Genomic DNA, 115,343 nt, shown 5'->3' on the forward strand with positions numbered 1-115,343 from the left:
TAACGCCGAATCGTACAAGTGGTGCGGTAGCCACGGTTGTATCAACCTGCGTCTGGCCGATGCCAAGTCGCTCCACGAGCGCATCAAAGTCGGCCTCTGCGTGGTCGTGCACTCGTAACGCAGCTAACGTCTACAACAAGTAAACAGCACGGCGACAAAACTTACAGTACCGTCATCCGCAACTTCTATACGCCCGCCTATCGCGACGGGCGTATATACTTATCGGAGCCATATCGATAAAGGAGACGCTATGTCCAAGGTCCCCACGATCAATCCGGGTCCTGACGATTCCGATCGCATGCCCCAAGATGCCACCGAGACCCTGCCGATTATCAGCGCTGCAGACACCAAGCAGCCCCAAACGAGTCTCGACGATTCGACCGATATCTCCGATGAAGAAGCCTATGCAAAGCTCAAGGCAAAACGTGCCGAACGTCGACGCAAAAAGCTGATTCGACGCGGTATTGCCGCCGGCGTCGTTGTTGCCATCGCGCTCATTGTCATCATCGCAACGCTGGTCATCAACGCGCAACCCGCAGGCACCAACGGACCGGTGACCGACATGGTCACCGAAGGCACGTTTACCACCACAGTCGAAGTCAAGGGGCAGCTTAAGCCCATCTCGGCATCGGTCGTCTCCCCTTCTGTCGACGGTACGGTTGAAAAGATCAACGTGCAGGCCGGACAGAGCGTCAACGAGGGCGACGTGCTCATGACCATTAAGAACGACGCGCTCGATAGCGCTGTTTCCGAGGCGCAGCGCGCGGTCGCGGCCGCCCAGGAAGACCTGAACAATGCAAAGGTGGCACTCGCGGCCGCACAGGCCGCACCGACAACGGACAGTGACGGATCGACCGGCCCATCGGACGCAAACGCCAACGCAAATGCCGTCTCGACCGCCCAGCGCAACCTCGCCTCGGCCCAGGCAACGCTGGAGCAGGCAACTGCAAAGGCGGCCGAGCGCACCGTAAAGGCCCCCAGTTCGGGCAACATCGTCGAGCTCAACGCCAAAGTCGGTGCCACGGTGACCGGAGGCACGATCATGGGCGAAAGCGATACGAGCGGCGGCAAGCAGTGCATGCAGATCGCCGACCTCTCCAAGATGAAGGTAACGGTTCAGGTGGGCGAAAAGGATATCGCCAAGATCGCCGTGGGCCAAAGCGCCAACGTGACCTATCCCGCGTTTCCCGATATCGTGAGCCAGGGCACCGTCACGGCTATCGCCTCGGTGGCAAACACTGACTCCGGCTCCGGTAGCGGCGGCAGCGTGACCTTTAACGTCGACATCCTCATCGAAGCACCCGACAGTCGCCTTAAGCCAGGTATGACTGCCGAGGTCTCGGTAGTGACCGAGAAGCTCGACGACGTGGTTATGGTGCCGACCATGGCGCTGATGACCGAAGATGGCGAGCACTATTACGTCAATCTGGCCACCGATTCGGAAGGCAAGAAGACGCGCCGCGTGAAGGTGACCGTCGTGACGCAAAACGACAACGAGGCTGTAGTCGGTAAGACGCAGGTCAAGCGCGACGACCAGGGTAACGAGATCAACCCGAACGTGCCGGTTACCAAGCTGCGCGACGGCGACACCCTCGTGATGGATACCGGCGGCAGCATGACGGCAGACGGCGGCGACAACACGTCTGCCGACGAGGGCATGTAATGCGTCCCGTCATCGACATCCGCAACGTGCACCGCATCTTTGAGAGCGAGGCCGGTTGCGCCCACATCCTGCACAACGTGAGCCTGGCGGTGAACCCCGGTGAGTTCGTCGCCATCACCGGCCCCTCGGGCTCGGGCAAGTCGACGCTCATGAACATCCTGGGCTGCCTGGACAAGCCGACGGCGGGTGATTATTTCCTGCAAGGGCTCAACGTCGCCGAGCTCGACGATGATGAGCTCACCGAGGTGCGCGCGCAGAGCATCGGCTTTGTCTTTCAGAGTTTTAACTTGCTGCCGCGTCTGACGGTGATCGAAAACGTCATGCTGCCGCTGTCCTACACCAATGTGCCGCGTAGCCAGCGCGAGATGCGCGCCGTGCACGCGCTGCAAGCCGTCACACTGCCGGTCGACCATTGGGACCACCGCATATCGGAACTCTCGGGCGGACAGATGCAGCGCGTCGCCATCGCGCGCGCCCTCGTCAACGACCCGCCCATCATTTTGGCCGACGAGCCAACGGGAAATCTAGACTCGACAACCGGGGCGCTCGTCATGGAAACCTTCCACAAGCTCCAGAAACGCGGCAAGACCATCGTACTCATTACGCATGACCCCGGCATCGCCGCCGAGGCCGATCGAGCCGTAACCATCCGTGACGGGCGAATCCATGACGGCGCATATGTCGCGCATACACCGAATACGTTACGCGGGGCCGTCAAAAACCTGCCCGCGATTTCTGCAACCACCAATCAGCCGAAAGGAGCGAAGGCATGAGCACCCGCGATCTTGTCCAAGAAGCCCTTCACTCGCTCGAGGCCAACAAGGGACGCAGCCTGCTCACCATCCTTGGCATCGTCATTGGCATCGCCTCGGTCATCGCCATGACTTCGCTCATCGGCGGTATCCAAAACAGCCTGGTCAACAGCCTGGGCCTCAATGCAGCCCGCATGGTAGAGATCTATTCGTCCCAAGAACTCACCGATTCGGATGTGGAAAAGCTTCGCAAACTGGTGCCGCAGATTGAGCAGATCGGCATCGTCGATAGCGCCTATTCCGAGTACAAGGTCGGGGATAAAAGCTATACCGTCATGGCACACGGCGTCGATAGCGACATGCTCGATGCCGTGGGCGCCAGCAAGCTCGTTGCGGGACGTGTCTATTCACAGGCAGAGTCTCAATCAGGCTCGCGCGTGGCGCTCATCAGCCGCGGCGGCGCCGATCAGCTTTACGGCAACGAACAGGACGCACTGGGGAAAACCATCAAGGTGTCCAACGGCGAGGTGCAGATTGTAGGCGTGATTGATGGCGGCAGCGACTCCATGGGCTCGCTCACGCTGTATATGCCACGCGAAACCATCTCCGGCCTGTTTGGCGACGAGAATCCTTCATTTCCCAGCGTGACGGCACTTGCCGCCGAGGGCACAGACATGGACGAGCTCTGCAAGACCATCGAGTCTAAGGTGCGCGCGATGAAGGGCATCTCGGAGGATGATGAGTACGACAGCGTATCGGCGACCTCCATGAAAAGCGCCATCGATGCACTCAACTCGTTTATGGGCGCCTTCTCGCTCATCATGGGCGCTGTCGCCAGTATCTCACTGCTTGTCGGCGGAATCGGCATTATGAATATGATGCTTACCAACGTGACTGAGCGCATCCGCGAGATCGGTATTCGCCGTGCCTTGGGCGCCAGTCGCCGCGATATCACCGCGCAGTTTTTGGCCGAGTCCTCGGCGCTGTGCGTCACCGGTGGCCTGCTGGGTGTCCTGATTGGCTATCTGCTGGCCTGGGGCCTCGCGATGTTTGCCGCAGGATCAGGGGTTCTCAGCGAGCTCGGCGCCAGCGGGCAAATCACACCGAGCTTTTCAATCGCCACGGTGCTGCTGGCCTTCGCCGTCTCCGTCGGCATCGGCGTAGTCTTTGGCTTCTACCCCGCTCGCCGCGCGGCAAAGCTCAACCCGGTGGAGTGCCTACGCTACCAGTAAGCCACCACCAACAAGTTGCGACGAATTAAGGACTGAATATGCTATCTAGCAGCAAAAACAGACACTATTTCACCGCAACTTATTGAAGGGCTGTTTGCGCCAGTTCTGGGCGTCGTCCTCGAGCTATTGATGGATGACGGGCTTGTACGGGTCGAGCTTGCTCGGGGCGCTCCTCCTCGCGAACTCCCGTAAGAGCACGTCTTCCACTTCCCGAAGCGAAAGGGTCCCGCCTCCCTCGGCGGGACGGGCGACCACGATGCAGCGCGCTCCCACGTCGCGCGCGGAGGCGATCTTCTCGGCCGTGCCGCCTACGGTTCCCGAGTCCTTGGTCACAAGCCACTGGGCGCCCACCTGCCGAAGCATCGCCTCATTGAGCTCGCGGGTGAAGGGCCCCTGCATGCCGATGACGTGCGACGGCGAAAACCCCGCGTCGATGCACTTCGTTATAGCACCGGGCAGCGGGAGCACGCGCACGAAGAAGCGCTCCGCGAAATCGGCGACGCGCGTGTAGGGAGCAAGCTCCTTGCTCCCCGTCGTGAGAAGCGCGCGACCCGGGTTCTCGGAGAGAAAGCGCGCCGCGCAGGCGATCGACGCGACCGACACGACGCCTTTGGGCAGCGCCTCGACCGGGCGCGCAAGGCGCAGGCATCGTGCACCCACGGCGAGCGAAGCGGCCCGGATGTTACCGCTTGCGAGCGTAGCGAAGGGGTGCGTGGCGTCGACGACGATGCGCGCGCCGGAAAGCTCGCGCTCCATGTCGGCCTCGTCGAGCCTGCCCGCATGCACCTCGATGCCCGGAAGCTCGCCCAAAAGTTCGCCTCCGTACTCTGTTGCCGCGTAGGCACGGGCGGGGATGCCCGCCCCGCTCGCCCATTCGCACAGAAGGCGGCCCTCGGTGGTGCCGGCGAAGATGCGCAGCGCCGGCGCGGATGCGGGAGCCGTCACTTCGGGCCGCCTGTGCGCGTGATCTGGTAGAGCAGCGCGTTCATAATGGCAGCCGCCGCTGTCGAGCCGCCCTTGCGACCCCTCGCGACGATGGCCGGCACGCGTCGCGCGAGTAGCTCCTCTTTCGCCTCGACCACGTTCACAAACCCGACCGGCACCCCAACGACGAGCGCGGGCGCGATCTTCCCCGCGTCCATGAGCTCGGCGAGGCGCAGAAGTGCTGTGGGAGCGTTGCCGACGGCCACGATAAGCGGACCCTCGATGCGGCAAGCTTTGTCCATGCTCGCAACGGCGCGAGTCGTGCCCGCGGCGCGCGCCGTTGCGGCGACATCAGGGTCGGCCATGTAGCACACGGCCTTGCAGCCGAGCTTCGCGAGCGCGGGCTTGCTTATGCCTGCGAGCGCCATGTTCGTGTCGGTGAGCACCGTGGCCCCTGCGCGCAGTGCGCCGAGCGCACAGTGCGCGGCATCATGGGTGAACACGAGGGAATCGGCGTACGAGAAGTCGGCAGTGGTGTGGATGACGCGCTTCACGACGGGCTCTTCGAGCGCCGGGAACGTGCGCCCGCCAAGCTCTTCGGTGATGATCTCGAAGCTGCGCCGCTCGATGTCGCCGGGCGCCATCTCCTTGGAATCCATCTAGTACTCCACTCCTTCCCTTGCACATATCCCCTGAGAGTAGGGGTGTTTCTCGCACCGCATCTCGGTTATGTAGTCGGCCTTCTCCACGATCTTGCGGGAAGGCGCGCGCCCGGTGAGCGCTACTTCGACGCCGCGCGCGGACAAATCGAGCGCGCGGTCCACGAGCGCCTCGTCGACAAGCCCCTTCGAAAGCGCGTCGAGCGCCTCGTCGAGCACGAGCAGCCCCTCCTGCGCGCCCTCGAGCTCGGCGAGCGCGGAAGCGAGGTTCCCATCATGCAGCTCGCACGTCGCGGCAAGTTCTTCCGGCGTCATCGACCAGGTAAACTTGTCCGACACCTTCCCCGCGAACACGGACACGCCGAAATGCTCGGCGAGCAGGCGCGCCTCCCCGCTTTCGCCGTCTTTCAGGAACTGCACGACGACGACGCGGCGGCCTGCAGCGAGCATGCGAAGGGCGAGGCCCATCGCCGCCGTGGTCTTGCCTTTGCCGTCGCCATGATACACGTGGATCATACGCCCTCCTCGATAATGCGGTAGACATACTCCATGTCGAGCGCCCCGCGCACGCCGTCGGCCAGGCGGTCGAACTCGCGCGCTCGGTGATCGGCCGCGGACGTCGCGCCCGCAGCACCCACGACGCTCTCGGGCAAGCCGCGCATGCGCGCAAGCGAGCGCGCGAGGGCGAGCGCCACCCCCGGTTCGTCGAACAGGCCGTGGAGATAGGTTCCGAACACGTTTCCGCAGGCCGCGCCTTCTGGTTTGCCGCCAATCGTGCCCGCAGGGGCGCAGGAGACGGTCGTTTCGCCGTCGTGAATCTCGTACCCGCGAGCCGTCATGCCGTTCCACACCGAGAACGCGCCTTGGGCGCCCGTGATGCGAAGCTCCGACTGGGCGAGGCGCTTTTCCTCCTTGAACACCGTACTTGCAGGGATGAGCCCGAGCCCGCGCGCGGTGCCAGCGCCTTCCCTGCCGTGCGGATCGGAAAGCTCGTCTCCCAAAAGCTGGTAGCCTCCGCATATGCCGAGCACCGGCGTGCCCGCGCCCGAAAGCGCGCGTACACAGGCTCCGATGCCGCTAGCCGCAAGCCAGCGCGCGTCGTCGAGCGTGGTCTTCGAGCCTGGGAGCACCACCAGGTCGGGTCTGCCCAGATCGGTCGTCGAGGAAACATAGCGCACGCCCACGCCGGGCACGCGCGAAAGCGGGTCGAAGTCGGTGAAGTTCGACAGATGCGGAAGGCGCACGACGGCGACGTCGATGACGCCGCGCGCCTCGCGGGCAGATAGGCGCGGCGCGAGCGAGTCCTCGTCGTCCAGGTCGAGCGTAAGATACGGCACGACCCCCACGACGGGAACCCCGCACATCTTCTCGAGCGGGGCCAAACCCGGGCGCAGGATTTCCACATCGCCGCGGAACTTGTTCACCACAAGCCCCCGCAAAAGAGCGCGATCCTCGGGCGCAAAGAGCGCGACCGTGCCGTAGAGCTGGGCAAACACCCCACCTGGGTCGATGTCGCCCGCGAGCAGCACAGGGGAGGACACGGCGCGCGCGAGCCCCATGTTGACGATGTCGTTTTCGGCAAGGTTGATTTCGACGGGGCTGCCGGCGCCCTCGATGACGATGACGTCGTTTTCCTCCGCGAGCGAATCGAACGCCTCCAAAATCTGCGGCATGAGCGCCTTCTTTCGCGCGAAGTAGTCCCTCGCAGCGAAGGCTCCCTGCGCCTTGCCGGCCACGATGAGCTGGCTTCGGTGGTCGTTTTCGGGCTTGAGCAGAATGGGGTTCATGCGCACGTCGGGCGCGATGCCGCACGCCTCGGCCTGCATGATCTGGGCGCGCCCCATCTCGAGCCCATCGGCCGTGACACCGCTGTTGAGCGCCATGTTCTGGCTCTTGAAGGGAGCCACGCGCAGTCCGTCCTGCGAAAGCACGCGGCACAGCCCCGCCGCAAGCAGGCTCTTCCCCGCGTTCGACATGGTGCCCTGGATCATGATGGGCTTCGCCCTACCCACGGGTATCGACCTCCTTTGCCGAGCCTCGGCCATCCGCGAACGCCATAGCGCCGCTGCAAGAAGCGCCGCCCCGTTCGTCGGGTTCGCCTTCGCCCGATGCGCCTTCCGCCCGAAGCGCGCGGCTGAACGCCATCGCAAGCCGGGCGTTCTCCTTGCGCGTGCGCACCGCGACGCGGCACCAGAAACGGGACAGTACCGAAAACGAGTCGCACGTGCGGACCAAAACCCCCTGTTTATACAGGCGCTCGGGGATGTCTTTCGCCGGCGTGCGGACTAAAAGGAAGTTCGCATCCGACGGCACGACGGAAAGCCCGAGCGAGGAGAGCTCGTGGGAAAGCCACGCTCGCTCGCCCGCCAATACATCGCGCGTGCGCGAGACGTATTCAACGTCTTCCAGGGCGGCGATGCCCGCGGCCTCGGCGACGGAGGAGACGGGCCACGCCTGCCCCGCCCGGCGAATCCCCTCGATGAGTTGGGCGTTTCCGCTGATCAGATATCCCAACCGCAACCCCGCCATTCCGTAGAGCTTGGTAAACGCGGAGAGCACGGCCACATGGCGCGAACACGCGGCGCGTGCGGCCACGCTCCTTTCGCGGGCGTCGGGCGCAAATCCGAGGAAGCACTCGTCCACGACGAGCAGCGCGCCCACCTGCTCGCAGCGGCAAGCCGCGGCATCGATCACGCTGGGGTCGACGAGGCGCCCCGTCGGGTTGTTCGGGTTGCAGAGGTACGCCACGTCTCCCGGCCCCTCGATCGCGCGGGCGAAGGAGGCGGGCACGTCGAAGTCGTCCGCTTCGGAGAGCGGGAACTCCTGCACGCATGCGCCGTAGTACGATGCCGCCTCCGCATATTCAGAGAACGTCGGCGCGCACACGACGATGCGTTTCGGGCGCACCGCCGCGGCGAGCCGCCAGATGATGTCGGACGCGCCCGCGCCGCAGACGATAGTATCTTCGGGAATGCCCTGGGCGCGCGCTAGGGCGCGAACGAGGGCGATGCTTTCCCTATCGGGGTAGGCGTCGATTCGAGAAAGCGCCTTGCAAGCTGCGGCGACGGCGCGCGGCGAGGGGCCTGCCGGATTCACGTTCACCGAGAAGTCGATGAGGTCGGAGGCGCCCCCTTCGCAAGCGATGCCGAGCGATTGCGCGCTGCCCCCATGCGTACGGGCGCGAAGGATTCCCCCGGCAGCCCGGGGCACGGCGCGGTCCTCCCTCATGCCATCGCCCCCACGGCGAGCACGACCGCCGCGCGCGCGGCGCCGAAGACGACGAGCGCGCATACGGACGCGGCGAGCATGAGCCTTGTCGCCCGGGCGATGTCGCCCCACTCGATTTCGCGGGACGCGTCGCCTATCGTCGGTTTCTCAACGAGCTTGCCGAAATACACCGCGGGTCCTGCCAAGCGCAGCCCGAGCGCGCCCGCGCACGCCGACTCGGTCTGCGCCGCGTTCGGGCTCGCATGGCGACGCCTGTCGCGGCGCCAGATGCGCGCCGCCCCGCGCGCGTCGAGCCCGACGATCGGGCACACGGCGATCATGAACAAGGCCGATAAGCGCGAGGGAATCCAGTTCACCGCATCGTCGAGGCGCGCCGAGGCGCAGCCGAAGTCGATGTAGCGCTCGTTTTTGTAGCCCACCATGCTGTCGAGCGTGTTCACCGCCTTGTACGCCATGCCCAAGGGCGCACCCCCGATCATAAGGTAGAAAAGCGGCGCGATGACGCCGTCGCTCGCGTTCTCCGCCACCGTTTCCACGGCGGCGCGCGCGACGCCCTGCTCGTCGAGAACAGACGTGTCGCGTCCCACGATGAGTCCGCCTTCTTCGCGCGCCGCGACAAGGCCGCCCTTCGAGAACGCGCGGGCCACGGCCAGGCTCTGGCGGCGCAGCTCGCATGTCGCGAGAATCTGATAGCTCGCCCATGCCTCGGCAACGAAGCGCAAGCCGGAGTGAACCATGCCACAAAGATGTAGGATACCCCAGGTCAAAAGCCCACACGCAAGCGGAAGCGCCACGGCGAGCACAAGCCCTGCGGCACGCGTGCCCGCGGACGTTTGCGGGAATGCGTGCCGCAGGCGGCCTTCGGCCCACGTGATCGCGCGCCCCATGGCGACGACGGGATGGGGAAGCCAGCGCGGGTCGCCGAAGGCAAGGTCGGCCGCGAACCCGGCGGCGACGGCAAGAATTGTCATCACCGGGCATCGCCCCCCGAAGCGGGGCGAACGTCGCGAAGGCAGCGCCCATCCCAGGTGGCGGCCCATGCGCCGCCCGGCTCGGTATGCACGTCGAAATATCCCATTTTCGGGACAGCTAGCTCGGAGAGCAGCGCTTTCACGGTGCCCGCGTGAACGACGAAGACGGCGCGCCCACTCCCCTGGGCGCGCTCCGATTCGCACGCCTCCCGAAACGCCGCGATGACGCGGCGGGTGAAATCGCTCTTGCCCTCGCCATGCGGGCAGCGCGTCTCGCACCAGGAGTCTACCCAGGCGCGGTAGCGCGCATCCTCTTTAAGCTCGGCGGCGCTTCGCCCCTCGAAGTCGCCGAAATCCATCTCGCGCAGACCGGGGCACGCCATTAGCTCCGCGTTCGGGAAGAGGATGCGCGCCGTCTGGTCGGTGCGGGCCATGCCGCTCGTGATAACACGGAATACGTCACGATCGCACGCGAGGTCGCGCAAAGCGCGCTCGCCCGCGCTCGACAGGGGCTCGTCGGTGCCCGCCCCGCTGTAGCGATGGTCTTCCGTGCCCGCCGTGGCACCATGGCGCACGAAGACGACTTCCAAAGGCGCGCCCGCGCCCTGCGTCCCTCGAGGCGCATCGTCAAGGTTTCCTTTGATGACCTGGGGTATCCCGCACGTCATGCGCACGACGACGTCGGCGCGCGCAGCGAGCGCGCATCCCAGGCGCCCCGCGCGCTCGCGCCATTGGGCGTCTTCCGCACGCATGGGGACGACCCCCGAACCGACCAAGGGCAGAATCACTGCGTCGAAGCCGATCAGCCGCTCGAGCGCCCGGTCAGCGTCGAGCGCTCGTACGAGTTCCTCTGCACGGTACGCGACGCGGCCGGCAAATGCCGCGGGCACGCCGCCCTCCGCAAACTGCGCCGCGTCGACGAAATCGTCTGCCGCGAACCCGAGCTTTTCGCGCACGAAGGTCCTCTTCCCCGAATGTGCGCCACCTACCACGAGCATCATAGGAGCATGCCCCCCGCCACTAGCATGGCAAGCATCGCGAGCTCGGCCCATTGCAGAAACCATCCGGCCAAATCCCCCGTCACCCCACCGAAGCGGGACAGGGCAACATGGCGGTACCACGCGAGCACCAAAAGCCCCGCCACCGCCATAAGGGCGCCGACGGCCTGAGCGCACGCGACCATCCCTGCAGCCGAAGCCGCAGCGAAAGCGCAAAGCGGCACGACGATCGCCGCGCGCTTCTTCGCAGGCGAGAGCCCCGCGGCCATGCCGTCAGCCCGCGCGGCAGGCCAGCATTCAACGGCAAGCCCCGAAAGCGCGCGGGAGAACACGAGCGAGCACAGAAGCGCGAGGAACGCCCCCGCCGTAAGCGGCAGCGCGGTGAACAGGGAAAACTGCAGAATAAGGTACACAACAACACCGATGACCCCGAAGGCGCCCGCCCGCGGGTCGTGCATGATCTCGAGCTTTCGCTCGCGCGGGGCCCAACTTGCAAGCGCATCGGAGGTGTCGCAGAGCCCGTCTAGGTGGATGCCTCCCGTCACTGCCACAGGCAACGCCACGAGCACGGCCGCGACGATGGTCGCGGGCACGCCGAGCAGGTTCGCCACGTGCCCCCACGCCGTCATGAGGAAGCCTTCCGCAACGCCCACCAGGGGAAACGCGCCAAGCGCATGGGTTGATCCGAAATCGGTCCAGGCCGATTTCGGGACGGGGATGCGCGAGAACGTTCCGAACGCCGCGCCGATTGCCTCTGCTATCTTCACCTTGTAGGTCCTTCGCCTTTCATCCACACGGGAATCCCGCATACCACTTCGACTGCGCGGTCAGCCAGCGCCGCCACGCCCGCGTTCACGCGCGCGAGCGCGCGCCTCCATGCCTCGGTCCCCTCATCGTAGCGCATCCCATCGGCGAACACGTCGACGGTGACCACCACCGTATACGCAGCGGCCTGAGCGAGCCGTTCGATGCCTCCGAGCACCTCGCACGCCGCAGCGTCGGGGTCACGCGGGGACAAGCCGCCTTCCGCGAAGAGCTCGTTCGCAACCAGGTTGCCCACGTCCTCCAAAAGAAGCGTGCAGCCGCGCGGAAGCCCGGGAACTGCGGCGCCCACGTCACGCGTGCGCTCGAGGGTGGAAAACCCCTTGCCCTCGCGCAGCGCCCGATGCCGCGCGATGCGGCGGGCGCCCTCTTCCCCGAAGGGCTCCATCGTTGCCAGGTACACGCGAGGGCCGTCGTGCCCGAGGCACAGGGACTCGGCGTAGGCGCTCTTGCCGCTCGCGGCGGCGCCGATGACGAGCGTCACCGTCATTTCCCGGCCTCGAAATGCTCGTAAGCAGCCATGCCAGTCGCCGTGAACGTCTTACCATCCCGATACACGCGCAGCGCCGAATCCAGAAGGGGCAGATACGCCATGGCGCCCGCGCCCTCGCCCAAGTGCATGCCTGCGTCGAGGGGTGCCTTTATGCCGAGCTCGCGAAGGAGCTCCTGGCTTGCGGGTTCGCTTGATGCGTGGGTGCCCACGAGGTAGCCCAAGGCGTTGGGGCACAGGCGCGCCGCGCACAGGGCCGCCGTGCAGGATATGACCCCGTCGAGGAGCGCCGGCGCCTTCGAGGCCGCGGCCCCCAGGTAGAAGCCGCACATTGCCGCGATGTCGAAGCCGCCCACCTTCGAGAGCACGTCGATCGGATCGGCGGGATCGGGCGCGTTCGCGTCGATAGCACGCTCGACCACGTCGCGCTTGCGCGCGAGTGAGGCGTCCGAGAGCCCCGCGCCGCGCCCGACGAGGCTCCGCGCGTCCGCCCGGAGGAGCACTGCGGCCACCGCCGCCGAGGTGGTCGTGTTGCCGATGCCCATCTCGCCCGCGGCGAGAAGGCGCACGCCGGCACGGGCAAGCCCGCACGCGACGGCGATTCCGACCTCGATCGCGCGCACGGCCCCATCGCGAGACATAGCGGGGCCGTGCGCGATGTTGCCGCTCCCCCGCCGCACGTTCGCGCGCACCATGCGCGCGTCTTCTATGCCCCGGGCCATACCCACGTCGATGGGCACGACCTCGGCACCCGCGAACGCTGCCATGCGGCAGGCGCTCGTGGCCCCCTCGCACATGCTGCGCGCAACGGCTCGCGTCACGTCTTGCCCGCTTTGCGACACGCCTTCGGCAACGACCCCGTTGTCAGAGAAGAATACCGCGAGCACACGGGGGAACTCGGCAACCTCGGCGCTCCCCTGAGCTGCGGCGATACACGCGACGGCGTCTTCAAAGTCGCCCAATCCCCCCAAGGGGTGCGCGATGGAGTCCCACGCGACGTACGCGGCGGCGCGGGCGCACTCGTCTGCGGGCGCGATCCGGGAGAGCGCGGCTTCGAGCACGGCGCCCGGCGCCGACGAGAACGCGCGCCCGACTTCCTCGCGGATGCAGGCAAGCGCGGTTTCAGTTGCCTCAGCCATGCCGTCTCCTCTCTGCGAACGACGCTGCGGCAGACGCGAACGCGCGCGCAGCGTCGGGGTTAGCAGGATAGTACACATGCGGGAAGCCCGCCACCAGGGACGGGGTGGTCGTCATGCACGGCCAGCCCTTGTCGCGCCGGGGCTTCTGCGCCCAGAAGTCGCCGCCCGGGCAGGTGGACTGCCAGTAGTGGAACTCGTGCGCGCGGATGCGTGTGCCGCGCGGCCCGTAGAGCCCGTCGCGTTGGGAAGTGAGCTCCACGTACCCGAAATGGGACAGCCTTCCCCCGTTCTCGCTTGCGCCCTCAAGGGCGCCCGCAACAGGCCAGCGCCGCCCCTCGCTATCGGCGATTTCGCGCTGCAGGTACAGAAACCCACCGCATTCGGCGACCGTCGGCATGCCGGATTCCACCGCGCGCCGCACCGCCTCGCGCATCGGCGCGTTCTCGGAGAGCTGCCGCGCATGGAGCTCCGGGTAGCCGCCCCCCAGATAGAGGGCGCTTGTCCCCCGGGGCAACTCGCTATCACACAGGGGGCTGAAAAAGGCCAGCTCGCAACCAAGGTCCTCGAGCGCGCGCAGGTTCTCCTCGTAGTAGAACGAGAACGCCTCGTCACGCGCGACGCCGACGATGGGCCGCGCTCCCGCGATCGGCTCCAACCGGTAAGGTTCCTCGCGGATATCGGGTGCCGTCGCCGCTATTTCGAGCAAGCGATCGACGTCGACGCTCTTTTCCACCAGCTCGGCCATCTTGTCGATGCGCGGGGAGAGCTGCTCGACCTCGTCGGCGGTCACAAGCCCCAGATGCCGGCTTTCGAGCGAGAACGCCTCGTCGGCGGGGATATTACCCAAAACCGCGACGCCCGTGTGCTTCTCAATCGCAGGGGCCGCGTAGGCGCAGGCAGCGGCGCTCGTCTTGTTCAGCACGACGCCGCGCACGTTCGCACAAGGCAGGAACTCGGCGATGCCGCGGATTACGGCGGCGAGCGATAAAGACGCCCCACGCCCGTTCACCACTAAAACGACCGGCGTTTCCGTATCGCGCGCAACCTGGTAGCTGCTCGCGTCGGCCACGCCGGGCGCCATGCCGTCGTAGAAGCCCATGACCCCCTCGAGCACCGCGACATCCGCGCCCGCGGCGCCGCGTGCGAGCAGGGCGCGCAGCGTCGGGGCGTCGGTGAAGAAACCATCTAAGTTGCCCGAGCGCGCACCCACGACGCGGCGATGAAAGAGCGGGTCAATGTAGTCGGGGCCGCATTTGAAGGCCGCGCATGCAAGGCCGCGGCGCGCGAGCGCGCGCAGGAGCGCGCACGTTACGACCGTCTTGCCGCTCCCGCTCGAGGGCGCAGCGACCATGAAGCGCGGGATGGACGTACTCACCGGGCGCCGCCTTCCCCACCTGCACCACGCGCGCTGACGAGGAACACGGGGTTTTGCGCCTTCATAAGATGGTGCGAGCCTACAGCCTCGGCGCGGGCGGCAGACACCTGGCACGCCTCGAACCCCTTAAAGCGCGAACCCGAGAGGAGCGCGCACGCCTCGGTGAGCGTCTCAACGGTGACGCATGGCACGCACAGGCGAACCTGCGAGTTCTTCTCGAGCGCCGCCTCCACGATGGAGGGAAGCTCGCCCGCGCTCCCGCCGACGAACACGGCGTCGGGGACGGGCAGTTTCGCGAGCGCATCGGGGGCGACACCGGGGACCGCATGCACGTTGCCGCACCCGAATGCATCCGCGTTCTCTCGGATGAGCCGCACGCCGGCCGCGTTGCGCTCCACCGACCATACCGAGCCCGCTCGCGCGACGAGCGCCGCCTCGATCGACACGCTCCCCGTGCCGGCGCCGACGTCCCACACGGTGTCGGTCGCGGTAAGGCGCAGCTTCGCGAGCGCGACGGCGCGAACCTCCTGCTTGGTCATGGGAACGTCGCCGCGGATGAAGAGCTCGTCGGGAATGCCCGAGGAAGCGTACGGCCAGCGGGAGCTCGCGACGCCGCCTGCGAACTCGATAAGCATCACGTTCAAGTCGTCGAACGTCTGACCTGCGATTTCACTTGCGGTCGCGCAGGTGATGCGCTCGTCGGGGTACGACAGGCGCTCGGCCACCGTCACGCGCGCGTCCCCGAAGCCCGCCTGCACAAGCTCGCCCGAAAGCCGCGAGGGGTCTTCCCCGCCCGACGTGACGAGGAAGAGCTCACCTGCGCGCTCGGCCTCGGCCACGATGTCGCATGCCACGCCGTGAGCGCTCGCGAAGCGCCAATCCTGCCATGGACGCGCGAGGCACGCGGCGAGATACGACGCTGAGCTTATGCCGGGAATGATGCGCACGTCCACCTGCGCGTCGCCGGAGAGCGCCTCCACCAGACGGCGCGCGCCGCTGAACAGCCCCACATCGCCCGTCATCACGACCACGGCACGCTGCCACGACGCCGCATCGGTGAGCGCGGCGACGATGTCCGCCGTCTTCACGAGCTCGCATCTCACCACGTGTGGCGGCACGTCGATGCCGACAAGCGCGCGATGAGCGCCGATGACCACGTCGGCGATGTCGATCGCGTCGAGCGCCGCGCGCGAGAGCAAGTCGGGGTTTCCGGGCCCCGCCCCGATGATCGTTACCTTTCGCATGGAATCTCCCGATACCCGCGCGGCGTGACCATACGGCCGCCTACGCGCTTCGTGTCCGCGTTGCCGACGAATACGGTGGTGAACATGTCGGCATCAAGCTCCCCCAGCTCGGAGAGCCTGCACATGCCCGACTGCTGCCCCTCGCGCCCGATGTTGCGTACCCAGCCGCAGAGCGTGTCGGGGGCCTTCCATTCGAGCATAATCTTCGCCGCGCGCGAGAGCCTGTCGGCGCGCTTTCTGCTGCGCGGGTTGTACAAACAGATGCAGAAGTCGGCGCTCGCCACGGCGGCGAGCCTGCGCTCGATGACCTCCCACGGCGTGAGCAAGTCGGAGAGCGACACGACCGCGAAGTCGTGGGCAAGCGGGGCGCCGAGCACCGCCGACCCGCTCTGAGCCGCGGTGGCCCCGGCGATAACTTCCACGTCTACATCGGGGTAGTCCTCCGCAAGCTCCAGCACGGGGCTCGCCATGCCGTACACGCCCGCGTCACCGCTGCACACGAGCCCCACGGCTTCTCCACTCTGCGCACGCGAAAGCGCCAGGCGGCACCGTTCGACCTCGTGCATCATCGGCGTCGCGAGATGCGCCGCGTCGGGCACAGCGGCGAGCGCGAGCTCCACGTATTTCGTGTACCCCACAACGATGTCGGCCGCCTCGAGCGCGCGCCGAGCCGCAATCGTCATGCCGTCGGGGCCGCCCGGGCCGATCCCCACCACGAAGAGCTTTCCCATCACCGCTCCTTAAACGAAAGTTCGATAGTTACCTTGGAAAACGCGACGGTCACGCCGCCGTGAGCGAGCTTCGGGAAGATAAGTTTGCCCCCGTCCGCGAGCGCCGCACGCTCGCACACGTTGTCGACCCCCACCGTCGCGCGCACGAAATCAGATGGCGAAACGCTGCCTTCGACCTGCGACAACTCCTCTGCGGAATACGTCGCGAGCGGGATATTCCGCGCGCGGCAGAAAGCGAGCAGACCCTCCTCGTGCGCCTTCACGTCGATCGTCGCCGCCTCGCGCACGGCCGAAGGCGAGATATCCGCCTGCCCGCACGCGAGAAAAAACGCCTCCTCAATCGCTTCGGCGCACGCACCGCGACGGCACCCTATACCCGCAACGATGCAGGGCACGACAAGGCGAAGTGGCTCGGGCGCAGGCGCCTGCGCCCGCACGCCCGCCGGCTTCCCCGTCTCAGCGGCGGGCACAACCTTGCCCGTTGTCTCCGCCGCGCGAACGGACGCACCTGCATTCGCGCCAGCAAACGGCGAAACGACGATATCGGCCCGAGCGCGGTCGGACGCAATGTCAACCCCCTCAGGCGGCTGTCCCGAAATCGGCATGTCGGAATAGAGCGTCACGCGCCCGCCCGAAAGCAGCCGCGCCGACACTCGCTTGATGGCCTCGGGATTCGAAACGGCGAGCCCCGCACGGCGCGCCCACGTATCTACCGCCCACACGCCGCGGACGTCGGTCGCCGTGGTGATGGCGGGGATGGCGCCTACCGCGCGTGCCACAGTTTGCGCAAGCTCGTTCGCACCACCCAAATGCCCCGACAAAAGCGGGACGGCAAAGCGCCCCGCCTCGTCGATCGCCACAACCGCGGGATCGTTTGTCTTCGAGGCGACATGCGGCGCGATCGCCCGCACGGCGATGCCCGCCGCGCCCACGAACAGAAGCGCGTCCGACGCTTCCCAGGCGTGCGCCGTCCATGCGCGCAGGTCGGCCTTCCCCTCGCCGAATCCGCGCGAAACGGAAACGTCCCAGCCAGGGTCATCTTCACCTGTCTGCGCGCAATCGGAAAGCGCGCGTGCGGTGCGCTCAGCCAACGCATACCCCCTCTCAGTGAACGCTATGCAGGAAACCCTCATCTAGCGCACCACCATCGTCGAGAAGTAGCTACCCCGATCGGGCACATCGTCGAGCGAGCGGTACACGCGCTCGCCCGGAAGCCCACAATCCTCTACGAGCTCGGCACCGTCGAAGGCGCCCTCCTCGCGAAGGATGCGCTTCGTGTCCGCAAGCGAGCGGCGCGCCTTCATGACCACCTTCGTCCCCGGCCAGCCGATTGCGCGGCGCACGTCGTCGTAGCCGCCGGGCACGATGTGCAGAGGCGACGACATCTCGGGCGTGAGGTCGCGCTCGAGCGCCGCGGCGACCGCGCAGAAGCTCGGCACGCCGGGAATGGCGCGCGCCTCGAACCCGTGGGCGCGCACGTCGGGCGCTATGCGCTGGAAGGTGGCGTAGATGCTCGGGTCCCCCAGGTTCAGCAGCGCGACGTCGCGGGCCGCATCCAGGTGCGCGACAAGCTCGCGAACAAGCGAGGCATGCTCGGCCGCGCGGCGCTCGAGATCGCGCGTCATCGAGAATCGCACGGGGATCACCGTCTTGCCTGTAAAGTCGACGGCGCCGCGCACGATGTCGAGCGCGACCATGGCCCCGTCCGCCGTCTGCGGTGCGGCGATGACCGGACACGATTCGATTGTGCGGACGGCCTTGATCGTGAGAAGCTCGGGGTCGCCAGGCCCCGTACCCACCCCGTGCAGCACGCCTTTACTCATACGTCGCCCCCAATTCCCCGATGACTGCATCGGCGCCCGACGTGCGGAAAAGCTCGCGGCGCTCGGCGTCGAACACGACCGCGGCGATGTCGCATGCGCCCGCCGCGCGGCGGCGCAACCTGTCCTCGATTGCCGCGGCGAGCGAGGCGCGCGCAGCGTCCCCCACGCCGGCGGCCTCGATTACCTCGAGCGCCGCCGTGGTCGTGACCGACGACATGATCTCGCGCACGGTCTTCGCGCCCGCGCCGACCAAGGCCGCGTGGGCGGCCAGAATCTCCGCGCGGCAGTCGGCGGTACGCGAATGGGTGTCCATGATGCCGCCAGCGACCTTCACCAGCTTGCCGATGTGTCCCACAAGAAGGACATTGGTGAATCCCTCGCGAACGCAGCAATCAATCGCATCGCCCACAAAGTTGGAGATGAAGACCACCGGCGCACCGTTTAGGTGGAAATGCCCCGAGATGAACTGCCCGCCGTAGTTGCCGGGCGTGAGCACGACTCCGCGCCGCCCCATAGCCGCATGCTGCCGGATCTCGAGCTCGATGCTGTCGCGCAAGGCAGCGAGGCTGCGCGGCTCGACGATGCCCGTCGTGCCCAGGATGGAGATGCCGCCCTCTATCCCCAGGTGCGGGTTGAAGGTCTTTTCGGCAAGGGAAACGCCCTCGGGTACCGAAATCGTCACAGCAATATTTCCAGAAAAGCCGTGCGCGGCGCACACCTCGCGCACCGCCGAAGTGATCATCGCGCGCGGCGTCGCGTTGATGGCGGCCGCCCCAACCGGCTGCTCGAGCCCGGGCAACGTCACGCGCCCCACGCCCACGCCGCCATCGACGGAAACTTCCGATTCGCGCGCGGGCACGTCCTTGCCGCCCGCAGCACCCGTGCCCGACCCCGCATGTTCCACGCGCGCGTACACAAGCACGCCGTCGGTCACATCGGCATCGTCGCCTGCGTCCTTTCGCACGGCGCACTGGGCGCACCCCTCGCCGATGCATGCGTCGATCACGTTCGCCTCGACGGGCAGCCCGCCGGGGGTGACGATCGACACGAGGCCGACAGGCTTTCGTGACAAGAGCATCTCGCAGGCTGCCTTCGCCGCGAGCGCGGCGCAGCTCCCCGTGGTGTAGCCGCAGCGCAGGCGGGTCGTCCCGGTATATATGTAATGCTCGAAGGCCACGCTAGCTGCTCGCCTTCCGATACCCCGTGGCAAACGAAGGGTCGTAAAGCTTGCTGCGCTCGTACGACTCCGTTTGCGCGCCGTTGTGCGAAAGCCCGCCGCGAGCTCCGAGCACGCGGCCCACCACCACGAGCGCCGTGCGGTCGATGCCCTCTCGCGCGCCCGCGTCGGCGAGCGTGCCCACTGTGCATCGCACCACGCGCTCCTCAGGCCAGGTCGCCTTGTACACGAGCGCGGCCGGCTCGTCGGAGCTGCGGCCCGCGGCCAAAAGCTCGGCGGAAAGCTCGGCGAGCATACCCGAGCTCAGGAAGATGACCATAGTCGAGCCACTTTCCGCCATGGTGCGCATGCCCTCGCCCGCGGGCATGGGGGTACGTCCGGAAAGCCGCGTGATCACGACCGACTGGCTGATTCCCGGCAGCGTGTATTCCTGGCGAAGCGCCGCCGCGGCACCGCAAAAGCTCGACACGCCGGGCACCACCTCGTAGTCCACGCCGCGCGCGTCGAGCGCGTCCATCTGCTCCTGGATGGCGCCGTACAGGCACGGGTCGCCCGTGTGCAGGCGCACCACTTCCTCGCCCCGCGCATCTGCCGCGCACATCACGTCGAGCACTTCCTCCAAGGTCATGTGCGCGCTGTCGTAGACGATGCAGGATTCCTTGCACTCAGCGAGCAGCTCGGGGTTCACAAGGCTTCCCGCCCAAACGACCACGTCGGCTGCGCGCAGAAGGCGCGCCCCGCGCAGCGTGATAAGGTCGGCGGCGCCCGAGCCTGCGCCAACGATATGAATCATCCGAGCCTTCCCTTCCCGTTTCTCATCGCAACCGTTTACGCCGCCATTCGCGCAGCGGGCAAAACACGGCGCCTGCGGCGGCAATCGGCGCAAATACGCAGGCAGGAGGCGCAATGCCGCCCGCCCTGGCTTTGACACGTTCACAAGTGCCCACTATCATAGTAAAAGTTTCGGCAACGAGCATATGACAATCGGATAAAAGGAAATGACCGGCGCGGCGCCTGCACAGCCCGTGCTGGCTTGCGGAGGGAACCAGGTGGGAATCCTGGGCAAGGGACATTACTGTATAGGACGCGCGGGCGAACCGCCTCGCGCCCCAAGCCAGACTGCTTCGCCTTTTCCTCACGGCATCGCCGTGGCGTTAGCTCCTTGTGAACCCCGAGGGGTGCGCTTTTCTTTCGCTTGTGCCGACAAGCAACTGTCGCCGGGGGACCGGCAAACCGAGGAAAGGAAAAACCATGTCCGACCAGATGTCACGCCGCGGCTTCATGGGCGCCGCAGCAACCGGAGCCGTCGCGCTCGCCGGATTCGCGCTCGCGGGCTGCTCCAACACCTCCGCGAGTTCCGAGAAATCGAGTGAAAAGGAGAAGGCCGTGAAGCCGGTCATCCTCGTCACGAGCTTCGGCACGAGCTACAACGACTCGCGCCACATCACCATCGGCGCCATCGAAGACGCTATCCGCGAGAAGTACTGGCAGGACTACGACATCCGCCGCGCCTTCACCGCGCAGATCATCATCGACAAGCTGAAGAAGCGCGACGGCATCACGATTGACAACATGACCGAGGCGCTCGACCGCTGTGTGGAAGACGGCGTGAAGGAAATCGTCGTGCAGCCGACGCATCTCATGGCTGGCCTGGAATACGCCGACGTGAAAGACGAGCTCGACAAGTACGCCGACAAGTTCGACAAGATCTCGCTCGGCGACCCGCTGCTCACCTCCGACGACGACTACAAGAAGGTGGCCGCAGCCATTAAGGAGAACATGGCGTCCTTCGACGACGGCAAGACGGCGCTGTGCCTCATGGGCCACGGCACCGAAGCCGATTCCAACGCCGACTATGCCAAGATGCAGGAAGTGTTCAAGAACGAGGGCTTGACGCAGTTCTTCGTCGGCACTGTCGAGGCTGAACCGACCTGCGAGGATGTTATCGCCGCCGCGAGCGCCGCAGGGTACAAGAAGGCCGTGCTCGCGCCGTTCATGGTGGTCGCGGGCGACCACGCGAACAACGACATGGCAGACGAGACCGACCCCGACAGCTGGGCTGCGAAGTTCGTGGCCGCCGGCTTCGAAGTGACGTGCCTGCTCCAGGGTCTGGGACAGAACGCCGCGGTCGATGACATCTACGTCTCGCACGTGGACGACGCCATCGCCAAGCTGTAAACTCGCCGCGCACGGGGGCGCCGGTCGCGTCCCCGTGCAACGGGCATGCGCCTTCCCCGACTGACGGCGCATGCCCGTTGCATTCGCATCCCGCCCGCCCACCGCACGGCGCGGGCGGTCGAAGCGATTGAAAGGAACCACTCCATGTTGAAGAAAACCCTCGCCTTCGCCTTGTCGGCGGCGCTTTTCGCGTTCTCGCTCGCCGGCTGCGGCGGAAATTCAATCGACAGCGCAAAGGCAAGCGATGCCGATTCCCAGGAAAAGACCGAACAGGCGGCCGATGCGCCCGAGGGCGCAAGCGCTGCCCCCATCACCGCCGACAAGGTGGCCGACGGCACCTATCCGATCACCGTAGATTCCAGCTCGAACATGTTCAGGATTGTGGACGCCCAGCTCATCGTGGAAAACGGCTCCATGCACTGCGTGATGACACTTTCCGGCACGGGCTACGGCAAGCTCTTCATGGGCACGGGCGACGAGGCTGCCGCCGCGAGCGAGGCCGACTTCATCCCCTATGTGGAAAACGCGGAAGGCAAGTACACCTACGACGTACCCGTTGAAGCGCTCGACGAGGACACCGCCTGCGCCGCGTGGAGCATTAGAAAAGGGCAGTGGTACGACCGCACGCTCGTGTTCGAATCCGCCGGCGTCGATCTGCGCGCCGACGCGCTGAAGTAACGCCATGCGGTCGATTCTTACCAAGAAGGAAAGCAGGAAGCGCCGCAGCATCGCGGCGCGCGCGATCACCTGCGTTCTCGTCGCCCTGCTCGCGCTTCCCTTCGCGGGGTGCAGTGCGAGCCCGAACGCGACCGGTGGCACGGCGGGCTCTCAGGAACACACTGTGAGCGTCTCGCTTTCCGGCGGGTCAGGGCGCGCAAGCATCGCCTCACCCACCACAATTGTGAAGGATGGCGACACCTACACCGCGACCATCACCTGGTCGAGTTCGAACTACGACAAAATGACCGTCGACGGCGTGGACTACGCGCCTGTAAACGACGGCGGCAACTCCACATTCGAGATACCCGTCACGCTCGACGAGGACATCGCCGTGTCGGCCGAGACCGTCGCCATGTCGACGCCGCACACCATCGACTACACGCTCTACTTCGACTCATCCACCATGAAGGAGAAATCGGGCGACGATGCAAGCGGCGGTTCCCCTGCGGTAACGGCTTCAAGCGCCGCGGCCGACTTCCACAACGCCGATTTGGGCTGCGGCTGGGAGCCGACGGGGGCGCTTCAGCTTGAAAACGCCAAGCACTTCACTGTCGACGAGTACGAAGGCGGCCTGCGGCTTATCTGCGTTTCGAACGGGGAGCGCTTCCTCGTGGTGCCGCAAGATGCGAAGGTACCTGATGGGTTGAGCTCCGACATCGCGGTCATAAGGCGCCCCGCCGACAAGGTGTACCTCGTGTCGTCGGCAACGATGTGCCTGGTCGACGCGCTCGATGCGAACGACAATATCTTAATGTCGGGCACGAAGGCCGACGATTGCTCGGTCGCGCGCTTCAAAAGCGCGCTCGAAAGTGGGGCGATCGCCTACGGCGGCAAGTACAGCGCGCCCGACTACGAGCGAATATCGGCCTCGGGCTGCACGCTCGCCATCGAGAACACCATGATCAACCACACGCCCGATGTGAAGGAAAAGCTGCAGAAGCTCGGGCTCGTCGTGCTCACCGAACAGTCGTCGAGCGAGCCCGAAGCACTCGGGCGCGTCGAGTGGATTAAGCTTTTCGGCGTCCTGTTCGACAAGGAAGACGAGGCCGCGCACCTGTTCAACGAGCAGAAGGCCCGCGTCGAGCAAACGTCGGGGCTCGCGTCGTCAGGTAAAACCGTGGCGTATTTCTACATTAACTCGAACGGGGCCGCCGTCACGAGGCGGGCGGGCGACTACGTGGCGCAGATGATCGAGCTTGCAGGCGGCAGCTACGCGCTCGATGACGCGCAGACGGCGTCGACGTCAGGTTCGTCAGTAACGCTCGAAATGGAGCGCTTCTACGCGACGGCGAAGGATGCCGACATCATCGTCTACAACGGCACCATCGACGAATCGGTTGCCACCTTGAACGACTTCGTAGGCAAAAACGCGCTATTGTCGCAGTTCAAAGCCGTGAAGAACGGCAACGTCTGGGTCACAAGCGCCGACATGTACCAGCAGATGACTTCTACCGCCGACATTATCGACGAGCTGCACGGGGCGTTCACCGGCGATGACGCGAGCGACTTCCATTATCTGAGGAAGCTCGGCTAGCACCATGAAAAGCCGACTTTCCATGACATACGACGAATCGGGGCGCGCCGCGCGGTGTCGCGTCGTGACGGCGCTGCTCGCTGTTGCCCTCATCGTGCTCGTCGGGGCCAACCTGTGCATCGGGAGCGTGCTCGTGCCAGCAGACCACATCCCCGGCATCCTTTCGGGCGGCGCGGCCAATTCCATGGAAAGCCAGGTCATCTGGGAGATTCGCCTGCCGCGCGTGCTTTCAGCCGTGCTTCTCGGCGGGGCACTTTCGCTTTCCGGGTTCCTACTGCAGACGTTTTTCAACAACCCCATCGCCGACCCGTTCATCTTGGGCGTCTCCTCGGGCGCAAAGTTCGTCGTCGCGCTTACGATGATCGCACTTCTGGACGCGAACCAGGCCATGTCCTCGCCGGCCATGGTGGCCGCAGCGTTTCTGGGCTCGCTTATCACCATCGGCTTCGTGCTCCTCATCGCACGGCGCATAAGTTCCATGGCCATGCTCATCGTGGCGGGCGTCATGGTGGGATACATCTGCTCGGCGGCGACGAACTTCCTCATCGCCTTCGCCGACGACCAGTCCATCGTGAACCTGCACAACTGGTCTTTGGGTAGCTTCTCGGGTTCGAGCTGGAACGACATCGCGGTCATCGCGGTCGTGGTGATCACCGTGAGCGCATGCGTATTCGCGATATCGAAGCCCCTTTCCGCCTTCCAGCTGGGAGAAGCCTACGCGAAAAGCGTCGGCGTGAACGTCGCACGCTTCCGCGTGGTGCTCGTCCTTCTAGCGAGCATGCTCTCTGCCTGCGTGACCGCGTTCGCTGGTCCGGTGTCGTTCGTAGGCATCGCGGTTCCGCATCTCGTGAAGTCGGCGTTGAAGTCGTCGAAGCCCATCCGCGTGATTCCTGCGTGCTTCTTGGGAGGCGCCATCTTCTGCGCGGGCTGCGATTTGATCGCGCGCACGCTGTTCTCCCCCGTCGAGCTTTCCATCAGCGCCGTCACCGCCATCTTCGGCGCGCCGGTGGTTATTGCACTCATGTTGAAGAAGCGGGTGAGGTAGATGGGGGAATTCGTGCCGCGGACCAAAACGCTCGGAGGGAACATTCCATGCCTGGCCAGTCCTGAGCTCGCACGAAAGCGTCAGAAGGCACTTTCGGCTCGTGCGGAACTGCGCGCGGAACGCCTCCTCCGAGCGCAGTCGAACCTCGAAACCCCGGTCGAAACGCAGGCTGACGGAGCGCCGCTTTTCCGCATAAGCGACCTGTCGGCGGGCTACGACAAGAAGGTCGTAGTCGAAGGTGTCGATCTGGAGGTTCGCGCGGGCGACGTCGTGGCGCTCATCGGGCCGAACGGCTCGGGCAAGTCGACCATCTTGAAAACCATCACACGCCATCTTGCACCGCTTGCCGGCGCGGTCGAGCTCGACGGACGGGAGATTTCCCGATGGAAGACGGCGGAGTTCGCAAGGAACCTTGCCGTTATGCTGACAGATCGCCCCCGGACCGAGCTCCTCACCTGCCGCGATATCGTAGAGGCGGGAAGACATCCCTACACCGGGCGAATGGGCACACTCTCGCCCGACGACCATAGTCGGGTCGACGAGGCAATGAAAACCGCACATGTGGAAGAGCTCGCCGAGCGCGACTTCATGCAGATAAGCGATGGGCAACGCCAGCGCGTCATGCTCGCACGCGCCATCGCGCAGGATCCGCGTGTGCTCGTGCTCGACGAGCCCACGTCGTATCTCGATATCCGCTACCAGATCGACCTGCTGCGAATACTTCGCCACCTTGCGAAATCGCGGAATGTGGCTGTCATCATGTCCATCCACGAACTCGAGCTCGCGCAGAAAAGCGCCGACAAGGTGATTTGCGTGAAGGACGGCCGGGTCTTCCGCGCCGGCGCACCCGAGAACATATTCACGCGCGAGACAATTGGCGAGCTCTACGGCCTTCAGCATGGCACCTTCAACGAGCGCTTCGGCAGCGTGGAAATTGGGCGCCCACACGGTGATGCGCACACGTTCGTCATCGCCGGCGCAGGTACGGGGTCGGCTGTGTTTCGCCAGCTCATCCGGCAGGGCAAGGCGTTCTACGCGGGCGTTCTGCACGAAGGGGACATCGACTGCGAGCTCGCGCGCGACCTGGCGACGGAATGCGTGGCCGAGCGCGCCTTCGAGCCGATCGGGGATAAAACCATAGCCCGCGCCAAAGAGCTCCTCGTCCACTGTGCGCGCCTTATTGTGTGCCCCGCCGCCTTCGGCACCATAAACGCCCGCAACGCAGAGCTCGTCGCCTTCGCACGCTCGCATGGTATCGAGGTCATGCAAGCGTGCGAAGGCGCATCGGAGGATTCCCATTTGGAGCGGGAAGGATAAACTGAACTTTCTTTTAAGGATCCTCAGGCTACAGCTCCTGCGCCGGCGAGGTCTACAAGGCGCCGGAGAACCTCGTGAACAGGAATTTCCACGCCGACGAGCCCAACTAGGCCTAATCCAAGCGAGATTCCAGACTCGACAGACCATTGAGAGTCAGATCGTTGGCGACCTCAGAGACACGCTCAATAGGAACCGAGCCGTCAGACAGTGCCCACGTGCGATAGATACCGATAATGCCCGACAGCAAAAACGCCAGATAGTAATCGAACATCTCGTCCTTGAGACCGTGGGGCAGCAAGTCGCGCTCGGCAATCTCGTCTTCGAGCGGCGCACGAAGACGAGCCATAAAATCATCGAGCGGAATGTTCTCGATCAGCTGACGATTGAGTACCAGGTTGTTGCACAGTGCCTCGTTAACGGTTTTAAAGAAGGTCGCCGCCGCGCCCAGGGCGCGCTCGTTGGTGTCGCCATCCATGGAGGCAAGCGTTTTCTCGACCGAGTCGACAATCATCTCCACCACATCGACGGCAATGGCATCGAGCAAGCCATCAACCGTACCAAAGTGCACGTAGAAGGTTTTACGGTCGACATTGGCCTCGCGCGCGATGGCACTCACCGTAATGTCTGCCAGCGGCTTTTCCATAAGCAGGCGCTCGAAAGCGGAAAGGATGGCATTGCGGCTGCGAACGATGCGGCGATCAATACGCGGTTTGCTGGTGGCCATGGGCGTGTCCCTTCGATATGCGGGCATTCATCAACAGATGAGAGATAATCTACGTAAGAGGATTATCCACCATACAGCTCAAATATGCCCCGCATCATGAAGAACGCACGACTGCCCTACAGCGACTTAGGGTGCTTCTTCTTATTGAGTGCCGACGGAGATACACGGATACCGTCGCCTGTCTGTCGCACATAGGCTTTATGAGCCGGCTTAGCGGCCCCAGAAGCCTTCTGAGCGTGCTTCCTAGGATCAACGGTAACAGCATTCGTGGGATGCGGCTTAGCGGGCGCAGAGAGCGTCTGAGGCGTGCGGCCGAGCTTGCGCATCACGCGATCCCAGCGCGCATGGATACTCTCGTTGTGGGCGCTCTTAAGGCCAAGCAGGGGCGCAGCCAAAATGGTCGGCGCGATAAACGTAATGAGGCGCCACAGCAGATAGCCGGCGGTCGAAGCCGACCCAAAGAAATGACCCAAGAACAATGCAAAGCCGCCCTCAGCGCCACCAGTTCCTCCAGGCAAGGGGACCGCGGAGCTCAACAGCTGAACAAAGGCGCTCGCGGCCATGACCGAGAAAAAGTCGACTTCGTGGTGGCCAAAGGCAAGCATCAGGAAATACGGCACCAGATAGAAAAACGCGAGCTGCAGCATGGTGATAAACACGGTGAGCAGCATGGACGAAAAATGGCCGGCAGAGAGTTTGAATTTCTCGGAAAACGAGTAGATCTCACCATCAACAAACGTGCGCCATCCCTCGATCTTAGTGGCCGAGACACCAATGCGCTCGAGCCAATTGATGATGCAATGGGCAACGCGCGTGACGGTCTTAGGCATGAGCGCGACGGCAAAAATACCCAGCAAGATGCAGCAGTGCCCGCCAAAGCTAAAGACGCACAGCAGCGTCATGTCGCCATAGCGCTCGGCGAAAAACGGCATGCGAGCAAGCAGGAGGATAGCGCCCCAGGCAACAAGGCCAAACTGATACACGATAAAACGCGTGAACTGCGTGGCGCCGGCCTCGCCGACATTTTGGCCCGCTTTGGTCAGGCGGTAGATCTGGGCAGGCGTAGAGCCCATCATCATGGGTGTCAGATTACCGAAGAAGATGCCACTCGCCTCGACCGAAATGAGGTCGCGGATACCGACGGGCGAATTGGGGTCGAGCCAAACGGCAATCGCATACGCCACGATACCAAAAAAGAGGTATAGAAACATGCAGAAGCATGCAGCGAGGAGCCAGGGCGCCTGGACGCTCGACATAGCAGCCCAGAACTGCCCCATCTGCCCGGTTACCACCAGATAGACGATATAACCCACCAGCACAACGCCGATAAAGATTGCGCCGCGGCGTGCGCTCTTATTGTCATCGCCGCCCGAGGCCTCAACCTCGACCTGGGGCTTAGACGTATGCTGAGAGGACTCCGTCATGAGACTCCTTCTAACAGTCAAAATATCTTAGATATTGTACCCGTAAGGGCCATAGGCAGAACGCAAAGCTCTGGTTCAAACGGGAATTGCAGACGGTTGTTTGAAAATAAAAACCCGGGCTTCCATAGGAAGTCCGGGTATCAGATGCGTGGTAGCCCGTACCAGATTCGAACTGGTGATCTCCGCCTTGAGAGGGCGGCGTCCTAAACCGCTAGACGAACGGGCCATATGCCTCAGCAGAAAAGAAATGGTAGCCCGTACCAGATTCGAACTGGTGATCTCCGCCTTGAGAGGGCGGCGTCCTAAACCGCTAGACGAACGGGCCATATGCCTCAGCAGAAAAGAAATGGTAGCCCGTACCAGATTCGAACTGGTGATCTCCGCCTTGAGAGGGCGGCGTCCTAAACCGCTAGACGAACGGGCCACATGACATCTGCACTGCCGTGCTGCGAGGAAATATATTACGGGACAAAAAACATCAGCGCAAGAAGAAATTCCAAATTGCCGAAAAAATTGTCGGCAGGTTATGGAACGCGCAGGTCAACTGGTTAGCTAGTTCAAGTTGAGATGAGCCAGGAGGGCTTCGCGGTTGTTGGGGATGTTGTCCTCGATCACGGCGTCGAGGGCGGCGTTGAGAAGCTGTCCCAACTCCGGCCCCGGCTTGACGCCGGCGCGGATCAGGTCGCCACCATTGATGGCAAGCATCTTGAGTGTATAGGGCTCCCCCGCCTGCAGCAGATCGTGGGCGAGCGTACGCATCTCCTCGATCGTCTCGACGTAATAGAAGCACGAGGGCGCCTTGCCGAGCGTGTCGGCACGCTTAAGGTCCATGAGCTCGTCCATCAGACGCGGCGTATCGACACCCTCGCCCGAAAGCGCGCGCATCATATTGAGCAGGCAGGAGCGCTCGGGGCGCAGCGGCTTGTCATGGTATTTGATCAGCAGGCACACATCGCGCACCAAATCGTGCGAGAGCGCCAGGCGATCCATGATGACACGCGCCTTCTTGGCGCCGAGCTCGGGATGACCGTAGAAGTGGCCGCTGCCGTCGTGATCGACCGTAAAGCACTCGGGTTTGGAAACGTCGTGCAAAAACGCCGCCCACATAAGGCTCGACGAGGGCGCGACGCCGTCGCACAGCGCCAGCTCCCCTGCCACCGTCAGCACGCGGGCGATATGCTCGTAGACGTTAAACGCATGATAGACGCTGCGTTGATCAAACCCGCGAGCGGACGCGAGCTCGGGCACGGCGGCGCAAACAAGCTCGGGGTAGCGCAGCATCGCGTCTCCCCCATGGCCGGTCGAAAGGATACCCTCGAGCTCAATGCCCACGCGCTCGCGCGCCACAGCATCGAGCAGCGGCGCGCACTCGGCAAGCGCCTGTTTAGTCTTAGGCTCGATCATAAAATCCAGACGGCAGGCAAAACGCACCGCGCGCAGCATGCGAAGCGCGTCCTCGTTAAAACGACGCTTGGGATCTCCAACGGCGCGGATGAGCTTGCGGTCTAGGTCGCCCTGACCATCGTAGCGGTCGACAAGACCACGCTCGGGATGCCAGGCCATAGCGTTAACGGTAAAGTCACGACGCGCCAGATCGTCCTCAAGCGACGCCGCACGCTCCACACTCTGGGGATGGCGGCCGTCGGTGTAAAAGCCGTCTAGGCGGTAGGTGGTGACCTCAATGCGCTCATCATCGCAAATAGCCGTGATGCCGCCAAATTTTATGCCCGACTCAACCACGGCAATATCAGCCGCTTCGAGCGCCTCTTTGGACTCCTGCCACAGGCCGCTGCAGCACATGTCAACATCGTGGCTGGGGCGTCCCATCAGGGCATCACGTACCCAACCGCCCACGTACCAAGCCTCAAGACCTGCTGCCTCAAGCGCACGCAGGACACGGATAGAGGCATCGGTCGGCTGCGTACCGTTGAGCGAAACATTGCACATGCCTATGGCCTCCTGCGACTATCAAATTGGCTATCGATTGCGTCTGCAAGAAGTCTAGCAAGAAACAGCCTCCACTGCACACGCAAGTCCGATAAACAAAAACGCATCCGTCCTGGTCTAAGACGGATGCGAAATAATTGAACTATTCAGGCAAGGTGCCGGAACTAGCAAACCTGACGGATTGCAATACCCTTCTGATACTCATCGACCTTGGCAAAATCGCCCAGACCCGGGCACTCGACCACGTTGGCGCCGGTGGCCATCGAGAGGCGCAGGGCATCCTCGACGCGCTCGGGGTCGTCGTGCCACACGGAAAGGAAGGCGGCCAGCGAGGAGTCGCCCGCGCAGACGGTCGACAGCAGCTTGACGTCGAAGGTGCGGTTGGCAAACCAGATGTGCTCGCCGTTGGAGAAGTACGCGCCGTCGCCGCCGAGCGTCAGCAGTACATTCTTAGCGCCCTTGGCGTGCAGCTCGGCCATGGCGCCCTTGACGGACTCGTCGTCGCCACCGCTCACCTTAATGCCAAAGATGTCGAGCAGCTCGTCGTCGTTGGGCTTAATGAGCAACGGCTCCATAGCAATGAGGTCGGCCAGCTGATGGCTCGAGATATCGAGCACGAACTCGGCGCCCTTCGCCTTCACGCGACGCAGGACCTCTGCCAGAAAGCCCTCGGAGGTGTTGGGGGGCAACGAGCCGCTGATAACCAGGCAGGTCATGTCATCGAGCGAATCGATAAGCTCAAACATCTCCTGCTCGTTGGCTTCGTTGATGGCGGCACCGGCGTTGACCATGTTGTACTCGGTGTCGGGGCCGGCATTGAGGAACACGTTGACGCGCGTGATGCCGTCAGTCCACACGGGCTTGACGGGCACGCCCAGGGCCTCGGCGCCCTTAACGATATACTCACCCGAGAAGCCTGCGAAGAAGCCCAGGATCGTGGTGTCGACATCGTAGTGGTCGAGCGTAAACGAGACGTTGAGGCCCTTACCGTTGGGCGTGTAGACGGCGTTGCGGGTACGCGTGACGGTGTTGGCAGCAAGACCGTCGCAGGAGATGTTGTAGTCAATGGCGGGATTTGCAGTAAGCGTGTAAATCATGAATGTTCCTTTCACGAAGCAACGTGTTAATGAAAGTATATTCCACGCTTCGGTAAAAGGCTACAACAACTCGGTGAACGGTGTGGAAGCGATGAAGTACGGCAGGACACCTCTCCACCATGGCGGAACAAAAACGGCGCCCCGGCCGAAACCGGAGCGCCGCATGCGCACGAATATGTCGCGTTTCGCTTACTTGCGATCGAGCTTGCGGACAGCAACGCGCTTGCTGTACTCGTCGACGTGACCAAAGTCGCCGATGCCGACGGACTCAGCAACGTTGGCGCCGGTGGCCATAGCGAGCTTCATGGCCTCCTCGACGTTGTCGCGATCCCTGTACCACTTGTGCAGGAACGCAGCGAGGGTGCAGTCGCCGGCGCAGACGGAAGAGACCAGCTTGATGTTGAACTCACGCTTGGCGTACCAAATGTCCTCGCCGTTGGAGAAGTAGGCGTCGCCACGGCTACCACGGGTGAGCAGCACGTTCTGAACGCCCGCGTCGTGAGCCATCTTCATGGCAACGCGGACCTCGTCATCAGTGTCGACCGGCACGCCGAAGATAGCCTTCATCTCGTGATGGTTCGGCTTGATGAGCAGCGGCTTCTTGTGAGCGAGCTCCTTGAGCTTGTCGGAGGACAGGTCCAGGACGACATCGGCGCCACGGGCCTGAGCGTGCTCCATGACCTGAGCCAGGAAGTCGGGCGTAGCTTTGGGAGGCACGGAGCCAGAGACGATCAGGCACTCAAGATCGCCCGCGGTGTCCAGGATGTTGTAGAGCTCCTCCTGGTGCTGCGGCGTAATAGGAGCACCGGGGTTGAGGATGCCGTACTCGTGCTGGCCATCGTTGACGTAGGTGTTGATACGCGTGATGCCGTCGGTCCAGACCGGGCGGCACAGGCAACCCAGGTTCATGACCTCCTCGACGATAAACTTGCCCGTGAAGCCAGCGAAGAAGCCGAGCGCGACGGTGTCGACGCCCATCTTCTTAAAGGCGAAGGACACGTCGAGGCCCTTGCCGTTAGCCGTGTAGCTGGCCGAGCCGGTGCGGACGTTCTCATCGGGCTCGAGCGGAGAGCTCGAAACCGTCATGTCGACAGCCGGGTTAGCGGTTAGCGTGTAGAACATTTACAGTACCCCCTGTATATGTGAGGGCCGCGTGATTGGCCCATTCCAACCACGCGGTTACCTCTGATACCAAATTAGCGAGCAGCAGACTCGAGCAGCGCCTTGACCTCGGCGGCAGTGTTGCAGGCGAGTGCCTTCTCGGCGAGCTCGTCACACTCGGCCTTGGTCCACTGGCTGATGGTCTTGCGGGCGCGCAGGATGGACGGAGCGCTCATCGAGAACTCCTCCAGGCCCCAGCTGATCAGCAGCGGCTCAAGCAGCGGATCGGCAGCGGCCTCGCCGCACATGCCGACCATGATACCGGCCTTCACGCCGCTCTCGATGATGTTCTTGAGCGAGCGGAGCACGGCGGGATAGTACACCTGGTACAGGTTGGAGATGGTGTCGTTGCCACGGTCGGCGCACATGGTGTAGCCGATGAGGTCGTTGGTGCCGATAGAGAAGAAGTCGGCGACCTCGGCCAGACGGTCAGCGAGCAGCGAGGCGGCAGGCGTCTCGACCATAATGCCGACCTCGATGTTCTCGTTGAACTTGCGACCCTCTTCGGTCAGCTCGGCCTTGCACTGCTCGACGAGCTCCTTGACGGCCACGACCTCCTCGACGCAGGTGACGAGCGGGATCATGATCTTGACGTCACCAAAGGCGCTGGCGCGCAGCAGGGCGCGGAGCTGAACCTTGTACTGGTCGGGATTGGCCAGGCAGTAACGCACGGCGCGGAAGCCCATGAAGGGGTTCTCTTCCTTGACCATGTGCAGATACGGAATCTCCTTGTCGCCGCCCACATCGAGCGTGCGGATGATGACCGGAGCACCCTTGAGCGCGCTGACGACCTTACGATAGGCGTTGAACTGCTCCTCCTCGGAAGGAAGCTCAGCAGAGTCCATGAACAGGAACTCGGAGCGGAACAGACCGATAGCCTCGGCGTCGTGATCGAGCGCGTTGGGCACGTCATCGGGGTTACCGATGTTGCAGGCGATGATCTTCTTGATGCCATCGGCAGTCACGGACGGCTTGCCACGGAAGGCCTCGAGGGCTGCCTTCTCGGCAGCGAAGGCCTCGGCCTTGGCGGTGTAGGCAGCGAGCGTCTCCTCGTCGGGATCGGCCTCGACGATACCCTTGCCACCGTCGACGACAACGGTCATACCGTTGCGCAACGCGGTGCAGCTGTTGGAAACCGAAAGGACAGCCGGGATCTCGAGGGCGCGCGCAATGATCGCGGAGTGCGACGTGCGGCCACCGGTCTCGGTAACGATACCGGCAACGTGGGCCTTATCGATCGTGGCGGTCATGGACGGCGTGAGGTCGTGCACGACAACGACGGTATTCTCGGGCAGGACGGAGAGGTCGACGACCTCCTTGCCCAGCAGCTCGGCCAGAATACCGGTGCGGATGTCGGCGATGTCGGCCGCGCGCAGACGGAACATCTCGTCGTCCATGGACAGGAACATGTTCTCGAACATGGTCGAGGTGTCCATGAGCGCCTGCTCGGCGCAGGTGCCGCCGTCAATGGCGGCGTTGATGGCGTCGGTCATGCCCGGGTCCTGAGCCAGGACAATGTGTCCGCTCATGATCTCGGCCTCGGCCTCGCCCACCGTCTCCTTCATGTGGTCGGCCTGAGCCTGGGTCTTCTCGCAGAAGACCGAAAGAGCGGTCTGATAGCGCTCCTTCTCTGCTGCCGAATCAGCAACCTCGTGCGGCTCAAACGTCAAGTCGGGATCGACGGCGACCATGACGGTGCCGATACCGATGCCCTCGGAAGCGTTGACTCCCTGATACATTCCCATTCCTCTCTCCGTGTCATGTGATAAAGCGTTTTGCCATATCCATGACAAAAGAGCGCAGCTACCTTAAGACAGGTCACTGCGCCCCCAAATATGAACTTAGTTGTTCAACATGCGACCCGTTTGAGTTCTACTCGCCAAGACCGCTCTTGATGAGCTCGATGGCAGCAGCCAGAGCCTCGGCCTCGTCGGCGCCGTCGCACTTGACCTCGACCTCGGTGCCGCAGGGGATACCAGCAGCCATGAGGGCCATCGGGGACTTGCCGTTGACCTCCTTCTCGGGGGTGACGACCGTCACGTCACAGGCGTACTTGCCCATGGTGGAGGCGAACAGACCAGCCGGACGCATGTGCAGACCCTGAGGATTAACGAGGGTAGCCTTCTCAGAAACCATAATTGACTCCTTTTTTGTGTTTAACCCCTGTCATGCATGTGGCAGGAGTCAGATTCACGACGTTGTTTATATTAACTCACATCAAACGGTTTTTCATTGTGTTTCGCACGAATTGTTGGACAGATGTCGTTCGCTGTCCGCTCGCCTGCCGGGCGGGGCGGTTAAGTTTGCTGCTCTACAGTCCTGCGCAAGACGGAAAGCACATTAAGTGCTTTCCTTTGCGTGCGGAACTCGCGACAAACTTAACCGCCCCGCCCGGCAGGCGAGCTGCGGGAACATGCTTCCGTCCAAGAAATATCGTGCAAAAGGAATTCTGGCTGAATTATTGTTCGCGTGGGTGATTCAGTCGATGAGGGCTATTTATGCCCTGTTGGGGACTAAGGAGTGTCCCGGGGTGCCGGCAGGAAAGGAACATCCCTGAGTGCCGGGTGGTATGAAAAAAGGCGAGGACCCGTAGGGAGTCCTCGCCTTTGTTACAGGGGGCGATGTTATTCGCGTACTGCGGAATTAGACCAGGCGGGCGTTGATCGTCTTGGCGATCTCGGCGGCGTCGGTGGAACCCTTGACGGTGGCACGGAAGTCCTCGTCCATGAGCGCCTCGGCGACCTTGGACAGGATCTTGAGGTGCGTGGTACCAGCCTGTGCACCAGGGATGAGCAGCGCGATGGCCACGTTGACGGGAGCGCCGTCCATGGTATCCCAACCGGTCACGCCAGACTCGTCCTTAACGACGATGACGGCAGCCTCGGTAATAGCGTCGGACTTGGCATGCGGGATGGCGAAGCCCTCCATCATGCCCGTGGTGCCCTCGGCCTCACGGGCCAGGAAGGCGTTCATCACGGCGTCGGCGTCGTTGGCGATACCGGCCTTGACAGCCTGGTTGGAGACAAAGCTCAGAGCCTCGTCACGAGAAGCGAAGTCCTCGGCGACAAATACGTTCTCGACCTTCACGAAGTCGGCAGCCTCGGACTTGGGAGCCTCGACGGCAGCGGCCTTGGGGGCCTCAACCGGCTTGGCTGCAGGAGCGGCTTTCTGATTCTTCTCGAAGTCGTACTTCTTGAAGGCCACGAACAGGATACCGCCGACCACAGCACCGATGAGGATCGCGAGGACCCACAGCGGACCGTTCTCGACAACGGGCAGGACCAGGAAGCCGCCGTGGGGCGCCGGATCGTGAACGTTGAACATAATGGTCAGGATCGAGGCGATGGAGGAGCCAAGCATCATGATGGGCATGACGGGCCAGATGTTCTTGGTCATGAACGGAATGGCGCCCTCGGTGATGTGGGTGCAACCAAGGATGAGGTTGACGATACCGGCGTCATGATCCTCCTGGCTGAAGTACTTCTTGCCGACGACGACGGCGAAGGTGGTGATCAGCGGCGGAACGATGCAGGCGGCGGAGACGGCAGCCATGAAGTTGGTGCCGAAGTTGTAGGTATCGGTGCCAACGCCGGCAGCCAGTGCCTCGGTGAGCATAGCGGTACCGGTGACGTAAGCAGCCTTGTTGACCGGGCCGCCCATGTCAACGGCGCACATGCAGCCGATGGCAAGGCCCAGGACAATGGCGCCAGAGGCAGACAGACCCTTGAGGAAGTCCATCATGGCGGTGTTGATGGCAGCCATGGGGCCGGAGATGCCGAGCATGACCAGGCCGACGATGGCGGTCGAGAACAGCGGGTACAGGAAGATAGCCTTGAGGCCGTCCAGATTCTTGGGCAGCTTGGAGAAGACCTTCTCGAGCAGCAGGATGACATAGCCAGCGAGGAAGCCGCCGACGATGCCGCCCAGGAAACCGAAGCCCACGCCGGCGCCGCCGGCGTCGATCATACCGGTCTCGGCGTTAACGGGCAGACCCTGGATGGCGATCATACCGGCAACAAAGCCGGGGACGAGTGCCGGGCGCTTGCCGATAGACTCGGCGATGTAGGCGGAAAGCACGGGAACCATAAGGTTCATGGCGATGCCGCCGATGATCTTGAGCATAGCGGCAAAGCTGTTGTAGTCAGACGCCGTCGAATCGAAGGACGTGATGCCCCACAGGAACGAAACGGCGGTCAGGACACCACCGGCGACGACGAAGACCAGCATGTGGCTGACGCCGTTCATGAGGTGCTTGTAGATGATGTGGCCGATGGACTCCTTCTCCTCGACCTCATCCTCGACATCGGCAGCAGCCGCAACCGAGTCGTCACCCTTGGCGGCGAGCGCGCGGTCGATCAGCTTACCGGCGGCCTCAACGGACAGGGCCTTGGAAACACCAACGGAAACCATGCGCTTGCCGGCGAAACGCTCCGCCTGGACATCCTTATCGGCTGCGACGACGACGGCCTTGGCACCGGCGATCTCGCTCTTGGTGAGCTCGTTCTCGACACCGACCTGGCCATGGGTCTCAACCTTAATGGTCAGACCTCGCTCGGCAGCTGCCTTCTCCAGCGCCTCCTTCGCCATGAAGGTGTGCGCGATGCCGGTCGGGCAACCGGTAGCGGCGATGATGTCAAACTTAGCCATGTGTCCCTCCTTCTTGAGTACTGCGCCCGCAGGCGCTCCCCTACACGCGCATCCTTGCGCGCTTTTCCACAACTGAAAGATACCAACCTACCGTCCGCGTGAGAAGAGACAAGGCGCAATTCTCCGGTGAAAGGTTCTTTCATAACCGTAAACGGTAAGTGAAAGTTTACCATCAACACTTGAAACGGCAAGGTGTATCTTGTAATTGAAAATGCCCGTATACTATGGCATTGAAAAACAAGTCCGATTTTCACGCCAACCAGGAGCCATACATGACCGACGGCAGCAAGAGCGCGCTCTCCCTCATTAGCACCCACAAGGGATACAGCGAATCCGAGCAGCGCATTGTCGACTATATTCTGGAGCACCAGTCCGAGGCGCCGCGTTTGACGGCCGCGCAGCTTTCGCGCGCCGCCGCTACGTCCGAGGCGACCGTTTCGCGCTTTTGCCGCAAGCTGGGCTTTGGCAGCTTCCGCAGTTTTCAGTTTTCGCTTGCGCGCGACTTGGAAAGCCAGCGCAACGAGGGTCTGACCGACGAGATCTCACTCGACAACATGGAGCAAAGCCTTAAAAACATCCTCGCCGCTAAGGTGAGTGAGCTGAATGCGACCATCGACGGCATCGACCACGAAACGCTGGCGGCTGTTGTGCATGCCTTTAAGCATGCAGGGGTTATTGAGTTTGCAGCTGTGGGCAATACGAACGCGGTCGCGCTCGATGCGACGTTTAAGTTTTCGCAGCTGGGCCTGCGCTGCATGGCGAGCACCATTAGCGAGACATCAATCGGCTTTGCGCTCACGTTGCGCCCAGGTGACGTCATCGTGCTAATCTCAAACTCCGGCAAATCGCGCCGACTGAATCGCATGGCAAAAACGGCTCGCAACTGCGGCGCAACCGTAGTCGTCATCAGCAGCGACAGCAAATCCCCGCTCGCTCGTCTGGCAGACTACACCTTTAATACCGTCAACCACGAAGCGCTGCTGACGACGGGCGACTTTGCGTTCTCCAAGATCAGCGCCACGATGATCATCGAAGTCATCTACAACTTCCTGCTGCCCGAGATTGAAGACGCTCGCGAGCATATCAGCTACTACGAGGAGCTCATCCAGCCAGATAAGGTCGTTGAGTAAAACGCGTAGTGGGACAAAAATTTCAGTCTATTTTGTCCCACCAACACCGCTGATATAATCTAGCCTCGAGCTTCTTCGAGCATCTGCTTTGCATGGGCCAAGCTTGCCTCAGACTGATCGCCGCTCAACATGCGGGCGATCTCGGCGGTACGCGCTTCGCCGGTTACCTCGTCCAAATGCGTCTGGGGAACATCGCCCGGTTCCTTACTGACAACATAATGTTTGTCGGCCATAACGGCAACCTGCGCCAAGTGCGTCACGACGATCACCTGATGCGTAGCAGCCAAATCCGCCAGAACACCGGCAAGGGCGCGCGCCGTAGAGCCGCCAACACCGGCGTCGACCTCATCGAAAACCAGCGTATCGACACCATCGGCATTGCCCAGGACAACCTTGCTCGCCAGCATCACGCGGCTGAGCTCGCCACCAGAAGCAATACGGCGCAGGGGGCGCGGTGTTAAACCGGCGCCGCTGCGATACAGCAACTCGTAACTCGAAGGGCCGGCAGGCGTCCACTCCGCACGGGGCAGATCGCGCGATTCCCAGACCAGCTCGCCGCTGCCCATTTCCAGTCGCGCCATCTGACGGCCAACCTCGTGACAAAAGCGCGGGGCGGCCGTGTTGCGTGCGCGTTTTAGCGCCTTAGCCGCAGCAAACAACTCCCGCTCGGCGGCGCCTAACGCCTCGCGTGCCCTCTTGATCTGTTCATCGCCATCATCAACCAGGGACAGCAGCTCTTGCGAGCGATCGCGCGTGGCAAAAACATCGTCCATAGTGGGACCCCACTGACGCAACAGACTCTTGAGGTCGGAATACCGCTCACGCATGCGAGCGAGCTCGCGCGGGTCGAAGGCGATGCCATCGCGATAGGCACGAAGCTCGTTCGCGCAATCCTCAAGAGAGATACAGGCATCCGAAAGTGCATCGGCAATGTCGCCCAGTTTGCGATCGACGGTAGCCATTCGGGAAAGCTCTGCCACGGCGCTGTTCACGGCATCGAGCGCTCCCCCTTCGGCGGCAAGCGATGCATGGGCATCGTTAGCTGTGGCGACCAGTACCTCGGCATGTTCGGAGCGCGGCAGCAGTTCCTCGAGTTCCTCATACTCGCCCGGCTTGGGGTCGACCTCGCCGATGCGCTCGAGGGCAAAGCGCGCCTCCTCGACGCGGCTCCCCTGCGCACGCGAGGCCTCCTCGACGCGACGGACCTCCTTGGCAGCCGCGCGCGAGGCTTTAAAGCAAGCACGGTAGTGCTCGAGCGCCTCGAGTGCCGGGCGCCCTGCCCAGGCATCGACCATGGCAACATGATGCGCCGGGTCGAGGAGGCGCTGGTGCTCGTGCTGGCCGCACAGATCCATCATCACGCCAACGCGCTCCGAAAGCTCGCGCACACTGGCGATGCGGCCGTCAATCTTCACGCGGCTGCGGCCCTCGGCAGAAAGGCTGCGCTGGACCGTGAAGCCCTCCGGGTCGTGCGGCCCGTCGAAGAGTCGCGCCTCAACGCTCGCCAGCGCCTCACCCTCGCGCACCGTTGACGAATCCGCGCGCTCGCCCAAAATAAGCTTGAGGGCCGAGAGCAGCGCGGTCTTACCGGCGCCGGTTTCTCCAGTCAGAACCGTTAGGCCCGCGCTCGGAACCAACGTCGCCTCGCGAATGAGTGCAATGTTGGAAACCTGCAGCTCATCGATCATGACGCACTCCGTAGAACACACGGCTAACCGAGTTATAGAAGCTCTCGGGGCCGTAATCGAGCAGCAGCACATCTCCGGGACCGCGGCGCACAGCCACGCTCTCAACGGTGCCATCGCAGGTAATAAACTGGCCATCGATAGCAATCGCCGGAACGCTCGGGCGATCATCGGACATAAAGATTTCGACGACATCACTCGGCGAAGTCAAGAAGGCACGGGCCTGAATGGTGTGCGGCGCAATGGGTACGCAGACCATGCCCGTATAGTCGGGACTCACGATGGGGCCCCCGGCACTGAGTGCGTAACCCGTAGAACCAGTCGCCGTGGACACGACCACGCCGTCGCCACGCAGTCGATCGATATGGTGGCCCGACACCGTGATGTCGAACTCGACCATATCGGACAGCGGACCGCGGGTAAGCGCCATGTCGTTGAGGGCGAAGGTGCGCACGACATCCTTCGTACCGTCTTCGCGCACGGACACGATATCCGCAGCGATGGTGGCGCGACGGCTCACGTGCAGCTCGCCGGACAGGGCGTCGTTCACGACCTTAAGAATGTCGCGCTCCTCGGGGCTCGCAGCAGTTAAAAAGCCCAGGTGACCATAGGAAAGACCAAGGATAGGAATCTCGCGATGGTTGAGGATGCGGGCAGCACGCAGCAGCGTGCCGTCGCCGCCGAGCGTAATGACCAGATCGGAGCCGTCAATATCAGGCGTACTTTGAATCTTCGATCGCTGGTCGGCAGCCCATGCGACCTCATAGCCCTGGCGCGTCAGCCAAAGCTCGAGCATCAGGCCGCTCTCGACCGCCTCTTGCTTGTAGTAATTGGGAACCAGAAAGACCTTCATAGCGTTGCAGCTTTCTCGCTCAAAACCGATATCTGGGATTGCAGCTCATCGTCGGTACGTTCACCGGGGGCAAATCTCGTGCCGTACAGGAAAAACTCAACGTTGCCCTTGGCTCCATGAATGGGTGACACGCACACATCGATCGGGAACAGGCCCTTGGCAGCAAAGAGTTCAACCGCCGCCACGAGTGTATCGCGGCGCACGGCTGGATCGGTCACAATGCCGCCCTCGCCCACCAGCGCCGCCGGAGCCTCAAACTGCGGCTTTACGAGCGTGCAAAACGAACCCGAAGGCTTCAGGCACGCCAGCACGGCGTCGATGATATTCGCGATACTCGTAAACGACACATCGCACACGGCCAGATCGATAGCACCGCCGTAGCCGAGCTCGGGCAACTGCGTCACATTCGTGCGCTCGTGGAGCGTCACACGATCGTCTTGGCGCAGCGACCAGTCGAACTGGGCACGGCCCACGTCGACCGAGACAACGGTCGCGGCACCACGCTTGAGCAGGCAATCGGTGAAGCCACCCGTGGAGCAGCCCACATCGAGGCAAGCAAGGTCCGTCGGATCAATCCCGAACGCGTCAAGCGCACCCTCGAGCTTAAGACCGCCGCGCCCAACGTACGGAATGCGCCCCTTCACGTGCAGCGGCAGGCCCGGGGTCACCTTAAGGCCCGGCGAAGTCAAGCGCTCGCCGCCACTCGAGACCAAGCCGGCCATAAGAGTGCGAAGGGCATCCGCGCGATCGGCGCAGATGCCCTGTGAAATCAGTTCGTCATCAAGACGCACACGTTTCATGAATGCCATCAACCATTCGTATCCGGAGATGCGGCCTAGCTATCCTGGGATTCGTTTGCCGCATCCTCATCGTATTCCTGCTCGAGCTTGTCGGCCTCTCGCGGCGTCAGCTCAAACTTGTCGACCATATCGACCGCGCGGGAGCCCAGCTCAATCGCTTCGTCAAACAGATCGAGTGAACGCTCCAAGGACGTATCCTTGGAGCGAACGGTAGCGATGATCTGATCCAGACGGTCCGAGATCTCATCAAAGTTGCGGACGGAACCCTCTGGCATGGCTACTCCTCGACGGAGTCGGCCTCGACGGCCTCAGCAGCGTCCGCATCCTCGGCCAGCACACCAGCCTCAGCCTGGGCAACCGCAACCTTAGCGGCAGCCTCGGCAGCCTGTGCCTCCTCGCGAGCGCGATCCTCGGCCAGCAGCTCCTGGTATAGGTCCTCGCCCGGCAACTCCTCGCTGCGAGCAATCTTGCCCAGCACGCCGTTGACGAACGACGCGGACTGGTCGGTGCCATAGGCCTTGGCAAGCTCGACGGCCTCGTTGATCACGATGGCGTCAGAGACCTCCTCGTCGGTGAGGAAACGCATCTCGTAAACGGCGATACGCAGCAGGTTGCGGTCGGCGCCGGGCATGCGCGTAAGATCCCAGTTCTTGGCAACAGAGCGCAGAGCACAGTCGATGCGGTCGATATGCTCATAGGCACCGCGGCACAGCTCCAGCGCATAGGGGTCGAGGGGACCCTTCGAGATCAGGAAATCACCCTCGAGGACGCGCTCGAGCGGGCTGTCCGTGGCCTCGGCCTGGAACAGAAGCTGAAGCGCCTGACTGCGGGCAAGCGTACGCCCGCGATAAACCTTAAGGCTCAAAGGTTACTCCTTGGGGAAAACGAGGCCGTCGATGCAAACGTCAACGCGCTCGACCTCAACGCCAACCTGGGCATCGATGGCGGCGACCACTGCGGCGCGAACGGCCTCGGCGAGTTTCTTGAACGGATAGCCAAAGAACACCACGACACGCACGGTGAGTGCGAGCTTGTCGCCGACGACCTCGGCCTCGACCGCCGGCTCGGAAGCGGGGGCCTTGGACGAGAGCATCATGGAGACAAGGTTGGTGGCAAGGTCCTTGACGCCAACGGAGGCGATGCCCTCGACATCGGACACGGCGCGCGAGACGATGGCGGTCAGAACATCGGGCGAAATGCCGATGCCGTCAATCTTGATTTCCTGGGGCATGAGTCCTCCTAGAAGAGTTGGTTGCTAGACGCGGGAGACGAACTTGCCGTCGCGGGTGTCAACCTTGATGACCTCGCCCTCGTTGAGGTACATGGGGACCTGGATGACAGCGCCGGTGTCGATCGTGGCCGGCTTGGTAGAACCCTGGACGGTGTCGCCCTTAAAGCCCGGGTCGGTCTGGACGATGGTGGTCTCGATGAACATCGGCGGGGTCACGCCCATGAGCTCATCGTCGGCGAAGAGCAGCTGGCAGATGTCGTTCTCGCGCAGCCACTTGGAGTTCTCGCCCACCATGTCCTCGGGAACGGGAACCTGCTCATAGGACTCGTTGTCCATGAAGATGTAGTCGGTGCCATCGTTGTAGAGGTACTGGAACTCGCGGGTGGTGAGCATAACGCTCTCGAACTTGGTACCGGCATTGCAGGTGTTCTCGACGACGCGGCCGCTCTTGATGTCGCGGGTCTTGTAGCGCACAAACGCGCCGCCCTTGCCCGGCTTAACATGCTGGAACTCGACGATGGTGTAGACCTTGTCCTTAATGCGGAGACCGAGGCCGTTCTTGAAGTCGGCGGTAGAAATGGTAGGCATAGTGACCTTTCTTGTTATGGACAGAACGCACAAGCGTCCAAATTACATACGACCGAAATTATACACTTGCAGACGGCGCCTGCAGCGAGCGCATAAAAAGAGAACGCGAGGCGCCCGAATTGCTCCGGACGCCCCGCCCCAAAAATCTATCGAAATAGGCTAGCAATCGATGACGTGAAGGTCATGCGACGTCTTGGTGAAAGGCTCGTAGCCGTTCTCGGTGACCACGCCGTAGTCCTCCAGGCGCACGCCGCCCACACCGGGCAGATACACGCCGGGCTCCATGGTGATAACCGAGCCGACCTCGATGGTGTTCTTGCTGCGGTTGAAGTTGGGCAGCTCGTGGATGTCGATGCCCACGCCGTGGCCCAGACCATGGTTGTAGTAATCACCATAGCCGGCATCGCCGATGATCTTCTTGGAAAGCTTGAAAATGTCGTTGCCCTCGACACCCGGATGGATGGCGGCAACGCACTCCTCGTGCGTACGGCGCACGAGCGCGTACAGGTCGAGCTGCTCCTGGGTAGGCTCGCCCATCACGACGGTGCGCGTCATGTCGGAACGATAATCGCAGTAGCCCGCGCCGTAATCCATGAGGACGAAGTCGCCCTTCTCGATCACGCGGTCGCTCGGCACGGCATGCGGGTTGGCGGTGTTGGGACCGCTCGCCACGATGGAGCCGAAGGCAAGGCTGTCGGCGCCGTTGGCGAACATAAAGTTCTCGAGCTCGTTGCGAACCTGCTTCTCGGTCATACCAGGCTTAATAAAGCCGAGCATGTGCTGGAAGGCGGCGTCGGTGATCGACTGTGCGTGGCGCATGAGCTCGATCTCCTCGGCATCCTTGATGGCGCGCATCTTGCGGATGTCGTCGTGCATCAGCGGCAAAATGCAGGCGACGGAACGGTCCTCCAGACCACGCTGAATACCCTGGTAGAAATTAATCTGCATATCGTCCTCGACAGCGCAGACGCGGCACTTGTTGGCCGCGATCTTGCCGGCGACCCAACCGGGGATGGTGCCCTCATCCATGTCGTAGACCCAGGGGCTGCCGGCGGGCGTGTTCTCCTCAAAGCTGTTGAGGTAGCGCGAGTCGGTGTGGAACAGGCACTGGTCGGCCGTAATAAACGCAGCGTGCGGGAACTCGAAGGTGTAGTCGAAGACGCCCTTCACGCCCGTAAGCCAACGAAGGTTGGCCTCGTCGCGCACCACGATGGCGTCGTAGCCACGCTCGGCCATCAGGGCACGGACACGCTCGATACGACCGGCAGGACCGGCAGCAAACTCAGACATGCAGATTCCTTTCTTGTTGTCTCTATATAGACGGGACGGGTCTCAACCGAACGACGGAATCGCATGCGATACGCAACCGATTGGAAACCCGCCCCTCAACATGATACGAAAGACGATGGAAGTCAATAAATCTTAGAGAAGTTCTTTGCGAGAAGCCAAGTAGGCGTGAGCATGGCGCTCAAGAACCTCGTCCTCAACGTTCGTTAGGCGAATGGCGCCGAGTGCCGCGGGCAGCGGCAACATGCTGCGGTTCGAGCGTGCAAACTGCTGCTTGCGGAACTCCTCGATATATGCGGCAGGCTCCAGATCGAAGGCAAGTTCCTCAATACCAAAGTCCTCCAAGCAGTCATCGACCTCAAAAACGTAATCGATATCAAAGTCGCAGGCATCATGTGCTAGGCGCGCCTCAAAGCGCATGCCCTCGGACAACAGCTGGTAGGCAGGGACCTGCGAAGCGGCATCGCCCAAGCAGGCGCGCAGGGTACGCTCCCCCGTCTTGCCAAAATCGAGCGCATGGCGGGCGCTCGGGTTCGTGGCCATCAGTACGTCCTTGCGGGCAGTCTGAGACCATTGAACAGCATTAACGAGTGCGACCTCCTCGCCCGCGAGAATCTCGGGGACGGTCTCAGTAAACTGATTCCAGCGGGACTTGCTGCTCGAAAGCATGGTGCCAACAAGTACCACATAGCCGAGCTTGAGGTCCTCGGGGTCCGCCTCGCGAACAAGGTCGAGGTCACACACGACCAAGCCCGGTTCGGGACGGAACGCGATAGCGGGAAGCGCATTCGACGACGAGGCGACGAGCGGCTTCATGGTCGTCGCGACCGTGAGCATGGCGTCGAAGGCCGTCGGCAGCAACGCGCACTCGGTGCGGCCGCACCACTGGTTGGCGCACCAGCTAACAACCGAGCAGGTTGCGGCATCGCCAACGGCGACAACGAGATCGTCGCAGGTAATGCCGTTAGCCGACAGGGCACCAAAGACGGTATCGGCATCGGCCAACGTAGCGCCGGCAGGCGAAACCTCAAGGACGAGCAGCGACACGGCAAAACCGGCGTCAACCAGCGCATGCTCGACGACCTCGCCAAAACGCTCTGACGAGGCGGTGTTCCAAACGACCATCGCGCGCTTAGGCTTGCCCACAGCCGAGGCAAACATGCGCGGCAGCTCCTCGAAAGCGCCCAATCCGACGCGGACATCGACGCTGCGGTTTTGGAAATTGATCAGTTGACGGCGAATCATAGCAGTCCACGCTCCAAAAGCATCTCGGCACAAAGGTAGGAAACGTCCTCGAAGGACTTGTTGCGAATATCAAGGGTAATATCGGCGGCCTGGCGATACAGCGGACGACGATGCTCAAACAGGCGCGCAGCATGCTCGGGCGAGCGGAAATCGGGTCGGGTATCGGAGCGGCGAATCTGGCGCAACGAGTCCTCAAAGTCGCCTTCGAGGTAAACGCATGTACCCATCTCGTGCATCAGTTCAATATTCACCGGCGTCTCGACGATGCCACCCCCGCACGATACCAGCAGGCTGCGCTCACTTTGAAGCGAACGGAGTGCCGAGGTCTCGAGCTCGCGAAAACGATCCTCGCCCTCGGTCTCAAATATCTCGGTCACCGACTTGCCGCATCGACGCACAACCAAACGATCGGTATCGATGAATCGACGCTTGAACATAGTGCCCACGTTGCGTGCAAGCGTCGACTTGCCCGCGCCCAAAAAGCCGATAAAGAAGATATGGTCACAGCCGTGTTTGATGTGCTGAGACATGGCGAGACCTAATCCTCGCAGGGAAGGTCGCGCAGGGCCCGGCGCTCAAAGATACGGAAGATCTGCGTATACCACAGGTCCTGCGTCGCCTGCGGCTTTACCAGGATGGTATCGACGCCGGCGAAGTTGCCGCTCCACACGTCCGTGTAGAGCTGATCACCGATCAGCACCGCCTCGTCGGCCGTGGCGCCGAGGCGCTTAAGACCCGCCTTAAGGGCAAACGGCGCCGGCTTCATGGCGTGGCTGATGGCCTCGAGACCCAGCTCGCGCGCCGACGCCATGACCTGGTCGCGATGCCAGTTGTTGGACACCATGCACAGCTTAAAGCCTTTGGCGCGGGCGGCGTCGAGCCAAGCGGAAACCGCAGCGGGTACCTGCTCGGTATCACGCGGCACCAAGGTGTTGTCGCGGTCGAGTAGAATAGCGCGCTTGCCGTCGGCCCACAGGGTATCGAGGTCGATGCGGTCGACTGAGGCAACATATCGTTTGGGGCTAAAAATCCTCATGATCAATTCCAAGACTGTTGATGCTCTTCGTAGGTCTTCGAGAAATACTCCTCGTCCTGCGTAATGTAGAAATACAGGTCATCGGAGTCGGTCGGCTCAAGGGTAGCCTTGAGCGCCTCGAGCGACGGAGAGCAGATGGGAGTGGGCGGCAGGCCCTCGTGCTTATAGGTGTTATACGGACTATCGCTCTGCAGGTCGTCGGCGGTAACCTCGCCACCGGTGACATACATCATGGTCGCATCGCTGTTGAGATAGCGCAAACCATCGAGCTTGCCGGCAAGGCGGTTGTAGAAGACCGAGGCCACGTGCGCACGCTGATCGGCGTTGAGGCCCTCGCGCTCAACGATAGAGGCCAAATTGACGATGTCGTAGTCGGACATCTCCACACCGTAGCGCTCCTTGATCTTGGCTTCGCAGCTCGCAAAGTCAAGCGACTTATACTCGGTCTTAAACTGATCGAGCATAGCGCGAATCACGTCATCGGCCGTCGGCGAATCGCCCAACGAATAAGTCTTGGGGAACAAGAAACCCTCAAGCGAGTCGTTGGCGGCGCCCTTAAGGAAGCTATAGTCGTCCACGTAGTTGGAGGCCTTGGCCTGGTTGAGGAAGTCTTCCTTAGAGATGCCGTCGTAGGCCTGGGCCACACGGTCGGCGACTTGATCGACCGTTAGGCCCTCAGGGATGGTCAGCGCATTGGAGCCCGCGTTGGGACCTTCCATGAGCTGCTGAACAACCTTGGTCGCGTCCATGAGTGTGGTGAACGAATAGGTACCAGGCTTGAGCGACATATCGGCGTTAAGCTTTTTCACCGCCGCATAGTAATCCTTGGGATTCTCGACGATATGGTTCTCGGAGAGAATCGAGGCGATCGTATCGCCCGAAGCACCATCAGGAATGGTCACCGTAACCTGCTGACCAGCCGTGACCTTGGTATCCCCACCGGCAAAGAAGCCCTTGACGGCCGGCACGACAAAGAAAGCGATCGCAACAAGCGCAAGCACCGCCACCACAACGCCGATGATCATGGGAACCGGAGAACTCTTCTTTTGAGCACCGCGACGAGCATGCGTGTTGTAGCTCGAGCGGGTCGCCGGAGCAACGCCATGCGAACCGCGAGCGTGATGCGAATGCGATTGAGGGGCCTGAGTTCGCTGGGTAGGTGTCTGCTGCTTAAAGCGGGTACCGCCTGCGGGCTGGGCCGTACGAGCAGTGGGCTGCTGACCCGTCCGTTGAACAGGTTGGGCCGAATGAGAGAAGGACTGCACCGAGCGCGCGGCAGGCTGAGCTGCGCGCTGCGTCGGCTGTGCCGGACGCTGGCCAGGCTGGGCAGGGCGCGACGCCGGCTGCCGTGTACGATTCTGCTGGCGCGGATCGGAAGCGCTAGGCATGCGAAACCTCCTCGTTTTTACGATCGAGCCACGTCTGCAAAAACAGGCTGGCGGCAATCATGTCGATCTTGCCCCTCATCTGCTTTTCGTTGAGGCCCTGCTCGCGCAGGATACGCTTGGCCTCTTGCGAAGACAGACGTTCGTCCTCAAACTCCAGCGGAAGATCGAGCTCGTCGGCAATCTTTTGCGCCACGGCGGCAACGCGCTCGGCCTGGGGGCCGGGCTCACCGGCCATGGTCAAGGGACGTCCGCTTACCAGGATGTCGGGCTCAAAGTCCTCGACCAGGTAGCGGAACGTCTTGGCCATACCGGTGACCTCGGCGGCCGGGAGCACCTTGACGGGCATCGCCATCTTGCCATCACGGCTCGAGACGGCGATGCCGATCCTGGTCTCCCCTATGTCCAGCGCAAGCGCGACCACAGTAACTTCTTAGATTCTTAGGCGCCGAGCGCGGTCTTGGCGGCCGCGAGGGCATCGGCGATGCCGGCAGCATTCTTGCCACCGGCCTGGGCCATGTTGGGACGGCCACCACCGCGACCGTCGACCAGACCCGCGATCTGCTTGATCACGTTACCGGCGTGGAACCCGGCCTTCACGGCGTCATCGGAGCCAGCAGCGAGCAGGGCCGGAGTGCCCTTCTCAGTCACGCTGGCGACGACACAAGCGACAGGGCCGGCGACCTTCTGGTGCACGGTATCCCATACGTTGCGCAGGTCGGCAGCTTCAAGGCCCTGGAGCTCAGCAACGACGAGCTTGTAGCCACCGAGCTCGACAGCACCCTCGATGGCGCTGGAAATGGCGTCGGAGGAACCACCGGTCAGAGCCTTTTTGAGCTTGTTGGACGTCTCGCGCAGCTCGGCCTGCAGGTTCTCCACACGGGCGGGAACCTCGTCGACGCGGCACTTAAGCGCAGCGGCGGCGGCGTCAACGAGCGCCAAGCGGTCGGCCATGTAGTCGAGGGCACCCTTAGAGGTCACAGCCTCGATACGGCGGACATTGGAGCCTGTAGAGGACTCGGAAATAATCTTGAACAGGCCGATCTCGGCGGTGTTGGCGGCGTGGGTACCACCGCAGAGCTCGCGAGAGAACGGCTGGTCCTCGGCGCCCACGGAGACGACGCGGACGACATCGCCGTACTTCTCTCCAAACAGAGCGACAGCGCCGGCAGCCTTAGCCTCGTCGATGCCCATAACACGGGTCACGACCGGCTTGGAGGCGAAGATCTGTTGGTTGACCAGGTCCTCGACAGCCTTGAGCTGCTCGGAGGAAAGGGCCTCGAAGTGCGTAAAGTCAAAGCGAAGGTGCTCGGGCGTCACCAGTGAGCCGGCCTGGGAGACGTGCTCGCCCAGGACCTGCTTAAGGGCAGCGTCGAGCAGGTGCGTGGCGGTGTGGTTGCGGCGCAGGAAGCCACGGCGCTCGGCGTCGAGCGCGGCGGTAACAGCGGCACCGACAGTCAGCGTGCCATCGGCAACGTGCGCGACGTGGGCATACAGGCCGTTATGGTTCTTGGTGTCGGAAACGGTCAGTGCAACGCCCTTGGCGGAAAGCCTGCCGGCGTCGCCCTGCTGGCCGCCCATCTCGGCGTAGAACGGGGTGCGGTCGAGCACGACCTCGACGTCCTCGCCCGCGGCGGCGGACTCGACGGACTCGCCGTTGCGCACGATGGCGACAACCTTGGCGCCCTCGATCGCATCGTTGTCATAGCCGTCGAACTCGGTCGCTGCGACCTTGTCGGAAAGCTCGACCCACACGTCGTTGAAGCTGCCCCAGGCGTCGCCCTTGGCATTGGCGCGGGCGCGGGCCTTCTGGTCCTCCATGCAGGCAGTGAAGCCATCCATGTCGACGTCGTGGCCAGCGGTGCCGGCGATCTCGACGGTCAGGTCGATGGGGAAACCAAAGGTGTCGTGCAGCTTAAAGGCGACATCACCCGGAAGCACAGCACCCTCGGCAAGCGCTGCCAGGGCCTCATCCAGGTAGACGCGACCGTTGTCGAGCGTCGTGGAGAAGCGCTCCTCCTCGGAGGCGACGATACCCTTGACGAGCGCGACGTTCTTGAGCAGCTCGGGATAGGCCTCGCCCATCTGAGCGTTGACCTCGTCGATGAACTTGGTCAGGAAGGCGCCCTCGATGCCCAACAGGCGACCGTGGAACACGGCGCGGCGGAGCAGGCGGCGAAGGACGTACTCGCGACCCTCGTTACCGGGCAGGATGCCGTCAGAGATCATGAAGTCGACAGCACGGGAGTGATCGGCGATGATGCGCAGAGAACGGCTGGCACCAGAGTAATCGTCGGCGTCATAGGTCTTGCCGCTGATCTCCTCGCCCAGCTTGATGAGGTGCTGCATCAGATCGCCGTCGTAGTTAGCGGTCTTGTGCTGCATGATGGCGGCCATGCGCTCCAGGCCCATGCCCGTATCGAGGTTGCGGTGCGGCAGCTCCGGCATGGAGCCGTCCTCCTGACGGTCGTACTGGGTAAACACGAGGTTCCAGAACTCCAGGAAGCGGTCGCAGTCGCAGCCGGGCTTGCAGTCGGGGCTACCGCAGCCGACCTCCTCGCCCATGTCAAAGTAGATCTCGGAGCACGGACCGCAGGGGCCGGTGGGGCCGGCGGCCCAGAAGTTATCGTCCTCGCCCAGACGCGAGATGTGATCCTCGGCAACGCCCAGAGAGCGCCACACGTCATGGGTCTCGTCGTCCTCGGTAAAGACGGTGAAGTACAGGCGGTCGAGCGGCAGCTTGAACTCCTTGGTGATGAGCTCAAAGGCCCAAGCGCAGGCCTGCTGCTTGGAGACGCCGCCAAAGGAGAAGTCGCCGAGCATCTCAAAGAAGGACAGGTGACGGCCATCCTCGCCGATGCAGTCGATGTCGTTGGTGCGGACGCACTTCTGGCAGGAGATAGCGCCGATCTCCTTCATGGTCTTCTTGCCCTGGTAGTACTCCTTAAACTGGTTCATGCCGGCGTTGGCAAGCAGCAGTGAAGGATCGTCGGGGACGAGGGACGAAGAAGGATAGAGCTTAAGACCGCGCTCCTCAAAGAAGTTGAGGAACTTGGAGCGAATCTCGGCCGTAGTCATTGACGGGTAGTCAGCACTCATAGAGGGAATCTCCTCGGTTTCGCATCGAAACAGTTCAAACGTAACGATATTACCATCCCACCGCGCAAGTGCAAAAAAGAGGGCCGCCAAACAGCGACCCTCCAGCGAAAGTGCATGTTATTTAGGACTAAGCAATCCTTTAAAAAATAGTTTTACTAAAATACCATATAAGAATCATCCGGAAGGAGCGAACGATGAATACCAAACGATTTGTCCTGAATGCACTTCTGGTAGTAGCACTTTTAGCGCTCTTGGCCTTCTCCTGCTGGTACGCAAACCAACCAGCATTTGGCTACGTATTGTATGCAGTAATGTCAGGCGATAAGGCTTATTACACTCTACGCGCAATTGACGTTCTCTTTTTCTACGTAGCCGGCCCCTTATCAATCGCTTTGCTCGCGTTTCTTGTCATTTACAACTTCAAGAAACGCTAACGGGGCTTATTTAGAATCCGAATCGTCCATGGAGCCGTCGATGCCGGTTTTGGTATCGTCGTCCGAGTTGGAGTCATCGTCCTTGGCGAAGGGATTCTTGAAGAAGCCCGTGGCATCGGGTTGCAAACCCGAGAGCTTGATCCAGGGATTATCGAACTCGGGCTTAGGCATCGCCTGGGCCTCGGGAGCGGTCTCGTTGCCGATGAGCTCGGACTCGTAGATGAAGGTGTCGTCGCCGAGCGCGTCGTAGGCGGCGACCGGGTTGCCATCGGCATCGCGGTACGGTGTGCCCTTAAACACGGCGCCGTCATAGGCCACAAGCTGGCGGCCGGTCTCATTCTCGAAGTAGTACACGAAGATACCCTTGAGGGCCGCACACAGAGGGATGGCAATAATCATGCCGATGGGACCCATGAGTGCCGAGCCAATAACGAGCGCCGTGAGGCTCATGATGGGATGCACCTGCACCGAGCTCTGCATGACCTTAGGCGAAATCACGTTATCGGTGACGTTTTGCGCGACCATCGTCACGATGAGCGTCCATAACGCCAACATGGGACTGAACATGAAGCCGAGTACCGTGGCGATTGCTGCGCTCACCCAGGGACCGACGACCGGAACCAAATGCATGATGCCGGTAAAGATAGCCATGAGCGCCGCATACGGATGACCGATGATCATAAAACCGATAAAGGCGAGGAAACCACCGCAGATGGACGTCACGACCATACCGCGCATGTAGCCGCCGACAGAGCGAGAAAGGATGGCGACCATAAAGCGGTACGAGGTCTCCTTCTCCTGACCGATGATGGTGCAAATCTCGTGATGCATGCGAGGGTAGTCGCAGGCCATCCAGTAGGCAAGCACCAGACCAAGGAAGATCACGAACAACTGCGAGGCCGTATTGGTGATGAGCGGGAACACACCGCGGCCAAGCTCGGCAGCGATCTGAGACACATACTTCGATGCCACGGCAACCAGCGACGACAGGTTGTCGTCCAAATACTCCTTGAGCGGCGTGTTGTTGAGCGTCTTGGCATGCGAGATCATCTCGTTGAGATCGCCACCCGCAACACGAAGCTGCTCGGGCAGGCGGCTCAGGACTTCCATGATCTGACCAAAGAGAATCGGCGACAAGATGCAAACGACACCGACGAGCACGGCAACAACAACAATAAGCGCGATAAGCGAACCGATGCCACGGCCGACGCCATGATGCTCGAGCCAATTGGTAATCGGGGACATCACAAAGGCAATGATGGAACCAACGGCGAGAAACTCGATAACCGGCGCCAGGATGCCCATAAGGTTAAAGATGACAGCGGCGATGACAATGCAGCCGACAACAGCCCAAATGCGAAGCGTCAGAATGCGGGTGTCGCGCAGCACGCGATCGGTTTGTTGGGGGTGCTCACTCATGAACGAATCATCACTCCGTCGGGGTCGATCTTGTCCTGAATCTTCTTAAGCGTGCGGCGCAGCAGACGCGAAACCTGCACCTGAGAAATACCCAGCTTCTTAGCGATCTCGATCTGGGTCATGCCCCTCACAAAGCGCAGCTCGATCACCTCGCGCTCGCGCGGCGAGAAATCACGGATGGCCTCCTCGATCACCAAGCGGTCATCGGTAAAGTCGAGCTCGCTGTCGTCGTCGGCGTAACGGTCGAGAATCGAGGGGGCATCGTCGGAATCGGACGCACCAGGAGCCTCGATGGGCACCGAGGTATAAGCCGAAGACGATTCCATAGCCTCGAGGACCTCATCGACAGTCACATCTAGATACTCAGCGATCTCCTCAACCTTGGGCGAGCGCTGCAGCTCGTTGGTGAGCTTATCGGTAGCCTGGTTGACCTTGGCCGAGAGCTCCTGCAAGCGACGGGGCACGCGCACGCTCCAGCCCTTGTCGCGGAAGTGACGCTTGATCTCGCCCAAGATGGTAGGCGTGGCAAACGTGGTGAACTCGAGTCCGCGCTCAGGGTCAAAGCGGTCGATAGCCTTGAGCAGGCCCAAATAGCCAACCTGCATGAGGTCGTCGAGCGGCTCGCCGCGGTTCTTAAATTTGTTGGCAAGAAACCTTACCAGGTTCATGTGGGACATGACGAGCTGCTCACGGGCGTCCGGATCACCGGTCTCCTTGTAACGACGAAACAGCTCGCGGGTTTTCTCCTTGTCCCAAGCGGTCTTGCCGCTCCGGGAACGTTCGGTCATATTAGATATCCGCCTTGAGGTCGAGGGAAAGCGTCAGGGGCGCCGCAGTCTTTTCGTAGGAGTCGCACACGCTCGCGAGGATGAGCTCGGCATACACCGCAGCCTGGTCGTCTTCATCGACCGTAGCCTGGTCGCCAAAGGTAATAGTCATGCCAACGTGGGTCTCATCGACATCGAATTTGATGGTGATGTCATCGCAGTCGACCGCGGTGCAACCAAAGATGAAAGCCTCCTCAGCAGCCATGCGGATGTCCTCGATGCGATCGACAGACATAGAGCACAGGGCACCAACGTTGGCTGCCGTCATGCGCACAAGGCGAGCGAGACGCGGGTCACCGGCAACGGTCAGCGTGATAGGGCAGGTTGCTTCGCTACTCATCGCAGGACTCCTCAGAGGTCTCGGCGGGCGTATAGGTGTAATACTGAGCCGGCTTGGATACAAACTTCTGACCATCATCGTCGCCCGCGGCGGCCTCGTCCTCGCCAATTAGGACGCGCTCGGTAGGCTGCTCGGCCTCCGCAGCGGCAGCGGCGAGCTTGCGATCGGCATCGGCTGCAGGAGCCTTCACCTTATTGAAGAGCTTCTGCACAGCACCGGCGGCAGAGTCGGTCACGCTCGACACAGCATTGCTGGCCTCGGCCATGCTGCCCGTAACCTCGGAAATGTCGCGAACCACGGCTTCGACCTCTACGAGATTGGAGGTAAGGGCGTCAACTGCCGTCTTGCTCGACTTAAGCAGCGGCTCCATCTGGGCAAGTGCCGGCGTAAGCTCGTCGACAGCGCCGTCGAGTTTTGCCACCACCGGCTGCGCCTCGGCGATGGTGTTATTGAGGTCGTTCACGGTCTTATCGAGCGAGTCGACAACGTTGCGGGTCTTGCGCAGGGTAAGCGCGAGCTCAACAATAGCCCACACGCCGGCAATGGCAAGCACCAGCAGGGCGATTTGAATGGGACTCATACAAGCCTCCCGAAGGAATCGAAATACAGACGCCTTTCATGGTACCCCAAAGAAGGGGAAGATACCCAAAGGGAATGTGCGAGGTGCCAAGGACCTACTTGGGCGCGTTACCGCTACGGTCGCGTTCGCTTTGCTCTACGCGCCACTCTTCCCAGCCGCGGCCCGCAGGCTGCCAGAACGCGCCACGCTCCAGCCCCTCGGGCAAATAGCGCTGATCGACCCAGCCTTCGGGATAATCGTGCGGATACTTATACACACCGTATTCATCGCTGCCCGGGCGATGGCGATCGCGCAGGTAGCTGGGCACCTCGCGAAGACCACTGCTGTGGATATCGGCTAGCGCCGCATCGATCGAGGCCTCGCACGCATTGGATTTTGGCGCCAAGCACACATAGAGTGCAGCCTGAGCCAGGTTAATGCGGCACTCGGGATAGCCAATGACCTCGGCAGACTTAAACGCGGCATGCGCCACCAAAAGCGCCTGCGGGTCGGCGTTTCCAACATCCTCAGAAGCGTGAATCATAATGCGGCGAGCGATAAACTTAGGATCCTCCCCAGCATCGATCATGCGCGCGAGCCAATAGATCGTGGCATCGGGGTCACTACCGCGCATGGACTTGATGAACGCACTGATGATGTCGTAGTGCATGTCGCCGTTTTTGTCATACGTAAAGCCGCGACGCGGGTTGGCAATCTTCACGTCATCCACGGTGATGGGATAGCGCTCCCCCGCCGCAGGCGCTGGCGTTCCCTCGGTATCGGGACGCGTGACGGCAATCTCGCTCGCAAGCTCGAGCGTAGTGAGCGCCGAGCGAGCGTCACCCGCTGCCAGCGTGCAAATGGTCTTGACCGTATCCTCATCGGCCGAGAACTTTCCGTTCAAGCCCTGTGGTGCCTCGAGCGCACGCTCAATAAGCGTGGCGATATCCTCATCCTTCAGATGTTCAAGCTCCACCACGCGCCCGCGCGACAACAGTGCCGAGTTGACCTCAAAGTACGGGTTCTCTGTCGTAGCGCCAATCATAATGACGGTACGGTTCTCAACTGCATGCAGCAGGGCATCCTGCTGCGACTTAGAGAAGCGGTGAATCTCATCGATGAATAGAATGGTGCGGCGGTCGTACGTATTCAGGCGCGTCTTGGCCTCATCAATCACACGACGCAGGTCCTTCACGGTACCCGTGACGGCGCTGACCTCAACAAACTCGCTCTTGGTATGGTTGGCGATAATGTGGGCCAGCGTCGTCTTGCCCGTACCGGCAGGCCCGTACAGAATCACGCTCGAAAGCACGTCGTGCTCGATCGCGGCACGCAGCCATGAACCCTTACCGACGGCCTTTTGCTGGCCCACGTACTCGTCGAGCGAATTGGGGCGCATGCGCACCGCAAGCGGCGCATTCTGAAAGGAACGCTCGCGCGTCGAAGCAGAAAAAAGGTCGTCCATAGCCATCCCGTGTATCAATCAAAAACGTTTTCCACTAACAGTATACCGAATTAATACGAACTACCGTTCGTTAATATAGGTACGGTGCGGAAACTCCAGACCAGGGAACAGCTTGCTCGTCAGCTCGCAGAAATAACCGTCCGTCATGCTCGCGATATAATCCACCACGGCTTGATCCTTGTCGTCCTGCCAGGCATAGGTGCGATCATAGTAGGAAAGCTGCTGCTCAATGCGCGAAATATGGTGCTTAAAGATGTAAGAGGACTCGTCGCCACTGTTTAGATCCCGCAGGCAACGGTCGTAGAGCTTTACGAACGCCTCGCGCAGCTCCGCCTCGGAATCGCCTTCGATACCGCCCTTGCTATAGATCTTCTCGTAGTTCTCGCGCTTGGCTCGGCGAATTTCCTCAAACAGGTCCTCTCTCATCTCGATGCGCGGCTTACCATAGCTGTGCTCAACGATATCGATGGAGGCATGCGTGAGGATCCAACTGTTGTAGGCACCGCCCCGGCCATCATCAAAAGCGTCGGGCGAAAGCAGGCCCGCCGCGATCGCATCCTGACGGTCACGACCGACGTAGGCAAGAATATCCGAGATGCGAACGACGCAGCCCTCGAGCGTCATGGGACGCAGATGCTCAATTGCGCTATAGCCCGTGGCAATGCAATCCTCAACCGTCTGGTCAAACTGGTCAAAGGAGCCCATGTCCGAGAGCTCAAACACACGCTGCTCGTACTCGCCGTTATGGCATAGCACGCCGTCGAGCGTCTGGAGCGACACGTTGCGGCCATACAACGCGTCGAGCACGCGAACCGACTGCACGTTATGGAAAAAATAACGCCCCGTACGCTCATGATAGATATCGTTGAGGAAGCGCTCGCCGGCATGGCCGAAAGGCGTGTGTCCCAAGTCGTGACCCAGGCCAATCGCCTCGATCAGATCGCAATTGAGCCCCAGGGCGCGACCGATATCGCGCGCAATGCGAGAGACAAGCTGTACGTGCAAACCGCGGCGTGAAAGATCATCATTGCTACGGAAGCTAAAGACCTGCGTTTTGCCTGCATAACGGGTGTACGCCGGAAGATGAAGTATCTTTTCGGTATCGCGCATAAACGCCGGACGCATAAGCGTGCCTTTGTCGGCGGCGCGATCAATACGACGAATGACCTGATCATCGTTGCAACGATACGGGTTGACATAGCCCGAAGCACGATCGGCGGCAATGCGCTCGACAAGCTCGGGCGACAACGCCGAGGGAATACGGTCCATGCGCGCCTTAATGACGGCCGTTTCTTGATTAGATTCCATGGCATGCTCCTTAAAAAGGATGCGCAATCGGTTACAAAGTGCAGCCCACGACCTCGATTATGGCAAAAATCGGCACTAAAAACGGGAGCAATGGCAGGGAGCGCGATTTTGCGATGAGGCAAGCGACGGCAAGGGTCAGGAGCGCAGCGGTAAATGCCACGATGCCGCCCATAGGATCGAAGGTGCAAAGCGCGAAGAGCGCCTTGACGTCCCCCATGCCAATGCCCGAAGTTTGGCGAAAACGACGCCAGAGGGACTCAGTCAGCACAAGGGCAAGGTAGACGATGACCGCAAGACCGGCATGGTCAAGCGCCGTGTTAACGCCTTTGTCGAGCCAAACGCCCACTAACGCCGTCACCGCACACGCACCGGCAAGCTCATTGGGAAAACGTCGCTGACGGGCATCAATCGCCGCGCCGGCAAAGATGCAAATCCAAAACGGAATATAAAACATCGTGCACCTCCTCAAGCTGCATCGCAAAAGCAAAAACCACCACAAAGGTGCACTGTCCCCTTTGCGGTGGTTTTGGTGGTGGTTATTTGGCGCCTTGCATGACCTCGTCGAGGGTGACGTTTACGGCATGCTGGGTAGGAACCCAGTCGACCTTCAGGAACAGCGCGGCCACCGTGATGGGGATATAGCTGAACATAAAGATCGGGAAGGTAAACAGGTTAGTCACCAGACGCCACTTTTGCGCGCAGTGAATGTGCTTGTACTCAAAGATAGTCGTGAGCAGCGCCAGGATAAAGAACGTCTGATACATCATGGCGAAGGTCATAATGAGCGAAGCGGCGCACGCCTGCATCTCGACTTCGGTAGCCAAGAAACCATGCGAAAGACCGCCCACGATCAGGAACGTCGCGTTGGCGAGCATGGAGATCAGGGACAGCAGCATGCCCGGAGCGATGGTCATAAACATGTCGTACGCGGCAAAGCGATGATAGCGGAACGTCGATTTGACAAGATGCTTGCCATAGGTAAAAAAGACCTGGTAGAAGCCCTTGGTCCAGCGCATACGCTGCTTCCAGGATGCCTTGAACGTCACGGGTTGCTCGTCAAAAAACTCCGCAGGCGCATAACCGATGCGAATGCCGTGAATAGCGCAGAACGTGGTGAACTGAATATCCTCGGTCAGCGTATGGAACTGCCAACCGTGCATGCCCTCGATAACGCTGGCGGAGATGAGGTAGCCCGAACCAGAGACAGCGCAAGAAGTCTTGCAGATGTTGCGCGCGTTATTGAGAAAGCGCGCCTCGCGCAGGTACCAAGTAGCATTAGCTGCCGAGATCCACGAGCTGCCAAAATTCTTGGAGTTACGATAGCTCGTGACCACATGGAAGCCCTGGTCAAAGGCATCGTTCATCTTGGAGACGTAATCGCGGGAGATGACGTTATCGGCATCGAAGATAAAGTAACCTTCAAACGTATCCGGATACTCGTTAAGGATACGGTCGAAACCAAAGTCCATGACCCAGCTCTTACCCTTGCGGGCAAGGTCGTTGCGCTCATAGACAATGGCGCCCGCCTCGCGCGCAAGCTGTGCCGTGTTGTCGGTGCAGGCATCGGCGACCACAAAGACCTCGATAAGCTCGGACGGATAATCCTGGTCCTTGATGGAGCGTACGAGATTGGCAATTACGGCTTCCTCGTTATGCGCAGCAATGAAGAAGGCATAGCGGTGAAGTTTTTTGGCCTTGGGAGGCGCGACCTCGCCACGAAGAGCGCCAATGACAAAGAAGACCACCTGGTACAGAAAGCAGACCGTGAGCAGCGTGACAACAATCTGGTTGAAGATCACGATGGGTGTGTTGGTTTGTAAAAAGGCGAGCATGCAGGCTCCCGAGAACGCGTTACGTAAACAACCGTATATCTTACCGCAGGCTTACCGAGTTCAAGAAACCACCTAATACTGGCTAGGCTTCGAGCAGACCGAGCTGCGGAACGATTTCGTCGCCGGCAGCGGTGCGGCCAAGCGAGCGCGGGGCCAGGTCGTCAAGAACCGCGGCGAGATCCCACGGTAGCTCGTCGCGGCACTCAATGCGCTCCCCCGTCACGGGATGGTCGAATGCAACACGCCAGGAATGAAGGAATTGCCTGGTCAGACCCTGATCGGCGCGTGCATCGCACTTGCCGTAGAGCGGATCGCCCACGCAGGCGTGGTTGATATGGCGCATATGCACGCGAATCTGATGTGTGCGGCCCGTAAACAGGTGGCACTCGACGAGCGTATAGCCGTCGTCAAAACGCGTGGAATCGAAGCGCTCGAGGACCTTAAAGGTCGTAATGGCCTGGCGCGCGAAAGGATCGTCCGAAACCGCCATCTTGACACGGTCACGCGTAGAACGGGCAATGCCGGTGTTAATGGTGCCCTCATCCATAGCGATATGTCCGTGAACGAGCGTGATATAGCGACGATCGAGCGTGCGCGTGCGAATGAGATTTTGGAGCGCGCGCTGCGTGTCGTCGTCTTTTGCCGCAAGCATGAGGCCCGAGGTATCGCGATCTAAACGATGCACGATGCCGGGGCGGTCCTCACCCTGCACGGTACCCAGATGGTCAATGCCGCAGTGGTAGACCAGAGCGTTCGCAAGCGTGCCGCTCTCGTGGCCATGGGCGGGATGGCACACCAGGCCGCGCTGCTTGGAGAGCACGATGAGGTAGTCGTCCTCGTAACGGATATCGAGGGGGATGGCCTCGGGAATCACATCAGTGGGATCATGCGACTCGGGCATGTCGACCGAGATGCGGTCACCGGAGCGCACAGCATATTTTTTTGATAGGCAGGTCTCGCCGTTCACGATTACGGCGCCGCCCTCGATCAGATGCGCGCAGGCAGAGCGCGTGGGGCAGCCGTCGTTGGCACCCAGAAAGGCGTCGAGACGCTGGCCAGAGCAATCGTCGGCAACAAGAATATGGATGTCGGCCATTAACGCTCATTCCTTTCGCGAATCTTGCGGGCACGCTCCCCACGCTGCTTGGCTTTGCGCTTGGCGCGGGCCTCATCACGGGCATTGAGCTCGGCAGTCGCATCGACTTCGCGGGCCGCAGGGCTCAAGAACATGTAGCCGATGAGGGCAAGCACAACGCCTACGGTGATGCCGATATCGGCCACGTTAAAGACGGGAAAGTCGATGAAGGTGGTGGCAATAAAATCGGTCACAAAGCCAAAAGCCAGGCGATCGATCGCGTTGCCAATGGCGCCACCCACGACCATAGCCATGCCCACAACCTCCAAGCGAGCAAGCTGGGGCGTGCGAAGCAAGTACACGGCAATGGCGACAATGACCGCAAGCGCCAGCAAAGCGAACGCAACGCCATGCCCCTCGCCCATGCTAAAGGCAGCACCGATATTACGGACAAACATAAAGTCAATGACACCGGGGATGACGGTCACATGCAAAGCGTCGCCCACGGCACGAACCGCAAGCTTGGTCAGCTGGTCAAGAAGCAGCACAACCAGCGCCACCCCACCAGCAACACCCAACCGCCAACGCAAAGGCGGCGTCATACCCCCAGCACGACCCAAATCAATCCCCTGCCCTCAAGAATATCGAATTCCGTTTAACGCAATTAACCATCTTATATTGCCACACGCAGAGCGCACGACATATTCGCTAACGCCAGATAAATAACCAGCATAAAAAGAAAGCGGCATTCCGAAAAACAGAATGCCGCTTTTATTCAGCGGAGCAAATGGGCCGAAGGCGTCCAAATTCTCCCAATAACTAAAATGCCGAGTTACCGTGCCTTAAAGGGCATTCGCGCAGCGTTTGCAGATATGCGCGTGGCCGTTGTACTCGCCGACGGTGGTGCGATAGTTCCAGCAACGGTCGCAGCACTCGCCCTCGGCTGCCTCGATGGCAACGGAGAGTTCCTCGCCCTGGGTCAGCTCAACATCGGAAACAATGTAGAACTCGGCCAGGTCGACAGCCTTGTCGCCGGTCAGCAGCGCGTACATCTCGGCGGGAACGACCGCCTTGACGCGGACCTGCTGGCTCTTGGTGAAGGTACCGGCGGAGCGGGCATCCTCAAGGGCCTTGGTCACGGCGCTACGGAGCTCGAGTGAAGCCTCGAGCACGCCCTCAAACTCATTGGCCTCGTCGAACGTGATGGGCGACTTGTACCAATCGAGCAGCGCGGCGTACTTCTGGTGATCGACGCAGCCGGCGGGCGCATAGGCCATGGCCTCGTCGACCGTGTAGGACAGGATCGGCTGAAGGTCGCGCATGAGCATCGAGAAGAGCTCGGCCAGCACGGTCTGGGCGCTGCGGCGCTCGAGCGAGCCGGGCTTCTCACAGTATAGACGGTCCTTCAGGGCGTCGAGATACACGTTGGAGAGCTCGGTAACCACGAAGTCGTAGAGCGCACGGTAGGCGCGCGGGAACTCGTAGCTGGCGTAGGCATCGTCGACCTCGGCCTGAACCTGGGTCAGACGGGCAACCATGAGCTTGTCGAGCGGCAGCAGGTCGGCAAAGGCGACGCCGTCGGTCTCGGGCTCAAACTGACCCTCGAGCTCGGAGAGCAGGAAGCGCAACGTGTTGCGGAAACGACGGTAGGCATCGGACGTACGAGCAAGAATCTCGTGGTCGATGGACACGTCGGAGCTGGTGTCGACCGAGGCGACCCACAGGCGGATGATGTCGGCGCCCATCTCGTCGCAGACCTTATTGGGGTCGATGACGTTGCCGAGCGACTTGGACATCTTTCGACCCTGGCCGTCGAGGGTGAAGCCCTGCGAGACGACCGCCTTGTACGGAGCATGGCCGTTGGCACCCACCGAGGTGAGCAGCGAGCTCTGGAACCAACCGCGGTGCTGGTCGGAGCCCTCGAGGTACACATCCGCCGGATACTCCAGCTCGGGACGGTACTCGCAGACGGCCTTCCAGGAGACGCCGGAATCCCACCACACGTCGAGGATGTCCTTATCGGCCTTGAGGTGATGGCCGCCGCACTTGGGGCAGACGCAGGCCTCGCCCAGGTAACTCTCGGGAGCGTCGGTAAACCAGGCGTCGGAGCCCTTCTCGTGGAAGAGCTTGATGACGGCGTCGAGCGTAGCGTCGTTCATGACCTTCTCGCCGCAGTCGGCGCAGGTGTAGCTGGGGATAGGCACGCCCCAGTTGCGCTGACGGCTGATGCACCAGTCGGGACGCTGCTCGACCATGGCGCCGATGCGGTTGGCGGCGTGAGCCGGATACCACTTGACGTTCTCGCGAACCTCCTTGCCAGCCTGCTCACGCAAGCCGGTCTTGTCCATCGAGACGAACCACTGGTCAGTAGCACGGAAGAGCACCGGGTGCTTGCAGCGCCAGCAGTGCGGATAGCTGTGCGTGATCTTCTTCTCGAGGACCAGGGTGCCGCGCTCGCGCAGGAACTCGATGATGTGCGGGTTGGCCTCATCGGTATCCATACCGCTGAAGGGACCACCGGTGCCAAACTCCTCGCCGGTGTAGAACTTGCCGTCATCATCGACCGGCATGCAAATGTCGGTGATGCCCTCCTTGAGGCAGGCGAAGTAGTCGTCGACGCCATGGCCGGGAGAGTTGTGGACGATACCGGTACCGTCATCGACACCGACGTAATCGGCCAGCAGCGCAACGCCCTCGACACCGTCAAAGATCGGCTGCTTATAGTGAATGTGATGGAAGGTCTCGGCGGGAACCACATAGGGCTTGCCGTCGACCATGACCGGGGTGTACTCCCAGCCAAACTCCTCGCAGCACTTGGGAGCCAGGTCCTCGAGCATGACCTCGGCACGACCCTCGTGCTCAACGGCGACATAGGCGGCGCCGGGCTTAAGGGAAACGGCCTGGTCAGAGGGGATGGTCCACGGCGTGGTCGTCCAGATGATAAAGTCGACCGGGCCGTTGAACTTCTCGAGCCCGGCAGGCTTGGAGGTCATCTCAAAGCGCACGAAGATGGACGGGCTCGTCTCGTCGGAGTACTCGATCTCGGCCTCGGCCAGCGCGGTGTGGCAGTGCTTGCACCAATGAACCGGCTTGTGACCGCGATAAATCATGCCCTTATCGAACATGGCCTTGAAGACCTCGATGTCGGCGGCGTCATGCTGGTGGTAGAGCGTCAGATACGGGTTGTCCCAGTCGCCAAGTACGCCCAGGCGACGGAAGCCGGCCTTCTGCAGCTCGATGTTCTCGACAGCGAACTTGTTGCACAGCTCGCGGATCTTAGCCGTGGAGGTCTGGTTGAACTTCTCGGTGCCGAGCTTCTCCTCGACCTTATGCTCGATCGGCTGGCCATGGCAGTCCCAACCGGGGACATAGGGAACCTCATAGCCCTGCATCATCCAGTAGCGGTTGATCATGTCCTTGGAGATCTTGTTCATGGCATGGCCGATGTGAATCGGGCCGTTGGCGTACGGAGGGCCATCGTGCAGCACGAACTTCTTGTGACCCTCGTTCTTCTTCAGAACCTGCTCGTAGACCTTGTTGTCCTGCCAGTCCTTGAGTCGCTTGGGCTCGGACTTGGAAAGACCGGCACGCATGGGAAAACCGGTCTTGGGCAGATTCATCGTCTGCTTGTACTCGTTTGCCACGGTACCCCTTTCTTGTCATGGGCGCGCACGCCCTCTGGGCACCAAAAAAGCGCCCGTCCCTACAAGCTGGGACGAAGCGCCACAAAACGGGCAGCCTGCCCGTAAAAGCTCTTCGCTTAACCACCCAGCTTAGATGCCCTCGCCCGCATATTCGCGCGCTCGCATCCGTTACTCGGCTGGCCTGTATCGACGACCATCTCGGCGATGTCTACTAAGACGAACCTGCATGGCACGTCCGTTGGGACCGCAGCTCCGGGGTGATTTTCATCGGTCGCATGCACGGGTTCTCAGCGCTCCCCGCTCTCTGTAGCATGCGGACGGCCGACTACTCGTCCCCATCAACGCTTATGCGGAGTATGCTAGCACGTTCCGCACCGGCAAAAAACCCTCAACACTGGTTTTATACGTTCGAAATTTCTCGCTATGACAGCCCTTCTCTAGGAGCAAAATACCTGAAAGCACTCTATCGAACGAAAGAAGGCTGCTATGCGCACGATTGGAATGAGCGACTACACCGTTGGCGAGGATTGCTTTACCGAGCTACCCGCCGCACTGGCGGAGTACGGCGCGAAGAAGGTCGCCATCATCGGCGGCAAGCGAGCCCTGGCTGCGGCGCTGCCGGGCATCGAGGCGGCGCTTGAAGGTACCAATGTCGAGATTCTGGAGACGCGCGTCTACGGCACCAACAGCACGCGTGCCAATATCGCCAAGGTCGTGAACTCCCCTGCCTGCCAGGAAGCTGACGTGCTTATCGCATGCGGCGGCGGCAAGGCGCTCGACACCGTGAAGACCGCAGCAATCGAGCTCAAGAAGATCGTCTTTACCGTGCCTACAATATGCTCCAACTGCTCGGCCGCGACCGCCATTGCCGTTGTCTACAACGACGACGGCTCGCTCGAGGGCTATTCGTACCCCAACCGCCCTGCGCACATCTTCATCAACCCCAAGATCATCGCCGAGGCGCCAGCGGAGTACTTCTGGGCCGGCGTGGGCGATGCCCTATCTAAGCAGCCCGAGGTCGAGTACGCCACGAGCGCCGGTAATTTGGAGCACACCGCCGGTCTTGGCCTGGCACTCGCCCACACCTGCTCCGAGCCGCTGTTTACCTACGGCGTGCAGGGTCTAAAGGACGTGCGCCAGGACCTGTCGAGCGAGGCCGTTAAGCAGATCGCGCTCGATATCGTGGTCAACACGGGCTATGTCTCGAACCTGACCAACCAGAACGATTACTACTACAACTCGAGCGTGGCACATGCGTTCCACAACGCCACGTGTAGCATTCCGCGTGAGGGCACCTACCTGCACGGCGAGGTCGTAAGCCTGGGTGTGCTCGTGCTGTTTGCCTATACGGGAGACACCGAGAACCTTGAGCGCTACGCCGCCTTTAACAAGCAGATGGGCCTGCCCGTGACGCTTGAGCAGGTCGGCCTTACCGAGGGAGATATCCCGGCCCTGTGCGAGTTCGCACACGCCACCAACGAGTGGAAGCAAGGCAACCCGGAGCCCTTCACCGACGAAAAGTTCGCCGCCGCCATCAAGGCCGCCAACGCCTATGGCCACTCTATCCTGGCCTAACCGACCAAAACCGCCACAAAGGGTACAGTACCTTTGTGGCGGTTTTTTATTGCTGTAACATGCTCGAGTCGAATTCGCTTGCCGGGATCACGCGGTAGCCGTGGCGCAGGAGCAGGTCAACGAAGACACCGTTACCCGTTGTGAGCGTGCCGCTGAAGGATCCGTCGTAGATATGGCCCACGCCGCACGACGGACTGCGATCCTGCAAGACGCACGCAGCAATCTCGAACGGGCCGCCCGCCTGCTCACACATATCGAGCGCACGTTGAGCACCCAGGCGAAACTCGCGATTAACCGAGATGCCCTCGCTGGTACGAACCTCGCCGTTAACGATCTCGGACGGCTTGCGCGGGGTGGGCAGACCGCCAAAAACCTCGGGGCACACCAACAAGACCTCAGTCCCCGTGCGTTCGCAGGCCTCGACCAACGCGCGATGATAGTTGTCGAGCCCGTTATACTTGCAGCTCTCACCCATTAAGCAGGCGCTCACCACAATCTTCATTTCCATCCCTCTCAAGCAAAACGCCCCATTTGAGAAAGCTGCTCAAATGGGGCGTCGGCGTTTACTGGCTCGACCGCGGCTTTACTGTTGCTTGGGCATCAGCGGATTCTCGCGCGTGAGGAGGTTCATGAACTCCTCACCCGTGATGGTCTCCTTCTTGTACAGATAACGAGCCAGCTCATGGAGCTTGAACTTGTTCTCCTTGAGGATCTGCAGGGCGCGATCGTGCGCGTCCTCGATCAGCTTGGCGACAATCGCGTCCACACGCTCGGCCGTACCGGGGGCGCAGGTGAGCGACGTGTCCTGGTTAAGGTACGCATTCTGAACGGTACCGAGCGCCATCATGCCAAACTCGTCGGACATACCAAAGCGCGTCACCATGTTGCGGGCGAGCTTGGTGGCCTGTTCGATATCGTTGGCGGCACCGGTCGTCATCTCGCCAAAGATGAGTTCCTCGGCCGCACGGCCGCCGCAGTAGACGGCAAGCTTGTCCAAGACCTCCTGACGTGTCGTCAGGAAGCGCTCGTCCTCCTCGACCTGCATGGTATAGCCAAGAGCACCGCTCGTGCGCGGCACGATGGTGATCTTGGTAACCGGCGCGGAACCCTTTTGGCGGGCAGCGACGATGGCATGACCGATCTCGTGGTAGGAAACGACCTGCTTCTCATGGTCGGAAAGCACCGTGGACTTACGCTGTTGGCCGGCAATGACGACCTCCACCGACTCCTCAAAGTCATCCTGGGTTGCACGCTTGCGACCCTCGCGAACGGCGCGCAGGGCGCCCTCGTTGATGATATTGGCCAGGTCGGCGCCCGAGGCACCGGGCGTGGCGCGGGCAATCGCGGTCAGATCGATCGGCGGCTCGGTCTTCACACTCTTGGCGTGAAGCTCGAGGATGTTCTTACGACCGGTCAGATCGGGCAACTCGACGGGAATGCGGCGGTCAAAACGACCGGGGCGCAGCAGCGCCGGATCGAGACTGTCGGGGCGGTTGGTTGCGGCAAGGACAACGATACCCTTGTGGTTATCGAAGCCATCCATCTCGGTCAGCAACTGATTGAGCGTCTGCTCGCGCTCGTCGTTGCCGCTAAAGCCGCCGCCATCACGCTTCTTACCGATGGTATCGATCTCATCGATAAAGACGATACACGGGGCCTTTTCCTTGGCCTGCTTAAACAGGTCACGAACCTTTGCAGCGCCGCGACCAACAAACATCTCAACGAACTCAGAGCCCGAAATACTAAAGAACGGAACACCGGCCTCGCCGGCAACAGCCTTGGCAAGCAGGGTCTTACCGGTACCCGGAGGGCCAACAAGGAGAGCACCGCGCGGCAGCTTGGCGCCGATCTCCTCGTAGCGCTGCGGCTTCTCCAGAAAGTCGACGACCTCCTTGAGAGACTCCTTGGCCTCTTCCTGGCCGGCGACGTCCTTAAAGGTCACGCCCACGTCCTTGGAGGCGATCACGCGCGCGCCGGACTTACCCAGTCCGCCGCCGCCAAAACCGCCGCCGCCAAAGTTCATCGACGGGCCGTCATCGCCCATGGCCTTCTTCATGCGGCGGTTGAGCCACCAACCGATGAGGAAGAAAATCGCCATGGGAAGAATGAGTGTGAGCAGGTAGTAGGTCATCAAACCCGAGTTTTTATCGGGAACGACCGACTCCAGCGAAGCGCCAGACTCAAGCACGCGATCGGTAAAGCCCGCATCGTTCGGCACACCGGTCGTCTTATAGGCGATGTTCTCGTCCTCGCCCTTCTTGGTGTAATAAATTGAGTAATCGTCCGTGTTGTACTCGACCTTGTCGACACTCTTCTTATCGAGCGCTTTGACAAACGTCGAATAATCGGTCTTCGTAATCTGCTGCGTGTGACCGATGTTGGGGAACAGAACGGTCGAGAGCACGAGGTAGACGACGAAGGCGATGAGCACGTAGAGGATCATATTCCGTCTACGTTTGTTGTCATCCATCTCCATCTGCTTGAACTCCATCTACTGGGGTTGATAATGTTTTCTAGAATACCCAACCCGGACGGCGATAAACCGACGCAGGGCACGAAAGGACAGAGATGGCATCACTGGAAGTCGGCAAGGTTCAAATCTATACGGGCAACTGATCGCGATGAAACCCGACACCACAGAGCTCATACTGACCGGCCGCGGCCTGCTGCCCCTCGCGGACCTCGCCGACCTGGTCACCGAAATGCGCCCCGTCAAACACTACTTCGACGAAGGCCTCCTGGCCCGCCAAGGCATCGAATACTAATTGATCCGAAGGGGACGGAGGAAAACGGATCATCGACATCACGACGGAGAGCAATGATCCATTTTCTTCCGCCCCAAGGGATCATTAGGCGGTGGCGCGGCCTAGCCAGTTGCCGCTGTGATGGTAGACGGTGAACATCATGGCGGTGATTACCCAGGTTACGGGGTAAACCAGCAGCAGGTGCTCAAGCGACGGATCGAAGGGCATGATCGCAAACACCCAGATCACCCTCAAGACAACGGTGCCAAAGATGGTGAGCATCATAGGCTGCAGACTCACGCCGGCGCCGCGAATGGAGCCCGACGCGTTCTCGATAATCGAGAAGATCGCGTAGAACGGCGCGATGAAATGAAGAATCGTCGTGGTGTACGCCGAAATCGAAGCATCGTCGACAAACAGACGCGACAACGGACCCGAGAACACCAGCAGCACGGCAGACAGGCCACCAATGAGCATAAACGACAGCACGAGCGACGTATGGTAGCCCTTGCGCATGCGCTCGTAGTTGCGCGCGCCAAAGTTCTGTGCCGAGAACGTGGTGATCGACACGCCGAGCGCCTCGGTAACCATCCAGATAATGCCATCCAGGCGCCCAGATAGACCCCAGGCAGTCGTGACATCGGCGCCAAACGAATTAACCGACACCTGGATCAACACGTTCGAGATCGAATAGGCAGCCGATTGAAAACCGAGTGGCAGTCCACACGAGATCATACTCTTGCAAATACCGCGATCGATGCCGAGCCTAGACAGCGAAAGACGCCATGCACCCGGAGCGCGCATCATGCGCAACACGATCATCGTTGCATTGGAGCAAATGGTCAGCGCCACTGCGATGCCACAGCCCAGCGCCTCCATATGCAACACAGCGACAAAGATGATATCCAGCACCACGTTAACCAGGCAGCCAGAGGCAATGATCACGGCGGGCCCGCGTGTGTCGCCCACGGCACGCAGCAGTGCGGTTCCCATATTAAGCAGCAGTGCCGCAACCATCGCGGCAAAATAACAGCGTGCATAGGCCACGCCCTCGGCCAATAGTTCATGCGGCGTGTTCATAAGCACCAGCATGGGCTCAACGAACACTATGCCAAGAATCGAGAAAACGATACCGCCCACCAGCGCAAGCGTCATGGCCGTATGGACCGAACGGCTCAGACGCTCATCATCGTGCTGGCCAAAAAACTGACCCGTGATAACGGCACAACCAGCGCCAACGCCAACGCAAAAGCCAATGCAGAGCTCGGTGAGGACCATCGTGGCTTGAATGCCGCCCAGCGCGAGCTTGCCGCCAAACTGACCGACAATATAGGTACCGATAAGCGTGTAGGCCTGCTGAAAAAACGAACTAAAAAAGATGGGAACGCACAGCGAAAGCAGCTGCTGCCAAATAACACCCTGCGTTACATCGATAGCCGTAGATTTCTTAGCCACACGCCCTCCCCACACGCATACGTCAAACAACAAAACAGCAATTTAAAACCAAAGCCAAAACCAGCTTAGCACCGACTGGCGGCGACCGAAACACCCCGAATTAGAGCGCGGTGCGAAATATCTGCCTAGTGATACAAACCCGGCTGGTAGTGATACTCATTGCTCACGTGCGGGCACAGCTGCCAAAAGGCGACGGCGCTCGCCGCGGCCACGTTGAGCGAATCGACCCCGTGCGCCATCGGAATGCGCACGGCGCGGTCACAGCCCTCAATGGTCTTGGCTCCCAGGCCGGCACCCTCGGTACCCATAAAGATCGCCAGGCGATCAATCTCCTGCAGCACTGGATCGTCCAACGACACCGAATCATCCGTCAACGCCATGGCGGAACACGAAAAGCCGGCATCGTGCAGCGCCGCCAGCCCATCATGCGGCCATACGCGCGCCTCACTGCCAATACGCGTCCACGGCACCTGAAACACGGTGCCCATGCTCACGCGGGCCGAGCGACGATACAGCGGGTCACAGCACGTAGGACTCACCAAAATGCCATCGACGTTCAGCGCAGCCGCCGAGCGGAAAATCGCGCCGACGTTGGTGTGGTCGACAATGCCCTCGAGCACGCACGCGCGCACCGGGCGCTCCCCCGCCGCCTCGACGACGCCGCCCAAGAACTCATCAACCGGAATCTGACGCGGGCGACGGAACGCCGCGAGCGCACCACGCGTCACGTTAAAGCCCGTCAACTGCTCCATGAGCTCCATGGAGGCCACGAACACAGGAACAGGACCCGCGCCCTCGCGCACAACCAGGCGCTCGAACAGCGGCATCATCTGATCGAGCCAGCGTTCGCCCAACAGAAAGCTCACCGGCTCGTATCCGGCGCGCACGGCACGCTCGATGACCTTAGCGCTCTCCGCAATAAAGATGCCCTTTTGCGGCTCCAACACGCAGCGTAGTTCGCGCTCGGTCAGTCGCACATAGGCATCGAGCCGCTCGTCCTCGAGCGAATCGATTCGCAGCACCTCAACGGCATCAGTCATAGCAGCCTGCCCGCACCTTTCTTTACAGCAGATCTATACCAAACGAGGCGACGCTAAGCGCCGCCCCGTGCATTCAAATAACCCGATGATACCGTTCACGCCAGACGATTTACGCCTCAACGCGACGATACGTCACGAACTCATAATCGAGACCCTCGTCACCCTCGCCCGCGGCAATCGTGGCAACACCGCCACGCCTCGCAATCTCCCACGCGGGATCGGCATCCAGATCGGGAAAGTACGTATCCACGTCATGCACGCAATGGTTATGCGTAACCTCGGCCTCGACGCAATACGGCAAGAACTGTCGATACACCTCGCCGCCGCCGATCACCCACGCAACGGGTTCATCGGCTACCGCGACGAGCGCTTCGTCAACGCCATGCACCACGTCGACGCCCTCGGCAGCAAAGCTCTCGTCGCGGGTGAGCACGATATTACGGCGATTCTTGAGAGGACGCCCGCCGGGAAAACTCAACAGCGTCTTGCGCCCCATAATGACCGGGCAACCCTTGGTGCATGCCACAAAATGACGCATGTCGGCACGGTTGGACACGACCATGTCGCCCTCGCACCCAATACCCCAGTCATCGCACACGGCGACAATGGCAGAAAGCTTACACGTCATGCGCGTCACCTACACCGCGATGGGAATGTTCTTGACCTGCGGGCCGTGCTCGTAGCCCTCCACGATCAGGTCGTCGGTCGTAAACGCATAGAAATCGTGCACATCGGGGTTCAGCGTTACCTTAGGCGCCGCAAACTGCGGGCGCTCGATAAGCTCACGGACGATATTGACATGACGGTCGTAAATGTGGGCATCGGCAATCACATGCAGCAGCTCACCGGGGATCATATCGACCGACTGCGCGACCATCATCAGCAAGATGGCGTACTGACAAACGTTCCAGTTGTTCGCGGCCAAAATGTCCTGGCTGCGCTGGTTGAGAATCATGTTGAGTGTGGGCTTATCGTCCTGCGGGCGCTGCGTGACGTTATAGGTCACGCTGTAGGCGCACGGATACAGGTGCATCTCGGACAGGTCGCTAAACACATAGGTGTTCGTCATAATGCGGCGGCTGTACGGCGTGTGCTTAAGATCGTACAGCACGCGGTCCATCTGGTCGAAATCGCCCTCGGCATAATGGCTCTTCTGGCCAATTTGGTACCCGTAGGCCTTGCCGATGGAGCCGGTCTCGTCGGCCCACTCGTCCCAAATATGGCTGTTGAGATCATGGACGTTATTAGACTTCTTTTGATAGATCCACAGGATCTCGTCCATGGCGGACTTGAGCGCCGTACGACGCAGCGTAAGCGCGGGGAACTCCTCGCGCAGATCGTAGCGCGCCGTGACGCCAAAGTTTTTAATGGTATAGGCAGGGGTGCCATCCTCCCACACCGGACGGACCTTTTGGCCCTCGGTGGTGGTGCCATGGTCCAGAATATCGCGGCACATGGTTACAAACTGTTGATCAGCCTTGCTCATTGACCCTCCTGTCAGTCGCCTACAAGCGAGATTCATTGTAGCCCAGGCGCACGCAGCCCCACAGCCCAAACATAAGCCCTCATTTTCTGACATATGCCAGAAATTCATTGCGCAAATCTGAACGTTCGCTATTCTATTGTTGACATATGTCAGATAAGGAGTGCACATGGCAGGAAGACGCGAGAAACTGCGCCGCGTCGGGATCATCCCCGAATATCGCGGTTTTACCCCCGATGGCCTGGCGAGCGGCGATGCCATCGATATGACAGTCGACGAGCTCGAAGTGCTGCGCCTGTGCGACTTGGAAGGCCTTAACCAAGAGGCAGTCGCCCAGCACATGGGCATTGCCCGCGCCACGGTGGCGGCAATCTGCAGCCGCGCGCATCGCAAGGTGGCAAACGCGCTGGTCAATGGACGGGCGATCGTCATCGAAGGCGGCAACATCGCGTACTCCCCCATCACCACGACAACGGCCGCATGGCCAGCAAAGGAGGTCGACACCGTGAGGGTGGCAACGACGTACGACAACAGCAACATCTTTATGCACTTTGGCCGCAGCGAACAGTTCAAGATCTACGACATCCAGGATGGCAAGGTGCTCAACGAGCAGGTCGTGGGCACCGGCGGCACTGGTCACGGTGCATTGGCGGGTCTGCTTGCCAACAGTGGCGTTGACACGCTCATCTGCGGCGGTATCGGCGGCGGCGCCATCAACGCACTTACCCAGGCCGGCATCACGGTCTATGCAGGCGCCCAGGGCAGCTGCGACGCCTGCGTCGAGGCACTCATTGCCGGCACGCTCGCACAGACCGGCGAGGCCACGTGCGGCTGCCACGGCCATGACCACGAGCACACCCATGAGCACGGCGAATCCTGCGGTTGCCACGGCCATCACGAGAACGAGGGCCACGAGGGCTGTGGCTGCCACTAGCGGCAAATGCTCTGGCGCCAAGACGTGCCATTCGCGCAACAAACCACACAACGGTGAAGGCCGCCTGGAGTACCATCCAGGCGGCCTTCGCCATACACGACTCAACCAGTCGTTACTTCTTATTGCGCATCTGCGCTTCCATCTGGCGCAGCAGATCCATATCAGACTTGGGGCCGCCCGTTCCCAAGCCGCCCAGGCCGCCCAGCCCCATGGCATCCAGGCCGGGAATATTGGGCATGCGCATCTTCTTGCCCTTCTTACCCTTTTTGCCCTTCTTGCCACCAGCCTGTGCCTGATTGGCCATCGTGCGCATGCGGCCCATCATCTTATTCATCTCGCCCCACTGCTTCATAAGGCTATTGACCTCGGTGGGGGTCACGCCGGCGCCCTTGGCAATGCGGGCACGGCGCTGGCCGTTGATGATGGAGGGGCGAAGGCGCTCCTCCTTGGTCATCGACATGATGATGGCCTCGTTCTTATCGAAGATACCTTCGTCCAGGTTGCCACCCATCTGGTTAAGCGCACGCTGGCCACCGGGGAGCATGCCCAGAATGCCCTTCATGCCGCCCATCTTCTTGACGGCCTTCATCTGGTCGAGCATGTCGTTCATGGTGAAGCCCTCGCGAAGCATGCGCTCGGCGGCCTCGAGCTGCTCTGCGTCAGCCGCCTCTTGGGCCTTCTCGATGATGCCGACAACATCGCCCATGCCCAAGATTCGCTTGGCCATACGATCGGGATAGAACGGCTCCAGCGAATCGGGTTTCTCGCCCATGCTCACGAACTTGATAGGCTTGCCGGTCACCTGGCGCACGGAAAGCGCGCCGCCGCCACGGGCGTCGCCGTCGAGCTTGGAGATGATCACGCCGTCAAAGTCGGTGCGCTCGGCGAAGGTCGAGACGACGTTGACGATATCCTGGCCGGTCATGGCATCGACGACCATCAGCACCTGATCAGGCTTGACGGCCTTCTTGATGTCCACGGCCTCCTGCATCATCTGCTCGTCGATCTGCAAACGACCGGCGGTATCGACGATGACCACGTCACGCAGGTGGTCAACGGCCTCCTGGATGGCGCCCTTGGCGATGTCAACCGGGTGCTCGCCATCGCCACGGAAGACCGGCACGCCGATCTCTCCGCCAAGCGTGGCCAGCTGGTCGGCAGCGGCGGGACGGTAGACGTCGCACGCGGCGAGCAGCGGCGAGCGGCCCTGCTTCTTGAGCAGGTAGGCCAGCTTTACGGCCGCCGTGGTCTTACCGGAGCCCTGCAGGCCCACGAGCATGATGACATTGGGAATGCGGTTACTAAAGACGAGCTTGCTCTCTGTGGAGCCGAGCATCTCGGTGAGCTCGTCGAGCACGATCTTGACGACGTTTTGCGCTGGCGACAGCGACTCCATGACCTCGGCGGTCATGCAGCGCTCCTTGGTCTTGGCGACGAACTCCTTGACGACCTTGAAGTTGACGTCGGCCTCGAGCAGCGCCATGCGAATGTCGCGCATAGCCGAGGTGATATCGGCCTCGGTCAGCTTGCCCTTACCGCGCAGGCGGTCAAATGTGTCGTTGAGGCGATCGCTCAGGGAATCAAACACTAGTCACTCCTTAATTGGACTCGCCCACCAGGGCGCGGCAGAAATCTTTGGCATTGAACTCCTGCAGGTCATCGACCTGCTCGCCCACGCCCACGCGCAGGATCGGGAGCTTGAGCTTCTCGGCCACGGCCATGGCGATACCGCCCTTAGCCGTGCCGTCGAGCTTAGTCATGATAATACCGTCCAAGCCCAGTGCCTCGTTAAACTCGAGCGCCTGGTTCAGACCGTTCTGGCCGGTGGCGGCATCGATCACGAGCACGACTGAGACGGGCATGGGGCCGGCGGCCATATTGGCGGCGCGCTTACGCGTCACGTTAACCACCTTGGCAAGCTCGCGCATGAGCTCGGGGCTCGTGTGCAGACGACCGGCAGTGTCGATAAGCACCAGGTCGCTGCCGCGCTTGTCGGCCTCGTCGAGCACGTCGTAGCAAACACTTGCCGGGTCGGAGCCGCGTTCGCGCTTGATGACGGGGACGCCAGCGCGCTGGCCCCACACATCGAGCTGCTCGATGGCGGCGGCGCGGAACGTATCGGCAGAGCCGATCACGACATTCTTGCCGCGGGCGGCCATGGCGCTCGCGATCTTACCGACCGTCGTGGTCTTGCCGGCACCGTTAATGCCCACAAACAGCACGCAGCTCGGCGTATCGGAGAACGGATCGCGCTCGGTGGGCACAAAGTGCTGCTCAAGCTGCTCGGCCAGGGCGCGACGGAGTTGCGGGGCGGTCTTGAGGTTCTTCTTGGCCGCGGCATCGCGCAGGTCATCGGAGACCTTGATGGCGACCTCGGCGCCCATGTCACCCATGACGAGGGTGTCCTCCAGGTCCTCCCAAAAATCCTCGTCGACCTCGCCGCCAAAGTAAAAGACCTCGTTGAGGGCCTCGCGACTGCGCTCAAGTCCGCGCGAGAGAGCATCGAAGAATCCCATTATGCATTCACGACCTTTCCGGTTTCGCGATCGAGTTTTTGCGAGACGACGCGACTGACGCCGTCGGCTTGCATCGAGACGCCATAGAGGACGTCAGCGTCCTCCATAGTACGGCGCTGATGCGAAATGACCAAGAGCTGCGTATCGGAACGCAACACATCGAGCGCGCCGATGAGCTTGGACAGGTTGGCGTCATCGAGTGCCGCCTCGACCTCGTCCAGCACATAGAACGGCACCGTGCGCGTGCGGTACACGGCAAAGAGCAGGGCGAGCGCCGTCAGGCTCTTCTCGCCGCCCGACATGAGCATCATCTTGGTGATGCGCTTGCCGCGCGGCTGCGCCACGACCTCGATACCCGTCTCGGCAGGATGCTCGGGATCGGTCATCTCCAGATGAGCCTGACCGCCCGGGAAGAGCATAGCGAAGATCTCGCGGAAGTTCGCATCAACCTTCTCAAACGTCACCAGGAAGGCCTTCCGCATCTTGCGATCAATGGCCACCGTGATCTTGGTGAGCGCCTTGCGCGCGCTCTCCAGATCGGCCAGCTGCTCCTCGATGTAATCGGCGCGGCGCTTGAGCTGCTCGTACTCCTCCATGGCAACCTGGTTCACAGGGCCCAGGTTGTTGATCTGACGCACGAGCTGGTTGAGTTCGCGCTCGGCGGCATCGCGGTCCGTGGGCGCCGGAAGCATGAGCGCTTCCTCGAGTACCGTGGTGCCATCGGCGGTAATGGCCTTAATGGCGGCCTCTACCTGCACCTCGAGCTTGCCACGCGCGACCTTGAACTCGTTTTGCGTGGCGGAGGCGGTATCGACCCGCTCCTTAGCGCGGGAGACCTCGGCCTTGGCATCCTCGATGGTCTTCTTGAGCGAAGCGGAGTCCGCCTCCTCCAGAGAGGCCTGGTCACGCAGGCGCGCTGCCCAATCCGACACGCGTTCCAACAGGGCAGAATAGCGTTCGTGCATGGGATCGACGCGCAGGCGCAGCAGCTCGAGCGAGCGCGAAGCCTGGCGTGTTCCGCGGATACGACGGTCGATGCCCTCAAGACGATGCTCCAAGTCGGGCACACGGCCCTTCAGCGAACGCAGGCGTTCGCTCGTCTGGGCTAGGCGAACCTTGGCGTCGGCGAGCTTGCCGGCAGCCTCGGAATCGTCACGGCGAACGCGGTCGAGTTCGTCGTTAGCCTCGGCAATCTGCAAGCCCAGATCGCTTGCATGCGCACGGGCCTCGTCACGCGAACGGGTGAGCTCGTCCACGCGCGGGCGCGCAGAGCGAACGGCCTCGGAGGCCTGCTCGCGGCGCTTGGAGATGCGCACGCGCTCGACCTCGGCATTGTTGGCGCTTTGCTCCAAGCGGCCGATCTCGGAGAGCAGCGAGCGGCGCTCGCCCTCAAGACGGGCGATCTCGCCGGCGGCATCGCCCTCGGCGGCACGCGCTTCCTCAACGGCCGCATTGGCCTCAACGACCTGGCCTGACACATGTTCAAACACAGCGGCCAAATCGGGCTCCAGGCCCTCTAACTCGCGAATACGACGCTTGCGCTCCAAGGCACCCGACGCCTCGCCGGCATCGAGGCCCACACGCACCAGGCCGCCACAGCTTACGCGGGCGCCATCGGGAGTCACATAGGTCACACCGTCAACGACAGGCGCCGACAGCGCGGCAGCCAAGTCATCGACCACGTAATAGCCGCCGAGCAGCGCCTCGACGACGGGTCCGTACCCTGCGCGAACGGACAGACGATCAACCAGACGGGTACCGGCAGCGCCCTCAGCGGCGGTAGAGCCGCTCACGCCGCGCGCCACCAGCAGCGCCTCGCCCGAGGCCTTCTTCTGGTCCAGAGCGGCACGACCGGCACGCTCAAGCGAGGACGTATCGTCAAACAGCAGCGCATCGATATCGCCGGCGAGCAATTGCTCAACCAAGCCCTCAAGCTCGCGCGGGGCCTCGAGCACGTCGCCCAGACGACCAGAGACATCATCACCCAGCGCACCCACCAGACGGCTCACCAGCGGCGAGCTGTCGGCCATGCGGGCATCGAGTTTCTTTTGGCTGGCAAGCTCCGAGCGCACCTCGGATAACTTGTTGCGCGCCTCGCTCTCGCGGGCACGCAGGTCCTTCAGGGCCGCGCGTGCGGTCTCGGTGGCCTCACGCGCATCGACCTGAGCCTGGCGCGCTTCCTCAAGAGCGCCCTCAAGCTCCTCGGCGCGGTCGCGACGGCTCTCGAGCGAAGCCGTGACCTCCTCGAGCTGTTCATCGATCTGCTCCAGGCGCGAAGCATACATGTTGTCCTCGACCTCGGCATTGCTCAGCGAGTCCTTCACCTTGGCGAGCTCGAGCGCGGCGTTATCGGCTACGCGCTGCACATCGCGTTGCTCACGCGTAAGCTGCGAAATCTGATTGTCGAGCGCCACGCGCCGCTCGTGGAGCTCGGCGGCGGCAGGACCAGCGGCGTCAACGTCCTCCTGGGCCTGCATGTGCGCACCGGTCACTTCCTCAAGCTGCGCACGCGCGTCCTCGAGCTCCTCGACCACGCGACGTCGCTGATGCTCGGAGCTCGAAATCTGCCCGCGCATGTCAGACAGGCGCGACACCATGTTGTGGCCCTTTTCCTCGAGCAGGCGCATGTCGGAGTTAATGCGGCCGACCACATCTTGCATATGACGGCGCTGCTCGCCCAGGTCGCCCACAAACAGGCCCTTTTCCTCGAGCATGACCTGAAGCTTCTCGAGCTCGCGCTCCTTTTCGCCCAAGCGGTACTGCGCAAGCTCCAGCTCGGCGGCACCTTCCTTGGAACGGCTCTCCAAGTCATTCCACTGCGACTGCAGCGAACGCAGCTCGTCGACGGCTAGCATCTGCGTAAGCTCGTTCGCGCGCGAGGACAGCTCTTTGTACTTGCGCGCGCGATCGACCTGACGCTCCAACGGTCGCAGCTGACGGGCGATTTCCTTATTGATGTCGCGGGCACGCGTCAGGTGCTCGTCCATCGACTTAATCTTTTTGAGCGCACGCTCCTTGCGGCGCTTGTGCTTGGAGATGCCGGCGGCCTCCTCGATGAGGGCACGGCGTTCCTCGGGGCGGCTCTGCAAAATGGCGTCGAGTTTGCCCTGGCTGATGATGGAATGCGTATCCTTGCCCAGGCCCGAATCGTGCAGGATGTCCTGAATGTCCATCAGGCGGCACGGACTCGAGTTGATGAGGTACTCGCTTTCACCCGAGCGATACATGCGACGGGTGATGGCGACCTCGTCAAAATCGACGGGCAGCATATGGTCCGAGTTATCGAGCACCAGCGTGACCTCGGCGACACCCACCGGCTTGCGCGCTGACGAGCCCGAGAAGATGACGTCCTCCATGGCCTGGCCGCGCAGCTGCTTGGCGCTCTGCTCGCCCAGGACCCACAGAATCGAGTCAGAGATGTTCGATTTTCCCGAGCCGTTGGGACCGACGATGACGGTCAGGCCCGGCTCAAACGTCATATGGGCGCGGTCGGCAAACGACTTGAACCCTTTGAGCGTGAGGGACTTGAGATACACGGTTCCTCGCTTACACGTGCTTCTTGTTCAGAATCACGCCGTTGGTGGTGTAACCCATGCGGTCGAGCGCTTCGAGCGCGGCGGCTCCCTCGGCTTCCTTCTTTGAGGAGCCGGAGCCGCGACCCTGGCGAATACCATCGATCAAAACCACGGCGGTAAAGGTGGGCGCATGTGCCGGGCCCTCGGAGCCAACGAGCTTGTACGCCGGGGATTCGTGACCGTCGGCTTGCACGCACTCCTGCAAAAACGACTTGGGGTTCGCAGGATGCTCGGCACGCTCGGAAGCCAAATGCGGCTTAAGCGTACGGTGAATGAACTCTGCCGCGGCATCCCAGCCGGCATCCAGGTACAGCGCGCCCACGAGCGACTCATAGACGTTCTCGAGGGCCGAATGCAGGCCGCGCGCACCGGTACCGGTCTCGGAGGCACCAAAGATGATGATGTCGTCGATGCCCAGCTCGTGAGAAACCTCGGACAGCGTAGCGCCCGAGACAAGCGACACCTTCAGGCGCGTGAGCTTGCCCTCGTCAAACTCCGGATAGGACTCAAACAGGGAGCGTGCGACCACAGCGCCCAAAATGGAATCGCCCAAGAACTCAAGGCGCTCATAGCTGGCAGAAACCGGCTGGCCCTCGACTGCCGAGGGATGCGTAAGGGCCGCGCGCAGCAGCACCTTATTATTGAACTCGTGGCCCAGAATTTCCTGGGCACGCGTAAGTCGTTCAGACAAAGCCAAGACCTAGGCCTCCCTGGCATTTTCGATCGCGTCGACGGCGTCGGCGACAGAGTTGAGCGAGAGCAGAGTCTCGTCATCGATCTCGAGGTTGAACTCGTCCTCGATAGCCGTAACCAGCTGCAGGCGCTCGAGCGAGTTGGCATCGAGGTCGTCAAAGGTGGTCTCATCGCTAATTTCGGCAACATCGACGCCCAGAACGTCAGCAGCGACCTCGGCGATCTTGTCGAAGATTTCGGAGCGGTCCATAGCGCTTCCTCTCATAGTGCATGAATACCAAAAGAATGGTACCGCCCGGGCGGTACCAAGACACGGTTCTGATTCTACCCCACGAAGCACGCCCCGAGGCGCATAACGCCGGTGTTATAAAACGATACCGTCCATGGAGTTGGCGACGTTCTCGACCAGCCCGGCGCGCACGGCTTCGGCCGCCGCGAGCGTACCGTTTTTAACAGCCTCGACCGAGGTGGCGCCATGGCCGATCAAGACCACGCCGCGCAGGCCCAAAAGAATCGCGCCGCCCTTGGCGTCGCCCGATAGCTTGGCCTTTATCTCGCGCATCTGCTTTTTAATGAGCAGCGCGGCGATCTTGGTGCCAAGCGAAGACATAAAGGCACCCTTGAGTTCCTGCAGCAAAAACTTGGCAGCGCCCTCGGTGGCCTTGAGCGCAATATTGCCCGACATGCCATCGGCAACGACGACATCGAAGTTACCGGAGGTGATGTCCGTTCCCTCGCAGTTACCAACAAAGCCGGGAACGGCGGCTTTCATGGCCGGGAAGCAGGCCTTGGTAAAGTTGGAGCCCTTCTCGTCCTCGGTGCCGTTAGCAAGCAGGCCCACGCGGGGATGCTCGATGCCCAGGACGACGCGAGCATAGGCGCTACCCATCTGAGCAAAACGCACCATGTCATCGACCTCGACATCGGGGTTGGCGCCCATATCGCACAGCACCGTCAGACCGCCGGCGCGATTGGGCAGCGCATTGGTCAGACAGGGACGCACCGGCTGCTTCTTACCTTCGGCCATATATCTAAACGGCGTGACGTAGGCGGTCGCAGCGGCGGTCATGGCGCCGGTGGAGCCGGCGGAGAAAAACGCGTCCGCATTTCCCTTCTTGATGGCGCGGCACGACAGCACGATCGAAGACTTGCGTTTGGTCATCACGGCGCGAATGGGATCGTCATCCATGGCGATAACGTCGGGTGCCTCAAGGGCCTCAACACGTGCGTGGGAAGCAGCAAAGGGATTGACGATTTCGGCGGGGCCAGCTGCCAAGACCTCGATATCGGGATCGGCGGCAAGTGCAGCCTCGATACCATCGAGAACGACCTGAGGTTTCTCGTCTCCACCCACAACGTCTACACAAACGCGAACGTTACTCATATACATGCTCCTTATACAAAAATGGCCGACTCATTGAGCCGGCCATTGAGGTTCCATTTGGAACGGCATCGCATCCAGAGTATACCGTTACTCGGTAACGATAACCTCGCGGTCCTTGTAGAAACCGCAGCTGGGGCACACGTGGTGCGGAAGCTTGACAGCGCCGCAACGGGGGCACGTGGACTGAGCCGCAGCCGAGATCTTCATGTTGGCGGAACGACGGGTGTGAGTGCGGATACGACCCTGCTTTTGTTTAGGTACGGGCATAGTGACCTTCCTTATGAACTATCCAGTGTGGCGATTACGCGCAAGTAGCGATACTACCACAGTTTTACTCATCGAGCTTGAGATTCTTCAATGCTGCAAATGGATTTTCCGTGGCAGCGGCCCATTCCGCCTCTGCCTGGGCGGCGCAATCGCATTGCTCGACGTTGAGATTGCAACCGCAAGTGGGGCACAGACCACGGCAATCGGGCTTGCAGAGCACTACAAACGGCGTGTCCATAACGACCGCGTCATTGATGGGCTCACCCAGATCGACTAGACGGTCCTCACCCAGGAACTCGTAGCCGTCCTCGTAGGCCTCGGGATCCTCGGGCTCCTCAAAGAGGTAGAACTCCTCGATCTCGCCGGCGATATCAAACGAGGCGGGCTCCAGGCAACGGTCGCACTCGCCGGTGGCGTGCGCGCGGACCATGCCCGTGAGCAAGACACCGGTACCGGCATTGGTAAAGACAACGTCGTAGTCGATGCCGTCCTGAAGCTGGTACTCCTTCTCGCCCACCGTGTAGGTGGCGACATCGACCTTACCGGTCAGCGGATACGAATCTCCAGGAAACTCGAGCTGCTCGGAAAGATCGACGGTAACGCTCGGGAACTCAGCCATTACCACTGACCATTCTGTTGGGCGGCACCCTCGTTGAGCTGCTGACGGCAACGGGTAACGGTGCCGGTCAGGCTCTTGAGGTTCTCCTCCAGGTGCGTAAAGACCTGCTCTGCATAGTCCTCGGCAGCATAACGCGTCTCGCGCTCGTACTGCTGGGCACGATCGCGGATGTCGTCGGCCTGCTGCTGCGCAAGGCGGACGATTTCCTGCTCACCGGCAATGGTGAGGGCCTGCTGCTGAGCGTCAGCGATGATGGAATCGGCCTGAGCGGCGGCGGAAGCCATGAGCTCCTCGCGCTCCTTAAGGATACGGCGGGACTTCTGCCACTCCTCGGGATAGCTCATGCGGATCTCGTCGAGGATGTTGAAGAACACGTCGGCGTCGATGACCTTGAACTGAGCGTTCTTGCCGAAAGGCGGCTTGGCTTCCTCGATCAGCCCTTCGAGCTCATCGACCAAGCTGACGATCCTATCGCCAGGAAAATTCTCGCCCGGCATCCGGTCTCCTTTCATAGGTAACATATCATCGTGCTAGTTTACCACATGCCACCAGGCAATAAGAAACGTCACGAAAAGCGATGTTTGAGCGCTTCGACCACGTTGGGCGGGACAAACGTCGATACGTCACTACCGAGCGAGGCGATCTGGCGAACAACCGAGCTCGAGATATAGCCGTACTGCGGCGCGCTCATGACAAAGATGGACTCCAGCTCGCTATCCAGGCGATAGTTAAGGTCGGCCTGCTGCAGCTCATACTCAAAGTCGGTCATGGCGCGCAGACCCTTGACCACGGCCCCCGCCCCCTGCTCACGAGCGAAGTCGACCAAGAGGCCGGTAAAGGGCAGGACCTCGACGCCGTCGATATCACCGAGCGCCTCGCGGGCCAGCGCCACGCGCTCATCGAGCATAAACGTGGTGCCCACACCGTTTTTACCCTGCGACTCGGCCACGGCGACGATCACGCTGGGAAAGATGCGGCGGGCGCGGCGGATCACATCGATATGGCCAAACGTGATGGGATCGAAGGTGCCCGGGACGATCACGCGATTAATAGTGTCACTCATGGGCGTCCTCCGGGGATACTGCCTCGTCATTTTCGTTAGCATCAGTGCCGCCGTCCTTGCTATCGCCGACCCAACGGAGCAGGTCGACCGAGGTAATGCCGTAGCGCTTCTCACGTACAGTCTCAAAGCCTGCCGGATGCGCGCCCGCATCGGCGGCGGCATGCTCAAACAGGGCGTAAGCGCCAGACGCAAGCATACCCTGCTGAGCCAGGTCCTGCAGCAGCTCCTCGACCGGCTCGGCACCAAAAGCATAGGGCGGGTCGAGCAGGACCAGATCAAAGGGGCCGCCTGGTACACGACCGCGCGAGGCACTCACCAGCATGTCGCCCGTGACCACGCGCCAACGCGCACGGTCACGGCAGAGCGACTCGATATTCTTGCTAATGAGCCGCGCGGCGTTGCGATCGATCTCAAACGTCGTGAGCGAGCGGGCCCCACGAGAGAGCATCTCTAACCCTAAGGCGCCGGAGCCGCCAAAGGCGTCCAGCACGCGGACCTCGTCCAGATCGAAGTCGAATGCCGACATGACCATAGATGCGCACGCCTCACGCACGCGATCAGTCGTGGGGCGGGTGACATCGCGACCACGGGGCTCCTCGATCTTACGACCGCGCCATTCGCCGCCGATGATTCTCATCCTCCGCTGACCTCCTTAAAAATATGTCGATATCGCATGGCGACCGCATCGCGCAGGGGGCGCGTCGCCACGGAGTCAAGGGTGCAAGCATACCGCAAGAGCTCGACCGCGTCCAAATGGGCCCACTCGATTAGTTCCTCGTCGGCATCCAGGTCGACAAAGCGCAGAGTCACACCGCCATGCTGGCGATAACCCAGGATTTCGCCCTCGTGACGCAGACGCAGGTCCATCTGGGCGAGCGTAAAGCCATCCGCGGTTTTTTCGAGCGATTGCAGGCGATCTTGTGCTGCGGACGCGCCGCCGTTGCCCTTGGAGTGCGTCATGACCAGGCACGTGCCCGACACACTGCCACGGCCCACGCGGCCGCGCAGCTGGTGCAGGGCAGCCAATCCAAAGCGCTCGCCGTTCTCGATGACCATGACGGTGGCGTTAGGCACATCGACGCCCACCTCGACCACCGTAGTCGAGACGAGCACGTCAATCTCGCCACGCTTGAAGGCATCGATAACCTGGTCCTTCTCCCCCGCCGGCATGCGGCCGTGAAGGCGCTCGACGGTAAGCCCCGGCAACGCCAGACGCAGGCGATCGAGCTCGGTCGCCGTATCGTGCAGCGGCACGGGTACGGTTACGCGGCCCTCATCGTCGCGGGCAATACCGGGCACGTCTTCCAGCTCATCGGCCGAGTCACTCGGCTCCACGAGTGGGCAAATCACGTAGGCCTGCTGACCCTTTTCATGCGCCTCGCGGATGACGCCATAGGCGAGGTCACGGCTCGACTCGGTGAGCACGCGTGTCGTCACGCCAGCGCCGGGGACAGGCCGATGACGGATGATACTCGTGTCCAGATCGCCGTAGACCGAAAGCGCCAGCGTACGCGGGATGGGCGTTGCCGTCATAACGAGCAGATCGGCACCGGGGCCCTTCGCGCGCAGGGCGTTGCGTTGGCCGACGCCAAACCGGTGCTGCTCATCGATGACCACGAGCGACAGATGCTTGAACGCAACGTTATCCGAAAGGACCGCGTGGGTTCCAAAGAGGACGTCGAGCTCGCCTGATTCCAGCTGTGCATGGATGCGCTCGCGCTCTGCGGCCGGCGTGGCACCCGTCAGAAGCGCCCAGGACATGCCGGCCTGCGAGAGCAGAGGGCCGGTCTTATCGGCATATTGGCGCGCCAGCACGCCCGTGGGCGCCATAACGCAGGCCTGCGTGCCGCTATCGGCAGCCACAGCTAGCGCGCAGGCGGCAACGGCGGTCTTACCGGTACCGACATCGCCCAGCAGCAGACGGTTCATCACGCGCCCGCCATCGCACATGTCATGCAGGATGTCTTGGAATGCGGCCTCCTGCTCGTCGCTCAGCGAAAACGGAAGGGCCTGTTTAAGCGCGCCCAGATGCTCGCCCGCGGTGTGGGCATAGGGCACCACATCGACCAGGCCACCGTCGTTGCGCAGACGCAGCGCCAGCTGCAGGTAGAGGCACTCCTCGTAGGCAAGACGCCGGCGTGCGATGTCGCGCTCAGCCATGCTCGAGGGAAAGTGGATCGAACGCAACGCGCGGGCATTGCTCATGAGCTTCCGCTTTGCGCGCAGCGGCGCGGGAATCGGATCGAACGGATTGCCGACGACCTCGAGCGCGCCGCTTACGATGCGGCGCATCCACGCCTGGCTCACGCCATCGCTCACGTAATGGACCGGCAGAATGGTGCCTGCGGCGCGCCTGTCCTCGAGCTTTTCAAAGTGGGGCGAGGCCATCTGTTTAAAGCCGTAGGCAAACTCGACCTTGCCCATCACGGCCAGGCGGTCGCCCTGCTTAAGCTGCTGAGCAATCCAGGGCTGGCGGAAAAAGGCGACCTGCAGCACGCCCGTCTCGTCAACAAGTGAGACCTCAGTCACCTGCATGCGCGGACGCGGCTGCTTTTTGACGATACGGTCGACCGTGGCGACGATGGTGCACACGGTACCGATGGGCGCCATCTCGATAGACCAAGAACGGGTAAAGTCGAGGTATCGATGAGGGATATGGAGAAGGAGGTCCCCCACCGTCCGAATTCCCAGACGGCGAAGGGCCTCCTCACGTTTACCCGAAACATATTTGAGTCGCGCGATATCCTCGTCGAGCGCATTGCTCTGGGCAAAGCGCTCCGAGACGCGCGGCACGGAGCACAGCTCGGACATGGGCAGTTGCCTACTCGATCGAGAAGATCACGGGATAGAGCGGCTGCTCGCCACGATGGGCGTCGATCTCCAGATCGGGCTGAGCCTCCTCGATGGCGTCGACGATCTCCTGGAAGGCCTCATCGGACAGCTCCTCGCCGGCCAGAATCGTCAGCGCGTCGCCCTCCTCTTCCTCCTGCATGCGGTTGATGCAGTCGAGCGTGACCTGTTTCACGTCGGAGCCGACCACGTCGATGGAGCCGGCGATGATACCCATGACGTCACCGGAGTGAATCGGCGAGCCATCAGATGCGCTGGAGTCGCGCACGGCGCGGGTGACCTCGCCATCGCGAACCTCGCTGATGGCGTCGACCATGGCGGCGACGGCGTCCTCGAGCTCGGAATCGGGCAGGACCGCGAACAGCGCGGAGAACGCCTGCGGAACGGTCTTGGTGGGAACAACGGCAACCTTCTTGTCCGTGCAGGCAGAAGCGGCAGCCTCGGCAGCCATGCGGATGTTGCCGTTATTGGGCAGGATGATGACCGAGGTCGCGTTGACCTGGTCCACCGCGCCCAGCAGGTCGGCGGTCGAGGGATTCATAGTCTGGCCACCGGAGACGACCACGTCGACGCCAAGGGACTTGAGGATGTCAGCCTCGCCGGAACCGGCGGCAACGGCGACAAAGCCCAGCGCCTTGGCGGGCTCGGCGGCCTTTTCCTGATCCTCGTGGATCTTGGCGGTACGGTCGTGGGCCTCCATCTCCATGTTGTGGATAAAGACCTCATAGATCTGACCGAGCTGCAGCATGTGCTCGAGCACCAGGTTGGGGGTGTTGGAGTGCACATGGATCTTGTAGTCGGGATAGGCGCCCACGAGCAGCTCACAGTCGCCCATGGAGCCTAGGAACTTAAGGCACTCGTCCTCGTCAAACGGGGCGTCGGCCTTAAAGAGGAACTCGTTGCAGTAGCGGAACTCCGAGCCCTCCCAGTCGTCGTTAGCCTCGATCTCAACACGACCGAGGGCCGCATCGCGGGCAGAGCCGGCGGAGTCAAACGTGGCGGAGAAATCCTCGACAACGGTGCTGCGGCCGAGCGCAGCGGCAACAAAGTTCTCCAGGAAGATGGCAAAGCCAAAGGCGCCGGAGTCGACCACGCCGTTCTCCTTCAGAACGGGCAACAGGTCGGGTGTGCGGGCGACGGACTGGTACGCCTCAACGACGATGGCATCGAGCGCATCCTCAGCCGAGAACTTCTTCTTCTCGCACTCATCGGCCTTGGTCGAGACATCGCGCAGGACCGTGAGGATCGTGCCCTCGATGGGCTTGCGGACAGCCTGGAAGGCAACCTTGACGGCACGACGGAAGGCGAAGGCAATGTTGGCGGACGTAATAGGCTCGTCGGCAGAGACAAGGCCCTCGGCCACGCCGCGCAGAATCTGCGACGTGATAACGCCAGAGTTACCGCGGGCACCCATCAGGGAGCCGTGGGTGATGGCGCCGGCGATGGCCTCCATATCGGCATCGGCAGGAAGGGCGGAGAGCTCCTTGGTCACCGAGGCAAGCGTGAGCGACATGTTGGTACCGGTGTCGCCGTCGGGTACGGGGAAGACGTTGAGCTTGTTGATCTCCTCGGCCTTGTCGGAAACGGCAGCCGCAGCGATCGGAAAACAGGTGCGAATGGTCTTTGCAATCATGGGTATTTGAATCTCCGTTTTCGGATGCTAGTTCAGACGGCTCTTGAGCGCGTCGATATGGATGCCGATCTTAAGGCTGGCGGGATCGATCTGGGCGATCTCCTGCAGGGTGAAGGCAACGGAGCTCGAAAGATTGTGGCAGACGGACTTCATGTTGACGCCGTTCTCGAGCACGACGTGAAGATCGACCGTAAGGCCGTTCTCGTCGGCGGAGACAAGCACGCCCTTGCGGAGGCGCTGACCGGCAAGCAGGCGCACACTCTCGGCGCCCTGGAGCTGCTCAGCCATACCGACAACGCCATAGCACGTCATCGCGGCATAACCGGCAATATCGGCAATAACGTCGTTCGAGACGCTCAGGCTGCCGTTAATGGTCTCAGACACAAGAATCTCCTTTTCTTGGTGCTCGCGGCACCATGTCGTGGGAGCAATCATTGCATTATTCTACAACGACCGCGCCATGTTGAGGTGGCGGGCCTCGGGATTACATCCTCGACACGAAATGTTGATACGGTAACGTTCGCGAACGGCGATCGCGGCATGAAAAAACCCGCCGCATATGCGACGGGTTTTGTAACCTGGCTCCCCGGGTAGGACTCGAACCTACAACAGCGCGGTTAACAGCCGCGTGCTCTACCATTGAGCTACCGAGGAATTTAAAGCCCAACAGAAAGGGCTGGAAAATTCTGGCTCCCCGGGTAGGACTCGAACCTACAACAGCGCGGTTAACAGCCGCGTGCTCTACCATTGAGCTACCGAGGAATTTAAAGCCCAACAGAAAGGGCTGGAAAATTCTGGCTCCCCGGGTAGGACTCGAACCTACAACAGCGCGGTTAACAGCCGCGTGCTCTACCATTGAGCTACCGAGGAATAGGTGCGTGCTCTCAAGCAACGAAGTTTATTATACGGACGAATCAGCTTAGGGCAAGAACTTTTTTAAGAAATTTTCCGACCTAATCATTGGGGACGTTCTTAAACGACTAGTCATTCAAGAACGTCCCCAACGACTACATGAAAGCGCCCCCAAGCGAATGTGCTTGAGGGCGCCTCTTGCTTGACTAGCTCTCGATATAGTCCTTCAGCTTGCTGCTACGGCTGGGATGGCGGAGCTTGGCCAGGGTCTTGGACTCGATCTGGCGGATGCGCTCGCGCGTGACGCCAAACTCACGACCGACTTCCTCGAGCGTGCGGGGATGTCCGTCGACAAGGCCAAAGCGCAGTTCGATAACCTTGCGCTCACGATCGGCAAGCGAATCGAGCACCTGGGTGAGCTGCTCCTGCAGCATAGAGAAGCTGGCCGCATCGGGCGGAACGATAGCCTGGGAGTCCTCGATGAAGTCGCCCAGCTGGGAATCCTCTTCCTCGCCGATGGGGGTCTCGAGCGACACGGGCTCCTGCGAGATCTTCTGGATCTCGCGGACGCGGTCGGCGCTCATGTCCATCTCGGCACCGATCTCTTCGGGGGTCGGGTCGCGGCCCAGGTCCTGAAGGAGCTGACGCTGCACGCGGACGAGTTTGTTGATAGTCTCGACCATGTGCACGGGAATACGGATGGTACGGGCCTGGTCGGCGATAGCGCGCGTAATGGCCTGACGGATCCACCACGTGGCGTACGTGGAGAACTTAAAGCCCTTCTGGTAGTCGAACTTCTCGACGGCGCGGATCAGACCGAGGTTGCCCTCCTGAATCAGGTCGAGGAACAGCATGCCGCGACCGACATAGCGCTTGGCGATGGAGACGACCAGACGAAGGTTTGCGCTGATGAGCGCCTGCTTGGCTTCGAGGCCCACGTTCTCAATGCGCGTAAGACGACGCATCTCGGCACGCGTGAGTTCGAGCTCACCAGCATCGGCAGCCTCGAGCTTCTCGGTAGCCTCGAGACCGGCCTCGATCTTCATAGCCAGATCGACCTCTTCGGAGGCGGTCAACAGGTCGACCTTGCCGATCTCCTTGAGGTACATACGGACCGGGTCGCCGGTCAGCATCACCGTGGAGGCATCGATGCCACGCACGCGGGAGCGTGAACGGGACGTGCGCACGGTGCGCTTCTTCTTGTTCTTGGAAGAACCCATCTCAGCGTCGGCCTGACGGGCCATCTTGAGCTCGTGATCGTCGAGCGAGCCGGAATCGTGCTCGTCGTCGTCATCGAAATCGTCGGTATCGGTATCGGTATCGGTATCGTCATCGTCGACACCCATGGGGGCGTCGTCGTTACCGCTCGCGGAGATAATCTGGATGCCGCTGTTGCGCAGCGCGGAATACACCGCGGTGAGCTGCTCGTCAGAAACATCGATATCCTTCAGGGCGACCTGAATCTCGTCCTCGGTTACCGAAGTCCTGTTTGAGCCGTTGCCCATGAGCTTTGCAACGTAGGATTCCAGCCCAGTACCCGTGCTCTCAGTCTTTTTTGGCACAGATTCTCCCTTCATAGTCCACAGGACTCAATACTTTAGCACACACATTGACGTCTATACCCAAAAAGAAGACTGGATATAGGCGAGAATACGCTGGTTGACCACAACATCTAGGCTTGTTCGGTGCCCGCGGCCTCCAGGCCGATCAAACGGAACGGGTCCGCCACGCCGCCGATCGACTTTTGCAGTTCGCGTTGACGTTGCGAATCCTGCGCGGCCTGCACGGTCAGCGCGCGACGGGCCTCATCATCGAGTGAACGGTCCTGGCGCAGCTTGGCCTGTGCGGCACGCATGCGACGCTTGATGGTGTAGAGCTCAAGCGTATCAAGCATAAACACGATGTTCGTCTCGGTGGGGTGCTTGCTCGTCGCGGAGATGCGCCCGGCACTCACAAGCGTTGCCGCATCGGGACACACTGAGCGCGCCGCATCCATGCAGGCTGCAGGATCGGTTCCCGGCGGCGTTGCCAGAACGGCCCATGCAATGGACTCGTGACGCGGGTCAACCCACTCGATGGAGCAGATGCGGTCGGCATACGTGCGGAACAGGTCGGGGTAGCTCGTGAGCATCGTCAACAGCTCGCGCTCCCCTGCCAAGGACTTGCGTTCAAGATCGGTAAGAACCATCGGCGCCGCCGCAGCCGGTGCGCCCGAACCGTCAGCCACAGGCACAGCGCCCATACCATCAGGCACATCGATCGGCGGCAGGTCGTCGACGACCTCCACGGGCGCGGCGCCGTAGGCATCGAGCGGGACGTAGTCGTACGGCTCTTCTTCGACCGGCGCGGACACCGGCGGCGTCGCGCCCGATGCCCAAGCACCGCGACCGGCATCGCGAGAACCCGACGCCCGACCGCCCGCGCTACCGGACCGCTCAGTCTGTGCCCGTTGGCGCTCATAGTTCTGCTCACGACGTCGTTCCGCATCCTCGCGCTTGGCGACATCGCGAAACACACGACCCGAGCTCGCGCGCACCGCCTCCAGATCCAAACCCAGCAGATCGGCAATCTGGATAAAGTACGTGTCGATCATATAGCTGTTGCGCAACGGATAGATAAGCGTCAGCGCATCTTCCAGCGCCTTAGCGCGACCGCCCGGCGTGGTGATGTCACTCGACTCCTGCAGCGAACGGTAGACAAAGTCCATAAGCGGCTCGGCAGCGTCGATGCGCGTCTGCAGTGCCTCGCCACCATGTGCGGTGATGAACTCCATGGGGTCGTTGCCGTCGGGGAGCACCACGCAGCGCAGGTCCATGGAATCCTGCTCGATAAACTGAATCGCGCGACGGGCGGCCTTCTGGCCCGCTGCATCGCCGTCGAACATATACACGATGCGCTTGGCAAAGCGAGTGAGCGTCTTGACGTGGTGCTCCGTGAGGGCGGTGCCCAGCGTGGCAACAACGTTTTTAATCCCCGCCTCCCAGCAGGCGATGCAATCGGTATAGCCCTCTACCACGATGGCGGTATCCTGCGCGACGATAAACTCCTTGGCCCAATTAAAGCCGTAGAGGTTTCGCTTTTTATGAAACACGCTCGTCTCGGCGGTGTTGAGATACTTAGGCTGGCCGTCGCCCATAATGCGACCGCCAAAGGCAATGTTGTGACCCTGCTCGTCAAAGATGGGGAACATCACGCGGTCGTAAAAGCGGTCGGCAAGCTGCCCGCGCCCGCGACTCACGGCAACGTTGGCGTCGATCATCTCCTGCGGGGTAAAACCCGCCTGGGACAGGTGCGACACCAGCGCGTTACGGCCCGGTGCAAAGCCCAGGCAGTAGCGGCGGCAGACGTCGCCGCCCATGCCGCGGCTGGCAAAGTACTCGCGCGGACGGCCGTCCTTACCGCGCATGAGCATGGTGTGGTAGAACTGGGCGGTCTCGGCGCACAGATCGTAGATGCGGGCACGCTTGGTGCCGCGCTCGCGGCGATCTCCGGTGTCATGCAGCTCAATACCCGCGCGATCGGCCAAGTAACGGATTGACTCGGGAAAGCTCAGGTTCTCGCGCTTCATGATATACGTGAAAACGTCGCCACCCTCGCCGCAACCAAAGCAATGCCACACCTGCGTGGCGGGGATAATGTGGAAGGACGGCGTCTTCTCGCCATGGAAGGGGCAGCATCCCCAAAACTCATGGCCGCGAGGCTTGAGCTCGACCGTTTCCTGCACGATGGCAACCAGGTCAGACGCAGCGCGTACCTGGTCTTTTTCCTCATCGCTAATCACGGATGCTCACCCCCTGATCGCCCAAGTTGTGACGAATATCCTCGATATTACCCTCGACGGTCGCGATCAACTCATCCAGCGAATCGAACACACGCGAGGGACGCAGCCAGCGCGTAAACGCCAGCGAAACGGAAGCGCCGTACAGGTCGCCCGTATAACCAATTAAATTAGCCTCGAGATGCGCAGATGCCGCATCGTCAGCATACGTTGGCGGCAGGCCGACGTTCACAGCAGCGGGCCACGCGGTGTCATCGACCAGCACCAGACCCTCATACACGCCATCGGCTGGCACCTGAATGCCGTCGGGAACCTGCAAGTTTGCCGTGGGAAAGCCCATGCCAGAACCCTCGTGACGGCCGCGAATAACACCGCCACGCACCATATACGGACGGCCGAGTAACCCAGCAGCAAGCTCCACATGGCCCTGTCCCAGCTCATGACGAATGCGGGTGGCGCAAATGGCCTCACCGCCCTCGCAAAGCAGGTCGTGACCATACACGTCAACGCCGTGCTCGGAACCCCAGGAGCGCATCTCGGCAACACCAGAAGCACCGCCACGACCCAGCCTAAAGTCACTGCCAACGCGAATCGATCGAATGTCGACCAGACGCGACACCAGCGAGAGAAAATCAACATGGTCAAGCGCCGCAACCTCAGGCGTAAAGGGAACGGCCACCACCGCATCGACCCCAGTTTGAGCCAGGGCATGCAGACGGTCGGCCGTCGTCATCAATTTTTGAGCGGGCGAAGGGCTCACCACGACGTCCGGGTCGGGATCGAAGGTAACTACGACCGCCTTGCAGCCATGGGCACGGGCATCACGGACAAGCGCCGCAATGAGCTCCTGGTGTCCACGGTGAACGCCGTCGAACACGCCGATGGCAATCGATGCGGCACCCAGGTGCTCACACTTATCAAACACATCGGCAGTAACGATGCGAGCCTCGTCCGACTCGCCCGCGAAAAAGATACGCGCGAGCTCGCGAACGGACAACATCATCGAACACCGCCGATTGCCTGCGGAAACACGTGCTCCATGACAAAGCGGCCGCCCTCAATGCGGGCGAGCGCCTTGAGTCCCCCATCGAGCACCAACGCAAACGGCGCCTTCGAGGCATCGAAATCGGCAAGCGCACGCTCAACGGGAATGCGTCGGCCGCAGAGCAGGTCGTCGGCAAGATTGCCCGGCAAGTCAACACGTGTGGCGCCCAGGGCCGCAATGGGATCCAGGGCAAAGCCAGCCGCGGACTCGGGAGAAAGCTCCTCGACCGCATGACAAGCGCCAATGGAAACAACACCGGAGGCCGTGCGGCGCAGCGCGGAAATGCGCGCGGCGCTCTCGCAGGCGCGGCCCAAGTCGCGAGCGAGCGCACGGATATAGGTGCCCTTGCTTACCGAAAACGCCACGGTCCACACACACGTATCACCCTCGCCGCCCACGGCGATCAGGTCGGCGGCATAGACCTCGACGGGGCGCGGAGGTAGGTCCACCGCATTGCCCTCGCGAGCAGACTTGTAGGCGCGAACGCCATTGACCGAGATAGCCGAAAACGCCGGCGGCACCTGCATCTGCGGACCCAGCATGGCGGCCAAGCGCTCACGCGCATAGGCAGGATCGCGGAGCTCGTCGGCAACAGCCACCGTGCGGACCGCCTCGCCCTCCGCATCATCGGTATTGGTCTCAGAGCCAAACGAAATGTCGGCGACGTAGTTTTTCGTATTGAGCGTGAGCATACCCAGCAAACGGGTGGCCTGACCCACGCCCACAACCATGACACCCGATGCCATGGGGTCGAGCGTACCGGCATGGCCGACGCGCCGCTCATGGAGAGCGCGTCGGCATTGCGAGACCACGTCATGGGACGTGCAGCCCACCGGCTTATCGACGGCGAGCAGCATATTCAATTGAGAAGGCGTACGACGAGCCATGTACCATCCAATAAGTTAGAGCTCGACGGTCACCGAAGCGGGATCCTCCCCCACCAGCTCGGCCAGCATGGGAAGTGCCACGGCGAGCGTCTCGCGAATCGTTCCGTTGTTGGTAAAACCGGCGGCGGCATGATGCCCGCCACCGCCAAAGTTGGCAGCGATCTCGGACACATCGAGGTCACCCTTGGAGCGCAGGTTGCCGCGCACCTTGGTATCGCCGTCAATGCCCTTTAAGAAAAGACAGACCTCGACGCCCATCACCGAACGTACCACATCGACCAGACCGTCACATTCATCCGAGGTGACGCCGCAGGCCTCAAGGTCGCTCTGGAAGGCATAGCTATACGCCACGCGCCCGTGCGCGACCGTCTTAATACGGCCCATGACAATGGACTTGAGGTGCAAAAACTCGACGCGCATGCTCTGATAGACCTCGAGAGCAACACGAGCCGGATCGGCACCATGTGCTACCAGGCGCGAAGCAGCGTGGAACGCGGCAGCATCGGCGTTCTGGTACTGAAAACGACCGGTGTCGGTCACCAAGCCGCACAGCAAGCAAGTCGCAACGCCATCACGGGCGACGATGCCGCAATTATCCAAGAAACGGTCGATGATCATGGCGCAGGCCGCGGCATCGACACGCCTCAGGCTCAGCTCGGTAAACTCCTCGCGCGCCGGATGGTGGTCGAAGCACACCACATGCTTGGAGCGGCGAAGTACCTCGGCCGAGTTGTTGAGGCGCTCGACGACCGGCACATCCACCGAGATAAACAGGTCCGGATTGCCGGTGTACGCAGATGCGGGCACCAAGCGATCGGCGCCCTCCATAAAGCGGTAGATGCGCGGCACCGGGTCATCGTCTGCCAGCAGCAGCGCAATGTCCTTGTTGGGGAAAAACTTCATAAGCGATAAGCCAAGGCCCAGCACGGAGCCCAGGGCGTCACCATCGGGAGACGTATGTCCCGAAATCGCAATGGAGGACGCACCCTCGATGAGCTCGAGGATGCGTCGCGTAATATCTGCAGACTCGCCAGCGGCGAGATCAGCGGAATTAGTCATCTAAAGCTGCCTCCTGGGCGGCATCCGCTATGGGGTAGCCGTCCTCGTCCTTTTCGATCGCCAGCGTGGCCGGAACGTTTTCCAGCGCACGCGTGATGCGCTCGGCCTCATCGGTCGAGCGATCGATGCGAAAATCGAGCTCGGGCGTGACACGCCAATCGAGCGAGCGGGCCAGCAGGCTGCGAATGCGGCCCTTGGCGCTGGCGAGCGCCTCCATGACCTCGTCGTAGCGGCTCGCATCGCACGACACGTACACGCGCGCGAACGAACGGTCCACCGCGACCTCGACCGCAGTCAGGGTGACCAGGTCGAGGCGCGGATCGGAAACCTCAAAGAGCAGGATATAACCGAGCTTCTCGCGAAGCTGCTCGCCCAGTCGGCGGGTTGCCTGCGTTTGCTTCATAGCGCTACCCCCTACTCGGTACGGGCAACCTGGTCGATGCGGTAACCCTCGATCTGATCGCCGGGCTTGATGTCCTGGAAGTTCTCCAGGCCAATGCCGCCCTCGGAACCGCTCTTAAGGCTCTTGGCCTCATCCTTGTAGTGGCGCATCGAGGCGATCTTGCCGTTGAAGACCACGATGCCGTCGCGCACCAGGCGCACGGAATCGGTCGCGGCGATCTCGCCCTCTTCGACGCGGACACCGGCGGCGATGCCGACTTTGGGCACCTTGAAGGTGTCCAGGACGGTCGCGGTACCCGTGGAGACCTCGACCTCGGTAGGCTTGAGCATGCCGATACGGGCAGCGTCGAGCTCCTCGAGGCACTTGTAGATAACGTCGTAGCAACGGATCTCGACGCCCTCGCGCTCGGCAGCTGAGCGGGCCTTGCCGTCGGGACGCACGCCAAAGCCGATGATGATGGCATTGGAGGCGTCTGCCAGGACGACGTCGGTCTCGTTGATGGCACCGACCGCGGAGTGGATCGTGTTGATGCGCACCTCGGACTGATCCATCTTGTCGAGCGAGTCCTGAAGGGCCTCGATAGAACCCTGGACGTCGGCCTTGATGATCAGGTTGAGCTCCTTGACCTCGGCGTCGGCGATGGTCTCGAAGAGGTTCTCGAGCGTGACGTGCTTCACGCGGCTCTGCTCCTCGATACGGGCCTTGAGCGAACGCTCATCAGCCAGGGCGCGAGCCTCGCGCTCGTCCTCGAAAACACGGAACTCGTCGCCGGCGTTGGGCACGGACTGCAGGCCCAGGATCTCGACGGCGTCGGAGGGACCGGCCTCGGTGACGGCGTTGCCCTTGGGGTCGAGCATGGCGCGGACGCGGCCGTAGGTAAGGCCGGCGACCAGCGTATCGCCCACGTGCAGGGTACCGCGGGTCACGAGCACCGTGGCAACCGAACCGCGGCCCTTGTCGAGCTTGGCCTCGAGGACGTTACCGGAGGCAAAGGTGTCGGGGTTGGCCTTGAGCTCGAGCACGTCGGCCTGGAGCAGCACGGTCTCGAGCAGGTCGTCGATACCGATCTTCTGCTTGGCCGAAATGTTGACGAACATGTTCTGTCCGCCCCACTCCTCGGGGATGATGCCGTACTCGGTGAGCTCCTGGCGCACGCGGTCGGGGTTGGCGCCCGGCTTATCGATCTTGTTGACGGCGACGACGATGGGTACGCCGGCGGCCTTGGCGTGGTTGATCGACTCGATGGTCTGAGGCATGACGCCGTCGTCGGCAGCCACGATCAGAATGACGATGTCGGTCACCTTGGCGCCGCGAGCACGCATGGCCGTAAAGGTCGCGTGACCGGGGGTATCGATGAAGGTGATCTTGCGGTCGTTGATCATGACCTGCGAAGCGCCGATAGCCTGCGTAATGCCGCCCGCCTCGCCGGCAGCGACGCCGGTGTGACGGATGGCGTCGAGCAGCGACGTCTTGCCGTGGTCGACGTGACCCATGACGGTGACGACCGGGGCGCGCGGCTTAAGGTCGGCGGGATCGTCGTAGAACGAGAAGGTGTTCTCCTCCTCGGGGGTGATGATCTTGATCTGACGGCCCAGGTCGTCGGCAACCAGCTCGACGAGGTCGTCGGACATGGACTGCGTCATGGTGAGCGGCGTACCCAGCAGGAACAGGCGCTTGATGATGTCGTTGGCCGGAACGTCGAGCGCCTCGGCAAGCTCCTGGACGGTAACGCCCTGGGAGACCTTGATGGCGTCGAGGTCCTCAGGGTTCACGCCCTGGGCCAGCGCCTCCTCTATCTTGCGCTCCTCCTGAGCCTTGGCAGCCTCACGCTCGCGCTTCTCCTTGCGCTTCTTGCGGCGACCGGTGGACTCGCGAGAGGCCTCCTCGACGGCGGCACGAGCCTCCTCGAGCACCTTCTCGCGGCTGTACTCCTCGGCCTCGCGAGCCATGCGGCTGTAGTGGTCCTCTTCGTTGTTGTGACCGCCCTTGCGCTTCTTGCCCTTGCCCTGCTTATCGGGGTTGGGGAAATCCATGCCGGCAGCGACGTTGTTGCTGGCGTTAGTGCGATGGCTGTGCGGACGGCTCTCGGAAGCGTTGCGCTCGGAGTTGTTGTCGGAGGCGTTGCGATCGTTACGACGGCCACCGCGGCGGTCGTTGTTGCCGCCACGACGGTTACCGCGCTCGGCGGCGCGCTCGGCCTTGGCCTTGTCCTCGGCGTCCTTCTTCTCCTTGAGCACGGTCTCCTGTGCGGCGATCTGGTCGAGCAGCGAACGGAAGCGCGAACCGGAGTCGGAAGCGGGAACGGCGCGGCGCTGGGCCTCGCGGGCAGCCTCCTCCTTCTCGCGGGCAAGGCGCTCCTGCTCGGCCTTCTTCTTGGCCTCGGCCTCGGCGCGGGCAGCCTCCTCGGCAGCCTGGGCTGCAGCAAACTGGCGGCGCTCCTCCTCGCGGGCCTTCTCGGCGGCGATGCGCTCGCGCTCGGCCTCGGCGGCGCGTGCGGCCTCCTCGGCGGCAGCCGCCTGCTCCTCGGCCTGCTTGGCGGCCTCGACTTCCTGGGCGCGGGCCTCGATCACCGAGGCGAGCTGCTTACGAACCATGGCGACATAGGCGTCCTCCAAGGTGGAGGAAGCGGACTTAGCGGGAATCTTCATATCGGCGAGATGACCCATCAGTTCCTTGGAGGTCATGCCGAACTCTTTGGCCAGGGTGGACACACGGACTTTTGCCATATGACTTCACCTACCCTTTCTGGCACCTTGGGTGCCTAGAGACTGAACGAGCGTGGGAGACGCGCCGGGACCCGCCCGGCGCGACCGCGCGCTAGATCAGGTCCTCCGCATCATCGAAGGCGTCGGTGTCGTGGACACCGCAGAAACGGGAGCCGGGACGAGCCTGGTTGCGGCACTGGATGCCGTCCTCGGACACGTACTCGCAGCGGCGGACGTCCTCGTCCTCCTCGTCACCGATCAGGTCGGCGGCGGGCTCCTCGTGAACGGGAACGTTCTTGAGGATGTCGGCGGCAAGCGTCTCGGACTTGATGTCGATGTGCCAGCCGGTCAGGCGCGCGGCGAGGCGGGCGTTCTGGCCCTCCCTGCCGATGGCGAGGGACAGCTGGTCGTCGGGCACGATGACGCCGGCGTAGGCCTTCTCCTCGTCGATGAGGACGCGGGTGACCTTAGCGGGCGACAGGGCGTTGGCGACGTAGACGGCAGGATCGGCATCCCACAGGATGACGTCGACGCGCTCGCCACGGAGCTCGCCCACGACAGCGCGAACACGGCTGCCCTTTGGACCGACGCAGGCGCCCACGGGATCCAGACGATCGTCAAGCGAGTGGACGGCGACCTTGGAGCGCTGGCCGGGCTCGCGGGCGATCGACTTGATCTGGACGGTGCCCTCATAGATCTCGGGCACCTCCTGCTCAAACAGACGACGCATGAGCTCGGGGTGGGTACGGGAGATAACAATCGGCGGACGGCTGTGCTCGCCACGAACCGGCTGCAGGTTGGAGTTAGGGTCGCGAACGTCGATGATCACGGCCTTGATGTGCTGGTTGTGCAGGTAGCGCTCGCCCATCGGACGCTCGTTGCGCTCGTTCTCGTAACGACGCTGATCGAAGTGCGGCAGCTCGGCCTCGACGCCCTCGCGGATCTTGACGATCGTGAAGTCGGGCGTGGACTGCAGAACGGTACCGCTGATGAGATCACCGATGCGGCCGGAGAACTCCTCGTAGATCTGCTCGCGGGCGGAGTTGCGCACGATGGCGTTGATCTCGGCCTTGGCGTGCTGGGCGGCGATGCGGCTCGTGTTCTTGGGGGTGACGTCGATCTCCTCGAACTCGGTGAAGTTGCCCTCCTCGTCCATGGAATCGTCGATCGGCTCCAGGCGGTAGACATAAATCTTGCCGGTGGTGCGGTCGATGGTCACCTTGGCGCCCCACTCAAGATGCAGGATCTCGGCATAGCTCTTGGCGAGCGACTGCTCCAGGCGGTCGATCAGGTAGAGCTGGTCGATGTGCTTCTCCTGGCAAAGTTCCATCAGGGCGGACATCATGTCGGATGCTGCCATCTTACTTTCCTTCCTTCGCGGGCTTGAAGTCGTAGGTGGGCTTCAACTTGCACTTTTTAACATCAGAGAAATCGAGGGTGACGGACTCGCCGTCCTCGAGCTCGAGGGTCACGTTCGCCTCGGTGGCGGCGGCAATCTTGCCGGCGTACTTGCGACGGCCCTCGGTGGCGGTGGAGGTGAGCTCGCAGTTCTCGCCCACAAAGCGGGCAAAGTCACTCGGGCGGCGCAGCGGGCGCGCCATCCCCGGGCTCGACACCTCGAGCGTATAGCTCGAGGAGATGGGGTCGAGCTCCTCAATCACATCGCCGACCCACTTGGTGTTGGCCGTGACGTCGTTGAGCGACAGGCTCTGACCCTCGGCACCCTCGATACGCACGCGCACGCAGGGGGCCTTAGTGGCACCCACGAGCTCGACGTCGACGATGTCGACATCGTGCTGGGGAGCGACGGCCTCGAGCGCGTCGATGATCGCCTGCTCGGTCTTGGTCTTGACCATTGCGGCACCTCCATCCATACAAAAAAGAAGCGGGGCCGAAACCCCACTTCTTTCAATTACAACTTCATTTGCAAGCAAACTATACCAATACCTGCGCAAACGTGCAACCACAACACAAACCCGCAGGTCAGCGTGAGCACAGGTTCTCCACAAGAAATGGATAATTGGGTGTTGTCGCAAGTATCCATAACCAAAAAGAGGGGCGACTCCCTGCGAAATCGTCCCTCGCTTTTACATGTCAGCTATGCACGCAGAGCTTACTTGACCACCAGGTTAACCAGCTTGCCAGGCACGCAGATGGCCTTGACGACCGTCTTGCCCTCGAGCCACTTGGCGACGGCGGCCTCGGCGGCAGCCTGCATATCCTCATTGGAGGCATCGCGGGCAACGTCGATGCGGCCACGGACCTTACCGAGCACCTGCACGACGATCTGCACCGTGTCCTCGATGGACTCGGCCAAGTCGAACTCGGGCCAGGCGGCGGTGTAGGCGTTGCCCTCGCAGCCGAGTGCCTCGTGCCACAGCTCGTCGGCCCAGAACGGGCAGATGGGGGCAAGGACACTCACGATGTCCTTGGCCACGCCGTAGCACAGAGCCTTATCGCGGTCAGCACCCTCGGTGGCGTTGAGGTAGGCGCTCGCCGCGTTGACGAGCTCCATGACGGCCGAGATCGCGGTGTTGAACTGGCCGCGGTCAAAGTCCTCGGTGCACTTGGCAATGGTGCGATGGCGCTCGCGATAGAGCTTCATCGCGACCTCGTCGAGCGCGGACTTGTCAAAGGCCACGTTGGCGTCGCCGGACTGGACGAGCTGCCACACGATACGCCAGGCGCGCTTAATAAAGCGGTTAGCGCCCTCGACGGCCTTGGGATCCCAGTCGAAGTCCTTCTCGGGCGGGGCGATAAACAGGATCGCCAGACGCATGGTGTCGGCGCCGTAGGGCTCGATGACCGAGCTCGGGGGCACGACGTTGCCCTTGGACTTGGACATGGTGTCGCCATTCTCGTCCTTGACCATGCCCTGGCACAGCAAGTTGGTGAAGGGCTCATCAACGCTCAGCAAACCCAGGTCGCGCAGTGCCTTTGTAAAGAAGCGGCTGTAGAGCAGGTGCAAAATGGCGTGCTCGATGCCGCCGATGTAGTTATCGACGGGCATCCAACGGTCTGCCGCCTCGCGGGAGAAGGGCAGCTCGGTGTTGTGCGGGTCGGTATAGCGCAGGTAATACCAGCTGGAGCAGGTGAAGGTGTCCATGGTATCGGTCTCACGCTTGGCCGGGCGACCGCAGACCGGGCAGGTGGTCTCGTAGAACTCCTTGCACTCGGCGAGGGTCTCGCCGGCACCCAGGTCCAGGTTCTCGGGCAGCGTCACCGGCAGCTGGTCCTCGGGTACGGGCACGATGCCGCAGTGCTCGCAGTGAATGGCCGGGATGGGGTTGCCCCAATAACGCTGACGGCTGATGAGCCAGTCGCGCAGGCGGAACTCGACCTTGCGACGACCGCAGCCCATGGCCTCGAGGTCGGCCACGATGGCAGCCTCGCCCTCGGAGTGCTTGCCGCCGCGCATGCCGGTGTACTTGCCGGACTGGACGAGCGTGCCCTCGGCAGCGTGGGCGCAATCCCAGTCGACGTTCTCGGCATGGAAGGTATCGATGGTCTCGCCGCTGGCCTCGACGGCAGCGCGATCGTCATCGTCCAGGATGATCGGAACAATAGGAAGGTCATACTTGCGGGCGAACTCAAAGTCGCGCTGGTCACCGCAGGGAACGGCCATGACGGCGCCGGTGCCGTAGTCGGCAACGACATAGTCGGCAACCCACACGGGGACCTTCTCGCCGTTGACGGGATTTACCACGTAGCGGCCGGTAAAGGCACCGTGCTTCTCGAGGGTGCCCTGGGCACGCTCGACGGCAGAGATATGCTTGGAGTCCTCGACGATCTTGGTGACGGCCTCCTCGTACTCCGTGCCCTCGACGAGCTCGTGCAGGCGCGCGTACTCGGGAGCCAGGACAAAGAAGGAGACACCGAAGAGCGTGTCGGCTCGCGTGGTGAAGACGGTGATCTTACCCTCGTCACCCTCGATGGGCTCGCCATCCTTGTCGCACAGGGTAAAGTCGACCTCGGCGCCCTCGGAACGGCCGATCCAGTTGGCCTGCATCTGCTTGACGCGCTCGGGCCAGCCGGGGAGCTTCTCCAGATCGTCGAGCAGCTCCTGGGAGTACTCGGTAATCTTGAAGTACCACTGCTCCAGGTCGCGCTTCTCGGGCTCGGTGCCGCAGCGCCAGCACTTACCCTCGGTGACCTGCTCGTTGGCCAGAACGGTCTTGCAGTTAGGGCACCAGTTGACCGGGTTCTTCTTGCGGTAGACCAGGCCCTTTTCCCACAGCTTCTCAAAGATCCACTGACCCCAGCGATAGTAGTCGGGGCTGCAGGTCTTGACCATGCGATCCAGATCGTAGGAGAAGCCCATGCGCTTCATCGTGGAAAGCGCCTGATCCATGTTCTTATACGTCCAGGCGGCAGCCTGCGTGTTGTGCTTGATGGCGGCGTTCTCGGCGGGCAGGCCAAAGGCATCAAAGCCGATGGGGTGCAGCACGTCGTAGCCGCGCATGCGGGCCTGACGGGCCATGGCGTCGCCGATGGTATAGTTGCGCGCGTGGCCCATGTGAAGGTCTCCCGACGGATACGGGAACATCTCGAGCACGTACTTCTTGGGCTTGCTGTCGTCGGTGTCGACGGCAAAGAGGTTGGAGTCCTCCCAGGCCTTCATCCACCGGGACTCAATGGCCTGCGCGTCGTAGGCAGGGATCTCGTCCTTATGATCTGTGCAATCGCACATATCAGCTCCTTTAATCTTAGCTGGGGTCGGTCGGCTTAGCTTTGTTCGCTACTGCGGACAGTCCTGCGCAAGACGAAGAGCACATTAAGTGCTCTTCTTTGCGCGCGGAACTTGTAGCGAACAAAGCTAAGCCGACCGACCCTAAGGTTAACTTGACTGATTCTAGACTATATGGTTTTGCAAGGAAACTGGGAACGCACAACAGGCATTATTCATTTCATAAGCCGTTTAAGACCGCCCAAGAAGCGCCGTTGGGACCAGATTGGGACCAAAAGCAACGCCCGTCCGCGCAGATTTGCGGACGGGCGTTGTTGGCACGCCTATGACAATAAAACCAGACGGCTGGCCGGGACGTTTAATCGCTATCGCGGAAAGCACCGACGATGCACAGAGCCAAGAAAAAAATCAGGCTCCCGACGGTGCTGCCGAGGATAAAGGCTACTGCCAGACCGATCATCGGCGGGTACCGTCAGACACGTAGCACTGGAGACGATCGAGCGCGTATCCGTACATGCCGGCGTAGTCATCGCCGCCGTAGGTCGTGCCGTCATCGCAGACCTCGTCGTGCCAGTTTGCGTGTGCAACGTCCTGAGCACGGTAGTAGACCTGCTTGTAGTCACCGTTGGGCGTGATGTAGTACATCTGGACTCCGTCGATGGTCTGGCCCCAGATGCCCGCCATGCCGTTCACGCTGTCGCCGTAGTTGGCAGTCTGGACCCAATCCAACCATCCGCTCTCCTTGGTGCGGACGCGATAGCGAAGGGTGCCGCTGTCGACCCAAGCAATGAGCATGTCATGGGAGCCGTAGGGCATGCCAGCAAATCCCTCGGAGTTGCTGTCATTGAAGTTGGTTACGGCATCGTTCCACGCGCCGTAACGGTTATGGAGCGCATAGTGGATGTTTACGCTCTTGCCAGTGGACTTGGGGAACTTGGTACGGGTTGCAGAAGCGGAGGGCTGATACGTGCCGCCGTTGCCATCAGTCGGCGCGATGGGAGCCACGTAGCCGCTACCGAGGTAAGCTGCCACGGCCTGCTTGAACTCATACCACGTCTTTCCGTACTGGCGGAAATAGCCGTTCGGGTCGGTGTGATCGGAACCGCCCCAGCGCTGAGCCGCCTCGTAGTGGCTCAGAAGTCGGGATGTATCCCAGCTGCGAGAGCGGAGTTCGTCGCCAGCCCACTTGACCGCCTCGTTCCACTGCTTGGCGAAGTCGCTGGCATTGGTTGCGTGGGCCAGCTCGATACCGACAGTGGCGTAGTTTCCATTGCCGACATGCCAGCACAAGCGATTCTCTGGCACAGTGTTGTAGACCGTGGAGCCGTCCAACTCCATGACGTGATGCACGGCGTAGGTGTCATCACGCGACCACAACAGCGTATGGTTGTAAGCAGACGCGCCGGGGTTTGCCGTCTCGTGGATTACGAGATACGACGCATTGAGGTAGCCGTGGCCATTAGATACGTACTTGTTGACGCTCTGGTAGGCCTCCGCTCCGCACGGGGCGGCGAGGGCCGCCACAAGGGCGAGGGCGACGGCAATGGCGCTGCGGAGCCTTACCCTGCGCCTACCTATATCGTCTTTGGAATCCGTCATTTGACCTCCTTGGTCGAGTAGGGTTCGTCGTATCCGAGGGCGCGGGCCGAGTCGGATACGCCGCTTGTGGTCGGGTCGGTCACCACGCCGAGCGCGGCCAGGATGTTCAGGACGATGCACACCAGCTGCGCCAGCGAGTCCTGAGTCACGGGCGGCACGATGCCGAAAATGCCGCAGACCTGGTAGACGAAAGCGAGTACAGTGGTGGCGAGAGCCGCCAGCGTCGCCTTGTTCTTGAGTCGAAGTTTCCAGTTGATGCGCATGGTCTTTTCCTTTCTAATCTGAGCCGCCTACTCCCCTGTGCATGTCGCAGTTGCGCTCAAGCCTGTCTATGCGGCTGAAAAGCGTCGCAATCTGCTCGGTGTGCTTTGCGATCGCGATGCCGTGGTCGTCGAGCTTGCGGTTGATTTCCTTGATGCCGGACGTGACCTCGCGCATCGACTCGATAAGCGAGTCGAGCTTGTCGTCGGTGTGCTGCTCCTTTGCGGAGCGCGACTTGCTCCCCTGCATACGTCCGATGAAAAAGGTGAGTATCACGATTACGGCGCTTGCGAGTGATGCGGCCTCGTCGATGTTGAATGCCTGTGTCAAAGCTCAATCCCCATAGGTATTTCCGGCGCTCGATAGCACGCCTATCGGTCACTGTCACCTTGAGAATGCTGTGCCGAGGGAAATCGCGCGTGCCAAAAATCCCAGACGAGGCACGCGGGTGTTCCACGTGAGACGTCTGGGATTTCTAAAAGATTGATGCTGTTTTCAGAAGCCGCAACCGAGCCTATTCGGCCGTGTACTCCTCGCCGATAATCTCCTTGTACTCGTCGGCGGTAATCCACTTGCACTCTACGGCCTTGTGTACTCGCGCTTTGGTCCAAAGAGATCGGTCGTAGTACTTCTTGACGAGTGCGAAGTGCTTGGAGTGCTCGTCAGCTTTCTTAGTCGGCATTACTGGTCACCTCCGACCGTCATGAGCAGGTAGTCGATGTTCGCCGTGTTCTGCTCTGTCTGCGTCGGCTGTGACGCCTGTTTGCGCATCTGGCCGAGCAGCGACTGCACGTCAGGCACCGCACCGCTTTCGTAGGCGGCGAGCGCCGCCGTATAGGCCATCTTCTTGGCCTTCTGCTCGATGTACGAGTCGTCGTCGATGACACCCGCCTCATGAGCCGCGTCGGGGTCGCCCAGCTGCGAGAGCAGGTTTCGCAGTGCGTTCACCTCTGCTTGCGTGGCATCGTCAACCATGTCGGGACGCTCCTCATTAGTGTCCATTCGGACTCCTTTCTGCTAGTTGATGTACAGGCACCGTATCGGTGGCGTGAGATTGGCTTGCACCGACTACCAGCTCGACGAACAGTCGGTCGAAGTCGCGCACGACCCGGTGCACGTTCATGCGGAACCTCGGCCTGTCGTCGCCTCGTTTCCGTTCGAGAGACCCACGGAACGACATGTAGGAGACGTACGCCTGCTCAAGCGTCATACTCCCATCGGCGACCATACGTGAATGTACGCGCAACTTCTTGCGCTCACGTGCGAGGGATTTTGGTATCGGCGTCACGACGATCCTGCCTGACTCGGTGAAGCGGAATCGCTTCTTGAGGAACGTGAACCCGCGCGTGAGCTTCACTACCTTGGTCTTCCTCTCGTTGATGGTGATGCCGAGAGACGAGCACAGGGCGCGGGCGGCGTCGAGGAACCGCCAGAGGGTATCCTTGTCGAGCGCTATGAAGTAGGAGTCGTCCATGTATCGGCCAGACGCCTCGATTCCGCACCAACGTTCGCCGAGGTAGTCGAGCGGGGACGGTATGGCGACAGCCAGCGCTTGGTTCGGCTCGCTGCCGAGGCCAAGCCCGATCCTGCCGTTCGCCTCTATCTGCAGACGCATGAACTCGATGGCGGCTGGGTCTGTGAGCGTCCGCCTCACGAGGTCGAGCGCCGTTCCGTGGTCGATTGTCCCGAAGTAGTCGGAGAAGTCCATGAGCAGGGCGTAGCCATCCGCACCGTGCCTGCGGTAATGCTCGGCGAGCTGTCCCTTAAGGCGCATGAGGGCGTAGTCCGTGCCCCTGCCGCGCATGTTGGCCGCGCATCCAGGCGTGAGCGTCGGCCATACCGCCGGGGCCACGACAGCCCTCGTGACGGCCTTCTGTATCACGCGTTCGGAGAACCGCGGAGCGGCTATCGCCCTGTCCTTCCCGCGCTCGATGACGTGGAACCGTACGAAGCCCTTGCGGATGTCGTTGCCAGACAGAAGGTCCCGGCGCGCGTAGAGCGAGTTGCGCAGGGAGTGAACCATGTAGCGCTGGACGCTGGCCTTCCAGCGGACGCCCTTTGCGGCGTCGCGTGCAGCCTCGTGGATGTTGTCGAGGTCGGCGGCATCGGAAATGGTGAGGGCCGCACAGCGTTTTGCCTTGTTCGCGGCCCTCTTCGCATCGCGCCTGGCTCTCCTTGCCTTTCGGCGCTCGTCGCTATTCATGATGGCATCCCGCACGGCCTCCGCCCATGGGCGTCGGCGTTCCCAAGCCGCTTAGGGAGGAGCAATGGAACCGCGTCGAGCGCCGAAGCTCGCGGCCATGCAAGGAGCGGACTGCCCTCCCAGCGGGATGCGTCTTTACGGGCGCATGCCCGAACGTCGGCCCTTCCTTCCTCATGTGCTCGGAGCCTCGCGCATCGGCGATGCTGTCTGGCAAGTATGAGCAATCCCACGCGCGGGCGAATCCAGTCGTCCGCGGCACCGCCGCAGGCGGCGGTGCCGTTGCTGGAGACGTAGCAGACGTTCGCAGACGAGCCACCACTGACGGAACGGAGCCACCAGTTGTAGCGGTTAACAAGGGACGACGTACTTCCATTCTAACACGCACCGATCAGCTTAACGCCCTTGCGTGCGCCTTTGAGCAGCTTTATCTCGGAGTCGACGAGTCCCGCCATGCGCTCGAATGCCCCGGCGTGCTGCATGTCTCCCTTTCGGCGGTATACCTCAAGGTATGCCTGCGCGTCCTGGTACAGCTGCTCGCAGTCGGCGACGGCCAGCGTGAGGTAGCGCTTGCGTGCCGCGACGTTCTCGGCGGTGTTCGGGTAGAACGCCTCGGACTTGACGATGTTGTAGACGACACTGCGGGCCGTTTCGGCCATCGGGACGGCGAACGTGAAGCGCTGCGATTTCGGGATGGCGCTCGACGTGATGATGCCCAGCACCTCCACGCGCAGCTCGATGGCCGTGTTGTAGAACTCGCGCTCGCTCAGGTTTCTAAGTCTCTCGGGTACTCCGCTCAAGGTGATGCTCCTCTCTCGTGACATGAAAAGGCGCACGCGCGAGGCGTGCGCCTGATTGGTGTCCTGTACGGTCCGCTTCGCTACCCTAGGAGGAAGCCCACGCGCGGGCGAACCCAGCCGCCCGCGGCACCGTCCCAGGCGGCGGCGCCGCGGCCGGAGACGAAGCAGACGCCCGCAGACGAGCCACCACCGACGGAACGGAGCCACCAGCCGCAGCGGCTACCGTTGAGTCGGTGCGCGGTGTCCTTGAAGAGGTCGAACTGGCAGTCGAAGCCGACGGAGTAGCCGGGCGTGCCCCAGACCGGGCAGCCGTAGACCTCCATCTCGGAGAGCGACCAGACCTTGCCGATGTCCTGCCAGCTCCAGTTGTTGGAGTTGGTGAGCGCACCGGAGGCGCTGTAGCGCTCCTCGAGCAGGACGCGCTGCGTGAGGATGTACTTGGTCAGGCCCTCTGGCAGGCACGCCTCGAAGGCCGTCTCCCAGCCCTTGAGCTGCGAGCACAGGTACGGGTTCTTGATGTCTGCCGTGCCCTGGTTGGTATTCGTCTTGTTCCACGGGATGTACGAGGAGTTGGCGACCCCGTCGTAGGACGAGCTGACCGCGATGGGCGCGGAGGCCACGAACGCGATGTGGTGCCCCTTGCCGCGGTCGTCGCACCACAGGTAGGGGTCGATGTGCGCGATGATGAATCGCACGGACTGTTGGCCCGCCACGCCGGAAGCGGAGACGAGAGGAACGTCGAGGTAGTCGCCCACGCGCAGGCCTGCGAAGTTGTTGGCGGCGATACGCTTGTGCAGCGCGTCGTAGACCGTGCCGCCGCCGATCTCACCAGCGAGAAGCGTTGCGATGCTCTGCCCGCCGTACTTGCCGATCAGACACTGTCGGTTGTACTCGGCGTTGTTGAGCGCCATCTGCGAGTTGTTACGCGAGGTCGGGTCGACCATCTCGTACGGGACTCCACCAACCGACAGGACCTTTGCCTGTGCCATATGTATTCCTTTCTATGCGAGTGTCAGTGTGGCGCCGGATGCCGTGCACGACGAGGCGAACGTGATGGTGTCACCTGATGCCTTTGCCTTGGACGACGGGCAGTAGACCGTACCGTCCGAATATATAAACTCGTCGCTGAGATTGGCGAGCCGCTGGAACAGCTGGGCGTTCTGCTGCTTGAGCGCGGCCATGTCGGAGCTGCCAGCGCTGCCCAGCGCGACCGAGTTTGCAATTTGGATGGCCTGGTTTGCCGCAGCGTCGGCACGTGATGCCGCGCCGGACGCCTGCTGAGATGCCTTATTCGCCGCGTCGGTGATTTCCTTGATAATCGCGCCGTTGTTCTGGTCTACCGCGTCGTGGACGTTGTCCACCATGTCCTCGTAGGTCGCCACGCGCTTCACGTCGCCAGCCGCAAAGCAGATGTACGCGGCCTTGCCGTCCTTGGCCCCGGAGTCGCCGGACACGACGACAGCCCACTCTCCGGGCATCAGCTTTGCCGGGTTGAAGTTCACATATGCGCCACGGCGCATCTGGATTGCCATTTAATACCCCTTATACTGCGAGTCCGCTGGTGTGTAGTAGTCCCATCCGACGAGCAGCCCCTTCTCGAAGGTCAGGACGTAGTCCCTGATGATGTTGTTCATCGCGACTGGGATGCGCACCTGACACGTGAGCGGAAAGCTGTCAGTGACTTCTTTGACGAAGTTCTCCCTGTTCAGGAACGCACCCGTGCTCTTCTGGGAAATCTCGCCGCCGTAACCGGGAGACGAGTAGAAAACGTCGATGCCGTTGATGCAGACATGAACTCCGTTTGCGATAAGAACGAGACTGACCGATATGGTGTAGCACGGAAGTCCGTTACTCCCCGCTTCGCTGCTCTTCTTTAGCGTGAATGCGACGATGAACGGCTGCGACTGAACCGTAAAGGATTGCGTGTCCTTGCTCGTGTCGATCTCATACTCAAGAGGGTCGTACCTGCCACCGAGAATGTGCCTGTACCCGTTGGCGTAGAAATCGACCCTGACGCCGATTGACACTCGCGTCTTTCCAGCATAAGTGAATGCCTGAGCCTTCTCGGTGCAATCGAATCCATATGTCTTCGGGTCTGATGCGACTCCAGTGGCCTCCCAAATCGGACTGCCGTTGTAGCCGCTCTTTGAGACCGTGACCATCTTGTAGCTCTTTGGCTTGATGGTCAGTGCGTCCTTTACGCCACCCGACATGAAGGAGATGCCGGAAGATGACACGCTCACGGAGTTGGTATCGTCTCCGATGCTAAGCAGGTTCCTGATAGCGACCCGCTTTGCGTCGATTGAGCCGCTGCCGATGTAGTCTGCGTTGACGAACAGCTGGCCGTCCTGCGTGAACAGTCCCTTAATCTTGCCGTTGTCGGTCAGCAGGTTGAAAACCTTTTTCTGGTCTAGTCCGTTGACCGTGTCAACCGCAGTCTTGGCGTTTTGGTTCGCCGAGGTCAGAGCCGAGTTGAACACGGGGTCGGTATACGATGTGCCGCCGTCGCTCCACGTGATGTGAAGTCGCTGCCAGTAGTACTTCCCGCTGGACCAAGCAGGGACAGATGTCGACCATGAGCCGCCAGTGACGGCGCTCGGGGTGGTGCTCAGGTAGTACTCTGGGACGGACGACTTGATACCGCGACCGTCTTTGCCGTTGGTGCCGTTGGTGCCGTTGACTCCAGCCGGGCCAGCAGGGCCTCGGGAGCCAGCCGCTCCGTCCTTGCCGTCTGCTCCGCTGATGCATGACGGCATGGACTCAATCTGCGCGCCGCTCTGCATGACGGTGATGATTTTGAACCAGATGTAGCTGCCAGCCTTGCGCGGAGGGCAGGAGTCCTGCCAGCCGCTCGTCGGGGCCGTGGTGCTGCTGGTCGACGTGGCGTACTTCGTCACGGTCTTTGACGCGGCCACATCCGTGGTGGCGATGACCTTGCCGCCGACGGTCGATTTATTCCCAAGCTTAAGGTTGGCCTCTTCGGTGTCCAGGTCGATGAAGCTGTTTCCATTCTTCGAGCTGATTCGGCCAGTAGTCAGGTAGTCCGCGTTGATGCCGATCGCGTAGATGCGGTTCAGCACCGCGTTGCCGTCAGCGCTGAGTCCCGTGGCGTAGGTCTTTCCGGCATCGGTGGAGATGCCGATTCCGCTCGCGGTCACCTTGTAGATAATCTTCGACTGCCCGGTAGTTGGCTTGTCGTGCAGGTAGTACACGGTGGAGCCGTCGGGCTGCTTCGCCTCGGTGTGGTAGAGTCCGCTCGCGTTGGCAAGAGACTCCCCCAAGTTCTTGATCGTCTCGTCCCTGATGCCGAGTTCCTGATGCAGCTCGTTGCGCGCCCTGACCACTGCGGACGTGCTCGCTCCCGCGTTGTCCGCGCTATTCCTGCTCGCGCTCTTGGCGCCGCACGAGACGGTCATGCCGCCGTTCACGGAGTACTTCACGCGAGTCACGTAGGTCTTGTAGACATTCTGCTTGCGGTCGATGACGTAGGCGCAGTCCCCCGCCTCCAGGCTCGGGACGCAAATGTGCTTGCCGCTGAACGGCCTGAACCTAAGACCGATAACCTTGGCACCGATGCGGTCTGCGACGGACTTGCCAGTGCCCGGGATGATCAGAGGGTTGTTGCTCACGTCGAGCACGTAGCCCTCGGTTCCGACCGTGTAGGTGCCGCCGTTGGTCGTCTTGCTTCCGACCGTGACGCTGCGCTCGGTCACGCGTACCCCGGTGATTACGACGTCATCCGTGTTGACCGTGATGTTGCTAAAGGCATAGAGCCTGTGGACGTTCCTGTTGGTGAAGAACGTGCCGCCGTCTGCGGACGCGCCGCTTGAGTAGTCGGTGAAGTTGCCGCCGTCCTTGGACGCTCCCGTTGCGTAGGGCTTGGCAGAGTCGAACTGGCCGCCGTCCAAGTCGGACTCCGCCTCGAACGGAGCGGAGTCGTACCAGACCGTCCTGAGCCTGCCGTCGTTGGTGATGGAGGCATTTACGCAGAGCGCCTGACATGCGTACGCCAGAGCCTGCCTGCACGTGGCGTTGCTGTCGACGTAGCCGTACTCGAACTTTGTGTCGAACGCCTTGTCCCCGCCATCGGCCCAAGTGACTCCGCAGTGCCTGCACATGTCGGTCAGGAGCGTGCGGACGGATGCGTTCGCCCCCTGCAGGGCGCCGACGGACGCGAGAAACGTCCTGAACGGCTTCTCGAACTTGGACATGTTGTCGAGCGCGGAGATGGCAATGGTTCCGTTGTAGGAGTCCGGCTGGTTGGCGGTGTAGACGCCGCGCTGAATCCACTCGGTGCCCTTTGACAGCTGCTTGCCGACCCAGACGATAAACTGCGCCTTGGTGAAGTCGCAGGTGTCGAACCTGCCGTCGTGGTTGTTGAGCGTGATGGTCATCTGGCCGATAATCGCCGTGCCGATGTCGAACGAGCTGTCGGATGAAACCTGCTGGTCGAAATCGCAGGCAACGATGTCATCGCCAGTCAGCTGGCGCACGGTATTGTCGGCGAAGGTGATTTTCGCCTTGATAAGCTGGTTAGAGTTCTCGTTAAGGGACAGCTCGTACTCGCTGCTGATGCTGAGCATGGGCTACCTCTCGATCAAATCGAAGCTGAGGGTCTTGTATCGGGTTCCGCTGACCCAGACGTACTGGAGCGGCGCGGAGCGGTCGCCGACGTAGAAGCAGCGCGTCTCCATGCATCCATCCATCGCGTCCCAGTAGCGGACGTAGATGTACTCCGGGTTGACGGCCTGCAGGATTGCCGCAACCTGGGCTGCTGTGGGCTGCGCCCAGGTGCACTTGAGCTTGCGCTTCTGGCAGAGGCGCTGCTTGTACATGGTCGCGGTCGAGTCCATGACTCGTCCCGCATCGGAGCCTGACACGTCCTGCAGGCCCCATTCGAGCGAGGACGGGTCGGGCGAGACGGGGCGCACGCTGCTCGCGCTCGCCCCGATGCTCAGGATTGCCAAGTGGCTACTCCAAACTCACCACGCCTCGACGCGCGAGGCTTTCGTTACCCTTGACGACCGCGCGGGCAAGGTCCTCGTTGCCGACCCGCAGGACGATGGTGGTGTCTCCGCCGCCGTTTGCCTGCTGGCCGCCGAGCTGCCCGGTGGTCATCGCGGACTGCACCATGGCCTTGGTCATGGCGCTTACCGCAGTCTCAGTCTCGAATGAGGTCGGAAAACCCTCGTGCGAGGTGTAGCGGCTGGACGAGCCGTCGAACGTGGACGCCGAGGTGGAGCGTGCAAGGTTCTCGGAGTCCTGCAGCATGGATGCGACCTTGGAGCCGTCGAAGCCGTCGCCGATCGCGTTGACGTAGGCCTTGCCGACGTTCTCGCCGAACTTCGCGGCCTCCTTCGTGGCGTCGAGCGACTGGGCGGTCATGTCCGCGACGGCGTCGGACACCGTCTTGGCGCTGTCGGAGATACCGATTGCGAAGCCCTCGCCGAAGTAGCCGCCGATTTCCATCGTGACTCGGGACGGAGAGTGGATTCGCAGCGCACGGCGCATCCTGTTAGCAGCGTTGGTCGCAATGACCTCTGCGGTGTTGTAGATTGTCCAGCGGGTGCTCCACAGGCCGTCGTCGAATCCGTAGCCGACATATCGTCCGGCGTTCTCGTACCAGCCGCGATAGTCGCGCAGTCCGCTCTCGCCGGATGCCGCGACGGAATGCGCGGCGGAGCTTACGTTCACGCCACGGAGTCCATTCTTGAAGCTGTTGCCGAGCGCCCTGCCCGAGTTGCTGGCCGCACCGCTGCCGTTGCGGAAAGCGTTCGCGGCCCTGTTGGACGCGCTGGACGCCGCAGACACCGCTCCGCTGGCGGCGTTCGACAGGCCGCTCCTGTAGCTGTTCATGACGGCGGTTCCGGCGCTGTGGGCCGTTCCCGTGCTGGAGCGGAAAGCGGAAACGACCTTGCTGCTCACGCTGCGTGCCGCGCTCGCCGCAGACTCGGCACCTGCGCTGATGCCGTCGCCGTAGCCGCCAGACATGTTCTTGCCAGCGGACTTCGCCTTGGTGTATCCGGTGCCGCCGTTGAAGCCCGTGACGGCCTTGTCGCGCACGCCCTCGGCCTTCGACTTGACGTTTGCGGCACCGCTGTTGATGCCGTTGGCGAAGTTGTTCACCATCGTCTCGCCGCTGGTCTTGGCCTGCTTCTTGGCGGAACCGAACTCCTTGGCAGTCTCCTCGGACGTTTTCTTGGCCTCGGACTTGGTGTTCTCCTTCTCGGATTTAACGCCGTCCGTGGCGCCCTTGGCGTTCTTCTTGCCAGCCTCGTTCGACTTGGTTGAACCGGCGCCGAGTGCGTTGGCAAACGAATCGGTACCGGAGTTCGCTGCGTCCTGAAGTTGCTGGATGAACTGCTGCGACTGCGCGCTGGTCGGGTTGTTGACGACCTCCTGCAGCGCCGTCGCCATCTTCTCGGGTCCGGCGTCGCGAAGCGCCTGAACCATGGAGCTGTTCATGTCCCAGCCCGTGATGGTGCACAGCTGAATCAGGTTGTCGGACCACTGCTGCTGTACGGCGAGGTTGTTGGCGAGGTTGTTGTTGACCGTCTCAAGCGACATGCTCGAACCGGTCTCGATCGCGTCGAAGCTGTTGATGGTCTTCTGCGAAAAGCTGTCAATCTGCTGCGCGACGTTATCGAACGACTGCCCAGTTTCCGCGAGGTGCTGCGCGAACTCCTGCTCGGAGAAGCCCGCCATAGCCAGAGCGTCTTTCAGGTTGTCGTGAGACTGCTCGTACTGCTTGATGGACTCGACGTTGTTCTTGACCTGCTGCTCCTCCTCGGACAGGACCTCGTTGGCCTGCTTAGTGGAGTCCGTCGCCTCTCCCGTGGCATCGCTCAGGCCGAGGAAACCGAGGACCGCGTTTCCGATGCCGTCGATGATGGGCTGGAGCAATGTCAGGATGCCGCTCAGCGCAGCCATGAACACCATTCCGGGGAACGCGGAGATGGCGGCGTTCAGCAG

The 115,343-nt window shown here is 61.8% G+C and carries 106 protein-coding genes, 6 tRNA genes and 1 pseudogene (2 of these 113 cut by a window edge); 14 read left to right on the forward strand and 99 right to left on the reverse strand.

Annotated features, from left to right (window positions below):
* From PMX70_RS01325 to PMX70_RS01340, 4 genes are all read left to right on the forward strand, one after another.
* Positions 1-118 carry the 3' portion of a L,D-transpeptidase gene (locus PMX70_RS01325; protein WP_271742581.1) on the forward strand. Its footprint begins 1,607 nt before the window's first position, so 118 of the gene's 1,725 nt are visible here — the last part of the coding sequence; the start codon falls outside the window, past its left edge; it ends in the stop codon at positions 116-118.
* A gap of 132 nt (positions 119-250) precedes the next feature.
* Complete coding sequence (locus tag PMX70_RS01330; protein WP_271742582.1) at positions 251-1,663, forward strand: efflux RND transporter periplasmic adaptor subunit; 1,413 nt, start codon at positions 251-253, stop codon at positions 1,661-1,663.
* Positions 1,663-2,436, forward strand: coding sequence for an ABC transporter ATP-binding protein (locus tag PMX70_RS01335; protein WP_271742583.1), 774 nt, complete (start codon positions 1,663-1,665; stop codon positions 2,434-2,436). The genes PMX70_RS01330 and PMX70_RS01335 overlap by 1 nt, the downstream gene beginning before the upstream one ends.
* Positions 2,433-3,647: an ABC transporter permease gene (locus PMX70_RS01340; RefSeq protein WP_271742584.1), complete on the forward strand. Its 1,215-nt coding sequence runs from the start codon at positions 2,433-2,435 to the stop codon at positions 3,645-3,647. Before PMX70_RS01335 ends, PMX70_RS01340 begins: the two co-directional genes overlap by 4 nt.
* A gap of 123 nt (positions 3,648-3,770) precedes the next feature.
* Here the strand turns inward: PMX70_RS01340 and cobK are convergent, their stop codons facing one another.
* The 17 genes from cobK to cobM are packed head-to-tail and all read right to left on the reverse strand — an operon-like array spanning position 3,771 to position 20,021.
* On the reverse strand, positions 3,771-4,592 hold the full coding sequence (gene cobK, locus PMX70_RS01345) for a precorrin-6A reductase (RefSeq protein ID WP_271742585.1): 822 nt from the start codon (positions 4,590-4,592) through the stop codon (positions 3,771-3,773).
* Entirely contained in the window at positions 4,589-5,230 is a 642-nt protein-coding gene (locus tag PMX70_RS01350; RefSeq protein ID WP_271742586.1) for a precorrin-8X methylmutase, read from the reverse strand. Before PMX70_RS01350 ends, cobK begins: the two co-directional genes overlap by 4 nt.
* A complete protein-coding gene (locus PMX70_RS01355) occupies positions 5,231-5,746 on the reverse strand; it encodes a cob(I)yrinic acid a,c-diamide adenosyltransferase (protein WP_271742587.1) in 516 nt (171 codons plus the stop codon).
* Positions 5,743-7,242 (reverse strand): cobyric acid synthase, encoded by a 1,500-nt coding sequence (locus PMX70_RS01360; protein ID WP_271742589.1) that lies wholly within the window; start codon positions 7,240-7,242, stop codon positions 5,743-5,745. The genes PMX70_RS01355 and PMX70_RS01360 overlap by 4 nt, the downstream gene beginning before the upstream one ends.
* Positions 7,235-8,458, reverse strand: coding sequence for a pyridoxal phosphate-dependent aminotransferase (locus tag PMX70_RS01365; RefSeq protein WP_271742590.1), 1,224 nt, complete (start codon positions 8,456-8,458; stop codon positions 7,235-7,237). The genes PMX70_RS01360 and PMX70_RS01365 overlap by 8 nt, the downstream gene beginning before the upstream one ends.
* On the reverse strand, positions 8,455-9,429 hold the full coding sequence (gene cbiB, locus PMX70_RS01370) for an adenosylcobinamide-phosphate synthase CbiB (protein ID WP_271742591.1): 975 nt from the start codon (positions 9,427-9,429) through the stop codon (positions 8,455-8,457). The genes PMX70_RS01365 and cbiB overlap by 4 nt, the downstream gene beginning before the upstream one ends.
* Complete coding sequence (locus tag PMX70_RS01375; protein WP_271742592.1) at positions 9,429-10,385, reverse strand: histidine phosphatase family protein; 957 nt, start codon at positions 10,383-10,385, stop codon at positions 9,429-9,431. Before PMX70_RS01375 ends, cbiB begins: the two co-directional genes overlap by 1 nt.
* 41 nt (positions 10,386-10,426) lie before the next feature.
* The gene (locus PMX70_RS01380) at positions 10,427-11,236 is read right to left on the reverse strand and encodes an adenosylcobinamide-GDP ribazoletransferase (protein WP_271742593.1); all 810 of its coding nucleotides are present in this window, start codon (positions 11,234-11,236) and stop codon (positions 10,427-10,429) included.
* Positions 11,191-11,739, reverse strand: a complete 549-nt coding sequence (locus PMX70_RS01385; RefSeq protein WP_271742594.1) for a bifunctional adenosylcobinamide kinase/adenosylcobinamide-phosphate guanylyltransferase — start codon at positions 11,737-11,739, stop codon at positions 11,191-11,193. The genes PMX70_RS01380 and PMX70_RS01385 overlap by 46 nt, the downstream gene beginning before the upstream one ends.
* On the reverse strand, positions 11,736-12,878 hold the full coding sequence (locus tag PMX70_RS01390) for a nicotinate-nucleotide--dimethylbenzimidazole phosphoribosyltransferase (protein WP_271742595.1): 1,143 nt from the start codon (positions 12,876-12,878) through the stop codon (positions 11,736-11,738). The genes PMX70_RS01385 and PMX70_RS01390 overlap by 4 nt, the downstream gene beginning before the upstream one ends.
* Positions 12,871-14,253 carry a cobyrinate a,c-diamide synthase gene (locus PMX70_RS01395; RefSeq protein WP_271742596.1) on the reverse strand — a complete coding sequence of 461 codons (1,383 nt, stop codon included), beginning with the start codon at positions 14,251-14,253 and terminating at the stop codon, positions 12,871-12,873. Before PMX70_RS01395 ends, PMX70_RS01390 begins: the two co-directional genes overlap by 8 nt.
* Complete coding sequence (gene cbiE, locus PMX70_RS01400; protein ID WP_271742597.1) at positions 14,250-15,497, reverse strand: precorrin-6y C5,15-methyltransferase (decarboxylating) subunit CbiE; 1,248 nt, start codon at positions 15,495-15,497, stop codon at positions 14,250-14,252. Before cbiE ends, PMX70_RS01395 begins: the two co-directional genes overlap by 4 nt.
* On the reverse strand, positions 15,485-16,228 hold the full coding sequence (gene cobJ / locus PMX70_RS01405; protein ID WP_271742598.1) for a precorrin-3B C(17)-methyltransferase: 744 nt from the start codon (positions 16,226-16,228) through the stop codon (positions 15,485-15,487). Before cobJ ends, cbiE begins: the two co-directional genes overlap by 13 nt.
* On the reverse strand, positions 16,228-17,361 hold the full coding sequence (locus PMX70_RS01410; RefSeq protein ID WP_271742599.1) for a cobalt-precorrin 5A hydrolase: 1,134 nt from the start codon (positions 17,359-17,361) through the stop codon (positions 16,228-16,230). The genes cobJ and PMX70_RS01410 overlap by 1 nt, the downstream gene beginning before the upstream one ends.
* A complete protein-coding gene (gene cobI / locus PMX70_RS01415; protein ID WP_195404809.1) occupies positions 17,362-18,051 on the reverse strand; it encodes a precorrin-2 C(20)-methyltransferase in 690 nt (229 codons plus the stop codon).
* The gene (gene cbiD, locus PMX70_RS01420; RefSeq protein WP_271742760.1) at positions 18,044-19,228 is read right to left on the reverse strand and encodes a cobalt-precorrin-5B (C(1))-methyltransferase CbiD; all 1,185 of its coding nucleotides are present in this window, start codon (positions 19,226-19,228) and stop codon (positions 18,044-18,046) included. Before cbiD ends, cobI begins: the two co-directional genes overlap by 8 nt.
* 1 nt (position 19,229) lies before the next feature.
* Positions 19,230-20,021 (reverse strand): precorrin-4 C(11)-methyltransferase, encoded by a 792-nt coding sequence (gene cobM / locus PMX70_RS01425; protein ID WP_152068042.1) that lies wholly within the window; start codon positions 20,019-20,021, stop codon positions 19,230-19,232.
* A gap of 458 nt (positions 20,022-20,479) precedes the next feature.
* Here cobM and PMX70_RS01430 point away from each other — a divergent pair, with 458 nt between their 5' ends.
* The 5 genes from PMX70_RS01430 (at position 20,480) to PMX70_RS01450 (ending at position 26,022) form a co-directional block, all read left to right on the forward strand.
* On the forward strand, positions 20,480-21,406 hold the full coding sequence (locus PMX70_RS01430) for a sirohydrochlorin cobaltochelatase (protein ID WP_271742600.1): 927 nt from the start codon (positions 20,480-20,482) through the stop codon (positions 21,404-21,406).
* A 144-nt stretch (positions 21,407-21,550) separates the two neighbouring features.
* Complete coding sequence (locus tag PMX70_RS01435) at positions 21,551-22,084, forward strand: hypothetical protein (RefSeq protein WP_271742601.1); 534 nt, start codon at positions 21,551-21,553, stop codon at positions 22,082-22,084.
* Between the two features lie 4 nt (positions 22,085-22,088).
* Entirely contained in the window at positions 22,089-23,660 is a 1,572-nt protein-coding gene (locus PMX70_RS01440; RefSeq protein ID WP_271742602.1) for an ABC transporter substrate-binding protein, read from the forward strand.
* Between the two features lie 22 nt (positions 23,661-23,682).
* Positions 23,683-24,705, forward strand: coding sequence for a FecCD family ABC transporter permease (locus PMX70_RS01445; protein WP_152068045.1), 1,023 nt, complete (start codon positions 23,683-23,685; stop codon positions 24,703-24,705).
* A complete protein-coding gene (locus PMX70_RS01450; protein ID WP_271742604.1) occupies positions 24,706-26,022 on the forward strand; it encodes an ABC transporter ATP-binding protein in 1,317 nt (438 codons plus the stop codon).
* Between the two features lie 112 nt (positions 26,023-26,134).
* On the opposite strand, the gene PMX70_RS01455 is transcribed toward PMX70_RS01450, so the two are convergent.
* From PMX70_RS01455 to PMX70_RS01505, 11 genes are all read right to left on the reverse strand, one after another.
* Positions 26,135-26,746 (reverse strand): TetR/AcrR family transcriptional regulator, encoded by a 612-nt coding sequence (locus tag PMX70_RS01455; RefSeq protein ID WP_271742605.1) that lies wholly within the window; start codon positions 26,744-26,746, stop codon positions 26,135-26,137.
* Between the two features lie 116 nt (positions 26,747-26,862).
* On the reverse strand, positions 26,863-28,170 hold the full coding sequence (locus PMX70_RS01460) for a lysylphosphatidylglycerol synthase transmembrane domain-containing protein (RefSeq protein WP_271742606.1): 1,308 nt from the start codon (positions 28,168-28,170) through the stop codon (positions 26,863-26,865).
* Between the two features lie 149 nt (positions 28,171-28,319).
* Positions 28,320-28,396: transfer RNA gene (locus PMX70_RS01465), tRNA-Glu, on the reverse strand.
* A 22-nt stretch (positions 28,397-28,418) separates the two neighbouring features.
* Positions 28,419-28,495 (reverse strand) — tRNA-Glu (locus tag PMX70_RS01470).
* A 22-nt stretch (positions 28,496-28,517) separates the two neighbouring features.
* Positions 28,518-28,594: transfer RNA gene (locus PMX70_RS01475), tRNA-Glu, on the reverse strand.
* A gap of 128 nt (positions 28,595-28,722) precedes the next feature.
* Positions 28,723-30,117 (reverse strand): CCA tRNA nucleotidyltransferase, encoded by a 1,395-nt coding sequence (locus PMX70_RS01480; RefSeq protein WP_271742607.1) that lies wholly within the window; start codon positions 30,115-30,117, stop codon positions 28,723-28,725.
* A gap of 164 nt (positions 30,118-30,281) precedes the next feature.
* On the reverse strand, positions 30,282-31,214 hold the full coding sequence (locus tag PMX70_RS01485; protein ID WP_271742608.1) for a 1-phosphofructokinase family hexose kinase: 933 nt from the start codon (positions 31,212-31,214) through the stop codon (positions 30,282-30,284).
* A 189-nt stretch (positions 31,215-31,403) separates the two neighbouring features.
* Positions 31,404-32,336, reverse strand: coding sequence for a 1-phosphofructokinase family hexose kinase (locus PMX70_RS01490; protein WP_117779184.1), 933 nt, complete (start codon positions 32,334-32,336; stop codon positions 31,404-31,406).
* A gap of 74 nt (positions 32,337-32,410) precedes the next feature.
* Positions 32,411-34,114, reverse strand: a complete 1,704-nt coding sequence (ptsP, locus tag PMX70_RS01495; protein ID WP_271742761.1) for a phosphoenolpyruvate--protein phosphotransferase — start codon at positions 34,112-34,114, stop codon at positions 32,411-32,413.
* 133 nt (positions 34,115-34,247) lie between these two features.
* Positions 34,248-34,511: an HPr family phosphocarrier protein gene (locus tag PMX70_RS01500; RefSeq protein WP_022094575.1), complete on the reverse strand. Its 264-nt coding sequence runs from the start codon at positions 34,509-34,511 to the stop codon at positions 34,248-34,250.
* A gap of 507 nt (positions 34,512-35,018) precedes the next feature.
* Complete coding sequence (locus PMX70_RS01505) at positions 35,019-37,022, reverse strand: fructose-specific PTS transporter subunit EIIC (protein ID WP_271742609.1); 2,004 nt, start codon at positions 37,020-37,022, stop codon at positions 35,019-35,021.
* 272 nt (positions 37,023-37,294) lie between these two features.
* Here PMX70_RS01505 and PMX70_RS01510 point away from each other — a divergent pair, with 272 nt between their 5' ends.
* Positions 37,295-38,152 (forward strand): MurR/RpiR family transcriptional regulator, encoded by an 858-nt coding sequence (locus PMX70_RS01510; RefSeq protein ID WP_271742610.1) that lies wholly within the window; start codon positions 37,295-37,297, stop codon positions 38,150-38,152.
* Positions 38,153-38,211: 59 nt separating this feature from the next.
* Here the strand turns inward: PMX70_RS01510 and PMX70_RS01515 are convergent, their stop codons facing one another.
* From PMX70_RS01515 to alaS, 14 genes are all read right to left on the reverse strand, one after another.
* Positions 38,212-39,840, reverse strand: coding sequence for a DNA repair protein RecN (locus PMX70_RS01515; RefSeq protein WP_271742611.1), 1,629 nt, complete (start codon positions 39,838-39,840; stop codon positions 38,212-38,214).
* Positions 39,830-40,690, reverse strand: a complete 861-nt coding sequence (locus PMX70_RS01520; RefSeq protein WP_271742612.1) for an NAD(+)/NADH kinase — start codon at positions 40,688-40,690, stop codon at positions 39,830-39,832. The genes PMX70_RS01515 and PMX70_RS01520 overlap by 11 nt, the downstream gene beginning before the upstream one ends.
* Positions 40,687-41,490 carry a TlyA family RNA methyltransferase gene (locus PMX70_RS01525; protein ID WP_271742762.1) on the reverse strand — a complete coding sequence of 268 codons (804 nt, stop codon included), beginning with the start codon at positions 41,488-41,490 and terminating at the stop codon, positions 40,687-40,689. Before PMX70_RS01525 ends, PMX70_RS01520 begins: the two co-directional genes overlap by 4 nt.
* A 35-nt stretch (positions 41,491-41,525) precedes the next feature.
* Positions 41,526-41,765 carry an exodeoxyribonuclease VII small subunit gene (locus tag PMX70_RS01530; RefSeq protein WP_006233978.1) on the reverse strand — a complete coding sequence of 80 codons (240 nt, stop codon included), beginning with the start codon at positions 41,763-41,765 and terminating at the stop codon, positions 41,526-41,528.
* Between the two features lie 2 nt (positions 41,766-41,767).
* Positions 41,768-42,355: a transcription antitermination factor NusB gene (gene nusB, locus PMX70_RS01535; RefSeq protein WP_195192861.1), complete on the reverse strand. Its 588-nt coding sequence runs from the start codon at positions 42,353-42,355 to the stop codon at positions 41,768-41,770.
* 3 nt (positions 42,356-42,358) lie between these two features.
* Positions 42,359-42,721: an Asp23/Gls24 family envelope stress response protein gene (locus PMX70_RS01540; RefSeq protein WP_006233982.1), complete on the reverse strand. Its 363-nt coding sequence runs from the start codon at positions 42,719-42,721 to the stop codon at positions 42,359-42,361.
* Between the two features lie 24 nt (positions 42,722-42,745).
* On the reverse strand, positions 42,746-43,309 hold the full coding sequence (gene efp / locus PMX70_RS01545) for an elongation factor P (RefSeq protein ID WP_006233983.1): 564 nt from the start codon (positions 43,307-43,309) through the stop codon (positions 42,746-42,748).
* A gap of 159 nt (positions 43,310-43,468) precedes the next feature.
* Complete coding sequence (locus PMX70_RS01550; RefSeq protein WP_271742613.1) at positions 43,469-44,599, reverse strand: M24 family metallopeptidase; 1,131 nt, start codon at positions 44,597-44,599, stop codon at positions 43,469-43,471.
* Positions 44,600-44,731: 132 nt separating this feature from the next.
* Entirely contained in the window at positions 44,732-45,841 is a 1,110-nt protein-coding gene (locus PMX70_RS01555; protein WP_271742615.1) for a hypothetical protein, read from the reverse strand.
* The gene (locus tag PMX70_RS01560) at positions 45,838-46,371 is read right to left on the reverse strand and encodes a shikimate kinase (RefSeq protein ID WP_099431675.1); all 534 of its coding nucleotides are present in this window, start codon (positions 46,369-46,371) and stop codon (positions 45,838-45,840) included. The genes PMX70_RS01555 and PMX70_RS01560 overlap by 4 nt, the downstream gene beginning before the upstream one ends.
* An 8-nt stretch (positions 46,372-46,379) precedes the next feature.
* On the reverse strand, positions 46,380-46,877 hold the full coding sequence (locus PMX70_RS01565) for a YqeG family HAD IIIA-type phosphatase (protein WP_271742616.1): 498 nt from the start codon (positions 46,875-46,877) through the stop codon (positions 46,380-46,382).
* Between the two features lie 2 nt (positions 46,878-46,879).
* Positions 46,880-48,265, reverse strand: a complete 1,386-nt coding sequence (gene mltG, locus PMX70_RS01570) for an endolytic transglycosylase MltG (RefSeq protein ID WP_271742617.1) — start codon at positions 48,263-48,265, stop codon at positions 46,880-46,882.
* Positions 48,258-48,686, reverse strand: a complete 429-nt coding sequence (ruvX, locus tag PMX70_RS01575; protein ID WP_271742618.1) for a Holliday junction resolvase RuvX — start codon at positions 48,684-48,686, stop codon at positions 48,258-48,260. Before ruvX ends, mltG begins: the two co-directional genes overlap by 8 nt.
* Before the next feature lie 17 nt (positions 48,687-48,703).
* The gene (gene alaS, locus PMX70_RS01580; protein WP_271742619.1) at positions 48,704-51,361 is read right to left on the reverse strand and encodes an alanine--tRNA ligase; all 2,658 of its coding nucleotides are present in this window, start codon (positions 51,359-51,361) and stop codon (positions 48,704-48,706) included.
* Positions 51,362-51,555: 194 nt separating this feature from the next.
* Between alaS and PMX70_RS01585 the strand changes: the two genes are divergently transcribed.
* Positions 51,556-51,795: a hypothetical protein gene (locus PMX70_RS01585; RefSeq protein WP_271742620.1), complete on the forward strand. Its 240-nt coding sequence runs from the start codon at positions 51,556-51,558 to the stop codon at positions 51,793-51,795.
* A gap of 6 nt (positions 51,796-51,801) precedes the next feature.
* Here the strand turns inward: PMX70_RS01585 and PMX70_RS01590 are convergent, their stop codons facing one another.
* The 11 genes from PMX70_RS01590 to ileS all read right to left on the reverse strand — a co-directional run bounded on the left by PMX70_RS01590 (position 51,802) and on the right by ileS (position 64,240).
* Positions 51,802-53,214 carry an AI-2E family transporter gene (locus PMX70_RS01590; protein WP_271742621.1) on the reverse strand — a complete coding sequence of 471 codons (1,413 nt, stop codon included), beginning with the start codon at positions 53,212-53,214 and terminating at the stop codon, positions 51,802-51,804.
* Entirely contained in the window at positions 53,211-54,002 is a 792-nt protein-coding gene (locus PMX70_RS01595; RefSeq protein ID WP_271742622.1) for a SigB/SigF/SigG family RNA polymerase sigma factor, read from the reverse strand. Before PMX70_RS01595 ends, PMX70_RS01590 begins: the two co-directional genes overlap by 4 nt.
* Position 54,003: 1 nt before the next feature.
* Positions 54,004-54,381, reverse strand: a complete 378-nt coding sequence (locus tag PMX70_RS01600; RefSeq protein WP_117746030.1) for an ATP-binding protein — start codon at positions 54,379-54,381, stop codon at positions 54,004-54,006.
* Positions 54,374-54,961, reverse strand: a complete 588-nt coding sequence (locus PMX70_RS01605) for a hypothetical protein (RefSeq protein WP_271742623.1) — start codon at positions 54,959-54,961, stop codon at positions 54,374-54,376. Before PMX70_RS01605 ends, PMX70_RS01600 begins: the two co-directional genes overlap by 8 nt.
* A gap of 94 nt (positions 54,962-55,055) precedes the next feature.
* Positions 55,056-56,405: a replication-associated recombination protein A gene (locus PMX70_RS01610; RefSeq protein ID WP_152068063.1), complete on the reverse strand. Its 1,350-nt coding sequence runs from the start codon at positions 56,403-56,405 to the stop codon at positions 55,056-55,058.
* A gap of 60 nt (positions 56,406-56,465) precedes the next feature.
* A complete protein-coding gene (locus PMX70_RS01615; RefSeq protein WP_271742624.1) occupies positions 56,466-57,713 on the reverse strand; it encodes a deoxyguanosinetriphosphate triphosphohydrolase family protein in 1,248 nt (415 codons plus the stop codon).
* A gap of 31 nt (positions 57,714-57,744) precedes the next feature.
* Positions 57,745-58,167 carry a prepilin peptidase gene (locus tag PMX70_RS01620; protein WP_271742625.1) on the reverse strand — a complete coding sequence of 141 codons (423 nt, stop codon included), beginning with the start codon at positions 58,165-58,167 and terminating at the stop codon, positions 57,745-57,747.
* Between the two features lie 82 nt (positions 58,168-58,249).
* The gene (locus tag PMX70_RS01625) at positions 58,250-59,545 is read right to left on the reverse strand and encodes a glycosyltransferase family 2 protein (RefSeq protein WP_022094595.1); all 1,296 of its coding nucleotides are present in this window, start codon (positions 59,543-59,545) and stop codon (positions 58,250-58,252) included.
* Between the two features lie 82 nt (positions 59,546-59,627).
* Entirely contained in the window at positions 59,628-60,641 is a 1,014-nt protein-coding gene (locus tag PMX70_RS01630; RefSeq protein ID WP_271742626.1) for an RluA family pseudouridine synthase, read from the reverse strand.
* Positions 60,641-61,168 (reverse strand): signal peptidase II, encoded by a 528-nt coding sequence (gene lspA / locus PMX70_RS01635; protein ID WP_249934429.1) that lies wholly within the window; start codon positions 61,166-61,168, stop codon positions 60,641-60,643. The genes PMX70_RS01630 and lspA overlap by 1 nt, the downstream gene beginning before the upstream one ends.
* A gap of 294 nt (positions 61,169-61,462) precedes the next feature.
* A complete protein-coding gene (gene ileS / locus PMX70_RS01640; RefSeq protein ID WP_416378131.1) occupies positions 61,463-64,240 on the reverse strand; it encodes an isoleucine--tRNA ligase in 2,778 nt (925 codons plus the stop codon).
* A 510-nt stretch (positions 64,241-64,750) separates the two neighbouring features.
* On the opposite strand from ileS, the gene PMX70_RS01645 reads away from it, so the two are divergent.
* The gene (locus PMX70_RS01645; protein ID WP_271742628.1) at positions 64,751-65,839 is read left to right on the forward strand and encodes an iron-containing alcohol dehydrogenase family protein; all 1,089 of its coding nucleotides are present in this window, start codon (positions 64,751-64,753) and stop codon (positions 65,837-65,839) included.
* A 46-nt stretch (positions 65,840-65,885) separates the two neighbouring features.
* Here PMX70_RS01645 and PMX70_RS01650 read toward each other — a convergent pair whose 3' ends face one another.
* Together PMX70_RS01650 and ftsH are read right to left on the reverse strand one after the other, a co-directional pair.
* Complete coding sequence (locus tag PMX70_RS01650; protein ID WP_271742629.1) at positions 65,886-66,341, reverse strand: 2-thiouracil desulfurase family protein; 456 nt, start codon at positions 66,339-66,341, stop codon at positions 65,886-65,888.
* A gap of 81 nt (positions 66,342-66,422) precedes the next feature.
* Complete coding sequence (gene ftsH, locus PMX70_RS01655; protein ID WP_171021520.1) at positions 66,423-68,315, reverse strand: ATP-dependent zinc metalloprotease FtsH; 1,893 nt, start codon at positions 68,313-68,315, stop codon at positions 66,423-66,425.
* A gap of 145 nt (positions 68,316-68,460) precedes the next feature.
* Here ftsH and PMX70_RS01660 point away from each other — a divergent pair, with 145 nt between their 5' ends.
* Positions 68,461-68,604, forward strand: a complete 144-nt coding sequence (locus tag PMX70_RS01660; protein WP_249934430.1) for a cob(I)yrinic acid a,c-diamide adenosyltransferase — start codon at positions 68,461-68,463, stop codon at positions 68,602-68,604.
* 84 nt (positions 68,605-68,688) lie between these two features.
* On the opposite strand, the gene PMX70_RS01665 is transcribed toward PMX70_RS01660, so the two are convergent.
* The 4 genes from PMX70_RS01665 to thyA form a co-directional block, all read right to left on the reverse strand.
* Positions 68,689-70,038 carry an MATE family efflux transporter gene (locus tag PMX70_RS01665; protein WP_271742630.1) on the reverse strand — a complete coding sequence of 450 codons (1,350 nt, stop codon included), beginning with the start codon at positions 70,036-70,038 and terminating at the stop codon, positions 68,689-68,691.
* Positions 70,039-70,163: 125 nt separating this feature from the next.
* Positions 70,164-71,078, reverse strand: a complete 915-nt coding sequence (locus PMX70_RS01670; protein WP_271742631.1) for a TrmH family RNA methyltransferase — start codon at positions 71,076-71,078, stop codon at positions 70,164-70,166.
* A gap of 109 nt (positions 71,079-71,187) precedes the next feature.
* Positions 71,188-71,706: a dihydrofolate reductase gene (locus tag PMX70_RS01675; protein WP_138341192.1), complete on the reverse strand. Its 519-nt coding sequence runs from the start codon at positions 71,704-71,706 to the stop codon at positions 71,188-71,190.
* 9 nt (positions 71,707-71,715) lie between these two features.
* Positions 71,716-72,564 carry a thymidylate synthase gene (thyA, locus tag PMX70_RS01680; protein ID WP_271742632.1) on the reverse strand — a complete coding sequence of 283 codons (849 nt, stop codon included), beginning with the start codon at positions 72,562-72,564 and terminating at the stop codon, positions 71,716-71,718.
* A gap of 166 nt (positions 72,565-72,730) precedes the next feature.
* Between thyA and PMX70_RS01685 the strand changes: the two genes are divergently transcribed.
* The gene (locus PMX70_RS01685; RefSeq protein ID WP_271742633.1) at positions 72,731-73,495 is read left to right on the forward strand and encodes a DUF134 domain-containing protein; all 765 of its coding nucleotides are present in this window, start codon (positions 72,731-72,733) and stop codon (positions 73,493-73,495) included.
* A 112-nt stretch (positions 73,496-73,607) separates the two neighbouring features.
* Here the strand turns inward: PMX70_RS01685 and ffh are convergent, their stop codons facing one another.
* The 40 genes and pseudogenes from ffh to PMX70_RS01880 all read right to left on the reverse strand — a co-directional run.
* On the reverse strand, positions 73,608-75,083 hold the full coding sequence (gene ffh / locus PMX70_RS01690) for a signal recognition particle protein (RefSeq protein WP_271742634.1): 1,476 nt from the start codon (positions 75,081-75,083) through the stop codon (positions 73,608-73,610).
* Positions 75,084-75,093: 10 nt separating this feature from the next.
* Entirely contained in the window at positions 75,094-76,011 is a 918-nt protein-coding gene (gene ftsY / locus PMX70_RS01695) for a signal recognition particle-docking protein FtsY (protein WP_271742635.1), read from the reverse strand.
* Entirely contained in the window at positions 76,011-79,547 is a 3,537-nt protein-coding gene (gene smc / locus PMX70_RS01700; RefSeq protein ID WP_271742636.1) for a chromosome segregation protein SMC, read from the reverse strand. The genes ftsY and smc overlap by 1 nt, the downstream gene beginning before the upstream one ends.
* 10 nt (positions 79,548-79,557) lie before the next feature.
* On the reverse strand, positions 79,558-80,283 hold the full coding sequence (gene rnc, locus PMX70_RS01705; protein ID WP_271742637.1) for a ribonuclease III: 726 nt from the start codon (positions 80,281-80,283) through the stop codon (positions 79,558-79,560).
* A 3-nt stretch (positions 80,284-80,286) separates the two neighbouring features.
* Complete coding sequence (locus PMX70_RS01710; RefSeq protein WP_055309519.1) at positions 80,287-80,529, reverse strand: acyl carrier protein; 243 nt, start codon at positions 80,527-80,529, stop codon at positions 80,287-80,289.
* Between the two features lie 114 nt (positions 80,530-80,643).
* Positions 80,644-81,663, reverse strand: a complete 1,020-nt coding sequence (gene plsX / locus PMX70_RS01715) for a phosphate acyltransferase PlsX (protein ID WP_271742638.1) — start codon at positions 81,661-81,663, stop codon at positions 80,644-80,646.
* An 87-nt stretch (positions 81,664-81,750) separates the two neighbouring features.
* On the reverse strand, positions 81,751-81,930 hold the full coding sequence (rpmF, locus tag PMX70_RS01720) for a 50S ribosomal protein L32 (protein ID WP_022094017.1): 180 nt from the start codon (positions 81,928-81,930) through the stop codon (positions 81,751-81,753).
* A 64-nt stretch (positions 81,931-81,994) separates the two neighbouring features.
* Positions 81,995-82,549: a YceD family protein gene (locus PMX70_RS01725; protein ID WP_271742639.1), complete on the reverse strand. Its 555-nt coding sequence runs from the start codon at positions 82,547-82,549 to the stop codon at positions 81,995-81,997.
* Positions 82,549-83,046, reverse strand: a complete 498-nt coding sequence (locus PMX70_RS01730) for an ATP synthase subunit B family protein (protein WP_040358176.1) — start codon at positions 83,044-83,046, stop codon at positions 82,549-82,551. Before PMX70_RS01730 ends, PMX70_RS01725 begins: the two co-directional genes overlap by 1 nt.
* Positions 83,047-83,114: 68 nt before the next feature.
* Positions 83,115-83,612 carry a pantetheine-phosphate adenylyltransferase gene (gene coaD, locus PMX70_RS01735; protein ID WP_271742640.1) on the reverse strand — a complete coding sequence of 166 codons (498 nt, stop codon included), beginning with the start codon at positions 83,610-83,612 and terminating at the stop codon, positions 83,115-83,117.
* Positions 83,605-84,249, reverse strand: a complete 645-nt coding sequence (gene rsmD / locus PMX70_RS01740) for a 16S rRNA (guanine(966)-N(2))-methyltransferase RsmD (RefSeq protein WP_196031853.1) — start codon at positions 84,247-84,249, stop codon at positions 83,605-83,607. The genes coaD and rsmD overlap by 8 nt, the downstream gene beginning before the upstream one ends.
* Entirely contained in the window at positions 84,246-86,423 is a 2,178-nt protein-coding gene (gene recG / locus PMX70_RS01745; RefSeq protein WP_271742641.1) for an ATP-dependent DNA helicase RecG, read from the reverse strand. The genes rsmD and recG overlap by 4 nt, the downstream gene beginning before the upstream one ends.
* 10 nt (positions 86,424-86,433) lie before the next feature.
* The gene (locus PMX70_RS01750; RefSeq protein WP_055309525.1) at positions 86,434-88,095 is read right to left on the reverse strand and encodes a DAK2 domain-containing protein; all 1,662 of its coding nucleotides are present in this window, start codon (positions 88,093-88,095) and stop codon (positions 86,434-86,436) included.
* Between the two features lie 27 nt (positions 88,096-88,122).
* On the reverse strand, positions 88,123-88,479 hold the full coding sequence (locus PMX70_RS01755; RefSeq protein WP_022093773.1) for an Asp23/Gls24 family envelope stress response protein: 357 nt from the start codon (positions 88,477-88,479) through the stop codon (positions 88,123-88,125).
* Positions 88,480-88,674: 195 nt separating this feature from the next.
* Positions 88,675-88,749, reverse strand: a tRNA-Asn gene (locus PMX70_RS01760).
* A 33-nt stretch (positions 88,750-88,782) separates the two neighbouring features.
* Positions 88,783-88,857, reverse strand: a tRNA-Asn gene (locus tag PMX70_RS01765).
* Between the two features lie 33 nt (positions 88,858-88,890).
* Positions 88,891-88,965 (reverse strand) — tRNA-Asn (locus PMX70_RS01770).
* Between the two features lie 188 nt (positions 88,966-89,153).
* Positions 89,154-90,509 carry an RNA polymerase sigma factor RpoD gene (gene rpoD / locus PMX70_RS01775; RefSeq protein ID WP_271742642.1) on the reverse strand — a complete coding sequence of 452 codons (1,356 nt, stop codon included), beginning with the start codon at positions 90,507-90,509 and terminating at the stop codon, positions 89,154-89,156.
* A 110-nt stretch (positions 90,510-90,619) separates the two neighbouring features.
* Complete coding sequence (gene dnaG, locus PMX70_RS01780; RefSeq protein ID WP_271742644.1) at positions 90,620-92,728, reverse strand: DNA primase; 2,109 nt, start codon at positions 92,726-92,728, stop codon at positions 90,620-90,622.
* Positions 92,721-93,728 (reverse strand): riboflavin biosynthesis protein RibF, encoded by a 1,008-nt coding sequence (ribF, locus tag PMX70_RS01785; RefSeq protein WP_230318654.1) that lies wholly within the window; start codon positions 93,726-93,728, stop codon positions 92,721-92,723. Before ribF ends, dnaG begins: the two co-directional genes overlap by 8 nt.
* Positions 93,725-94,657, reverse strand: a complete 933-nt coding sequence (gene truB / locus PMX70_RS01790; RefSeq protein ID WP_196031844.1) for a tRNA pseudouridine(55) synthase TruB — start codon at positions 94,655-94,657, stop codon at positions 93,725-93,727. Before truB ends, ribF begins: the two co-directional genes overlap by 4 nt.
* A 15-nt stretch (positions 94,658-94,672) precedes the next feature.
* The gene (locus tag PMX70_RS01795) at positions 94,673-95,716 is read right to left on the reverse strand and encodes a DHH family phosphoesterase (RefSeq protein ID WP_196031841.1); all 1,044 of its coding nucleotides are present in this window, start codon (positions 95,714-95,716) and stop codon (positions 94,673-94,675) included.
* Positions 95,709-96,119: a 30S ribosome-binding factor RbfA gene (gene rbfA, locus PMX70_RS01800; RefSeq protein ID WP_006234038.1), complete on the reverse strand. Its 411-nt coding sequence runs from the start codon at positions 96,117-96,119 to the stop codon at positions 95,709-95,711. Before rbfA ends, PMX70_RS01795 begins: the two co-directional genes overlap by 8 nt.
* Before the next feature lie 11 nt (positions 96,120-96,130).
* Positions 96,131-98,845, reverse strand: coding sequence for a translation initiation factor IF-2 (gene infB, locus PMX70_RS01805; RefSeq protein ID WP_196025343.1), 2,715 nt, complete (start codon positions 98,843-98,845; stop codon positions 96,131-96,133).
* Between the two features lie 91 nt (positions 98,846-98,936).
* Positions 98,937-100,184 carry a transcription termination factor NusA gene (gene nusA, locus PMX70_RS01810; RefSeq protein ID WP_271742646.1) on the reverse strand — a complete coding sequence of 416 codons (1,248 nt, stop codon included), beginning with the start codon at positions 100,182-100,184 and terminating at the stop codon, positions 98,937-98,939.
* A 1-nt stretch (position 100,185) separates the two neighbouring features.
* Positions 100,186-100,680: a ribosome maturation factor RimP gene (locus PMX70_RS01815; protein WP_271742647.1), complete on the reverse strand. Its 495-nt coding sequence runs from the start codon at positions 100,678-100,680 to the stop codon at positions 100,186-100,188.
* Positions 100,681-100,937: 257 nt separating this feature from the next.
* Positions 100,938-103,514: a leucine--tRNA ligase gene (leuS, locus tag PMX70_RS01820; protein WP_271742649.1), complete on the reverse strand. Its 2,577-nt coding sequence runs from the start codon at positions 103,512-103,514 to the stop codon at positions 100,938-100,940.
* A gap of 453 nt (positions 103,515-103,967) precedes the next feature.
* A complete protein-coding gene (locus PMX70_RS01825) occupies positions 103,968-105,110 on the reverse strand; it encodes a peptidoglycan recognition protein family protein (RefSeq protein WP_271742650.1) in 1,143 nt (380 codons plus the stop codon).
* A complete protein-coding gene (locus PMX70_RS01830; protein ID WP_271742651.1) occupies positions 105,107-105,373 on the reverse strand; it encodes a phage holin in 267 nt (88 codons plus the stop codon). The genes PMX70_RS01825 and PMX70_RS01830 overlap by 4 nt, the downstream gene beginning before the upstream one ends.
* A gap of 13 nt (positions 105,374-105,386) precedes the next feature.
* Positions 105,387-105,701 (reverse strand): hypothetical protein, encoded by a 315-nt coding sequence (locus tag PMX70_RS01835; protein WP_271742652.1) that lies wholly within the window; start codon positions 105,699-105,701, stop codon positions 105,387-105,389.
* A 184-nt stretch (positions 105,702-105,885) separates the two neighbouring features.
* Positions 105,886-106,053, reverse strand: coding sequence for an XkdX family protein (locus PMX70_RS01840; protein WP_271742653.1), 168 nt, complete (start codon positions 106,051-106,053; stop codon positions 105,886-105,888).
* Positions 106,053-106,373, reverse strand: a complete 321-nt coding sequence (locus PMX70_RS01845; RefSeq protein ID WP_271742654.1) for a hypothetical protein — start codon at positions 106,371-106,373, stop codon at positions 106,053-106,055. Before PMX70_RS01845 ends, PMX70_RS01840 begins: the two co-directional genes overlap by 1 nt.
* Positions 106,363-107,574 carry an RNA-directed DNA polymerase gene (locus PMX70_RS01850; protein WP_271742656.1) on the reverse strand — a complete coding sequence of 404 codons (1,212 nt, stop codon included), beginning with the start codon at positions 107,572-107,574 and terminating at the stop codon, positions 106,363-106,365. Before PMX70_RS01850 ends, PMX70_RS01845 begins: the two co-directional genes overlap by 11 nt.
* Positions 107,571-107,912 (reverse strand): annotated as a pseudogene (locus PMX70_RS10120) (hypothetical protein); the annotation flags it as partial. The gene PMX70_RS01850 and the pseudogene PMX70_RS10120, both read right to left, overlap by 4 nt.
* Before the next feature lie 36 nt (positions 107,913-107,948).
* Positions 107,949-108,371: a hypothetical protein gene (locus tag PMX70_RS01855; protein WP_271742657.1), complete on the reverse strand. Its 423-nt coding sequence runs from the start codon at positions 108,369-108,371 to the stop codon at positions 107,949-107,951.
* A gap of 80 nt (positions 108,372-108,451) precedes the next feature.
* Positions 108,452-109,360, reverse strand: a complete 909-nt coding sequence (locus PMX70_RS01860) for a DUF6273 domain-containing protein (RefSeq protein WP_271742658.1) — start codon at positions 109,358-109,360, stop codon at positions 108,452-108,454.
* 12 nt (positions 109,361-109,372) lie between these two features.
* Positions 109,373-109,903, reverse strand: a complete 531-nt coding sequence (locus tag PMX70_RS01865; protein ID WP_271742659.1) for a hypothetical protein — start codon at positions 109,901-109,903, stop codon at positions 109,373-109,375.
* Complete coding sequence (locus PMX70_RS01870; protein ID WP_271742660.1) at positions 109,904-112,954, reverse strand: collagen-like triple helix repeat-containing protein; 3,051 nt, start codon at positions 112,952-112,954, stop codon at positions 109,904-109,906.
* Positions 112,955-112,957: 3 nt separating this feature from the next.
* Complete coding sequence (locus tag PMX70_RS01875; RefSeq protein ID WP_271742661.1) at positions 112,958-113,338, reverse strand: DUF6711 family protein; 381 nt, start codon at positions 113,336-113,338, stop codon at positions 112,958-112,960.
* A 4-nt stretch (positions 113,339-113,342) separates the two neighbouring features.
* On the reverse strand, positions 113,343-115,343 hold the 3' portion of the coding sequence (locus PMX70_RS01880) for a phage tail family protein (protein WP_271742662.1). It continues 3,087 nt past the right edge of the window; only the last 2,001 of its 5,088 coding nucleotides appear in the window; its start codon lies off the right edge, out of view; the stop codon is at positions 113,343-113,345.

The sequence above is a fragment of the Collinsella aerofaciens genome (genome assembly GCF_028206795.1).
Lineage (GTDB): Bacteria > Actinomycetota > Coriobacteriia > Coriobacteriales > Coriobacteriaceae > Collinsella > Collinsella aerofaciens_AX.

Bases quoted from the DNA above. Each gene is read 5' to 3' on its own strand.
- PMX70_RS01870 (WP_271742660.1), bottom strand. From the start codon at position 112,954: ATGCTCAGCATCAGCAGCGAGTACGAGCTGTCCCTTAACGAGAACTCT.
- PMX70_RS01365 (WP_271742590.1), bottom strand. From the start codon at position 8,458: ATGAGGGAGGACCGCGCCGTGCCCCGGGCTGCCGGGGGAATCCTTCGC.
- PMX70_RS01590 (WP_271742621.1), bottom strand. From the start codon at position 53,214: ATGAGTGAGCACCCCCAACAAACCGATCGCGTGCTGCGCGACACCCGC.
- ribF (WP_230318654.1), bottom strand. From the start codon at position 93,728: ATGATGTTGTCCGTTCGCGAGCTCGCGCGTATCTTTTTCGCGGGCGAG.
- PMX70_RS01385 (WP_271742594.1), bottom strand. From the start codon at position 11,739: ATGACGGTGACGCTCGTCATCGGCGCCGCCGCGAGCGGCAAGAGCGCC.
- PMX70_RS01630 (WP_271742626.1), bottom strand. From the start codon at position 60,641: ATGGCCGACATCCATATTCTTGTTGCCGACGATTGCTCTGGCCAGCGT.
- PMX70_RS01860 (WP_271742658.1), bottom strand. From the start codon at position 109,360: ATGGCACAGGCAAAGGTCCTGTCGGTTGGTGGAGTCCCGTACGAGATG.
- PMX70_RS01750 (WP_055309525.1), bottom strand. From the start codon at position 88,095: ATGATTGCAAAGACCATTCGCACCTGTTTTCCGATCGCTGCGGCTGCC.
- alaS (WP_271742619.1), bottom strand. From the start codon at position 51,361: ATGAGTGCTGACTACCCGTCAATGACTACGGCCGAGATTCGCTCCAAG.
- PMX70_RS01685 (WP_271742633.1), top strand. From the start codon at position 72,731: ATGGCAGGAAGACGCGAGAAACTGCGCCGCGTCGGGATCATCCCCGAA.
- PMX70_RS01485 (WP_271742608.1), bottom strand. From the start codon at position 31,214: ATGATTTACACGCTTACTGCAAATCCCGCCATTGACTACAACATCTCC.
- PMX70_RS01510 (WP_271742610.1), top strand. From the start codon at position 37,295: ATGACCGACGGCAGCAAGAGCGCGCTCTCCCTCATTAGCACCCACAAG.
- PMX70_RS01555 (WP_271742615.1), bottom strand. From the start codon at position 45,841: ATGATTCGCCGTCAACTGATCAATTTCCAAAACCGCAGCGTCGATGTC.
- PMX70_RS01520 (WP_271742612.1), bottom strand. From the start codon at position 40,690: ATGAAGGTCTTTCTGGTTCCCAATTACTACAAGCAAGAGGCGGTCGAG.
- PMX70_RS01390 (WP_271742595.1), bottom strand. From the start codon at position 12,878: ATGGCTGAGGCAACTGAAACCGCGCTTGCCTGCATCCGCGAGGAAGTC.
- PMX70_RS01725 (WP_271742639.1), bottom strand. From the start codon at position 82,549: ATGGCTGAGTTCCCGAGCGTTACCGTCGATCTTTCCGAGCAGCTCGAG.
- PMX70_RS01335 (WP_271742583.1), top strand. From the start codon at position 1,663: ATGCGTCCCGTCATCGACATCCGCAACGTGCACCGCATCTTTGAGAGC.
- PMX70_RS01340 (WP_271742584.1), top strand. From the start codon at position 2,433: ATGAGCACCCGCGATCTTGTCCAAGAAGCCCTTCACTCGCTCGAGGCC.
- PMX70_RS01600 (WP_117746030.1), bottom strand. From the start codon at position 54,381: ATGAGTAGCGAAGCAACCTGCCCTATCACGCTGACCGTTGCCGGTGAC.
- PMX70_RS01670 (WP_271742631.1), bottom strand. From the start codon at position 71,078: ATGACTGATGCCGTTGAGGTGCTGCGAATCGATTCGCTCGAGGACGAG.
- PMX70_RS01430 (WP_271742600.1), top strand. From the start codon at position 20,480: ATGTCCGACCAGATGTCACGCCGCGGCTTCATGGGCGCCGCAGCAACC.
- PMX70_RS01330 (WP_271742582.1), top strand. From the start codon at position 251: ATGTCCAAGGTCCCCACGATCAATCCGGGTCCTGACGATTCCGATCGC.
- cobM (WP_152068042.1), bottom strand. From the start codon at position 20,021: ATGATTCATATCGTTGGCGCAGGCTCGGGCGCCGCCGACCTTATCACG.
- nusA (WP_271742646.1), bottom strand. From the start codon at position 100,184: ATGGCAGCATCCGACATGATGTCCGCCCTGATGGAACTTTGCCAGGAG.
- PMX70_RS01730 (WP_040358176.1), bottom strand. From the start codon at position 83,046: ATGCCGGGCGAGAATTTTCCTGGCGATAGGATCGTCAGCTTGGTCGAT.
- PMX70_RS01825 (WP_271742650.1), bottom strand. From the start codon at position 105,110: ATGACGGATTCCAAAGACGATATAGGTAGGCGCAGGGTAAGGCTCCGC.
- PMX70_RS01830 (WP_271742651.1), bottom strand. From the start codon at position 105,373: ATGCGCATCAACTGGAAACTTCGACTCAAGAACAAGGCGACGCTGGCG.
- PMX70_RS01505 (WP_271742609.1), bottom strand. From the start codon at position 37,022: ATGGCTAAGTTTGACATCATCGCCGCTACCGGTTGCCCGACCGGCATC.
- PMX70_RS01710 (WP_055309519.1), bottom strand. From the start codon at position 80,529: ATGGACCGCTCCGAAATCTTCGACAAGATCGCCGAGGTCGCTGCTGAC.
- PMX70_RS01410 (WP_271742599.1), bottom strand. From the start codon at position 17,361: ATGAGGGTTTCCTGCATAGCGTTCACTGAGAGGGGGTATGCGTTGGCT.
- PMX70_RS01675 (WP_138341192.1), bottom strand. From the start codon at position 71,706: ATGACGTGTAAGCTTTCTGCCATTGTCGCCGTGTGCGATGACTGGGGT.
- PMX70_RS01380 (WP_271742593.1), bottom strand. From the start codon at position 11,236: ATGCGGGATTCCCGTGTGGATGAAAGGCGAAGGACCTACAAGGTGAAG.
- PMX70_RS01440 (WP_271742602.1), top strand. From the start codon at position 22,089: ATGCGGTCGATTCTTACCAAGAAGGAAAGCAGGAAGCGCCGCAGCATC.
- PMX70_RS01660 (WP_249934430.1), top strand. From the start codon at position 68,461: ATGAAACCCGACACCACAGAGCTCATACTGACCGGCCGCGGCCTGCTG.
- plsX (WP_271742638.1), bottom strand. From the start codon at position 81,663: ATGAGTAACGTTCGCGTTTGTGTAGACGTTGTGGGTGGAGACGAGAAA.
- PMX70_RS01595 (WP_271742622.1), bottom strand. From the start codon at position 54,002: ATGACCGAACGTTCCCGGAGCGGCAAGACCGCTTGGGACAAGGAGAAA.
- PMX70_RS01645 (WP_271742628.1), top strand. From the start codon at position 64,751: ATGCGCACGATTGGAATGAGCGACTACACCGTTGGCGAGGATTGCTTT.
- PMX70_RS01840 (WP_271742653.1), bottom strand. From the start codon at position 106,053: ATGCCGACTAAGAAAGCTGACGAGCACTCCAAGCACTTCGCACTCGTC.
- ileS (WP_416378131.1), bottom strand. From the start codon at position 64,240: ATGAATCTGCCCAAGACCGGTTTTCCCATGCGTGCCGGTCTTTCCAAG.
- recG (WP_271742641.1), bottom strand. From the start codon at position 86,423: ATGTCCGAGCTGTGCTCCGTGCCGCGCGTCTCGGAGCGCTTTGCCCAG.
- coaD (WP_271742640.1), bottom strand. From the start codon at position 83,612: ATGAGTGACACTATTAATCGCGTGATCGTCCCGGGCACCTTCGATCCC.
- PMX70_RS01625 (WP_022094595.1), bottom strand. From the start codon at position 59,545: ATGCTCGCCTTTTTACAAACCAACACACCCATCGTGATCTTCAACCAG.
- PMX70_RS01815 (WP_271742647.1), bottom strand. From the start codon at position 100,680: ATGGTCAAGACCAAGACCGAGCAGGCGATCATCGACGCGCTCGAGGCC.
- PMX70_RS01620 (WP_271742625.1), bottom strand. From the start codon at position 58,167: ATGTTTTATATTCCGTTTTGGATTTGCATCTTTGCCGGCGCGGCGATT.
- rbfA (WP_006234038.1), bottom strand. From the start codon at position 96,119: ATGAAGCAAACGCAGGCAACCCGCCGACTGGGCGAGCAGCTTCGCGAG.
- PMX70_RS01460 (WP_271742606.1), bottom strand. From the start codon at position 28,170: ATGACGGAGTCCTCTCAGCATACGTCTAAGCCCCAGGTCGAGGTTGAG.
- PMX70_RS01610 (WP_152068063.1), bottom strand. From the start codon at position 56,405: ATGGACGACCTTTTTTCTGCTTCGACGCGCGAGCGTTCCTTTCAGAAT.
- PMX70_RS01355 (WP_271742587.1), bottom strand. From the start codon at position 5,746: ATGATCCACGTGTATCATGGCGACGGCAAAGGCAAGACCACGGCGGCG.
- PMX70_RS01435 (WP_271742601.1), top strand. From the start codon at position 21,551: ATGTTGAAGAAAACCCTCGCCTTCGCCTTGTCGGCGGCGCTTTTCGCG.
- PMX70_RS01850 (WP_271742656.1), bottom strand. From the start codon at position 107,574: ATGAATAGCGACGAGCGCCGAAAGGCAAGGAGAGCCAGGCGCGATGCG.
- PMX70_RS01550 (WP_271742613.1), bottom strand. From the start codon at position 44,599: ATGTCTGAGTTTGCTGCCGGTCCTGCCGGTCGTATCGAGCGTGTCCGT.
- PMX70_RS01530 (WP_006233978.1), bottom strand. From the start codon at position 41,765: ATGCCAGAGGGTTCCGTCCGCAACTTTGATGAGATCTCGGACCGTCTG.
- infB (WP_196025343.1), bottom strand. From the start codon at position 98,845: ATGGCAAAAGTCCGTGTGTCCACCCTGGCCAAAGAGTTCGGCATGACC.
- rsmD (WP_196031853.1), bottom strand. From the start codon at position 84,249: ATGAGAATCATCGGCGGCGAATGGCGCGGTCGTAAGATCGAGGAGCCC.
- PMX70_RS01490 (WP_117779184.1), bottom strand. From the start codon at position 32,336: ATGTTCTACACGCTAACCGCTAACCCGGCTGTCGACATGACGGTTTCG.
- cobJ (WP_271742598.1), bottom strand. From the start codon at position 16,228: ATGGGAAAGCTCTTCGTGGTGGGGATCGGCCCGGGCGGCCCCGACGGC.
- ptsP (WP_271742761.1), bottom strand. From the start codon at position 34,114: ATGTATCAGGGAGTCAACGCTTCCGAGGGCATCGGTATCGGCACCGTC.
- PMX70_RS01615 (WP_271742624.1), bottom strand. From the start codon at position 57,713: ATGGAATCTAATCAAGAAACGGCCGTCATTAAGGCGCGCATGGACCGT.
- PMX70_RS01650 (WP_271742629.1), bottom strand. From the start codon at position 66,341: ATGAAGATTGTGGTGAGCGCCTGCTTAATGGGTGAGAGCTGCAAGTAT.
- PMX70_RS01565 (WP_271742616.1), bottom strand. From the start codon at position 46,877: ATGAGGATTTTTAGCCCCAAACGATATGTTGCCTCAGTCGACCGCATC.
- cbiE (WP_271742597.1), bottom strand. From the start codon at position 15,497: ATGCGAAAGGTAACGATCATCGGGGCGGGGCCCGGAAACCCCGACTTG.
- ftsH (WP_171021520.1), bottom strand. From the start codon at position 68,315: ATGGAGATGGATGACAACAAACGTAGACGGAATATGATCCTCTACGTG.
- thyA (WP_271742632.1), bottom strand. From the start codon at position 72,564: ATGAGCAAGGCTGATCAACAGTTTGTAACCATGTGCCGCGATATTCTG.
- PMX70_RS01515 (WP_271742611.1), bottom strand. From the start codon at position 39,840: ATGATCGATGAGCTGCAGGTTTCCAACATTGCACTCATTCGCGAGGCG.
- cbiB (WP_271742591.1), bottom strand. From the start codon at position 9,429: ATGACAATTCTTGCCGTCGCCGCCGGGTTCGCGGCCGACCTTGCCTTC.
- truB (WP_196031844.1), bottom strand. From the start codon at position 94,657: ATGGCTCGTCGTACGCCTTCTCAATTGAATATGCTGCTCGCCGTCGAT.
- PMX70_RS01865 (WP_271742659.1), bottom strand. From the start codon at position 109,903: ATGGCAATCCAGATGCGCCGTGGCGCATATGTGAACTTCAACCCGGCA.
- PMX70_RS01480 (WP_271742607.1), bottom strand. From the start codon at position 30,117: ATGTGCAATGTTTCGCTCAACGGTACGCAGCCGACCGATGCCTCTATC.
- PMX70_RS01540 (WP_006233982.1), bottom strand. From the start codon at position 42,721: ATGCCCCAGGAAATCAAGATTGACGGCATCGGCATTTCGCCCGATGTT.
- PMX70_RS01795 (WP_196031841.1), bottom strand. From the start codon at position 95,716: ATGACTAATTCCGCTGATCTCGCCGCTGGCGAGTCTGCAGATATTACG.
- mltG (WP_271742617.1), bottom strand. From the start codon at position 48,265: ATGCCTAGCGCTTCCGATCCGCGCCAGCAGAATCGTACACGGCAGCCG.
- rpmF (WP_022094017.1), bottom strand. From the start codon at position 81,930: ATGCCCGTACCTAAACAAAAGCAGGGTCGTATCCGCACTCACACCCGT.
- PMX70_RS01845 (WP_271742654.1), bottom strand. From the start codon at position 106,373: ATGGACACTAATGAGGAGCGTCCCGACATGGTTGACGATGCCACGCAA.
- PMX70_RS01450 (WP_271742604.1), top strand. From the start codon at position 24,706: ATGGGGGAATTCGTGCCGCGGACCAAAACGCTCGGAGGGAACATTCCA.
- cobI (WP_195404809.1), bottom strand. From the start codon at position 18,051: ATGAGTAAAGGCGTGCTGCACGGGGTGGGTACGGGGCCTGGCGACCCC.
- PMX70_RS01350 (WP_271742586.1), bottom strand. From the start codon at position 5,230: ATGGATTCCAAGGAGATGGCGCCCGGCGACATCGAGCGGCGCAGCTTC.
- PMX70_RS01500 (WP_022094575.1), bottom strand. From the start codon at position 34,511: ATGGTTTCTGAGAAGGCTACCCTCGTTAATCCTCAGGGTCTGCACATG.
- PMX70_RS01525 (WP_271742762.1), bottom strand. From the start codon at position 41,490: ATGAAACGTGTGCGTCTTGATGACGAACTGATTTCACAGGGCATCTGC.
- PMX70_RS01455 (WP_271742605.1), bottom strand. From the start codon at position 26,746: ATGGCCACCAGCAAACCGCGTATTGATCGCCGCATCGTTCGCAGCCGC.
- ftsY (WP_271742635.1), bottom strand. From the start codon at position 76,011: ATGGGATTCTTCGATGCTCTCTCGCGCGGACTTGAGCGCAGTCGCGAG.
- PMX70_RS01585 (WP_271742620.1), top strand. From the start codon at position 51,556: ATGAATACCAAACGATTTGTCCTGAATGCACTTCTGGTAGTAGCACTT.
- PMX70_RS01560 (WP_099431675.1), bottom strand. From the start codon at position 46,371: ATGTCTCAGCACATCAAACACGGCTGTGACCATATCTTCTTTATCGGC.
- PMX70_RS01445 (WP_152068045.1), top strand. From the start codon at position 23,683: ATGACATACGACGAATCGGGGCGCGCCGCGCGGTGTCGCGTCGTGACG.
- leuS (WP_271742649.1), bottom strand. From the start codon at position 103,514: ATGTGCGATTGCACAGATCATAAGGACGAGATCCCTGCCTACGACGCG.
- efp (WP_006233983.1), bottom strand. From the start codon at position 43,309: ATGCCTACCATTTCTACCGCCGACTTCAAGAACGGCCTCGGTCTCCGC.
- PMX70_RS01605 (WP_271742623.1), bottom strand. From the start codon at position 54,961: ATGAGTCCCATTCAAATCGCCCTGCTGGTGCTTGCCATTGCCGGCGTG.